Consider the following 115343-nt stretch of genomic DNA (forward strand, 5'->3'; position numbering starts at 1 on the left):
CTTTCTGGTTTGGGCTGATTCCGTTTCGCTCGCCGCTACTTGGGAAATCGCGTTTGCTTTCTCTTCCTCCGGGTAATGAGATGTTTCAGTTCCCCGGGTCTGCCTTCCCTTACCTATGTATTCAGTAAAGGATCCTGCTCCATTACGAGCAGGGGTTTCCCCATTCGGAAATCTTCGGTGCATAGCCTACTTACGGCTTCCCAAAGCATATCGGTGTTAGTCCCGTCCTTCATCGGCTCCTAGTACCAAGGCATCCACCGTGCGCCCTTATTCACTTAACTATTATCGTCGTGAAAAGACGTTAAAAAATTGATGTTTGATGTCTTGTCATCCCGTGTCGTCCTCTATCAAAAGAAGATCGCCACGTTCTGATTAATCTTATCCAGTTTTCAAGGTTCACATTGAAAGATCGTTTGATCTCTCAAAACTGAACAACCAACCATGTACGTCTTCCGTATGCGGCAGCTTCCCGATGTTCTCGTAAGAGAAAGGGGTTGCCTTGCATAGTTCCTTAGAAAGGAGGTGATCCAGCCGCACCTTCCGATACGGCTACCTTGTTACGACTTCACCCCAATCATTGGCCCCACCTTCGGCGGCTGGCTCCAAAAAGGTTACCTCACCGACTTCGGGTGTTGCCAACTCTCGTGGTGTGACGGGCGGTGTGTACAAGGCCCGGGAACGTATTCACCGCGGCATGCTGATCCGCGATTACTAGCGATTCCGGCTTCATGCAGGCGAGTTGCAGCCTGCAATCCGAACTGAGAATGGTTTTATGGGATTTGCTACACCTCGCGGCTTCGCTGCCCTTTGTACCATCCATTGTAGCACGTGTGTAGCCCAGGTCATAAGGGGCATGATGATTTGACGTCATCCCCGCCTTCCTCCGGTTTGTCACCGGCAGTCACCTTAGAGTGCCCAACTTAATGCTGGCAACTAAGATTAGGGGTTGCGCTCGTTGCGGGACTTAACCCAACATCTCACGACACGAGCTGACGACAACCATGCACCACCTGTCACTTGGTCCCCGAAGGGAAGACCCTATCTCTAGGGCGGTCCAAGGATGTCAAGACCTGGTAAGGTTCTTCGCGTTGCTTCGAATTAAACCACATGCTCCACCGCTTGTGCGGGCCCCCGTCAATTCCTTTGAGTTTCAGCCTTGCGGCCGTACTCCCCAGGCGGAGTGCTTAATGCGTTAACTTCAGCACTAAGGGGTGGAAGCCCCCTAACACCTAGCACTCATCGTTTACGGCGTGGACTACCAGGGTATCTAATCCTGTTTGCTACCCACGCTTTCGCACCTCAGCGTCAGAGACAGACCAGAGAGTCGCCTTCGCCACTGGTGTTCCTCCACATATCTACGCATTTCACCGCTACACGTGGAATTCCACTCTCCTCTTCTGTCCTCAAGTTCCCCAGTTTCCAATGACCCTCCACGGTTGAGCCGTGGGCTTTCACATCAGACTTAAGGAACCGCCTGCGCGCGCTTTACGCCCAATAATTCCGGACAACGCTTGCCCCCTACGTATTACCGCGGCTGCTGGCACGTAGTTAGCCGGGGCTTCCTCGTTAGGTACCGTCAAGGTACCGCCCTGTTCGAACGGTACTTGTTCTTCCCTAACAACAGAACTTTACGATCCGAAGACCTTCATCGTTCACGCGGCGTTGCTCCGTCAGACTTTCGTCCATTGCGGAAGATTCCCTACTGCTGCCTCCCGTAGGAGTCTGGGCCGTGTCTCAGTCCCAGTGTGGCCGATCACCCTCTCAGGTCGGCTACGCATCGTTGCCTTGGTGAGCCGTTACCTCACCAACTAGCTAATGCGCCGCGGGCCCATCTGTAAGTGATAGCCAGAAGCCATCTTTTACCTTCCCCTCATGCGAGAGAAAGGATTACCCGGCATTAGCCCCGGTTTCCCGGAGTTATTCCGATCTTACAGGCAGGTTGCCCACGTGTTACTCACCCGTCCGCCGCTCATTCCACAAGCGTCACCCCCGAAGGGGATCTGCTTGCTTCCTGCGCTCGACTTGCATGTATTAGGCACGCCGCCAGCGTTCGTCCTGAGCCAGGATCAAACTCTCCATAAAAGTTGAGAATGACTTGCTCATTTGCACACCGAATGTGCTTGTTTGAATTCTCTCTATATAATAGATAGAATATGTTGACGTACTGGTTGGTTCGTTCAGTTTTCAAAGATCAAAAGCTTGTCCGCCGCTTCAAAACAGCGACCTAATTAATATACCATGGGGAGCGAGTTAAGTCAATAACTTTTCTCATGATATTTTCACTGACAAAGATAATCTGTCGCGTTCGCTTTATGCGACGTTTAATAATTTACCATGGTTTCAAAAGTAAATCAAGGGCACAGTGAAATAAAAGTTTTTTCTGACGATTGGACGACAGAACAAAAGTGTAAACACATTGGTCAGCAGCGACACACGATGTTAGGCTAATTTTGGAACGTTGTTCCTGTTCAACAACGAACCAACCAGCAGAGACCACTGAAAAATACTGTTTATAGTGAAAAAGAAGCGGATCACCTATACCTAGCAGGTGATCCGCTTCTTTGAATGTAGTATATGTCGATTTCAATAGTCATTAGAAGTCAAAGATTATGATTCGCGGTTTCTCATTTGTGGGAACAACAATACATCCCTTATCGATGAAGAATTCGTTAGCAGCATCACGAGACGATCGATCCCAATACCTAGTCCACCTGTTGGAGGCATACCATACTCTAAGGATTCCAAGAAGTCCTCGTCCATCAAGTGCGCTTCATCATTTCCTTCTTCACGCTCTTTAAGCTGTGCCTCAAATCGCTCACGCTGATCGATAGGGTCGTTAAGCTCAGAGAAAGCATTAGCATGTTCACGTCCTACAATGAATAGTTCAAAACGGTCGGTAAAACGTGCGTCCTCCGGATTCTTCTTAGCAAGAGGAGAGATTTCAATTGGGTGGCCATATACGAAAGTAGGTTGAATAAGTTTTTCTTCCACTTTTTGTTCAAAAAACTCATTAACAATATGGCCGAATGTCATCGTACTCTGGATTTCTATCCCATGCTCTTTAGCAAGGGACTTCGCTTCTTCATCACTCATCTGCTTCCAGAAGTCAACACCTGTATACTCTTTAACAGCATCTACCATGTGTAATCGAGTCCATTCAGGCTCTAAATTAATCTCTTCCTCATCATAGATAACAGTTGTTGATCCAAGAACTTCTTTAGCAATATGAGCGACCAGGTTCTCTGTTAAATCCATAATATCATGGTAATCAGCATAGGCTTCATATAATTCAATCATGGTGAATTCCGGGTTATGTCTAGTGGAGACCCCTTCATTACGAAAGACCCGTCCGATCTCATACACCTTCTCCATGCCCCCTACGATTAATCTTTTCAGGTGAAGTTCAATGGCAATTCTCATATATAGCTGCATGTCGAGGGCGTTATGGTGCGTTTCAAATGGGCGAGCTGATGCTCCGCCTGGTATTCCGTGCATCATCGGTGTTTCTACCTCTAGAAATCCGAGATTATCTAGATATCTACGCATGGACTGAATGATTTTACTGCGCAAAATAAAGGTATCACGGCTTTCAGGATTGGTAATAAGGTCTAAGTAACGTTGACGATAGCGTTGTTCAACGTCTTTTAAGCCATGGAACTTTTCAGGTAATGGCCTTAGAGATTTTGTTAAAACTTGAAACTCGTCCGCTTTAAGAGAGAGCTCCCCTACATTTGTCTTGAACATCACACCCGAAATACCGACAATATCACCTATATCAGCTGTCTTAAACACATCGTAAGCTTCGTCACCTACACTGTCTTTACGGATATAAAGTTGAATTTGACCACTAAGGTCTTGAATATGAGCAAACCCCGCCTTACCTTTTCCACGCTTTGTCATAATTCGTCCGGCAATGGTAGCAGGAAATTGCTGCTCCTCAAGTTCGCCTTTAGAAAATTCATCATATTTCGCTATTAAATCATCAGCTAAGGCTGTCCGCTCGAATTTACTGCCGAAAGGGTCCAGTCCTTGATCTTTGTAAGTACTCAGTTTCTCTCGACGCACCCGCATTTGATCATTGAGTTCTTCAGTCATTGTCATCACTCCATTCCTATCGTCATTTATATGGTAAATCCGGTTCAATAATAAAAACTGCCAGTAAGGCACTGGCAGTATTACAACTATGATTTAGTATAGAAAAGACCTTGTATCGTGTCAATGACCAGGTGGTTAGGACACCTTGGTACTTTCCTCCGATCTGAAACATATGCATTCTCCTTCAATATAATTTGTACCTTAATCTATAGACAACACTTTCTTGTAATTAAACCTGGCGTAGCGGCTGTATACTTTTCACTTCATCTTCTGGCAACAGCTGAAGTACTTCCTCAGCCGTCTGTTTTACTGATGGAAGATATGCCCTCGGATTCACTTCAGCTAGTGGCACGATAACAAATGCACGCTCGTGCATGTAAGGATGCGGAATCGTCAGTCGCTCTGCTTTCATATTTTCTTCATTATACAATAAAATGTCAAGGTCTATTGTACGAGGCCCCCATTTAATAACACGCTTTCTACCTAACTTCTGTTCAATTTTTTGACAGTAATCAAGCAACGGCAGCGGTTGCAACTCTGTTTCAATTTCAAGTACCATGTTTAGAAAATGATTTTGGTCGACATAGCCGACAGGAGCCGTTTCATAAATTTTTGAGGTTGTACAAACTTTAATTGAATGATGCTCACGAAGCATGGTGATCGTCTCAGTTAAGTACTGCTCTCTTGGGGCTATATTTGATCCTAGGGCGATATACGCTCTAATCATCCGCTCTGCCCCTGTAAATGTCAATGGCTACAGACTTGTAGTGCCCGGGAATAGGTGGATCGGGCTTGGTCACCTTCACGCGGCATGCATCCAACAGCTCAAAATGCTCCAGAAGCTTCTTGGAAAGTTGTTCAGCAACGGTTTCCACCAGCTTCCTTGCTTCTCCCTCAACCACCTTTTTAGTCACTTCATATATTTCACCATAGTTGATCGATTGATTCATATCGTCTGTCTGTGCAGCCGGCTTCAAATCCAACTCAAGTTCAAGGTCGACGTAAAAGCGTTGACCGAGTTTGTTTTCCTCTGGAAAAAGTCCGTGATAGCCCCAGAATTCCATGCTGTTCAAATAGATTTTATCCATTAGTTTGCCCCTTTCCAATCATGGCGTCCATCATTTTCGTCATACGAACAATTGGCTCAACATCATGGACACGAACAATATGCATACCTTGGGCGACTCCATAGCAAACGGTTGCGCCTGTCCCTTCCATTCGCTGATCCTCCGGTAAGTCAAGTGTAAGACCAATAAAGGACTTCCTGGAAGTACCTAATAAGATTGGGTAATCTAGCTCAACAAACTGATGCAAGTTTCTCATCACAACTAAATTATCTTCAGGTGTTTTAGCAAAACCAACACCTGGATCCAATATAATGTGCTGATCCTTCACACCAACCTGCTTCGCTATATCAACGCTTTCCCTAAGGTCCACTTTCATATTATCAATAAGTGAACGATATTTTTTATTTGTTCGATTATGCATGAGGATAATCGGCACATCATAATCTGCAGCGACTTGAGCGATTCTCGGTTCACGTTTGGCTCCCCATACATCGTTTATAATCGAGGCTCCTGCTTCAAGAGCTTGTTTTGCGACCTCTGCTTTATATGTATCGATGGATACTGGAACAGATATTCTATCACGTAATGCTTCAATAACAGGTACGACGCGAGATATTTCGTCTTCTTCATTAACAGGAGCATGTCCCGGCCTCGTTGATTCTCCCCCAACATCTATAATATGGGCTCCTTGACTTTCCATTTTCAAGGCTCGTTCAACCGCACGATCTACTCCGTTGAACTTCCCACCGTCAGAAAAAGAATCCGGCGTTACATTAAGGATGCCCATCACGAGCGTTTGCTTTGAATAATCGTACTGTTTTACTTTTGTCTTAAGAGTAGCTTGCATTTCCCGTTCCCTCTTTCAAAAGATATTTATATCTATTTTACAACATTTTGCGACATCTATCACGGGGGTTATTTCCTCAATAAAAAACTGAGCTCTAAAAGTGAGCTCAGTTCCCTTCCGCTTACTCTATTCTTCATCGAACTGATAAAGCGGTGTAGATAGGTATCGTTCTCCATTACTTGGAAGTACAGCCACTACCTTTTTACCTTTCCCTAACTTCTTAGCCACCTGTTTTGCAACGTGGATGGCCGAACCTGAGGAAACACCACCAAGAATACCATCTTTTCTAGCAGCTTCACGTACTGCTGCATAGGAATCTTCCTTTGATACTTTATATACCTCATCATAAATATCCGTATCCAATATTTCCGGAATAAATCCTGCTCCAAGTCCTTGGAGTTTATGAGGGCCCGGCTGTCCTCCAGACAAAATTGCAGAATCTTCGGGCTCAATCGCATAAATCTTAATATCAGAATAATGGTTCTTCAAGACTTTTCCTGCTCCTGTAATCGTCCCGCCTGTTCCAATTCCAGAAACGAAGGCATCAAGCTGGTCACCCATTTGCTCAATAATTTCAGGACCAGTCGTGCGAGCATGTACAGCTACGTTTGCCTTGTTGTTAAACTGCTGAGGCATGAAATAACCATGCTTATCCTTAAGTTCCTCAGCCTTTTTAATAGCACCCTTCATTCCGTCACTTCCTGGTGTCAGGATAAGTTCAGCACCATAGGCACGAAGTAAATTGCGTCGCTCTTGACTCATTGTATCAGGCATGACAAGGGTCGCTTTATACCCTTTAGCTGCAGCAATCATCGCCAAGCCGATGCCTGTGTTTCCACTTGTTGGTTCAACGATTGTATCACCCGCTTTTAGTTCCCCGGATTCCTCCGCTGCTTCAATCATGGACAGGGCAATACGGTCCTTTACTGAGCTTCCTGGATTCATATACTCCAGTTTCAAGTAAATATCTGCACTATCTTCATCTGCACTTCTATTTAACTTTACCATAGGTGTTTTTCCAACTAGTTCACTTATACTGTTTGCAACTCTCATTTTTACCACTCCTAATTCCAAGTATTTTAATGGGATTTAACCTTAAGATACGTAAGTTTGCACCCATTGTCAAACATTTCAATCTTCTCACTTATAGATGATTCCAAAAACCAAAAAAGCGAAACAGCATCTTCCACTGTTCCGCTTATAGTGTAGCGTTTATTGTGATGGACTGGATTGCAATTCTTTTAAGTCATTTTCATCAAAATGATACGCTTCGTTACAGAAATGACACTTCGCTTCTGCCCCATGATCTTCTTCAATCATACGCTCGATTTCCTCATCACCGAGACTTGAGATTGCCATTTCTACTCGTTCTCTGGAACAATGACAGGAAAACGAAACAGGCAGGGTATCTAATAATTGAACATTCTCTTCACCCAGTAAGGCATGCAAAATTTGTTCAGGAGTTTTCCCTTCACGAATCATTGTAGAAATCGGGGCAATTTCACTAAGACGCTCCTCAATAGCAGCGGTCGTTTTTTCATCTGCACCAGGCATCATCTGAATGATAAATCCGCCTGCAGCCAAAATTGAATGGTCTGTGTTAACGAGCACCCCTGCTCCAACCGCAGAAGGGACTTGTTCAGAATTAGCAAAATAATAGGTGAAGTCCTCACCAATTTCGCCGGAGACGATTGGAACTTGTCCCGTAAAGTGGTCTCTCATACCGAGGTCCTTTACAACACTTAATGTACCTGCCGTTCCTACAGCTCGTGCTACGTCCAACTTCCCTTTACTATTCAAATCAAAATCAACATGAGGGTTTTTTAAATAACCACGTACTTCACCCCGGGAATTAGCATCAGCAATAATGGCACCGATCGGGCCGTCTCCCTCTACTTTAATAGTCAGCTTATCTTCACCTTTCAACATAACACCCATCATAGCACTTATTGTCAGCGTCCGACCTAACGCGGCTGAAGCAGTGGCCCATGAATCCTGTCTACGGCGTGCTTCTTCTACAGTCTCTGTTGACTGAATCGCATAGGCACGAACTTGTCCGTTAAACCCCATTGCGCGAATTAAATAATCTGACATCGTTCATCCTTCTCCTTTAAACACTAGTTTATCCTTGTTGTTTTGGTAAATCTTATGAAGCCCTTTTAATGTTAAATAAGGGTCAACATGATCTATGGTCCTTGACTGATCAGCAATTAACCCAGCCAGGCCCCCTGTAGCAATGACTGTAGGAGTTTTAGAAGACGTCTCCTTCATACGGCGGACAACTTCGTCCACTTGCCCTACATATCCATAAAACACACCTGACTGCATCGCTTCGACAGTCGATTGGCCAATTACATCTTGGGGACTCTTAATTTCGATTTTAGGAAGCTTTGCTGCTTTGGCATAGAGAGCCTCCATGGAAATATTAATACCGGGCGCAATAGCCCCACCTACATATTCTCCGTCTTCATTGACGTAACAATACGTTGTAGCTGTTCCGAAGTCAATAATAATCAAAGGTGTATCATATTCATCTACCGCGCCTACTGCATTAACGATACGGTCCGCGCCAATCTCACGAGGGTTAGGATATTTCATAGCTAAACCATGATCAACATTATGTTCTCCAATGATCATAGGCTGTTTCCCAAAATAATAACGAGACATTCGATCAAGCGCAAACATAATTGGCGGAACTACAGACGAAATAATGACACCATTTATATCTTCAAACGTTAGTCCTTCATGAACAAACAAGGATTTAATAAGCATACCATATTCATCTTCCGTCTTATGGCGGTCCGTTTTAATACGCCACTGATACTTTAGCTGTTCTTCATTAAAAACCCCGAGTACCGTATTTGTATTTCCGACATCAAGTACAAAATTCATACAAAAAGCCTCCCGATTCATTACCTTCGGCTACCATCATACCATAAGAAAAGCGAAAGTGCCTTGGTCAGACTCTACTTATATAAGCAAACAGTTTAGCTGGCACCCAATTCCTTAATAAGGCCAATAAAAAAGCCACATTCTCCTCAGAATAGGAGAATGCGACTTCTATAATTACTGTTTCTTGTCGTTATCGGAGTCGTGACTATCGTTCTTTTGATCCTCTGTGGAATCCTTTGTAGAATCGTCCTTTTCAACCTCTGAAGAAGAACGGGATTCTTCATCTTGTTTTGATTGGACATTAACTTGAAGATTCTTCTCTTGTTTTTCATCAATTTCTTTTTGCTCTTCTTGATTGGCTCTAAGCTGTTTATTGTTCTTAATTGCAATTTCTTCTAATTCTTCATCTGTAGGCAAGCGGCCTTTTTCAAACAAGGATGTAATCTGAGTAGCATCCAATGTTTCTACATCTAACAATGTGCTTGCAATTAATTCAAGCTTATCTTTATTGTCAGTTAAGATCGTTTTCGCGCGTTCATAACTATCGTTAATGAAGTTTTGAACTTCTGTATCAATGTCATAGGCAATTTGATCACTGTAGTTCTGTTCATTTTGAATATCACGACCTAGGAATACCTGACCGCCGGAATTTGATCCAAATTGAAGCGGTCCAAGCTTCTCACTCATCCCGTATTCTGTTACCATCTTCCGCGCGATAGCTGTCGCACGCTGAAAGTCATTGTGAGCACCCGTAGATACTTCACCAAACATAACTTCTTCAGCAACACGACCGCCCAGCAGGCCAGTAATCTTATCAAGTAATTCAGGTTTTGTCATAAAGTAGCGGTCTTCACGAGGTAACATAACAGCATATCCGCCTGCTTGACCTCGAGGAACGATCGTTACCTTATGAACCATATCTGCATCATCCAGAACCATACCGATCACCGTATGGCCACTCTCATGGTGGGCAACAATATTGCGTTCTTTTTGAGAAATGACACGACTCTTTTTAGCTGGACCGGCAATCACTCGATCGATTGCTTCATCGACGTGCTCCATATCAATGCTCTTCGCATTGGCACGAGCAGCAACAAGTGCCGCTTCGTTCAATAAGTTTTCAAGGTCGGCACCTGAGAATCCAGGTGTGCGAAGGGCAATCGTTTTAAGGTCAACATTATCAGATAATGGTTTGTTACGAGCATGTACACCAAGTACAGCCTGACGCCCTTTCACATCAGGACGGTCAACCGTGATTTGACGATCGAAACGTCCCGGACGAAGCAAGGCAGGGTCAAGAATGTCAGGACGGTTAGTTGCAGCAATCATAATGATCCCTTCATTGGCACCGAATCCATCCATTTCAACAAGAAGCTGGTTTAGGGTTTGTTCACGTTCATCATGCCCTCCACCGAGACCAGCTCCACGCTGACGACCAACCGCATCAATTTCATCGATAAAGATAATACACGGTGCATTTTTCTTAGCATTCTCGAATAAGTCACGTACACGAGAAGCACCTACACCTACAAACATTTCTACGAAGTCAGAACCACTGATCGAGAAGAATGGAACACCAGCTTCTCCAGCAACGGCTCTTGCAAGTAAGGTTTTACCTGTACCAGGCGGTCCCACTAATAGGACACCTTTAGGAATACGTGCACCCACTTGCGAGAACTTACGAGGGTCTTTCAAGAAATCTACAACTTCTACAAGCTCTTGCTTTTCTTCATCTGCACCAGCAACGTCTTTGAAACGCACCTTTTTCTTCTCTTCACTGTACATCTTCGCCTTACTCTTACCAAAGTTCATGACACGACTTCCGCCGCCCTGAGCCTGATTAAGCAAGAAGATGAACAGGATAAATATAATCACAAACGGTATGATGGATGTTAATACTGTCACCCATACACTTGGCTGTTCTGCTTCTTCAACAGTTAATACACTTTGTTCTTGAGCGACTTGTGTAACGTTAGAAATGATTTCTTCGTTAGCTGGAAGCTGAGCTGTAAAAGCCCCTTCACCTTCTTCACTGCCAGCAAGCTGCCCTGTGATTCCAATAACCCCATTGACAGGCTGCATCGTCATTTCTTCAATTTGGCCACTGTTCAATCTATCGTAAAATTCGTTCACATTTAAGGTTTCCTGTGGCTCACCTTGACCTCTAAATAGACCAACTACGGCGATAACTACGAGGAAGATAAGTAAATAAAATATGGTGTTGCGAAATATACGGCTCATTGCCTACCTCCTCCCAAGCGAGAAAAACTATAGTAAATACTATCATACAAAAAACCAAAGACACAACTAATTACCCTTATTGGAAACACATCTATATTTATAGCAGCCATTGAATACATCAGCCCCCGTACACTTCCGGTTTAAGCACGCCTATATAGGGAAGGTTACGATATTTTTCGTTATAATCTAATCCGTATCCAACAACAAACTCATCCGGAACGTCAAATCCGATTGTATCTGCCTTTATATGTGATGTTCTTCCTGTCGGTTTATCAAGTAACGTTACGATTTTAATGGATCTAGCCTTACGATACTTAAATAAGTCCACCAGATAGCTTAATGTTAACCCACTATCTATAATATCCTCTATGATTAACAGGTCTCTTCCTTCTACCTGAGTATCAAGGTCTTTAACAATTTTAACCTCACCTGAGGATCTCATACCACCGTTGTAGCTTGAAACATCCATAAAGTCCATCTCAAGGTGTGTTTCAACTCGTTTTAAAAGGTCCCCCATAAAAGGCATAGCACCTTTTAAAACACCAATAGCCAACGGGAAGCGGCCGTTGTATTCTTCTGTTAGCTGCGCCCCGATTTCCTTGCACTTCTCTTGAATTTCCTCCTCGGAAATTAAGATCTTCTCAATTTCACTATGCATGCATGCTCCTCCTACGTGTCCAGGTTATTTTTTATAAATTAATCGAAGCCATGTACCAGACACATCCTCGGTACATTCTCTTCTCTTTCTCAACCCAACAAGCCAAAGAACTTGCCCATCGCTGTCTGTTACAAGCGGCCATTCTTCCCGCTTGTATGCCGGGACTTTTTGATCAATAAAGATATCTTTTACCTTTTTCGAGCCATTCATTCCTTTTAACGCGATCCGGTCTCCAGGTTTCCGCGTTCGGACAATAAGAGGAAGTTTTACGTGATATGAATCACAAATAAATTCATATAAACCTCTATCCCTGCCGCTTTCACTCCATTCCGCGGTGATCGTTGACCCATCAGGAAGTTCGATCGTATCCCCTATGTATAGTAACTTTGTAAAAGTCGTACGATCTGTCCGACTAAATGTCAGAGTCACCTCATCATAAGCTCGAATAACCTTTAACCCTTTAGGCAAGTCTAGCTCTGCGTTGGGTCTGTCCCCACGTAAAAGATTAAATAGTATTTCCTCATGCATGTAGGAAACTTCTTCAATTTGGTAACCATACAGATAGTTTAATATTAGATGAAAGGCAGTCCTTTGTAAAGCAAGTGGAAACGTTAAAAAGGTATGCAGTGAAAACTTCACAAAAGGTTCATTCTTATTAGACATTTCCATCGTTTCAAGCACTTGCTCAGCCTGCGACTCCATATACAATTGACGGTCCTTTACGCGTTCACTCATAAGCTGCATATGTTTATGCAATTTCGGGTTCTGTTCCTTTAAAAAAGGCATCACATGCTTCCTAAACGCGTTACGGGTATAATCGGTTTCGTTATTCGACTCATCTGATTTATATGCTAATTTGTGTACGGAGCAATACTGTAACAGATCTCCCTTTGACAAACAAAGAAAAGGACGAATGAGTTTTCCTGTTGAGAAGAGTCTGGAAACTGGCATACCCTGGATGGATTCGGGGCGTACACTGCGAGTCATTTGCATCATCATCGTTTCCGCCTGATCATCCCCATGATGTCCTAGGGCAAGAACGTCCCCCCCTACTTCTTTCATCACCTGTTCGAAAAATTGATAACGCAGGGTTCTGGCCGCTTCTTGTGTTCCAGCCCCTGTCTTTTTCTTGTACGAACGAACATCGACTGAGGTTCCGATAAATTCAAGAGCCCATTCAGTCGCGATCTGCTCAACAAAACGAAGTTCTTCGAGCGAAGTTTCACCTCTGAGACCATGATCAACAGATACTGCAACGATTCTAAGATTCATTTCTACTTTTAATTGATTTAAATAGTGCAGCAGGGCAAGGGAATCGGGTCCGCCAGACACGGCTGCGACGATGGTTTGATTCTGTTGAATAAGTTGATGTTTCTTTATATATGACTGCACGATTCCTATCAACAAGCCTCACTCCTGTCAAGTAAAAAAACAGCTAACCGCTAAACTGCTTGCTAAATACTATTCTTTTGCATTTATCGTACCACTCTCTCCATCGATACTGCAAAATATTCACTTACAGCCAGCCGTTCCACAATGATAACCCGTAAAACATGCCAACAAGGATTGAAACAGCTATCCACTCGCCCCAATCAGACCGGTCGGTTGATGGTTTCTTTGATTTTTTCCTTGAAATTCTTGAAGGTGCAGACTGCCGCTTCATTAGCCCCTTTTCAAGATCTCCTTTCATTTCTTTAGCTGTTTTGTACTTTCCTTGCCAACATCCGGTTATTACCTTTTTATAAAATTCAGGCATTGGAGCTAGGGATAACTTGTGGTGTAATGTCTTTTGAGGGTACTTCCCTTTGTTAAAGCGCTTAGGATAGACCATTTCAAGCATAATCATCGTGACAGCAAATAGGTCATAACCCGCTTCTGCTTTTCTGGATCCATACCCCAGTAGCCGCGGTCATAAAATTCGGTAAACTCTTTAATGGCTCTTCCGAAAGCTGTGACCCCACCAACATCAATCCACCGTACACGTGAGGCTGACATGAGTAGGTTATCTGTCTTTAAATCACCAAAAGCATAACCTGTCTCATGGAGATGTTCAAGATCACTAAGAAGTTGAACCGCTGTCAATGCGATCCAGTCTTTACTTCTCCCCTGCAGGAAGACTGGCAGCAGCTCTCCTTGTACATATTCCATCACATAGAAAGGATAAGTCACTTGTTTTTGGCTCACCCAATCATCGACGTCCACAAAAGAAGGCCCAAGTTTCACACCTTGGACCTTACTGAATTTCTTTAGCATATTCACCTCAAGCATCAGCCTGGAACTATCTGTCCCCACTTTAAGAGCATACGTATAGCCATTGCTTTTACATAGGTAGACGACACCACAGGCTCCTTCTCCGAGCTTTTTCATAATACGGTAAGTATGTCCCTGCCATTTCCCCTGCAAAGTCATTCCAGGTGTAAAGTTAAAATCCAGTTTCTTCATAAGGATCTTCTCCATCCTGACTGTTTCTTTGGACCGATTTACTGGCAAAGGAATATAATGCTTCTTTAAGAGCAGGGCCTGTCGGTGTATATCCTCCGCTAGCAAGCTTAGAAAATATTCCATGAATGGCGTCGAGCTCTGGTGTCCAATCTACCATTTTCTTAATCGTACGTTTCGGATCTGGAAAAGAAAAAATGCTGAACTGATTGGAGCCTGTTCGCGCATTCAAACTAAGCGATAAATCATAGAGTGCTTCTTTAACGGTCGGAAGCTTATGATGCATGCTTGCACTTGAATCAACGAGGACGAGCACCTCAAGATCACACATTTCTCCTAAATCATCGACGACCTCGACAACTTCACCCCGCTGCTCAGGGGCAGTTCCTCCATCGTTTTTCCTTGCCCAAGAATTTGCTGCAGTTCGTTGTTCACCACACCTTGAATCGTTTGTGTCATCGCTTGTCTTGTCACCATTTGAACGGTTTGTGATAAATTTTTCTGATACACGATCTGGCTGACCCCGCCGCCCGCTTCTGCAATGGATTGTACCTCTTCAAGACCTTGAGGATGATTCCTCTGTTCATCATCAAGCACGCCAATGACATTGACCGTGACCCCCTGATTCCTGGCTAAGGCGGCTACAGCTACCGGATCCTCCCCGTAATTTGAACATCCGTCAGTTAACAATAAAATTTGTTTAAGACGTCCTGGCTTCATAGCATATCCCTCCTGTTTCGTTGTCACCATTTTGACCGAAACGAGGAGGAAATATACCTTGCGGCTAGGCTCGTTTTTTATCAAAAGGAATGGCAGACCACTCCGGAACATAATGATCAATTCTGGCAACGAGCACTGTCATATCATCATCAATCGCGCCCGCCTGTGTCCGTATTACCTCTTCTAATAATAGATCAGCGACCTCTTGAGGGTCCGTTCGGTCAATCTCTTTTATTTTCCGTTTCAACCAAATCTCCACATTCTCTAAGTGCTTCGGACCTTCAAGAATGCCATCGCTCACCATGATCAGCAGATCTCCTGCCTTGAGCTGCTCACTCGTTGTATCTACCTCGACGTCTTCGATAATGCCCATCGGAAGGTTCCCTGACTCGACGGCAAAAATCTGCCTCCCGCGTTTAATGAAGCTTGGGGTGCTGCCTACTTTTATAAATTTAGATGTGGCCTGATGCAGGTCGATCACTGCTAAATCAAGCGTTGAAAATATCTCATCATTAGTTCGTAATGACAGAATTGAATTTATCGACTTTATGGCCACCGATTCTTTTATTCCTGATTGCAAAATTTGTTTTAACAAACGGAGAGTCTCCATACTCTCCTCATGGGCTCGTGCTCCGTTTCCCATCCCATCACTAATAGCAAGGGCATACTTCCCCCGTCCGAGCTCCATCATTGAATAGCTGTCCCCTGATATGAATCCTCCCCCTTTAGCAGCGTGCGCAACTCCCGATTCAATTGTATAATGCTTAGCTGATCCAAACGTCAGCAGACATCGTCCATGTGGATATGGAGATATATCCTCCATCGTTACAACAATCGTCTCCTCAAGAATGTCTGAAAGCACCGGCGCAATCAGTTTTGCCCCTTCCCCACGATAATTATCAATTTCAATGATTAACTCTAAGTCAATATTGCCTGCATCCAATGTATAAATTTCGAGCTTCGCTACCTCAAAGCCCATTCGCTCAAGCGCCCCGTGAATAATTTGTTCTTTTTGTTCATGATGCTCTCTTTCTTTCACAATTTCATTGGCAAAACTATTCATGACTTCAGACACGCCATGGAGCTGGTCCGCTACGAACCTGCGACTCTCTAACACCTGCTGCTTCAGCTGTTTATTCGCATGGTAAAAAGACAGCTCATGTTTCATTGTATCGATCAGCTTCTGTGACTTCACACAATATTGATCAACGTTTTTACGCATCACCCTCCCAGGTTCCTCTTTCTCATCAAGTTCCACCATTAAGTCCGTCATTAAATGGTGGGTTTCATCAAACTGATTCACCCAGCATCTTTCCTTTTTAAAACAAGACTGGCACGTCTTCTCGGTCACATCACTAAGAAAATAATCAACCTCCTTATTGTTGGCTGCCTCCTCCTTTGGGGCATCCAAATGAATGAAACTCTTGGATAACGCTTCAAATACATCAGAAAACTTGCCGACCCGCACAGCCGTCACGTCACGTACCTTCTGCAAGTATTTCTGCTGCTCTCGGCTATGTTCATCCGTTCCAGGTACATAACGGGACAAACGCTTTACCCATTGATTAGGGGTTAACAAAAACAATATGACCGCAAAGACCGATGCCCACATCGATGAAGACAAGCTGCCTCCCATATAAAAGCTCATTAACACCGTGCTCACAAGTAAACCAGCACTTACCCCTAACTTGTTTCCTTCTTTTAATAACCCTCCTAACAACCCGGAAAAAGCTAGCAGACTCATCTGATATAAATGATCCGCAGCTGCCAAACTAAGGACCAACCCCGTTACGACACCCACCGTAGACCCGATCGCTGCCCCTGCAATATAGGCAAGCAGGATGACTAAATAACGTGAAAACACATCAACCGTTGCTACCCCTTGAATTTCAACACCAATCATCCCAGTTAGTACAGAAGCTAATAAAATGATCAAGCACACAATTTCCTCATTTTTTAAGGTTGGATGATAACGTCTTGGTGATAATAACGGAAGACTCTGCATAAAGATAAGAACAAGAATAAAACTAAGAATCCCTTCCGCTGCTACGAGAAAGATTTCGTATAAATGCCACCGCTCCAGGAAAGCCAAACTTGCTGTCCTTGGAATCGCACTTGCAAGCAATGCCATAAAAGGCAACAGCTGCTGCGGTTGATTCATGCGATTTAAAATTAAACTGAGTAATAAAAAGGTGGCTGAAGCACCGAGAATGAACCCGGCATGACCCAAACTATATGTAGAAGCCCCAGCTGCCATCATGACCGTAGCAGGGATGATGAGAGGTCGTTTAAGCCACCAGATCACCGCAAGAAAAGCTACCCCAAATGGTGCCATAGATGATAAAATAATCGCTCGTCCAAGAAGCAGGCTGAGCACCAAATGAAACACACCTTTGTTAGCTAAAAAGCTGAAAAATGTAAGCGAAACACGTCCAAGCCCCCTATTCAAAGAAGATTCTCTCCATACTGTCTGGCGCCCAGCACGCTTCATAACCGTCCCCAACATAAAATACACCACTCCTTCTTTAGTTACGTCTAATTTAATCACAGGCTAGACAAGCTATTTGTCAAAACAACAGGAGAGGAGTAACAAAAATTTCGATGCTTTTCCAACACTCACAATAGGATTCTACAAAAAAGTCCCCCTCCTAAATTCCCCTCTTCTAAAATTCCCGATTATTCTTTATCGAAATATACAGACTACTCTTATAATTTTACTTTTTATTGACATGATTTTTATGATGGTGTACTATATTGCTTGTGCCTTTGAACATATGGCGGTGTAGCTCAGCTGGCTAGAGCGTACGGTTCATACCCGTGAGGTCGGGGGTTCGATCCCCTCCGCCGCTACTTACAAGTGCTGAGGCATAAGAAAGACTTTCACCATACATATAAGGCCCGTTGGTCAAGTGGTTAAGACACCGCCCTTTCACGGCGGTATCACGGGTTCGAATCCCGTACGGGTCATCATACAAAAACAGACATTCTACATACAGAATGTCTGTTTTTTTGGTTTATAAATTAATTTTCTTACCCGAGTATTCCCTTAGACACCAACAATCCGCACTCGTTTGTTGTCGGGAGACTATTTCTCACTCATTCTTTAACCTTTCTGCTTTAATAAACTTTTCGCCTTCCGTTTTAATTGCGATAACATCCTCAGTGTAATAATCCAAGATACTAAAGTATTCCGTTCCTTCTTTGTATAGATTTGAGGAATTACCAGGCTGTGATTTTGTATCTTTGGTAGAATAATTAGTGACTACCCCTATTTTATCTACGATTTCCGATACAGAAACTTCATCATCCGTTACCTTATAACTTTTGTTGTCCCACGTCACAAGCTTATCGACTGAACTATTTCCCCAATACTTAGTTGCCACACCATTAAAAATCTCACCTAATAAAGTAAAAATCCCACTCATTCTCATCCTCCTCTACCTTTGTTTGTTCAACGGCCGCCTCTTTTTTAGGGGAATTCTCAAATTTCCAAATATCATATTAGTTGTCATCGTCTATGCCTTAACGTTTGGAAAACAAGATTTGAAGCGGCTTGGTCAGTTTATTGGAAAGAAAGTAAGTGGGCAAAGAGACAATGAATAGAATAACGCCATTTATAGGTCTGCATCACTAAACGAACGCAGAAAACGTGAGGCTCGTAATTGGTGTATTCATGTGGTGATATGTAGGAAAGAGCCACTCATACTCCAGCAAAAGATCCATCACACGCCACCTTTTCTTCTATCTATATTATAAGCGTATGACTATGTCCAAGCTTTCATTTGTCATAAAAAACAGACCTGCCATAAGCAGATCTGTTCCTTTATACAATCATGTGCATCTTTTACTCATTGTCATAGACAGCAAGCTATCCTCTTTTAGCACCCCGACCTCCACGTTTGGTTTCGGTTTGCTTTTTCAGTGATGCTAGACGATCTTCGCTATCCTTCATAAAGGCACTCATTTTTTGTTCGAATGATTCCGCCGGTTTACGAGGTTTTTTTGGCGCACGACGACCGTAGTTTTCTTTTGCTTTCTTGATGGATAAGCCAATCTTCCCATCATCCCCAACATTAATGACTTTGACCTCTACTTGGTCACCTTGGCTAAGGTGTTCATTAATGTCTTTTACATAGTTATCGGCAACTTCACTAATGTGAACCAGACCGGTCTGTCCTTCAGGGAGCTCAACAAATGCTCCGAAATTAGTGATACCCGTTACCTTACCCTGCAACTTGCTGCCTACTTCAATGGACATAAAAAAAATGCTCCTCCTTAGAATTTCGATAAAAATATCTTCTTACCTATTATATATAAGCATTGAAAAGGGTGTCAATACGAAGGATCCTCATTTGGCATTTTAAAGATAATCTCGCCTTCTTTCGAGAAGAAATAGTCCGATCTTGCAATTTGTAGTACGTATTCTTCGTTATTAAGAAGTTTGATCTCTTCGTTTAAGCTCTCCTCTTCCTCCTTTAGTGTTTCCATTTTAGCTTGTAGTTCCTCATAATGCTCTTGTTTCTTTGCCTGTAACGTTTGTTGTTGAACATGAAAAGTCACCATGGAGCCTACCACGATCATTACGAATAAAGCAAACAGGACGATTCGGCGGAAAAGGCGCTTTTTCTTTTTGGTGTGCCGTTCCATATAGGCATCATAGTGCTTCATGTATGTAGAATCTAGGCGGGCCACTGACTGTTTTTTTGCCATGAACGTTAGACCTCCTTATTTGCGCGTTCGATCTTTCCATTTATTTATAGTATTCTTTATTTTAATCCAAAACCCTGCTGTTTTGTTTAAATTTTTTTTCAGACTTTCCGGCAGTAGCTTCCAGATAACACGAAAAACCAACAGGAATGGATATAAAACGACAAGAAACAATAAATGAGTACTCTTATAAAATACTTTATAAACGGCAAATAGTAAAGAAGTAATAAGTAAAATAATGGTTCGAATCGGCCAAATAATCACGGCATTGAAGAGGCGCCAGAAAAAGGTAACTAATTTTGTTACAACACGTATAATGTGTTCCAGTATTTTTTTGTAACTTGTTTGAAGTAATCCACGATACGCTGCATATCCACACAGAATCGCTACAAAAACATACAGACGCAATTCACCGTAGTTCACGATAAACAATAGGAAAAAGAGAAGAGCAGCCTGAGTCACCCAAAAGGTAAGCTGCCAAACGAGCTCAAGCCAGCTCTTCTTATTCCTCTTATAAAAAAGCCGTTCAAAAGTATCTACTGCAGCACCTATATAGATCCCACCGCTTATCATTGCGACCATCGTCATAAATTGCGCTGTCAGTGTCATTTGAAAAGCTTGCTAAATAGCCCTTTAGCTTTCTCCCCTTGGTTCTCGTCCAGATAAGACATTTCATACACACGGCCCTTTATAGAAACTTCTCCCTCCTCCAGATCCAGGTTCTTCATCTGGAGATTCTGTCCGCGTATGACTAAATAGCCCATGCTTGTCTGCAGTAAAAATTCTTCGCTGTCAAAGCTGTCTACCTCTCTTACACCGGATATTTCCAAGTTTCTTCTATTCCACATCTTCACATTATGATCGACTTGATGTGTCCGTACATTCATATTTTTATCGTAGCCTTCCATTTATAACAGCCTCCTTCTTCTCTAGTACAAGCTATGTAAAAGGAAGGCAATTTAGAACGATAAGAAGGTGTTTAGTGGAAGGTGTTATTGAGATAACAACACTAAAGAATTAATTGCATGAAATACTACTTATTTGCACGTAATATGAGTTAATTGCATATTTCCAGCTTACCAACGTCAAAAAGCCACTGCCTCAATCCAGCAGCGGCTCTTCTTTACTTATTAACCGGTTCTTCCTTTTTAATTTCATACAATGTGGTTGCTTCATCTTTTTTCACATTTTCCCTTAGCGATTTTACTTCAATCGTTAGGATCTTCTGACCGAACTGGATCGTTAGCTCGTCACCAACGGACACGTCTGTAGCTGCCTTACTCTTTAGTCCGTTAATACTAATTCTCCCCTGATCGGCCACTTCTTTTGCTAAGGTTCTTCGCTTAATTAATCGGGATATCTTTAGGAATTTATCTAAACGCATGTCTTATTCCTCTCCTTTATGTTTTACTTTAGCCGCGATCCACAGTACTTCTAACTCGTCAAGTGTATAATTCTCAAGAGAGCGCTTCTCTTCTGATGCACTTTTTTCCATAGCTGAAAACCTTGTTCTAAACTTCTGATTGGTACGATTTAAGGCTGTTTCTCCGTTGATTTTATGATGGCGTGCTAAGTTCGCGATAGCAAACAGCCAGTCTCCAAACTCTTTTTCCATTTCGTCAACATTGTTGGCCTCTTTGGCCTCGATAAATTCGTTCCACTCTTCTTGAACTTTAGCTTCCACTAGTTTCACATCATCCCAGTCAAAGCCTACCTTGGCTGCCTTCTTCTGCAACTCCTCTGCTTGCAACAGCGCCGGGAAGCTCATTGGTATATCGTCTAACATCGATTCAAGCACTTGTTTCTTTTCCTGCTTTTTGATTTGGTCCCAATTTGTCACCACTTCATCAGCATTGTCCACATGTACGTTTCCGAAAACGTGAGGGTGTCTGCGAATCATTTTTTCGGTGATAGATACTATTACGTCATCGATCGTGAAAAATCCTTCATCTTCTCCAATTTGACTATGGAGCATAACTTGCAGCAGTACGTCCCCAAGCTCCTCCACCATATGGTCGTCATCAAGCTGATTCACAGCATCAATGAATTCATAAGCTTCTTCAATTAAGTGACGGCGAAGAGAAGAATGTGTCTGCTTTTGATCCCATGGACACCCACCCGGTCCGCGCAGTTTTCGAATCACCTCTCTTAATCGGAAAAACTGGTGATTCAGTTCATCTTTTTCAACTGGGGGAATATAGACACTCGTTAAGTTATTTACTTCAACCGCACGATCTAATTCCTCAAGGCTAACTGTAATAATTCTCTCTTCACTGCTTCCGGCGGCCGTGACAATTGTAACAGGGTATTCCGGGGAAAGGTCCTCCATCAAAGTTAACTTAACTTCAGACGCAATCATTTGATCATAAACCTGGCAGAGGAGGATATGGTTCTGGAGTTGCAATTGACTCCGCGTCAGGGCCGTCGCATCTAAAAACTGCAACCCTTCAATTGGATCTACTCCTATTGCTGTAAATACATTATCTAAGTAGCTTTGCCCACCTTGAATCGATACGTTCACTCGTGTTTCCTTCAGTAGTAATTGTACCGTTTGCTCCGCAAGCATCGGGTGTCCTGGGACGACATAGATGATATCTTTTTCCTTCGCAGTATCTACTAATTGTTCAACGATTTCTTCATAAACCTGAGAAAATTGATCATGACGTTGATACACGAAATCGAAACCAGTAAAGTCCACCCCTTCAGCTTTAAGCTCTTTTATAACGGGATGATCAAGTGTACGGATAAAAATAGGTTCATTTGCATTGATAAGCTGACGATAGACTCCAAGCGGCAGCTGGTCCAACTCACCGGCTCCAAGTCCTAAGATCGTAACGGTGTTCATCTGTTCAACCCCTTTGGTAATAATCGTACGAACCATCTTCCATATGGTAAAGCCTCAAGTTCCCTTTTGGTAAGAGCACCCAATCTTATTAATAACATGAAATAGGTCAATGCACCGGCAGCTGTAAGACTTAATGTATAAAATAGCAGGAATACGCGGTTACCACTCATACCCATCCCTTGTTTAATTTGGATCAGTACCAGGAGCACACACATCATTCCAAGGACAGCCAAAGTTGTCGAAAGCCATGGAAGATGCAGCCACTTTTTTAACGAAAAGTCGTGTCTTAGCAAAATCAAATGGCAAACAACAACGAAAGCCACACTTACAATCGAAGCAATGGCTGCCCCATCTAATTTAAGAGAAGGTACTAACCAAATATTCAGCCCCCACTTCAAAGCGATAGCCAACAACACCACAATAGCAGGATGTGTTACAAACCCTAGTCCTTGCAGAATGGAAGAAAGCGTAATCGCAAGCGAACTAAATAGAATCACAAGCATTAGAATTCGCAAGACAGCTGTTCCTTCTGTATCTTGAAAAAACAATTCATTAATAGATGGAAATAATACCATTAACCCTGCCGTTGCCCCACTTGCAAGCAATAGACTAAATTTCACTGACCCAAAGATATAGCCCTCAATCTGATCGGGGTCTTCCTTTAACCTTTTCTTCGTTACAGAAGGAACAACGGCTAAGGCCAGTGAAGAAGCTAGTACAGTCCCTAATTGAATCAGAGGCTGACCGCGATCAAATATCCCTTTTAACACCTTCGCCCTGTTCGATTCCACCCCAGCTTCGATTAAGCCGGGAACAAGGGTTAGAGCGTCAGTCATTTGAATAAGTAACAATAGCATGTAATTCAGACATATAAATAATCCGTAGAATACAATCGGCTTTAAAAAAGAAAGAGACGGATACAGCATAGGTCCCCTCGTCCAAGGGGGATTTTTTTTAATAATAAAAAGAAAAACAGTAGCAGAAGCGATAATCCCTCCTAGTGAAGCAACAGAGGCTCCGATTCCAATATGATAGAGCTCCCCTTCGTTAACAACGTAGATGGTAGCCATAATAATAAGGAGGACCCGTACAAATTGCTCTACTACCTGTGAAACCGCCGTTGGCTGCATGTTCCCTTCCCCCTGGTACACCCCTCTTAGCAGAGAAGGAAAAGGGAGGAGGAGGAACACAAAAAATGCTGCTTGTAAGGAAGGAGTAAGGTGCTTGTCTCCCATCACAGCAGCCAACTCATCCGATTGAGTGTAGCCTATAATAAATATAACCCCACAGATCCCGAACAGCCAAGATAAGACTGGCACATAAAAAGAGGACAAAGACAACGCTTTTCCCTGCTCCTTCACCTCAGCCACTAGCTTTGAGATCGCCACTGGAAATCCATATAACGAGAGAATTAATGCCATACCTAGGATGGGGTAAATTTGTTGATAAATATAAAATCCTAAATCCCCAGCGATATTTTGCAAAGGAATACGATACCCTGCGCTTAATACTTTTCCAATTAGACCTGATAAAGTAAGCAAAAAAGCACCTTTGAAAATAAGATGTGATGAGTTTGAATGATTCATGAAAAGACCTTCCCATTTAATAACAATTGCACTTATTATAGCACAAAAATGCCAGGTCCCATGAATGACCTGGCTTGTTACCTTTTCATCTTAATTCCAGCTACATTGCGCAGACACACAAGACTAACCAATCGCTTCCGGCGCCTGCGCTTTTCTTGCTAATCCATCTGTCTAGCTAAAAAACTTGCTGCTGTTTGTACAGCTTTTGCTGAGCCTTCATCAATAGGTGTACCCTCTTTGTTAAATGCAACCACACAGCCGATGGGATCTCCTTGAGCAATAATAGGATGAATAATATAAGAAATAACGTCCTCTTCTGAATCACGGACAAACTCTACCGGATTGGGATGTTTTTCAAATGCTGATGTACGTCCTTCCATCACCTGTTCGATGCGGCTGCCTATTTGGCGGCCCATATATGTTTTCTTCGATTCTCCGGAGACCGCAATAAATTCATCACGGTCGCAAATTAATACAGGAGCTTCTAATGATTCATGTAAAGCATCTGCATACTCGCGAGCAAAGTCTCCAAGTTCACTGATCGGAGAATACTTCTTTAAAATGACCTCCCCTTCACGGTCAACAAAAATTTCTAACGGATCACCTTCTCTAATACGAAGTGTGCGGCGAATTTCCTTTGGGATCACCACACGTCCTAAATCATCAATTCGGCGTACTATTCCTGTTGCTTTCATTCTTACGCTGCCTCCCTCTCTATAATTTACTCTGTAAAAAATTCACAAGCAGAATAAACAGATGATAAGGATAGTATGATACTCCAGAAAAAACCTATTCATCCCAAGAATGGATTTTTTAAAAAGAAATGCGAAAACGAGCGATTAGACCGAACGTATAAGCAAAAGACAGGCGTTTAGTCACTTAAAAAGGAAGCCCCCAAAAAGAGCTTCCTTCCCTTACGCACTTGTAGCTTCCCTTGAGAGTTCAGGCAGTTGTTCAATAAACTCCTCAACAATTTCATACCTTTTATGTTTCGTATCCCGTTCCCACATGAAGGTAATTTTCAACTGCTGACCTTCTGTACCAAGTTGGACCATTCGGCCATATTGATTGGCAAATTCAAATAGCTTTGATCCGTCAATCTGCTGGCTTTGGCTGGATTCCATAAACATCTCCATCTTCTTATTCTTCTCGGAGATCGATTCAATACGGGCTTGCTTCGCATACAGACGGATCGACGTCACTGTAAATAAATTCTCTACCTCCTCAGGATAATCACCAAAACGATCGATCAATTCATCTTTAAGCTCACTGATATCATTTGCCGATTCAATCGCCTGAAATTGCTTGTACATATCAATCTTTTGTTTTTCATCTTCAATGTACTCTGCGGGAATATACGCATCAATGGAGAGATCGAGCTCCGTTTGAAAAGGTTGAACGGCCTCTGGTTCAATACCCTGCCGTTTCGCTTCAATTGCGTCTTTAAGCATCTGGGAGTACATATCAAACCCGACAGAGTCAATAAACCCATGCTGCTGTGCACCTAGCAGGTTACCAGCTCCGCGAATCGACAGGTCACGCATCGCAATCTTAAACCCGGACCCTAGCTCAGTAAACTCCTTAATCGCCTGCAATCGTTTCTCAGCGACCTCTGTCAGCACTTTGTCCCTTTGATAGGTAAAATAGGCATAGGCTACTCGATTGGAACGACCTACACGTCCTCTTAGCTGATAAAGCTGGCTTAGTCCCATTCTGTCGGCATCATATACAATCAATGTATTTACATTAGGGATGTCGACACCTGTTTCAATAATCGTCGTGCTGACTAGTACATCAAATTCTCCTTCAAGGAAAGAAAACATGACATTTTCAAGCTCGGTTTCATTCATTTGACCATGAGCAAATGCAACCCTTGCTTCAGGGACAAGTGCGGAGATTTCCTGCGCCATCCGCTCAATATTTTCGACACGATTAAACAGGAAAAAGACTTGTCCGCCTCTCCCCATTTCCCTCTCAATCGATTCACGCATAAAGACAGGGTTGTACTCTAAGACATACGTCTGGATCGGGAATCTATTTTCAGGCGGTGTTTCAATGACAGATAAATCGCGGACACCAAGCATGGACATGTGCAAGGTTCTCGGAATGGGAGTAGCTGTTAATGTTAATACGTCCACATTTGACTTCAATTGTTTTATCTTTTCTTTATGCTTGACACCAAAGCGCTGCTCCTCATCGACAATTAGCAGGCCAAGATCCTTAAATTTAATGTCATTGGACAAAATACGATGCGTTCCAACAACAATATCTATAAGCCCTTTGCGAAGGCGCTCTGTCGTTTCATTCTGTTGTTTTTTCGTTCGAAACCTGCTTAATAAGCCAATGTTAATCCCAAAGTCTTGAAACCGCTCCTGCAGTGTTTCAAAATGCTGCTGGGCGAGTATCGTCGTAGGCACAAGCAATGCAGCCTGCTTCCCGTTTTCGATCGCTTTGAAGGCTGCCCGAATAGCCACTTCCGTTTTCCCGTAACCTACGTCCCCACAAAGCAAGCGGTCCATTGGCCGTATTTGCTGCATATCTTCTTTAATCTCTTCGATACATCGAATTTGATCCTCTGTTTCTTCATAAGCGAAAGCCGCTTCAAAGTCACGCTGCATCTCGCCATCTTCACCAAAAGCGTGACCTTTTGATGCTTCACGATCCGCGTACAATTGAATGAGGTCATCCGCAATGTCTTCAACCGAGGACTGAACACGGCTTTTCACCTTTTTCCATTCACTGCCGCCAAGCTTATACACTTTCGGCTCCTTACCTTCAGAGCCTACATATTTTTGAATTAAATCGATTTGGTCAATTGGAACAAACAGCTTGTCATTCCCTGAATACTTCACCATCATAAAATCTTTATGGTTTCCGCCCATTTTAAGTGTTTCAATTCCAATATACTTACCAATCCCATGGTTCGCATGTACGACATAATCGCCGACTTTAAGTTCTTGGTAATTCTTGATCCGTTCCGCGTTTGATAACTTCTGTTTTCTTTTAGGCTTGGCTGTCCGCTTCTTAAACAGCTCATTCTCTGTTAAGACAGCTATTTTGTGCATGGGCCACTCAAAACCGTTGCTGATATTCCCCTGAATAATAACAGGAAGCTTCACTGGCAAGCGAACCTGCTCTTTAGTCACCACCGCTTCCATATCATAATCGGCTAACACAGAGTGAATTTTTTCAGCACGAGTTTCATCAGGAGCCATGATAATTACAGAATAATCCTGCTTGATCCATCGATCCATTTCATTCTTAAGCAAATTCATTTGGCCATGGAACTGCTGCATTTGCCTGCTTGAGACATTGATTACATTTTGAGGATGTGTATTAGGAATATGACGCATAAACACCGACATATACAGCCTTGGCTGTTTCATATTTTCCCATGTATCATGCCAATCAAAGGAAATCCGTAAGTCCCTTACAATCTGGTTCACTTCAAGCAGGCTATTGTGCCATTCCGCTTCTTCCTGATCCAGACGTCCAGCTGTTTCTTGAATACGACTCATTTCATCTAAAACGATCAGCCCATTTTTTGGTAAGTAATCTAGCAAACTTACAGATTGATCATAGAAATAACCAATATATTTGTACATATCTTGAAAATGTTCACGATTTTGAAGCCTCTCAATATCACGTTCCACATGTGTGTGCAGCGTTTCTTTCGCTTCTTCCTTTGACAGTTTTTGTAAAGAATGGCTCAGTGCTTCTTCTAAACGTTGTGACGCTCTCGCAAAATCTTGATCCGTCAGCAACAATTCTGTGGCAGGTCCTACATGGATATGATCAAACTTTTCATGGGATCGCTGTGTTTCTGAATCGAATGTACGAATGGAATCAACCTCCGTATCGAACAGCTCAACCCGATAAGGGAACTCCGCTGTCAATGGATAGACGTCCAGAATTCCTCCCCTTAACGAAAACTCTCCAGGGGTTGCTACCATATCTGTGCGTTCGTAGCCCATACTGATAAAACGTTCTAAGTAATTGTCAAGATCAATGTCTTCTCCAACACGAAAAGGGAGCTGGTTATGCTCCCAATACCCTTTAGGCGGCATGATTCTTTTTAAGGCAGCCACTGGTGCTATTAAGATTCCTGAATCTTGATTCAGCCATTCACTTAGAGCTTCAATTCGCTGGCTTCGAAGCTCAGGACTGGCAATAGCAATTTCGGATGCAATCAACTCATTAACTGGATAGAGATGAACCCGCTCTGTATCTGACAGCTCTAACATATCCTCATACATTTGCTGGGCCTGAATAAGCTGATGAGTCACAATAAGGACAGGACGCTTTAAAGATTCCTGTAATAAGGAGATCATCAAACTTCTCGAGGCTCCAGACAGTCCTGCAATCATCTGCTCATCCATACCTGTCTCGAATCCATCTACAACAGAGCGGATGTCATCCTGAGGTTGTAGATAATCTTTAATTCCCTGCATAACAAACTCCTCCATAATCACCATTAGAAAGTGACCACGATTTAATGAATAAAGTAATCTTGTTCGTGATAATGAGGGTGTTGGTCAAGGGTGCGTTCACACGAGTGGCAAATTGTTTTAATATTCATATCACCACTGTTGCTATACGTAATCATTTCCCTATGATCATCCTCATTCAAACACTCTAAGCCAAGCTCAGAAATTTCGACACGTTCTCGGTCTAATTTTCCAACTTGGCGGTTACAATGCCGGCATATATAATTAATATTCATAAATACAAACCTCCTATAGAAGCATTTGTACTTATTGTTGCCGTGCAGATCGTGACTTATACGAAAGCAGAATTCTTATTAAGACTTTACATTAAAACCATTCATCACTTCATCAAAAGGCTTTTCAAACCACGCTTCACAAGCTTTAACTGATTGTTCGACCACCTCTTGAATAGGTCTTTGCTGGTCCTTGTCAAAAGTACCCAGTACATAATCCACAACACTCATAGGCACAGAAGGTCGTCCAACTCCGACACGCAGGCGCTTAAATTCCTTCGTCCCAAGCTGATCGATGATGCTGCGAATCCCATTATGGCCACCGTGTCCACCCTTTTGGCGCAGGCGCATTCTTCCAGGTGGTAAATCCAGATCATCATAAATAACGAGGACCTCTTCATCCCTTATGTCATAATAATCCATGAACAAACGAAGAGAATCCCCTGATAAATTCATATATGTTTGAGGCTTGAGTAAAAGAACCTTTTCCCCGTTCACATGTTCAATTGTGAATAATCCTTTAAACTTTTTTTGATCCACACCCCAATTATTCTGTTTCGCTAATTCATCGATGATCATAAATCCAACATTATGGCGTGTCTTCTCATACTTTTTTCCGGGGTTACCTAAACCTACAATACACTTCATTGAAAAACTTCCTTTGTTATCTTATTCCGCTTCTTTTTATTATAGCAAAACTCCAACAAAAAATATGTCAAAAAAGCCAACCTACAAAAAAGGACGCACCTCATGGCTACGCCCCTTTTTCTATAGCTTTAGTATATTACTTATCTTCGCTTTCTTCAGAGTCCCCATCATTACTATCATCTTTCCCGTTAATGACTTCTGGCTCCTCATCCGCGTTATCTGTGTCAGGCTCTTCCGGCATTTCTTCAGGTGGAGTCACTGAAACAATTGCTGTATTCTCATCTTCCATAATTTCATAATTGCGAGACGCTTTCAAGTCACTAACCATGACACTGTCACCGATATTTAATTCAGAAACATCAATGACGATCTCCTCAGGAATGTCACCAGGCTTAGCTCTGATAGCCAGTTCATATAAAGGCTGCTGCAGAACGCCGCCCTCTTTGGAACCCAAAGCTTCACCCTCAAGATGAATAGGTACCTCAACGTCCATTTCTTCAGACATATTAACGATGTAAAAGTCTGCATGAATTAGCTCATCCTTCAAAGGGTCGACTTGATATTCATGAAGCATGACGTTCACAGTAGAACCGCCGTCAACATCCAAAGAAATAATCGCATTTTTCCCTTCGTCACGGACTGTCTTAAGTAGTTCAATACTGTTTACTGACACATTAACAGGTTCTTTATCTTGTCCGTAAACGATACCAGGAACATTCCCCTCTTGGCGCAGTTCACGTGTTACTGATTGTTTTAAATCTTTCCTTTGATTTGCTTTTAATGTAATAGCCAAATTAATCTACCTCCATTGAATTTACCATTCATTTAAATCTAATTCCCTATTTAAACAAAAGTTAAACGTCTTTCACACAAAAAATTCCTTAATCAAACAGAATACTTACAGACTGCCGCTCGTGGACACGGATAATTGCTTCACTAATTAGAGGAGCTACGGATAACTGAGTGATCTTCTCGCTCGTCTTATCCTCTCCAAGCGGAATCGTATTTGTGACAACTAACTCTTTGATATTTGAATTGTCTATACGTTCGATCGCAGGCCCTGAGAGAACTGGGTGTGTACAGCAGGCATAAACGTCTTTCGCTCCATTTTCAACTAACGCATTCGCCGCAAGTGTAATTGTACCCGCTGTATCAATAATATCGTCGATCATAATAGCCGTTTTACCTTCGATATTACCTACAATATTCATAACTTCCGCAACGTTCGGACGCGGACGACGTTTATCAATAATTGCAATCGGCGCTTTCAGGCGATCTGCCATTTTACGGGCACGAGTTACACCTCCGTGATCTGGGGAGACAATCACAACGTCATCAAAATTTTTCTCTTCAAAGTAATCGGAGAGAATTGGCACACCAACAAGGTGATCGATTGGCATATCGAAGAATCCTTGGATTTGGGGCGCATGAAGATCCAGCATGATTACACGGGATGCGCCTGCTGTTTCAAGCAAATTAGCAACTAACTTCGCTGTGATTGGCTCACGGGCACGTGCTTTACGATCTTGTCTTGCATAACCATAGTATGGCATAACAATATTAATCGTACTAGCAGAGGCGCGCTTTAGTGCATCAATCATAATAAGAAGTTCCATAATATGTTGATTGACTGGCGCACAAGTCGATTGAACAACATATACATCGCAGCCGCGAATACTTTCATCAATGTTAATCTGAATTTCACCGTCACTAAATCTCGTCACCGTACACTTCCCAAGTTCGGTACCAATATTCTCAGCGATTTCTTCAGCCAGTTCAGGATTGGAATTCAGGGAGAATACTTTTAATTTTGAATCCTTGTACCCAGTTGCCATGGATAGAACCCTCCGTTAGTCTTTTTTATTAGAATTTAATTTACTTGCATAGCCTTCTTTATTTGTCTGGCGTGATCTGGCAATCGACAGTGCCTCAGCAGGAACATCTTTATTTATTGTAGAACCAGCTGCTACATAGGCGCCCTTACCTACAGTGACAGGTGCAACGAGGTTAGAGTTACAGCCAATAAAGGCATCGTCCTCGATTGTAGTCATAAATTTATTGTTGCCATCATAGTTCACTGTAATTGTACCACAACCAATGTTTACTCCGCTCCCCACATCGGCATCACCAACGTAGCTTAAATGGGAGGCTTTACTTCCTTCCCCAAATACAGCTTTCTTAATTTCTACAAAATTACCGACCTTTACATCATCACCAAGAGATGATTCAGGGCGGATGTGGGCAAAGGGGCCGATTTTTACACGAGCACCAATTCGGCTGTTTGTTGCCACACTTTGCTTAATTACTGTTTCCGCACCGATGTGGCAATCTTTGATCATTGAGTGTGGACCAACTACTGCATCATCTTCAATGGTCGTTTCGCCTTCGATCATAGAGCCTGGATATACAATCACGTCTTGACCTATTTTTACATCAGGGCCAATGTACGTGTTGTCGGAATCCACTAACGTTACGCCCTTTTTCATATGCATTTCATTGATGCGCTGTTTCATGAGCTTCTCTGCTTGAGCTAATGCCACACGATCGTTTACACCGAGCGACTCTGAAAAGTCTGTTGTTTGGTATGCACTAACTATTTCGTCTTGATTCTGAAGAATTTGGATCACATCTGGCAGGTAATATTCTCCCTGGGAATTATTGTTCGAAACACCCTTTAACGCTTTGAACAAGAATTCATTATCGAAGCAATATGTACCTGTATTAATTTCCTGAACAGCTTGTTCGTCTTGGGAAGCATCCTTTTGCTCAACAATACGCTCCACCTGACCATTTCCACCACGAATCACACGGCCATAACCGTGAGGGTTCTCAGCATGTGCAGTCAAGATTGTTGCCTTCGCTTGAGTAGCTTCATGATGATCCATCATCTTTTGCAGCGTCTCTTCAGTCAATAACGGCGTATCTCCACAAGCCACCACTGTTGTTCCTTTTTTATCTGCAAGAATATGATCCGTCTGAAGTACAGCGTGACCCGTCCCTAACTGCTCTTCTTGCACGACATAATGACTATGTTCACCAAGTTGATCCTGAACTTTTTCTGCACCAAAACCAACAACTGTAATTAACTCATTTAATTCTAATTTATTTAACTGGTCCACAACATGCTGTACCATCGGCTTTCCACATACGGGGTGCAAAACTTTGTAGAGTTTTGACTTCATACGGGTTCCTTGTCCAGCTGCTAACACTACCGCATATTTATTGGTCATGAAGTAACCTCCATCCTAATTATCCATTATGAATAATATCTTAAAATAAGCATTATTTCAACAAACGACAATTTATTTAGAAAAGCGGAGGCGTCTTGCTCAGACTCGATCAGTGGAAGTTCGACGAAGTTCGGCACGTCCTGTGCCAACGTCGAACTGACTCGCGTCCTGCGAGCCCAAGCAGAGCGGGCAGTGGGGTGATCTTCCCCCACGGAGGCGAACTGCTTATGTCTCGAGAGTCTAGACGCCGAAGCTAGACAACAGAAAAGCGGAGAGGGGCGATTAGACCTGAATTAGTGGAAGTTCGGCTAAAAACGAAACATCCTTTTCAACGCCGAACGGCCCCACGTTGTGTGGGGTCCAAATTTCATGTAACAGCAAAAAAGAAGTCTGACCCCTTGATGGTCAGACTTCTAATTTAGTTAATTTCAAGATGCTCCTGCCTCTTCATATTCTACTTCCGTATCAACTTCACCGGCTTTGTGGTACTCGCTAAGTACAGCATCTTGAATTTTCCCACGCGTGCCTGAATTGATTGGATGGGCAATATCCCTAAATTCCCCGTCAGGTGTCCGTTTGCTAGGCATGGCCACAAAAAGACCGTTGTTGCCATCAATCACCCGAATGTCATGGACAACAAACTCCTGATCTAAGGTAATAGAAGCAATTGCTCGCATTCTTCCTTCGGTATTAACGCGTCGCAGTCTTACGTCAGTTACTTCCATTATCATTCACCACCTTTTCCCAAAAAGAACTTACTTAAACAATTCCACATTCCAGGGAAAATTCCTGCTTATTTTCAAAAAAATTTAAATAACTTTCTTTCTGAGGGAAACTTCCACTTTCCATATAAAAAAGAAAGCCGTCACAACAAGAGCGGGGCTTTCTCTCAAATAAATATATCCATTTAATAACAATTTACTTAGTTTATTCGACTCAGTAAATTCCCTTCATGTACCTCAATCTTCGCATCTCGGTCATCAACATTGATAATTTGGACAAGGGATACATAATCATCGACCACGCGCTCCTCTTCCTCATCTTCAGCTTCAGCGAGAACACCAATCCCAGCTACTTCCGCATTGAATTCTGTAAGCAGGTTTTTCATGCCATTGATCGTACCACCTGCTTTCATAAAATCATCAATAATACAAACCTTTGACCCTTCTGCAAGAGAACGCTTCGTTAATACCATTGTTTGTATTTTCTTCGTGGACCCTGACACATAATTAATACTAACGGTAGATCCTTCAGTAACTTTTGGATCCCGCCGTACAATGACAACAGGAACATTCAAATAAGCAGCTACAGCATAAGCTAGCGGGATTCCTTTGGTGGCAACCGTCATAACTGCATCAATTTCTTTGTCAGCAAACACAGAGGCAAATAGACGGCCGATATTACGCACCGTTCCTGGCTCTCCTAAAATGTCACTCATAAATAAATATCCACCTGGAAGAAGCCGAGCTGGATCCTCAAGCCGTTCACAAAGTTCATTAACAAACTGTTGACTGTATTCCTTTGAAAATGCAGGAATGTACTTCACTCCACCTGCAGCCCCAGAAACGGATTCCAGATACCCGATACCCTCTTTTTGAAACATTTTATTCAGTATTCCTAAATCTTCACTTATAGAAGATTTAGCTGCTTCATATTTCTCTGATAAAAAAGGAAGAGAAACTAATTCACGTGGACGATCTAACACATAGTGCGTCATGGCAACTAATCGATCACTTCTTTTCATGAAAAGACACCTCAAAATCCGAATGTTATTATTATAAGATACCAGATTTGTACGGCTTTCATCAAGTGATAATACTATTTAATGCGAATTAATGAACTAGCGCAAGTACCCATACACTCGTCATAAGCATTGCGATTCACCCTCCTTTGGAAAGCTACTCCGCTGTGCTGCTTCCGCGGCCGCCAGTTTCTGACGTGTTTCCTAAATGATTTCCCTGTTTCCCAGCATTCTGACCATATAAACCTCTGTACAAAACCCCTTTAGGCTATTATAAATCCTCTGTGCTCTAGCATCTTGACCCACTAGTGCAAATACAGTCGGGCCACTCCCGCTCATCAACACAGCATCCGCTCCTGCCTGGCGCATTTGTTCCTTAATTTGATTAACTTCAGGGTGCAGTTTGGTTGTTACACCTTCAAGAGCATTTCCTACATGGGCACAAATGGCATCAAAGTCCCCCTGTTTCAAGGCCTCCATCATCCCGTTCGTATTAGGGTGGAAAGCTGTTTTGGCATCGAGCTTTTGATAGATGGTCTGTGTCGATACACCAAGGGTCGGCTTAGCTAGGACGACCCAGCAAGGAGGCGGCGACGGAAGTTCAAAGATTTGCTCCCCGCGCCCTTTAGCTAAAGCTGTTCCACCATAAACACAAAAAGATACATCTGAACCGATTTTAGCGCCAAGCTCTGCAAGTTCGTGTAAACTGGCATTGATACCCCAAATTTTGTTCACCCCTCTGAGCACTGCAGCTGCATCACTGCTTCCACCAGCTAAACCAGCAGCAACCGGGATATTTTTTTCAATAAAAATTCGGACACCTTTGTTGATTTTATAATGATCCTTCATTAACTTTGCTGCCCGATAAGCAAGGTTCCGTTCATCATTTGGTACAAAACGGCTCTCTGACTCCACCCGAATTGCTCCACTTCTTAATCTAGACAGCTCAATTCGATCGGCAAGGTCAACCGTTGTCATCACCATCTCCACCTCATGAAATCCATCTTTCCGCTTATGTAAAACGTCCAAAGATAAATTAATTTTGGCCGGCGCCTTCTCCAAAATTTCCATTTCTACACCCACTTCTCACATATTCTTCTGAAAGCATTGTATCATAAAACCCAGAGAAGCGAATGCGAGTCATTAGCATAAATCAACATGACTCAAAAGTGAATTGACATAAAAAACTCCCCAGCATATATCCATACTGAGGAGAGTTCAGTTTACAACTGATCTTTTTTCATCTGTTCTTCTGCCATTTGAATGGCTCGCTTTACCATATTTCCAGCGTCACGGGTAGTAATCCCGCCCCAACCTTCGCTTTGCACCTTGTCGTAAAATCCAAGTTCTTTTGCGATTTCCTCTTTCAACGAATCGGACATCATGCTTCCTCTGCGTCCCATCGTCTTCAGCTCCTTTCGCCCTCACTTAGCTACGACAAGCATAGTATATGTTGTGTACTTTTTTTCATTCCGGCATATCTATGTAGTACTGGCAACTCTTTCTTAGGGTAAAGTTTATTTCTTTTCATAAAATAAAAAAAGCAGCAACCCTGAGGTTACTGCTCCATAGCCATTGTTGATAAATCATCGAAGTTTAATTCGACTGTCTCTGTGAGTACATCTGCATAACTATAAGATACACGTTCGAAAGCATTTTCTTCTTGGTCTAATTCAACAATAAAAACGGCTGGATACGTTTCTGCAAGAACACCAGACCGTTCGATAGTCTTACGACGTCCACCGTTTGCTTTTAATGTTAAACGTTTACCAATTTGCCCCTCAAGGGATTGTTTGATTTCTACTAACGTTTTAGCCACTATACTCCACCTCACTAATAAGAATATACCACGATTCATGGACAAAGTCAAATAAAATATTTAATTATACCAGTATGACAAAATCAATGTCAACATAATAACTTGTGAATTTTGTTCTTATTTAGATTATCCAATTTCAGGCAAACTATGTGCCTCTTATGAATAAATGAGTAAAAAAGGTGCGAAATCATCATTCAGCACCTTTTCTAGATGGTTCTTCGGCTTCTTTCGAGTAAGGAATTCCAATCCGTAATAGTCCACGCGTTTCTATCCCGCCCATACCTTTTTCACCACTTATTGTATTTCGAATCACTTCCCATATGTTGATGTGTTCCACAACCGATGTGTAAGCGAGTCGCGCAGCTACATAGACAGGGTCAATAGCGTGTATGTTGACTCGTGCTGGAGAACTGGCAAAATTAGCTCCTGCCTTTATTAAAGACTCAAAATGAGATTGGCAGGCTCCGGCAAATATAACTAGCTGATCGAAGTGAGGGTATTTCTGTCTTATATTTCTGACAGACTCCACAAAATAACGTGAATTTCGATAGGACTCTAAATCACGGACAGTTCCTTTTGATTTTGAATAAGAATCATGTCCAGTAATCACAACAATTTCAGGCTGTACTTTCTCTACTAGTGCTAAAACTTGCTCAGGCATTTCTTTTTCCTGTAAATATTGTCCATGAACCTGTAATCCTAACTGTTCATACAATCGAATGCACTTCTTTAAAAACAAAGGATCTCCATCAATGTGGAGGATGCGCGGTGGTATTTGAAAGTAGCTAGATTCCTCATTGGTATCTCCGTAGCCACTCTCAGCCTCTGATTCTCGTTTTTCCCTAAGGAGGCGGTAATCCTGTCGGAACAAACGATAAGAATACGCCTCTTGTTTATCAATATGAGACTTACGCTTATGATATTCTGATCCTGATACCTTTTGTACATCATTTAGTGGAGCATCCGCCTCTAAACGAATATCTTCCCCCATTAATTTGACAAGTTCTTCATTCTTCGATTTCACTCGAAACAAAATATCGTGATGATATGATTTCCTTGTCACGAGATCTCCATTAGTTAGCATATTTTTCCCCACCTCACAACTGGCACTACGTTAGTGTATGTGTGAAGCTGGATGGTGTTACCTCGTATATAAGTGATTGGCTAGTGTTGCGAATTCCTCTATAGAAAGAGATTCTCCACGCCGTTTGGGGTCAATCCCCACCTTATCAAGACACTCCTGAATTTCAACCTTTTCCATTTTTCCGTTAAAATGACGGACTAAGTTGTTCATCAATGTCTTTCTACGCTGGCCAAATGATGCCTTCACTAAGTCAAAAAAGAAGGCTTCATCTGCTACATCGACTGGAGGCTCTGTTCTCATTTGCAAGTGCAAAACGGAAGAGTCAACATTAGGCTGCGGCATGAACACGGTTTTAGGGACGCTCATGGCTACCTGTGCTTGTGTGTAGTATTGAACAGCAATGGAGAGGGAACCATAGCTCTTCGTATTTGGGACAGCAGCCATTCGATCAGCCACCTCCTTCTGAATCATTACCGTTATACTTTCTACCGGCAGGTGATCCATCAACAGCTTCATTAAAATAGGGGTCGTAATATAGTAAGGGAGATTAGCGGCGATTTTAATTCTCTGTCCTGGCTTGAAGGTTTCTTCAATCACTCTTTTTACGTCTGCTTTTAAAATATCTTGATTAATAACCTCAACATTTTCATAAACAGAAAGAGTTTCATCAAGAATCGGCAGTAAACGTTGGTCAATCTCAAAAGCCACGACCTTATCAGCATACTGTGCAAGCTGTTCAGTCAAGGCTCCTATTCCTGGACCAATTTCAATAGCCCCCGCTTCCTTATCAATTTGCGCGTGCTTAATAATATTCTTCAGTATATTTACATCAACAATGAAATTCTGACCTAAACTTTTTTTAAAAGAAAAGCCATAGGTGGATAGTATTTCTTTAGTACGTGTGGGTGTTGCTACAGCTTTACTGTTCATTCTTTTCCTCCTGCATGATCTGATTCATAGCTGAACCAAGCTGATCCTTTGTAATATGAAACATATTTAACCGGCGTAGAAGCTGTTTGCCGTTCGTTTTCCCAATATGGAGCCTGTCTCCAAGTTTTTCACGACGCTCGCTCGCACTAGGTCCGCCAATTAATCCAAAGCTGATCAAGTCATCCTTTTCAATTTCACTTAAGGCAGGGTCACTAAGCTCATAAACCAATGATAGCGCTTGCCTTATATGATCAATAGAAGCGTGCTCGATACCGATCCCTCGGTCTTTGTTGGCCCGAGCATGTTTTTTCGGCAGAAAGGCATGCTTGCACCCTTGAACATGCTGGTCTACAATATGCCTAATCCGCTCCCCCGGGTAATCAGGATCCGTAAAAATGATGACACCACGCTTTTCCTTAGCGTGTCTGATTTGTGCAATCACAAGATCATCTATAGCTGAACCATTCGTTTCAATGGTATCTGCGTTAACAGCTTGCCTCACCTTTGCTGTATCGTCCTTTCCTTCCACAACAATAACCTCTTTTATCCTCACAACCATCTTCCTCCATCGTTACATTTGCATATAATCTTTCATAGCATACCACGTGTCATGTACAGAAAAAAGCAGAGGAGCCCTTTCCTCTGCTTTTCATCTCTTATTCCAAAATTTTTACTTGTACTGTACGATGGCCAAAACTATTGGCTTCCCCTTTCGATGGGACAAAGAGATCAATTTTATTTCCTTGAATGGCGCCGCCTGTATCACCAGCAACGGCGTAACCATACCCTTCTACCCAAACGCGACTTCCTAATGGAATAACGTTTGGGTCAACCGCTATAACTTTCTGTTCTGGGTTTTCTTTCAAATTAATTCCAGTGGCTGTGATGCCAGAACAACCGGGGCAGTCCGCTGAATAAGCTGTCGCTTTCATGTGCAGGGTCTTTACCCCACTATCACTGTCTCTTGATGGTATAGAGGGGGCATCAGAAGCAGTCTTTGTTGTAGCTACCGTTCTCACAGTTGACTCCTGATCTGTCTTTTCAGCAGGGACTGTAACCCGTTTCGGTTCTGCTTCAGACGCTGTTTCAACCTTTTCTACCTTTGTTCCTAAGGCAACCACTTGATCTTTACTCTCTTTTTCAACGGTTTCTCTGACCAATTTGCGGTCAGATTCTTCACCGTTTGTGATCGTTACCTTATATTCTTTCGTAACCATCCCGACCTCGCCATCTGAAACAACACGTTCTTCTCCTTTAGGCAAGGAATCATCTTTTTGCGTAATAACGGTATATTCCAGTTCTTCTTGGACAATTTCCGTTACTTTCTCAATCCGTGTAATAGATACCGGGATATCTGTATGAAGTTTATCGCCTTTTGAAACGTTTAGCTTGTCAAGTTCATCTAAGGTTACATTTTGTTTTTCCAAAAATTCACCTACCGTAGAAGCTGTCGTCCAGACATTTTGTTTCTCTCCACCGTCATTAAGCTTCACTTGAATCGCTTTGGCTACCTCTAAACTCATTCCACCTTCAATTGATGAACCTGAATCGTGTGATATGTAATCCCGTGCTTTAAGATCCAATTCCTGCCCCTCTATAAACTCCCCTACCGTCGCTGCAGTAGTGTGATAGCGGCCTTCTTTATTGTCAATAGTTAGATTAATAGATTTAGAAGCTGTATACTCTACATCCATTCCATATGTAATCGGTTGTGACAATTCGTGTGATAGCTGATCATAAGACCCGACTGTGACATTCATTTCTGATAGTAATTCCTCGACTGTATCAGCATGAGTGCGAATTAATTGATGTTCTCCATCCCGAGTCACTTGTACCGAAGCCTTTGTTGCTTCAAACATTACGAATCCTAAAAAGGTGATACACAAGGTTGAAATTACAAATGTCCAAACCAGGGCTGAGCTCAGTACTGATTTAACGTCTTTCATTCTCCCCTTCTCCCTTCTCTAAGTGCGTAAATTATTAATAGGTCAAAAACTATGTGAAATAAGAATTATGGTTATCAAAAAAAGAAGTCAGCTATAGGATAGCTGACTCTTAACATTATGCACTTGTACCTAGGAAATTAACATAACAATCATGTTACAATTCCCATACAATTTCACCGTTCATTTGTAATATTAAACTGAAAGTCCCCCATTTTATGACTGGATTCGGAAAAACTTGAGGGCATTTTCAGTCGTTCGTTGACTTACCTCTTCATAAGTCAGACCCTTCAACTCCGCAATTTGCTCAGCTACAAGCTTGACATAAGCGGGCTCATTCCGCTTACCCCTGTTTGGATGAGGGGCGAGGAAAGGACAGTCGGTTTCGACAAGTAAACGGTCTAGGTCAATTTCCTTTGCCACTTCTTTTGGCAGCTTGGCATTTTTGAATGTAACTGGCCCACCTAAGGAAATCATGAAATTCATATCTACACAAGCTTTAGCTATTTCAACAGGGCCGCTATAGCAATGCATAATTCCACCAACCTCTACTGCGTTCTCTTCTTGCAAAATCTCCACAATATCATCCGTTGCCTCACGGTTATGAATAATAATTGGCATTTTAACTTTTTTCGCCAGACGAATTTGCTTACGAAATACTTCTTTTTGTACTTCGGCTGGAGACTTATCCCAATGGTAGTCAAGTCCCATCTCCCCAATCGCTACAACCTTAGGGTGAGCAGCCAGTTCTTCAATCCAGACCAGATCTTCATCGGTCATATCGATCGCATCAACAGGATGCCAGCCAACAGCCGCATAAATATGCTCATGATTCTCAGCAATCTCGATGGCGGCTGGAATCGTTTTTCGATCAAAACCAACCACTGTCATATAAGTGACACCTGCTTCTCGAGCACGTTCTATCGTTTCCTCAAGATCATCTGTAAATTGATCTGCATTTAAGTGCACATGTGTATCAAATAACACGAGCCATTCCTCCTTTATTCATTTAAAACAAAAGGGAAAGCACGACACTCCTGCTCCCCCCTCTGTAAAAAATCTATTTAACTTTTGTACCATTATCAAGGTTTTGATCAATCGAAGCTAATGCGAGCTTTCCTTGTTCATCTTCCCCTGCAAGAATCATCCCTTGTGACAGCTCGCCGCGGAGCTTCACAGGTTTAAGGTTAGTAATACAAATAACCTTTCTACCTACCAGCTCTTCAGCTTGATAGTGCTCAGCAATTCCTGATACCACTTGACGCTTTTCATAGCTCAAGTCTAACTGAAGCTTTAGCAATTTATCGGCTTTTTTCACTTTCTCAACTTTAATGACTTCTGCTACCCGAAAATCAAGTTTCATAAAGTCATCAATCGTAACCTCTTCCGTTTCTTCCTGTTCTGCTTCCTTTTCCTCAATCTTTTCAGGTGTTGGCTTTTTCATCATGTCTTTTATGACTTGAATTTCTTCCTCTGCATCAAGACGAGGGAAAATAGGTTCATCCTTCTGTACACTGGTGCCTTGAGGGAGCCCCTTAAATTCTGCTATGCTTTGCCACTGCTTCCAATCCACATTCGTAATTCCCAACTGCTTAAAGATCTTTTCGGGTGTATGTGTCAAAAACGGCTGAAGCATTACCCCAATGTGACGTAAAGACTCGGCCAGATGGGCCATTACATTGCCTAAGCGAGCCTTTTTGTTGTTGTCCTTAGCAAGAACCCACGGCTGTGTTTCGTCAATATATTTGTTCGTCCGGCTGACGAGCTTCCATAGGTCTGCAAGCGCAACTGAGAATTCCATATTCTCTAACGATTGTTCTACAGACATTCTTGTTTCTTGAGCTAATTTTTCAAGATTCGTGTCAAAATCCTCTTCTGATAGCGTAAGTTCAGGGATCTCTCCATCAAAATATTTGCTGATCATAGCAACTGTACGATTAAGCAAGTTTCCTAAATCATTAGCGAGGTCATAGTTCGTCCGTTCAACAAATGCCTCCGGTGTAAAGACACCATCTGAACCAAAGGGTACTTCACGTAGCAAATAATATCGAAGTGCATCCAGGCCGTAGCGATTGCTCAGCTGAACAGGGTCGACGACATTGCCTTTTGACTTCGACATCTTTCCATCTTTCATAAGGATCCAACCGTGAGCAAATACCTTTTTCGGCAATGGTAAATCTAATGCCATCAGCATAATTGGCCAATAAATTGTATGGAAACGCACGATTTCTTTTCCAACTAAATGGACATCTGCCGGCCAAAATTTCCTATACCGTTCATCGTCATCACTATCAAAACCAAGTGCTGAAATGTAGTTGCTTAGTGCATCAATCCAAACGTAAATCACATGTTCCGCATTTCCAGGTACTTGGACGCCCCAATCAAAAGTCGTTCTAGAGACAGCCAGATCCTCGAGGCCTGGTTTAATAAAATTATTTATCATTTCATTTTTGCGACTCTCCGGCTGGATGAATGTCGGATTATTTTCATAAAACTCAAGCAGCTGGTCAACATAATTGCTCATTTTAAAGAAGTACGATTCTTCTTTAACCTTTTCAACCGGACCGCCGCAATCTGGACAATGACCTTCGTCTAATTGACGCTCAGTAAAAAATGATTCACACGACGTACAATACCAGCCTTCATACTCATCAAGGTAAATGTCACCTTTTTTCATTAAGTAGTCAAAGATTTTTGCCACAACGACTTTGTGACGATCCTGGGTTGTACGAATAAAATCATCGTAGGAAATATCCAGCTTGTCCCAAAGCTCTTTAATTCCGCTTACGATGTCGTCTACATAGGCTTGGGGGCTTACCCCTTTTTCCTCTGCTTTGCGCTGAATTTTCTGACCGTGTTCATCTGTACCGGTCAAATACATTACATCATACCCCTGGAGACGCTTATACCTTGCCATCGCATCTCCCGCTACTGTGGTGTAGGCATGACCTATGTGTAAGTTTCCACTTGGATAATAAATTGGTGTACTAATGTAAAATGTCTTCTTATCTTCAGACATCCTGTTCCCTCCTCTATATTCAACAGCCTTATTTGCGGCATTTCGACATTCATAATGTGTATTGTATCATTTTTTTTATATATTTTCTGTATTTCCATTCCTGGCCTTCAAATATACCGAATGATTAATGAAAATGTCAAAAAAACACCCTGACACTCCTTTTGTTGTTTCACATCTGTCATTACTTTGGTACACTGTAATTAATCCTCTATTTGGATATTCAATCCAAATTTGGAACAAAAATAAGTTAACCCAACCATCGACAGGCCTTATGTCATCAATTATTTGATAGCTTTATAGACGAAATTTAGTCTATAAAGCTATCAAATAAGGGCAAAATATTCAGAATTGACATGTTTGGGAATCGTTGGTATTATATACTGCGAGACATATGTCGAAATATGACGAATAACTTTTGAGTGAGGGGAGAAAAGAAAAATGAAATCTACTGGTATTGTACGTAAAGTGGACGAACTAGGTCGTGTCGTAATTCCAATTGAACTTCGCCGCACCCTAGGTATTAATGAAAAAGATGCACTTGAAATTTATGTTGATGATGATCGTATTGTTCTTAAGAAATACAAGCCTAACATGACTTGTCACGTTACAGGGGAAGTTTCTGATGACAACATGAAGCTTGCAAATGGCAATTTAGTGCTCAGCCAAGAAGGCGCACAAATGCTGCTTAAAGAAATCCAAAGCCAATTAAATAAATAGAGAGACATAAAAAGACTACTGGATTCTTAAAAAAAGTGAAAAAATAGAGTAAAAGACATATGTTCGGAAAAAAAGCCCTAACTGCTACAGGCCTGGCAGTTAGGGCTTACTTTTAATTTCTACTATTCGACATGGTATGCTTGGTAAACCTCTCTTTTAGAAAGCTTACGGTCCACCGACGTTTGTTTAATTGCCTCTTTACTTTTCATACCTTTTTCTTTTATATAATACTCCACATGCTCAATCATCGACAAATGGCTCCACCAAAACGGATTAGTGAACTCCTCTTCGTCCGACCCCTCAACGATCACGCAAAACTCGCCTCGTATTTCTTCCCGATCTGCCCAATTCATTACTTCTTCCAACGTACCCCGAACATATTCCTCATACCGCTTTGTCAATTCACGCGCTAATACAGTCTTACGATTCCCGAATTGCATGTGTACGTGGACAAGCATTTCCCTTAACCGGTGAGGAGATTCGTAGAAAATAATTGTCGAATACTGTTTTTGCATTATCTCTAATTCTGCGAGACGCTCTTTCTTTTTCCGAGGTAAAAAACCATAAAAATAAAAGCTGTCTGTTGAAAGCCCGGACCCCACTAAAGCTGGAAGGGCCGCATTGGCTCCTGGCAATACAATTACAGGTAAATTTTCCTCAGTTGCAAGCTTTACTAAATCGGAACCCGGGTCCGATATACCTGGCATACCAGCATCACTAACGACCGCTATCTTCTCCCCATGTTTAATGCGATCAATCAACTCCGGACCTCTTGTCGTTTTATTATGCTCGTGATAGCTGATCAAGTATGTCGGTATGTCAAAATGGTTAAGTAGCTTTTTCGTATTCCTTGTATCTTCTGCAGCAATCACGTCTACCTTGTTAAGAGTAGCTACAGCACGATACGTCATGTCTTGTAAGTTCCCAATCGGAGTAGGTACAATGTAAAGTTCACCAAGCTGTTCATCGTTACCAAAGCTTTTTTGAATATTCATCCGGACACCCTCCTTGATGACTTGCAATCCACTCTTCCTTCTCCACTTTAGACAACTGTTTCATTTTATATTCATTGTGCATTGCTTCCGCTTTTGATTTATATATTTGGCAGTAAACAAGGTTGAAAGGGCCTCTACCTCTCGTATATTTTGCCCCTTTTCCAGATGTATGCTTCTGAAGCCGGGCTTCCAAATTATTCGTATATCCTGTGTAAAGCGTGTCATCCTTACAACGCAACATGTAAACGAAATGGTTAGTTGCCATAAAGAATCTCCCTAAACTCTTGACTGTAGTCTCCGTTCTCATTATGGGTATAAAGAGGAGGGAGAACCTTCAGGTCAGGTTTTCCGTCACGAGCCGCTTCAATCAGCAATACATTAGCCTCTTTCCCTTCCTTCGGATAAACGAGTTGAATCCGCTTCGGCTCTAGACGGTACTTTCGGAAAAGGGAGATGATATCAATCATCCTGCCCGGTCGATGCACCATGGAAACTTTACCGCCAGATTTACACAAACGGCTGCAGGTCTTTACGACATCCTCGAGTGAACAGTGAATTTCGTGTCTTGCTATTGCCAAATGTTCATTGACATTCCTTTTGTCCGTCTTTGGTGTCGGAAAATAAGGAGGATTGCACGTCACTTGATCATATCTCCCGTTCCCTAACTCTTGAGGCATGTCTTTTAAGTCTCCATGAATCATTTCCAGTTGATTCTCAAGCTGATTCAACTCAATATTTCGAACAGCCATATCATATAACCGCTCTTGGATCTCTACACCGGTAATTTTCACTTGAGAACGTCGGCTAAGAAACAGGGGGATTACGCCGTTCCCTGTACATAAGTCCAGGATTTTGCCTCGTGTTATAGGTACGGAAGTGAACCGTGCCAGTAAGACGGCATCGATTGAAAAAGCAAACACTTCTTTACTTTGTATGATTCTCATATTTTCTTCTGCTAGTAAAAAGTCAATTCGTTCATCACCTTTTAGCGTAACCATATATGTAATCCTCTCTATAGTAGTGCAATTCATATTACCCACTGGAGAAATGGGATTTGGCTCTAAGTTTCCTGTGGACTCATAAAGAGAGCCCTTCCTCGACTTGAGCAAGGAAAGGCTTGGACCTGGATTTATTTCTTCTTGTTCAAAAAGGATAAGCAAAACAAACAATCTTCGTCACGCGGACTGCCAAAATGTAAATTACAAATATGAAAACCTTCTTCATACAACCGGGCAAGGTTATCATAACCTTCACCAACAACTTTACTTTTCCCATGTTTCGAATCCTGTGACTCCTGTTCAGATTGCTCATTTTCTTTATCCAAACGTTGCCTAAGGTGATGGTTTTCAAGCGATAAGTGTTGGTTTTCTTCTAGTAAGTAGGCAAGTTGAGCTTTTAAGTCACCTAGCTGTTCATAAAGCTCACCAATTTGAGACTCAAAATGTGAAACTTGTTCGAATATAGCTTTTTTGTTCACGCTTGATTTCCACCCCATTATTTTGTGGCTTCGGTTTGGACGACTCCTTCATCGATCAGCTCCTGTAAGGAATACTCAAGTGTACGCTCTTGTTCTTTATATTCAACTTGAACGATACGCTCCAGCATATTCAGCCCTACTACTTTTCCTTTACCAAAGGAGGTAGCGATACTTCTGCCTATATCAGGAAGTTCTTTCTTAGCGGCTTCGTAATCATCATTTTCATACTTCAAGCAACACATAAGCCGACCGCAAAGACCAGAAATTTTTGCCGGATTTAAAGATAAATTTTGATCTTTAGCCATTTTTATGGATACAGGTTCAAAATCACCTAAAAAAGTAGAGCAGCAAAGCATACGCCCACATGGACCAATGCCGCCTAGCATTTTAGCCTCATCACGAACACCTATTTGACGCAGCTCAATCCGCGTCTTAAATACGGAAGCTAAGTCTTTCACCAACGTCCGAAAGTCTACCCGTCCATCTGCCGTAAAATAGAAGATGACCTTCTTACGGTCAAACGTGTATTCAACCTCTACTAAATTCATGTCCAATTTATGTTCACGTATCTTCTTCTCACATACACGGTAAGCTTCCGCGGAATTATCATGGTTCTCGTCAACGGTCACTTTATCCTTCTCATCGGCGATTCGAATCACCTTTTTCAAAGGTAAAACAATATCCTCTTCATCGACCGATCTATTAGCAATGACGATTTTACCAAATTCAATTCCACGGACTGTTTCGACAATAACGTAATCCTCAGTCGTCATTGTTAAGTCGCTAGGATCAAAATAATAGATCTTTCCCGCTTGTTTGAATCGGACACCTACAACTTCGATCACTATATAATCACCTCTGCAGTTGAAGTGTAAGCTGTTCCATCACTAACGTAGGATGGACATTCTGATTTATCTTTCGTTTAGCCTCAAGGATTAACGACAAGGAATGTACAGCGGATTGACGTGACCATCTTAATGCAGCTTGGTCCCTTTTTTCTTTTTCTTGCTTAAAGATAATGGCATCTTCCCGGTCCAAATTATGATTAATTAAATCGTGGAACCATAGCATAAGTACGTCCAAGCCCATCTGAAGCTGTTGACGCTCCTTAAAATGAGACATCCACTGATGGTTGATAAATAAAAGCCCTTCATTTGGTTTATTTAGAAGCACTTCAATTAATTGTATCACTAATTTTCGCACATTAGCAAACCACTCATCATCATTTAATTCCTGTGCAGTGGTTAAGTTATTCGTAAGGGCAGAAAGTAATTTAGCGTTAGACTGGGAAATCCCTTGTCCCTCTAACTTTTCTGCAAGCTTCTGTTGGTTGAGCGGTTGGAAAGCAAGAAGTTGACAACGAGATCTAATCGTATCAAGCATAGCTTGACCATTTTCTGTGAGCAATATCGCTGTGGTCTGCTGACTCGGTTCCTCCAAAAATTTCAGCAAACGGTTCGATGCATTCACTGTCATTTTTTCAGCGTCTACAATAATGTACACTTTACGGTTTGATTCGACACCTGTGTAGGTGAATTCCTTTTGCAGATTAAGAATTTGTTCCTTTTTAATGGAGAGACCCTCTGGTTCAACCCAATGCATATCAGGGTGATTACCAGAGTCAATTCTTACGCAGTCTCTGCACACAAGGCAAGGTTCAGTGCCATTACGTTGTTTACAAAAAATACTCTTCGCAAATAACGCACTCATCTCTCGCATTCCTGTACCTTTATTCCCTTGAAACAAGTAAGCGTGAGAAATCCGGTCCTTATTAAAACTATTCATAAGCATTTGACTGACTAATGGTTGAATCTCTTTCATATCTCCCCATGATTGCATGATGATTCCATCCTTAAGTGTACAAATTGATCAATAATCCTTTAATTTCACCGATAATTCCTAATAAGTCAATCGACTTTTTCTCTTGATCCATCACGGCTTCCGTAAGCTCAGCTAGCTTCTGATCAACGGATTCAACGATCGTCAGCTTACGGCTATGCCCCTCCATGTTAAAGCTTTGACTATGCTTTACATTCATCCCATACTGAACAGACTCCTCGACAAAGCCTTTGATTAATCGCTTATATTTAGCTAAATCACGGAATGATCGAAACCTCGCCACCCGATCCCCTTGTGCTGCAATACTTTTCATCAATTGATTAAGTTGATTTTCCTGAAGCTGCTGCGATTGAGCCTGCACGATGTTACTGAAGTCCATCTTTCCGCGCATTTGCTGAGGAGGCTGTTTTTTTCCAGCTTCAAGCTGTGTCCGCATATCTTGGCTTATCTTCATCCCGGCAACACCTTTCCGTTAAAACTGAAAGAAAGAATCTACTGGAAGAATAAATACAGTAGCACCGCCGACTTCTACTTTAACAGGCTTAGGAATGTACGAATCTGCGTTTCCTCCCATTGGTGAAATGGGGGCAACCATTTGATCACGCTGGCTACAGTTTTTCTTAATGATATTTAACGCATCATCCACTTCGCCATCATCGCAGCCAATCATAAATGTCGTATTTCCTTCTCTTAAAAAGCCGCCAGTTGTCGACAGTTTCGTTGTTTTTAATTGATTTTCCGCTAATGCATCAGTTAAACGATTACTGTCTTTATCTTGAACGACCGCAATAATCATTTTCATATAAATGCATCCTCCCATTTCTGTTTTTACTATTATAGCAAATTTCTACCCGCTTTTATGACAAAAATGGCTCCAGTGCTCGAAGGGACTCATTCTTAACCCGCTCATAATTCTGATCAGCGTTTATAACCTTCATTCTTTGCGGATTTTGTTTCAGTAATTTCTGATAAGCTCTGTAGACCTTTTTATGAAAATCTAAAGTTTCTAGGTCAAGGCGGTTTTTCTCTCGTTCATCATTTTGTGAAATTCGTTCCAATCCATGCTCAGGCTTAATATCAAAAAATAACGTAACATCCGGCATACATCCATCAATTGCAAATTTATTGATTCTACACACTTCTTCTATCCCCAGCCCCTTGCCGCACCCTGATAGGCAAGACTTGAGTCGACAAAACGGTCACACAGTACAATCGATCCATCCTCAATCGCAGGAAGCACCTTTTCTACTAGATGCTGACGCCGTGCAGCTGCATACAGCAGAGCCTCTGTTCTAGCATCCATCATTGTATGACTTTTATCTAATATAATATGGCGAATACTCTCAGCTATTTTTATTCCGCCAGGCTCCCGTGTTTCAAGCACAGAGTAACCTCTAGCTGTCAGTTCATCCCCAACCATATTAAGCATCGTTGATTTTCCGGCGCCCTCGCCACCCTCAAATGTAACAAAAAGTCCCTTCACCGCAATTCTCCTTTAAAATACCCGAATTCCACTTTCTACATTCGTATTTTGAAAGCGTGCTCCTTGATCATATGAAGCCTTCACACGTACCACTTGTTCCCTAGACACACGTTCACCTTTTAAAACCAAAGGGATCCCTGGAGGATAAGGAACAATTGACTCTGCACAAATTCGACCTACAGCATCCTTCCACTCTACGGACTCAGAAGGTTTCACCTGCATATCTATATAATTCATGTCCAAACTTTGCAGCTTCGGAAACGATAATTGAGCTACACTTATTGTAGCATTTATCGGCTGCTTTTTTAATTGGCAATCTACCTCGGCTAAGCAATTACTTAACGTCTCTAGATTGACGCTAGGAGCGAGCCCCATTGTTAATAGAATTTGCTTTTCTGTCGCAAGTTCTGGATAAACACCCTGACGCTCAAGCACTTCAGCCACCTGATAGCCCGACAGATTCTTGTTTACTCTTAATGTGAGCTTAAGAGGGTCATCCCATTCGCTTCGAGGCAAAACCCTCCAATACCCAGATGCGCGCGTCCAGATATCGCGAATGCTGCTAATGTATGTGACCAATTCATCTTTGTCAGTCTGACCATAAGAAGCTAAATAACTTCGAGCTAAGTCTAAACTAGCCATCAGTGGGTAGGATGGGCTGCTAGACTGGAAAACTTGCAAGTAATATTCAAGGTGTGTTTGATTAACTCTGTCCCCTTGTACATGCAAATAAGAAGCCATCGTCATTGCGGGAGCCATTTTGTGGGCAGACTGGATGACTAAATCACAACCTAACTCTAGTGAAGAACGCGGAAAAGGATGACCTAATTTGAAATGAACGCCATGAGCTTCATCCACGATAACCGGAATATCATAGGCATGTATTGCCACACACACACTATCCATATCAAAAACACGGCCAAAGTAATCTGGATAAGTTAGAAAAACCGCTCTTATATCGGGGTATTTCCTTAGAGCTTCATCTATAAGTTCACCAGTGATCCGGCTGTAGCGACCAGTTTCCTTTTCGAAGTCTGGCATCAAAAACACGGGCTTAGCACCTGCAAGCTCCAACCCATGAACAATCGATTTATGGCAGTTACGCTGGACAAGGACAGTATCCCCAGGACGACAGACCGCCATCACTGCAGCTAAATTCCCTGAGGTTGTCCCACCTACCAGAAAATAAGACTGACTGCTTTTAAAAAACTGACTGGTCAAATTTTGAGCTTTTTGTATAACACCATCAGCAGCGTGTAAATCATCAAGACCAGCAATTTCCGTGGCATCTATTTCTAAAATTGATTGAAACTGCTTTTTTCCCTTCTTTGAAAATAGCTCTCCGAATTTATGGCCTGGCACATGAAAAGAAATAGATTCCTTGTCTTTTAATTCGACCAACGCATCATAAAGCGGCGTTACCTTTTGTTCTGCATCCATACGAATCCTCACCTTTAGTAATATCTATCTTCCATCCTACCAAGAAATAAAAGAAGAAAGCCACTCCTTAATTATAGAGTGGCTTACCAATCCTATTACGACACAATGATCGAACGGTGGGCTTTATTCATTTGTTGAACAAAAAATTGATACTTAGGGTCATCTGCTGGTGTCTCCACTATTTCTTGCTCACAAGTGCGGCAAATATAAACTTGTAACAAGTGAATTCCATCATCCGTCTTTTTGGAGCAAATACTACAGCTTTCATTAAATTTCATAATTAACGGCCTCCTAGAGAACAATCTTTTATTTACCTCTAGTATCTCCGAATCTATCAATATTATACACAGGATAGAAAAAAATAAGACTACTAAGATCCAAATTCAACAAATCAATCATTACATACTGATTCCCAAGCTCATGTGCACAGTGGTTTTGCATTCATCATTTAGTGACGGTTATAGATAATGATACAGTATGAATTAATCAGAAAAACGTTCATCTGTAAAGCTTCGATTAGTGTGTCTTCTGATTCAACACAACACTGCACGAAGCTAAACGTAATTAAACTGCTTATCCGATCCTCTTTAACTTATTCAATGGAGAAAATCTCCTCCACCAAAAATTTTAAAGCAAATAAAAAAGCCTTGGATTTTTCCAAGGCTCTTTGTTGACGTGGCCGCGTCCTACTCTCACGGGGATCGACCCGACTACCATCGGCGCTGAAGAGCTTAACTGCTGTGTTCGGCATGGGAACAGGTGTGACCTCTTCGCTCTCGCCACCACATCATAGGTTATGAGGTGAACCCTCAAAACTGGATAAGACATCCAAGACCAACATCATATTCTAACGTTTGACAATCTAGCTCCGACTCCCAAGTCCTCATGTTCTAAGTCATCTCTCTTCAAGGCTGAAAAACCAAAGCCTTTACGCGAGCTCACTTAGCCCAGCGGACGTAAACGGTCGTCTCCGCTTTTTAATATAGTTAAGCCATCGATTGATTAGTATCCGTCAGCTTCACGTGTCACCACGCTTCGACCTCGGACCTATCGACCTCATCGTCTCTGAGGAATCTTACTTACTTGGCGTAAGGGGAAATCTCATCTCAAGGGGGCTTCATGCTTAGATGCTTTCAGCACTTATCCCGTCCACACGTAGCTACCCAGCGATGCTCCTGGCGGAACAACTGGTACACCAGCGGTGTGTCCATCCCGGTCCTCTCGTACTAAGGACAGCTCCTTTCAGATTTCCAACGCCCACGACGGATAGGGACCGAACTGTCTCACGACGTTCTGAACCCAGCTCGCGTACCGCTTTAATGGGCGAACAGCCCAACCCTTGGGACCGACTACAGCCCCAGGATGCGATGAGCCGACATCGAGGTGCCAAACCTCCCCGTCGATGTGGACTCTTGGGGGAGATAAGCCTGTTATCCCCGGGGTAGCTTTTATCCGTTGAGCGACGGCCCTTCCATACGGTACCGCCGGATCACTAAGCCCGACTTTCGTCCCTGCTCGACTTGTAGGTCTCGCAGTCAAGCTCCCTTGTGCCTTTACACTCTGCGAATGATTTCCAACCATTCTGAGGGAACCTTTGGGCGCCTCCGTTACTCTTTAGGAGGCGACCGCCCCAGTCAAACTGCCCACCTGACACTGTCTCCGAACCGGATCACGGTCCTGGGTTAGAATGTCCGTACAGCCAGGGTGGTATCCCACCAGCGCCTCCACCGAAGCTAGCGCTCCGGGTTCTCAGGCTCCCACCTATCCTGTACAAGCTGTACCAACATTCAATATCAGGCTACAGTAAAGCTCCACGGGGTCTTTCCGTCCTGTCGCGGGTAATGCGCATCTTCACGCATAGTATAATTTCACCGGGTCTCTCGTTGAGACAGTGCCCAAGTCGTTGCACCTTTCGTGCGGGTCGGAACTTACCCGACAAGGAATTTCGCTACCTTAGGACCGTTATAGTTACGGCCGCCGTTTACTGGGGCTTCGGTTCAACGCTTCGCGCAGAGCGCTAACGCATCCCCTTAACCTTCCAGCACCGGGCAGGTGTCAGCCCCTATACTTCGCCTTACGGCTTCGCAGAGACCTGTGTTTTTGGTAAACAGTCGCTTGGGCCTTTTCACTGCGGCTCCTCGGCAGAGGAGCACCCCTTCTCCCGAAGTTACGGGGTCATTTTGCCGAGTTCCTTAACGAGAGTTCTCCCGCTCACCTTAGGATTCTCTCCTCGCCTACCTGTGTTGGTTTGCGGTACGGGCGCCTCTTTCCTCACTAGAGGATTTTCTTGGCAGTGTGAAATCAGGAGCTTCGGTACTTAAATTCCCTCCCCATCACAGCTTGACGTTGCCGAGCGGATTTGCCTGTCTCGACCGTCTTACTGCTTGGACGCACACATCCAGTGGTGCGCTCTCCTTATCCTCCTGCGTCCCCCCGTCGTTCAAACGGAAAGGAGGCGGTACAGGAATATCAACCTGTTGGCCATCGCCTACGCCTTTCGGCCTCGGCTTAGGTCCCGACTAACCCTGAGAGGACGAGCCTTCCTCAGGAAACCTTGGGCTTTCGGTGAAAGAGATTCTCACTCTTTTTTCGCTACTCATACCGGCATTCTCACTTCTAAGCGCTCCACCAGTCCTTACGGTCTGACTTCGCAGCCCTTAGAACGCTCTCCTACCACTGATCCGTTCGGATCAATCCGCAGCTTCGGTGGTGTGTTTAGCCCCGGTATATTTTCGGCGCAGAGTCACTCGACCAGTGAGCTATTACGCACTCTTTCAATGATGGCTGCTTCTAAGCCAACATCCTGGTTGTCTAAGCAACTCCACATCCTTTTCCACTTAACACACACTTTGGGACCTTAGCTGGCGGTCTGGGCTGTTTCCCTTTCGACCATGAACCTTATCACCCATGGTCTGACTCCCAGAACAAAGTCGTTGGCATTCGGAGTTTGACTGAATTCGGTAACCCGGTAGGGGCCCCTCGTCCAATCAGTGCTCTACCTCCAAGACTTTCTATTCTGAGGCTAGCCCTAAAGCTATTTCGGAGAGAACCAGCTATCTCCGTGTTCGATTGGCATTTCACCCCTACCCACACCTCATCCCCGCAATTTTCAACTTGCGTGGGTTCGGGCCTCCAGTCAGTGTTACCTGACCTTCACCCTGGACATGGGTAGATCACACGGTTTCGGGTCTACGACCGCCTACTGCTTCGCCCTATTCAGACTCGCTTTCGCTGCGGCTCCGCTGCTTTAGCTTAACCTTGCAGACGGTCGTAACTCGCCGGTTCATTCTACAAAAGGCACGCCGTCACCCATCAATGGGCTCCGACTACTTGTAGGCACACGGTTTCAGGATCTCTTTCACTCCCCTTCCGGGGTGCTTTTCACCTTTCCCTCACGGTACTGGTTCACTATCGGTTACTAGGGAGTATTTAGCCTTGGGAGATGGTCCTCCCGGATTCCGACGGAATTCCTCGTGTTCCGCCGTACTCAGGATCCACTCCGGAGAAAAGAAGATGTCGACTACAGGGCTCTTACCTGCTCCGGCTGATCGTTCCAGATCGATTCATCTATCCTCTTTTTTTGTAACTCCAAAGGAGTGTCCTACAACCCCAGAAAGCAAGCTTTCTGGTTTGGGCTGATTCCGTTTCGCTCGCCGCTACTTGGGAAATCGCGTTTGCTTTCTCTTCCTCCGGGTAATGAGATGTTTCAGTTCCCCGGGTCTGCCTTCCCTTACCTATGTATTCAGTAAAGGATCCTGCTCCATTACGAGCAGGGGTTTCCCCATTCGGAAATCTTCGGTGCATAGCCTACTTACGGCTTCCCAAAGCATATCGGTGTTAGTCCCGTCCTTCATCGGCTCCTAGTACCAAGGCATCCACCGTGCGCCCTTATTCACTTAACTATTATCGTCGTGAAAAGACGTTAAAAATTGATGTTTGATGTCTTGTCATCCCGTGTCGTCCTCTATCAAAAGAAGATCGCCACGTTCTGATTAATCTTATCCAGTTTTCAAGGTTCACATTGAAAGATCGTTTGATCTCTCAAAACTGAACAACCAACCATGTACGTCTTCCGTATGCGGCAGCTTCCCGGTGTTCTCGTAAGAGAAAGGGGTTGCCTTGCATAGTTCCTTAGAAAGGAGGTGATCCAGCCGCACCTTCCGATACGGCTACCTTGTTACGACTTCACCCCAATCATTGGCCCCACCTTCGGCGGCTGGCTCCAAAAAGGTTACCTCACCGACTTCGGGTGTTGCCAACTCTCGTGGTGTGACGGGCGGTGTGTACAAGGCCCGGGAACGTATTCACCGCGGCATGCTGATCCGCGATTACTAGCGATTCCGGCTTCATGCAGGCGAGTTGCAGCCTGCAATCCGAACTGAGAATGGTTTTATGGGATTTGCTACACCTCGCGGCTTCGCTGCCCTTTGTACCATCCATTGTAGCACGTGTGTAGCCCAGGTCATAAGGGGCATGATGATTTGACGTCATCCCCGCCTTCCTCCGGTTTGTCACCGGCAGTCACCTTAGAGTGCCCAACTTAATGCTGGCAACTAAGATTAGGGGTTGCGCTCGTTGCGGGACTTAACCCAACATCTCACGACACGAGCTGACGACAACCATGCACCACCTGTCACTTGGTCCCCGAAGGGAAGACCCTATCTCTAGGGCGGTCCAAGGATGTCAAGACCTGGTAAGGTTCTTCGCGTTGCTTCGAATTAAACCACATGCTCCACCGCTTGTGCGGGCCCCCGTCAATTCCTTTGAGTTTCAGCCTTGCGGCCGTACTCCCCAGGCGGAGTGCTTAATGCGTTAACTTCAGCACTAAGGGGTGGAAGCCCCCTAACACCTAGCACTCATCGTTTACGGCGTGGACTACCAGGGTATCTAATCCTGTTTGCTACCCACGCTTTCGCACCTCAGCGTCAGAGACAGACCAGAGAGTCGCCTTCGCCACTGGTGTTCCTCCACATATCTACGCATTTCACCGCTACACGTGGAATTCCACTCTCCTCTTCTGTCCTCAAGTTCCCCAGTTTCCAATGACCCTCCACGGTTGAGCCGTGGGCTTTCACATCAGACTTAAGGAACCGCCTGCGCGCGCTTTACGCCCAATAATTCCGGACAACGCTTGCCCCCTACGTATTACCGCGGCTGCTGGCACGTAGTTAGCCGGGGCTTCCTCGTTAGGTACCGTCAAGGTACCGCCCTGTTCGAACGGTACTTGTTCTTCCCTAACAACAGAACTTTACGATCCGAAGACCTTCATCGTTCACGCGGCGTTGCTCCGTCAGACTTTCGTCCATTGCGGAAGATTCCCTACTGCTGCCTCCCGTAGGAGTCTGGGCCGTGTCTCAGTCCCAGTGTGGCCGATCACCCTCTCAGGTCGGCTACGCATCGTTGCCTTGGTGAGCCGTTACCTCACCAACTAGCTAATGCGCCGCGGGCCCATCTGTAAGTGATAGCCAGAAGCCATCTTTTACCTTCCCCTCATGCGAGAGAAAGGATTACCCGGCATTAGCCCCGGTTTCCCGGAGTTATTCCGATCTTACAGGCAGGTTGCCCACGTGTTACTCACCCGTCCGCCGCTCATTCCACAAGCGTCACCCCCGAAGGGGATCTGCTTGCTTCCTGCGCTCGACTTGCATGTATTAGGCACGCCGCCAGCGTTCGTCCTGAGCCAGGATCAAACTCTCCATAAAAGTTGAGAATGACTTGCTCATTTGCACACCGAATGTGCTTGTTTGAATTCTCTCTATATAATAGAAAGAATGAATTGACGTACTGGTTGGTTCGTTCAGTTTTCAAAGATCAAAAGATTGCTTACCGCTTCAAAACAGCGACTTAATAAATATATCATGGTGAGCAAGTTAAGTCAATAACTTTTTTCATGATGATTTGTCGAAGCTTTCAGTCTGTCACCGTCTCTTAAAGCGACAAATAACAATATATCACGTGAAATATTACATTGCAATAGTTTTCAAAGAAAAAGATGAAAAATCACTTGATCGTTTAAAGTGAGGCTACCCACATAAAAAGAAACGGGAAGAGAACTGCTTCTCTTCCCGTTTCTATAACTATAACACCCACAAATGAATAGCTGTTAATGAAAGAACGCCAGGTATCCCTAATATCGCGGAAGCAACAGCTGTAAACCCATTAATAGGAACGTGTAAACCGAACTGTGCTCCAAATAAGTTAACGAAGAATAATAGAACAACAGCAATGACTACTCTCATCAACGCCTGTCCGATCCATTTGATCGGCGATGCAGGCAAACCAACTATTAATAACAACGGAATAGCTAAGGCTAATATCAGAATGACAAACACCGGATCCATAAAAAAACCCCCTCTGAGAAAAATGCTTGTTTAAAACAAGCTATGATTCCCCACAGGAGGTTATACCTTTATTTCATGACAGAGCATTTAAATTTCGGTGCCTTGCCTCTCTCAACATATAAAAATATTTTGCTTTTGCTAGTGATAAGTCTAGCAACCCTTCTTCACTGGGCTCAATACTATGTTTGATAATGTTGTCCAAGGTTTCCCACTCATATTTTAATTTCTGAATATCTGTAAGTAATTGCTGATCTATTTCTTTTCTCTTTGTTTTCTTTTTATTAAAAATGATCATCACCCACTTTACAGTTCTCTTCGACCTTCAAGTGCTTTCGATAAGGTGACTTCATCAGCATACTCTAAATCTCCGCCTACTGGCAGACCATGGGCAATTCTTGTTATGCGAATACCCGACGGCTTGACAAGCCTTGAGATATACATCGCTGTGGCTTCCCCTTCAATGTTTGGATTCGTTGCCAAAATTAACTCCTCTACGCCCTCATCCTTCAGGCGGTTAATAAGGCTTTCCACATTAATATCCTCCGGGCCGATCCCATCCATTGGAGAAATCGCACCGTGAAGGACATGATATTTTCCGCTAAACTCCTTCATCTTCTCCATAGCGATGACGTCTTTTGGATCTTGGACAACACATATAACGGATTTATCACGAGATTCATCCTGGCATATTGTACAAGGATCATTGTCCGTGATTTGTCCGCAAATAGAGCAATGGGTGAGTTCTCGTTTTGCACTAACAAGCGATTTTGCAAAATCTAAAACGTCATCCTCTTCCATTTCAAGGACGAAAAAAGCCAGACGGACGGCCGTCTTTGGGCCGATCCCTGGCAACTTCGTGAAACTGTCGATCAGTTTAGATATCGGTTCCGGATAGTACATGGAAAATTCCCCCTAAAACATTCCTCCGCCAGGCATACCTTTCGTAAACTCTCCCATAGTATCGTTAGTTTTATCTTCCACTTGTTTAAGTACGTCGTTTGTTGCTGCAATAATTAAGTCCTGGAGCATTTCTACGTCATCAGGATCGACAACTTCCTCATTAATCTCAACATCTGTTACTTCCTTTTTCCCGTTAGCTACGACTTTAACCATACCGCCGCCTGCTGTTGCTTCAAAAGTCATTTCATGAAGCTCCTCTTGAGCCTTCATCATTTTCTTTTGCATTTTTTGCATTTGTTTCATCATATTGTTCATATTTCCTCCACCACGCATGGTAATTCCTCCTTTAATCTATCCTATTAATCATGAATTTCGATGATATCATCGCCCGCAAGTTTCCTTGCTTCTGAGATGAGCGGGTCGTCCCCGCCTTTTTCTGCAGGTTCTTCCCCGTCCTCATCACTACCCTTTTGTTTTCTTACATATTCCTCACGCAGTTCTTTCCAATTTGCTTGAGGAATCGGAATAATGGCGAGTGGCTTTCCTGTAAATTCTGTCAGCAATGGTTCAATCGTTTTTTGATGCTCCAGTGCTAAAGAACAATGGATATCATAACGAAAGGCTAAAACCAAAGCTTTCGGTGATGCCGCACTTGGTTTACTGTTTAATAAAGTGGCATGAGCTGGTGCATTGGTTTGCTTCAGTCTTTCCATAAAATTCGCCCACTGCCCCTGTACTTGCTTCAGCTCCTCTTTAGATGCCTCACTAAGTACAATACGAATACGGTCATATGGTACATTATAACCGTTTCTGCCCGATCTTGCAGGGGTTCGCTTTTGAACTTTAGGAGCTTGCTCTCCCTGATTAGATGCTGCAGGCGGATTCGCTTTCAACTGAGCCAATTCTCTTTCCATTTGCTCAAGCTTCTGAGTTAGCTGGTTTATTGCTTTAGAATCAACAGAACCTGGTGCAGCTTCTTGTGTGTCTACAATGTTAAGCAAAGCAATTTCAATAAATACTTTCGGACTCGTCGTCCACTTCATTTCCTGTTGGCACTTGTTCAACTCCCGAATCGTACGTTGAATCCAATTGGCATTCAACTCCTCGGACAAATGACGAAAGAAGTCATCAGGGATAGCACGTTCTAAGTTGTGTTGCAGATCAGGGGCACTTTGGAATAGAAGAACATCCCTCAAGTAGTAGATTAAATCAAAAACAAAGCGACCTGGATCCTTCCCTTGCTGAATCAAGTCATCGACAGCTTCAAGTGCTTCTTTTACTTCTTGTTGATGAAGCGCTCGAATCACTTCGGCTAATTTCCCCTGTGAAACAGACCCCGTCACAGCAAGTACATCTTCTGTCGTGACTTCCTCCTCACTATAGGAAATGGCTTGATCAAGTAAACTAAGCGCATCCCTCATCCCACCCTCAGCTGTTAATGCGACGATTTCGAGGGCCTCCTGGGCAATACTTAACTGCTCGGCGGACGTGATTTTCTCCATCCGTTCAACCATGGCCTGCTGTGTAATTCTCTTAAAGTCGAAACGTTGACATCTCGAAATAATCGTTAAAGGGATCTTATGGGGTTCTGTCGTTGCCAAAATAAAAATGACATGCTGAGGAGGTTCTTCTAATGTTTTCAAAAGAGCATTGAATGCGCCCATTGAAAGCATGTGAACCTCATCGATAATATACACTTTATACGAAACAGCACTTGGTGCATATTTGACCTTATCACGAATTTCGCGGATTTGCTCTACACCGTTGTTTGAGGCTGCATCGATTTCAATGACATCTGAAATTGACCCATCTTGTATACCAAGACAGGCTGAGCATTCATTACATGGTTCTTTCACTGGAGCATGTTCACAGTTAACGGCTTTAGCAAAAATCTTTGCAGCACTTGTCTTCCCCGTTCCGCGCGGCCCAGAAAATAAGTACGCATGGGAAAACTTGTCCTGCTCTATTGCATTTTGCAGTGTGCGTGTAATATGAGTTTGTCCAACAACATCCTCAAAGTTTCTAGGGCGCCAGACGCGATATAGTGCCTGATAGCTCATACAACCGTTCTCCCTTTTTAGTCTCTCCTTCATTATACCCGAATATAGGATGTAATGTGAACCTTCCAATTACACATCAAACCCAGCGATTTTTAACATGACTAAGCTTAATACAAAAAGCGCCCGCTCCCAAAACAGATATCGGAACGTAAAAAAATTCATACTTCTTTTTATAGAAAAAAGAGCCGTTATGACAAGATCACAACGACTCCGTTCTTTAAGCATATGTAACCGTGCACCCGCCTTCGATAGAACGACCCCAAGCGTTACTCATGTTCATGGCTCGACCCAGGCGATCCCGCGGCACACGAGAGAGTCAGCTTACTGCTGCTTCCTTCCGGATCTGACAGGGTTCACTGGTTCTCGTTGCGCAGGACCTGAGTGTCAACACCACTCCCATAAGGCTGCCTTGAGATCGAACTACCTCGGGCGGGAGTTCGGCCTCGCTATAGCGGATTGCGAGTACAGGGCACCGCTACCTCCCCGCTTAGCACGGTATTTTCAAGTATAGCGACTTTTATAATAAAATGCAATGGAAAAAATCAACTTAATTTGTCCGAGCCCCTGTCACGCTTCTTTTTATCCCGAAGTTCTCTAAAAAAATTCTTTAGTATTCCTCCGCAATCGTCTTCTAAAATCCCACCCAATACCTTTGCCTGATGATTAAAACGATCTTCCTCAAGTAGATTCATTAAAGTTCCCGCACAGCCTGCTTTAGGATCGGATGCACCAAAGACGACTCGCGGAACTCTGGATTGAACGATTGCCCCCGCACACATCGGGCAGGGCTCTAAGGTGACATAGAGGGTGCAATTCTCAAGGCGCCAGCTCCCTATCACCTGATTTGCTTTTTCAATCGCAATAAATTCCGCATGCGAAGAGGCTAGTTGTGATGTTTCACGTTGATTAAACCCCATAGAGATCACTTCATCTTGATATACAATCACTGCCCCGATAGGTACCTCACCGATCTCTTTTGCTTGAAGGGCTTGTTGCAGGGCTAATTGCATATAATATTCATCTTTATCCATGGCTACCTCTCCATTCATCATAATGTAAGAATAAAATGATCCATCCCCTACATACATTGATAATAGCCGAGGAAGGAGTGTATGTAGTGCAAATTCATGTAGTAACATCAGGTGACACTGTCTATTCTATTGCTGCCCAATACGGAAGTACCCCCAGTGCAATTATCGAGACAAACGAGCTAGAAACACCGGGAAATCTTGTCGTGGGGCAGGCCATTGTCATCCCAGGTCAGGGTCAATTTTATTTTGTCCAGCAAGGAGATAGTTTATATGAGATTGCTAATCAATTTGGGACAACTATAGAGACACTCATTCAAGTAAACCAATTGCAGCCTAACCAAATCTTGCCGATTGGTTATCGTCTTTACATCCCACAGGCCCCCTCTATGGAGATTACGACAAATGCGTACATTGAACCAACTGGTGGACAGGTATCGGACGTATTGCGAAGTTCGGCCGAGCAACGAGCGCCTTTGCTAAGCTATTTAGCACCTTTTAGTTATGAAATACAGGAAGACGGCTCACTCAACGCTCCGCCACTAGATAACTTCAAGGCGATTGCTGAAGCGAATAATGCCTCTTTAATGATGGTCGTAACCAATTTAGCCGAGCAAGGGTTCAGCCAGGAATTAGGACGGACGATTTTGACGAATGAGCAGCTGCAAAACACATTGCTAGATAATATTGTTCAAACCGCCCATTCAGTAGGATTTCAAGATGTTCATTTTGACCTGGAATTTCTCCCCCCTGAGACGAGGGAAAATTACAATCAGTTTTTAAGAAAAGCAAAGCAAAGGTTCACGAATGAAGGGCTTCTTCTTTCTACAGCCCTAGCACCAAAGACTAGCGCAGAGCAGGAGGGCGCCTGGTATGAGGCACATGATTATCAAGCACATGGGGAGATTGTTGACTTCGTTGTGTTAATGACATATGAATGGGGATACAGCGGCGGTCCAGCAAGGGCGGTTTCGCCAATTGGACCAGTCACAGAGGTCGTTAATTATGCTCTATCTGTTATGCCTGCCGATAAAATTCTACTCGGGCAAAATTTATACGGATATGATTGGACGCTGCCTTATGAGCCTGGAGGCGAAATTGCCGATGCCGTCAGCCCTCAACAAGCGATTCAGATTGCTCGGGAAAATAATGTGGCCATTTCCTATAGCGAAGAAGCTCAGGCTCCTTTCTTCAATTATACTGATGCTTCAGGAAATCGACATGAAGTTTGGTTTGAAGATGCCCGCTCCATCCAGGCAAAATTCGATCTCATCAAGCGATTGAACTTAAAAGGAATTAGCTACTGGAAGCTCGGTTTATCTTTTCCACAAAACTGGATCTTATTAGGCAGCCAATTTACCATTGCAAAGAACCAGTAACCGTGTACCTGCTTCAGACAGCCATTATCATCACTCATGGCTGTCTGCCACGGTTCACAATTTACTCCCCTTGTATGAAGGTAACCGTTCGTTCCCTCAATTCAGCTTGTGAGAAAGCATCCGCAAGACCAATTTGTTCCACTTCACTGCATGAGACAGTGCGATAAGGGATCGTCACTTCAAAAGATGATTCAAAAGGAAACGGATCTAAAGACACATGTTCCGTGTCCACCCAATAAGGCATCACACCACCCGGAGCGACATCAAACCGCTGACTAAAGCCCTCTCTAAACCAGGCCATCTCGTTCTCTTTTGCCACACCTGGCTCCTGCATACAAACATAGAGTGACAAATCATCACAGAACTGGAGCCGTTCAAAATGGGTATGGTACAAATCTTTAGGCACCTCCATCTTCATCTCTTCAGCCAGATTCACGCGACGCTTTTCCTCGCCTTCTATAAAAGAAACAATACGGTCATCTTCACTATCTTTTGAGAAAAAGGATTGATAATGTAAGCTGCACAACATTCCACCATATTTCGATTCCTCAGACACCTCTTTGATCCCCCGTTGATAAGCAGCCAACTTTTCTTCTAGCGGGTAATCAATAAATGTGTAAGGACGCTGCTTCTCTTTATTCCATGAGGGTTTATCGTCTAATGGAATCCACGCCCGATCATGCTGCCCCACAGCCCAGTCTGCTTCTTCCCTAAGCTTTGAGCGTAATAAAAACTTTTGCTTCCACTGTATCGCTAATTTACCCGAGAGTAATGCATGGTCATGTTGCTTTATCATGAGAAATTGATCCCCTTGTTGCTGAACAATCATATAATTCCCTCCTGTATGTATGAACATATATACTGTATCGTGGTGAGAATGAGACTTGAGGTGATAAATGATGGAATTTAAAGCAGAGTCAGTTATTCCTTTAATCCTTGTCTTGCCCTTGCCCTGCGTGTACCTTTAAACCTATGGAAATTACATACTCCCATTATAGTTCAATCATAGTTTCAACTGCAAAAAACGAAACGGGACTTCGAGAAACTTTAGGAAAAAGTGCCCGCATGCAAATATGTAAGATAGTAAAAAGCCACGAAGGGTAATTCTTCGTGGCTCCTTACTTATTTGAAAAATCTATTTACTTTAAAAGTTTACTGGCTTCATGGTTAAATGCAGGAATATCATCAGGCTGACGACTTGTTACAAGTTGATCCTGACAAACTACTACTTCTTGATCTTTATAATCAACACCTGCATATTCCATATCGACAGCGATTGATTTAAAGCCTGTCGCCGTGCGCCCCTCCAAAGCTCTTGCTGTAATTAACAGCTGAGGACCATGACAAATCGCAAAGACAGGTTTCTTTTCATCCATGAAATGTTTTGTGAATTTAACGAACTTTTCGTCACCACGAAGTTGGTCAGGTGAGAAACCACCAGGGATGAATAGGGCATCAAAATCACCAGGCTTCACGTCATCGATAGAAGCATCAATCTGAACGGTTGCTTCACCTTGCTTACCTGTCACTTCTTTACCAGCTTCCCATTCGATCGTTGTTACATCGTGACCTTCTTTTGCAAAAGCATCTGCAGGCTGCGTGTACTCTACATCTTCAAACATTGACGTTATGACACATGCAATCTTACTCATATCGAAATCACTCCTTGAATGTTTTTAGTAATGTAGTCACAACTTCTATGTTCCCGCTGCTTTACTAAAATAAACAAAGAATGTATCAATCATCCTTGAACCTTTTCATCGAAAAGGTTTGAAACGTGGAGTTTTGCTGATTTTTATAAATGGTTTTTCCAGCAATCGTGTTAATAATATGAACGTTTCGGTGCACAGCCAAACCTAGGTTAGTAGCTCCTGCCCCGTGGGAGTGGGTTAAATTAGTCAACGTAAAGAAATGGTGATCACGCTGATCTAAAAACTCAAGTTGGTAATCCCTCGTTACACGATAATGCTTTTCATCCTCCCATTTAATTTTCTGTTTAAATCGATCCATAAACCAATCCGGAATATGCGGCTTATAACCTGTTGCCAAAATGACCTTATCTGTATGATACCGATAATCGATTTTTTCCTGCCACTGGTTGCATTGAAGCTCATATCCACCTTTTTCGGATGGATGAATCGACTTCACTTCTGTCATCGGATTAATCAGTACATAGTCCTTTTCTCCACCAGCTGTCTTATGATAAAGATCCGTATAAAGTCGAGTCAAGGTATCTGGATCAATTCCTTTTCTTAATGCTCCAAGGGATTCGAGATTCTCCAAACGCTGCTGATAGCTTAAGGAATGGAAATAATCCACATAGGCGGGTGTAAAAACCTCTTGTGCGAACTTTGCTTGGTCCAACTGAAATAACCCGCCTGTTCTAGTGAGCAGGCTGAGCTTCATGTCGTTGCGCCTTTGTTCTTCTAACAAATCTAAAAACACTTCAATTGCACTCTGACCAGAACCCACCACGGTCACGTGCTTAGATTTAAGCAGGTTTTCCTTTTCATAGAGATAGCGGCTGGTATGCAGTACGTCACCTTCAGGGAGACCATCCATCCCATCGATAATTAAAGGTTCGTTCCCAGTCCCCATCACCACATGCTTAGCTAAATAATGATGGTGCTTCCCTGTTTCCGTCTCTAAAGCAACCACCTCATAATGGGGCACTTCTGCTTCGTACTTGTCAATGACATCAACAATAGTGTGGCCGAAATGCAGCCCAACCAATTTTTTTGCTGCCCATTGCAAGTAATCATTGTATTCCTGACGAGGTACCTTTGTTTGGTTATGGAAAAAGAATGGGAACATCCGATCTTGTTCATATAAATAATTCATAAAGGTATATGGACTTTTTGGATCAGCAAAAGTAGCTAAATCGGCTAAGAACGGCACTTGAAGATCCATCTTCTCGATCAACATTCCTGGGTGCCAGGCAAATGATGGAGATTTTTCGAAAAAAGCGCCATTTAGTTCCGTCTTTTCAAGTAAAGCAGCTAACCCCATATTATACGGGCCAATCCCAATGCCTATCACATCATAAATTTGTTTTGTCATACGTAACACTTCCTTATCAATCATGCATTTTTGCGCTTTTGACCCTCAGGTGATTCTCTCCATAATTGTTCCAAAACAATAACAAGCACAGTGCCGACAAGCAAACCATTGCTTACAAGGTTTTGTATAATGGAGGGAATCCCTTGAAAGACCTCAGAAGGGATAAACATTAAACCAATTCCCACTAAAAAGGATATACATAGTATTGTTAATCGCCGCTCATTTAACTCTTCCCTCATCATATTCGATAAACCAAGCCCCATTAACTGTACAAACGTAGCTAGTAAGGCCGCATTGGCAATCGGTGCAGGTATAGCTGATATAAAAGCAACGATTGGTGGAAAAAAAGCAACCACAACAAGTAATAGTGAAGCATACAAAAATGGTTGTTTCCTTTTTTGACCTGTTAGGTTTATAAAACCAGAAGAGGAAGCTAGAGACACATTCGAAATCGTGGAAAACATAGTTGAAATCACATGGGTCACTCCAAGAAAGCTGCTGCCCCTGTTCAATTGGTTATATGTATAAGATGGCTTACCATGTATGGACTGGCTGACAGCAACAACAGATGCTACAATATTCGACAATAAAATTACCGCGGTAATAAACGCCAAAGGAATGACACTCCAATTAAAAGAAGGCTTCCCCCACGCCCATAACTCAGGCAGAGCAAATAGAACGGGGGCAGGATTAGAACCAGCTGCTTTAGAACCAATCAATATGGCATACAGCCCCCAGCCTGCAACAATTCCTAAGAGTACCGCATAACTTTTTAACCAGCCTTTCCCGAAAAAGGAGAGACCGATGACTAAGAAAAATGTTAAAAAGGCCAAAATGGTTTTATCAACATGGATAGCTTCGATTTGCTGCTGGACTCCTAACATGCCCTTAAGAAAGGTCCCACTCAACTGTACCGTTAATAAAAATAAAAAAGCTCCTGTAACAAAAGGAGTAAATACAAACAGGACACGATGAGCGAGACGGAAAACACCGAATAACAACAGGAAAATCCCTGTCCAAATCATCGCCGCTTCAAGTGTTTGCAATGTTTCCGTATAGCTTTTCCCCGCTGCCACCTCTGAATAGGCCATAACAGTAAAAATGCTAATCCAAATTCCAGCAGGTCCTTCCATAATCGGTAAGCGGTGACCGAATAAACCTTGTAAAAAAGAAGTAATGCCGACAACGAAAAAAGTTCGCTGCATCAAGCCGGCGACTTCCGTGAAATTCAGTTGAAATACAGAGCCGATAACGATAGGCAGCGCAACAGCACTTGCTAACAAAAATACAAACCATTGCACTGTTTCCAACGTTACACCTGATAATGATGATCTTGTATCGTATTTATTACCTGCCATCTAACATCCACCTGCAACTTTTCCACACATGAACATGTGTTCATCATTTGTCTCCACTTGTTTCACGTGGAACATATTCATTATAGACAAAGAGAGCGCACAGTCTCAAGCTGTGCGCCGACTCTTATTCCTCTAATGTTGAAGTATCTCCCGTCGGTAACCCTAGTTCCCATGATTTCAATAATCTTCGCATAATCTTACCACTGCGCGTTTTTGGAATAGTGTCTGTGATCTCAATTTCCCTTGGGGCCGCGTGAGCACTGAGGCCTGTTTTAACAAACTGACGAATATCTTCAAGCAATTCATCTGATTTCTGATAACCTTCCCTCAGCGTGATAAAAGCTTTAATGATTTCACCACGTTCTGGATCCGGCTTACCAATAACTCCTGCCTCAGCTACCGCTTCATGTTCAATCAGCTTACTTTCTACTTCAAAAGGACCGACCCTTTCACCCGATGTATTGATGACATCATCCAATCGACCTTGGAACCAGAAATAGCCATCTTCATCTTTGTAGGCGCTGTCTCCAGAAACATACCAGCCATTAACAAAATAACTCTCATATTTACCTGGATTATTCCAAACTGCCCGCATCATGGATGGCCAGCCCTCTTTAATCGCCAAGTTTCCCATTTGATTAGCAGGAAGTTCATTTCCTTCATTATCAACAATCGATGCTTCTACACCTGGAAGTGGCTGTCCCATAGAGCCAGGACGCATTTCCAACGTTGGATAGTTACAAATAAGCATGGCGCCTGTTTCTGTCATCCACCATGTATCGTGAATACGCAAATTGAAGGCCTCTAATCCCCAAGCAATGACCTCAGGGTTTAATGGTTCCCCGACACTAAGAATATGACGCAGGGAAGAAAGGTCATGTTTTTTAGCCGTCTCCGCCCCAGCGCTTAACAGTTTACGAAACGCTGTCGGCGCCGAATACCAAACCGAAACATTCTGATCCGCGATGGTACCATACCAATCATCAGGGCTGAATCGCCCTCCGCGAATCACATTCGTTACCCCGTTCAGCCACGGAGCGAAGATACCGTAACTCGTACCTGTTACCCAGCCTGGATCAGCTGTACACCAATAGATATCCTCATCCTTCAGGTCAAGAACCCATCTACCTGTTTGATAATGCTGCAGCATTGCGTTGTGAACATGATAGACACCTTTAGGCTTCCCTGTTGAGCCTGAAGTGTAATGAAGCAGCATTCCATCTTCTAGATCTACCCATTCAATCTCAAACTGTTCCGAAGCACTCTTCATTTCCTCCTCAAAACTAATATGTGAACCTGATCCGTCCCCCCAACGAGAACAATCTTCTCAAGATCGGGAAGGTCTTCGAGAGGAACACGCTCTAGCAATTCCGGGGTCGTTACTAACATTTTTGCTTCACTATCTTCCAGACGATCCCGAACAGCCTGCTCCATGAAAGCTTCAAAAAGAGGTCCGGCAATAGCGCCTGTTTTCAGAATACCAAGGAATGCTGCATAAAATTCTGGGCTCCTATGCATGAATAAGAAGACCCTGTCACCTTTTTCAATCTCATGCTTTTTCAACACATTAGCGAACTGATTACTCTTCAGCTTTAATTCTTCAAAAGTTAATTTCTCTTCTCGGTCAGGCGAAGTATAAATAAGTGCTGCCTGATTCTTTTTTGCTGGATTTTCTGCATGCTTATCAATCGTTTCATAAGCAATATTAACTTTTCCAGTTTTACTCCATGTAAAATTCTCTTTTACTTCATCCCAATTAAAATTCTTGTACGTATCCTGATAGTTTTGTAGGTTGTGTTCTCCAGATCTTGCCGGAATTTGTTTCATGTCCATAAAAATCACCTCATTAGAATGAATTTTTTTGCAAACGGTTTCCTTTTCCCTTTTTAATAAAGCCCTGAAACATTATATAAACAGAGCCATTATTTTCTAAAAATTTCGTGAATTACTTTTATTCTAGATGAAACGATTACATTTTTAAAGTAATATGCACGACATTTACAAAATTAGGATTTAATCTTTTTCTTACATTGACAATCACCCCTACCCTATATATAATGATGAAGCATTTCAGAGTAGAAGAGGTTCTTAGCAGCACCCTCTATAAAAAACTAAGGATGAAGCGATTAAACGCCGCTCCCTTAGAGGAGCGGCTTTTTTTATATAAATCAACAATTGGAAGAGGTGCATTTCATATGACCGGCCGTAACGATGAAAACTTAACAGACTTATCATTGTTAGGTAACCAAGGAACTGCTTATTCATTTGAATACAACAAAGAAGTCTTAGAAACGTTTGATAATCAACATCCGAATCGCGATTATTTTGTAAAATTTAATTGTCCGGAATTTACCACTCTATGTCCGAAAACCGGGCAGCCTGACTTTGCAACCATTTACATTAGCTATATTCCTAATATCAAAATGGTAGAAAGTAAGTCTCTTAAGCTATATTTATTCAGTTTTAGAAATCATGGGGACTTTCACGAAGACAGTGTAAATACGATTATGAATGACCTAATTGAGCTGATGGAGCCACGTTACATTGAGGTATGGGGTAAATTCACACCTCGAGGCGGCATATCTATTGACCCCTTTTGCAACTACGGAAAACCTGACACGAAATTTGAGCAAATGGCGACACACCGTTTAATGAATCATGACCTTTACCCTGAAAAAATAGATAATAGATAGAAAATGATCCGTATCTGAAGTGTAGATACCTATTTAAAATAAGGAAGGGAGCCTGCTTGGGTAGGCTCCCTTTTTCTGTATAATAGTAAATAAAGAGGAGGGAATAGAATGAGCGAACAAGAAACGATCAACCAAACAAATAAATTGAATACTATACACACTTTAATAGACGATCTAAACAATCTGGGTGTAAAAAAAGGGGACACCTTGCTCGTTCATGCCTCAATGAAATCATTAGGTTGGGTAAGCGGTGGGCCACAAGCTGTCTTGGAAGCTTTGATGGAAACGGTGACCGAGGAAGGAACGATCATCTTTCAAACTCATTCACCAACACTCTCTGACCCCATCGAATGGGAGAATCCACCTGTACCTATTGAATGGCATGAAACAATTAGGAGAACGATGCCCGCCTTCGATATCAAAAAAACACCAGTAACCTTCCTAGGTATCCTCTCTGAATTATTTAGGAGTTACCCTAATGTTCATCGTAGTGACCACCCAGCTTTTTCTATATCTGCTTGGGGGAAAAATGCAGAAGAGTTCACCTCTGACCATTCTCTTGCATTTTCACTAAATGACGATTCCCCATTAGGTAAATCCTATGAAGCGGAGGCTCAGATCCTGTTACTAGGAGTAAATTATGATTCAAATACAAGCTTCCACTTATCGGAATACAGGAGCAAGACGTGTAAAGTAGTGACTAGAGGTGCCCCGCTCCTTGTAAACGGGGAGCGGCAATGGGCTACATACAAGGATATTGAAATGAATGAAGAACGATTTAATGCAATTGGCAAAGATTATGAAGCTTCCTACCATGTCATAAAAGGATATGTAGGCCAAGCCCAATGTCGGCTGTTTTCTATGACAGAGTCCGTGGACTTCGCCACACAATGGTTGAAAAATAAATAAAAAGAAGTTCCTCGGGAGTGAGGAGGAACTTCTTTTTCTTATTGCTTATCATTCTTATATTGCATATAGACCACTTGGGTGACAAGGAAATCTTCCATGCCATGTTTGCCGTCAGCACCGCCCAGTCCGGATTTACGCATACCGGCATGATAACCTTGAACAGCTTCAAAGTTTTCACGGTTTACATACGTTTCACCGAACCTTAATTCATTAACGACTCGCATCGCTTCATTCATATCTTCAGTATAAACAGATGAGGATAATCCAAATTCGGTATCATTCCCTTTTTCAATGGCCTCACCTAACGTGTTGAACGTAGCAATTGGGATCACTGGTCCAAAAATTTCTTCCTGCATAATCGTTGAATCGTGATCTACATCGGTCAAAATCGTTGGTTTATAGAAGAAACCTTGATCTTGATCGGCACGTTCACCACCAATAACTATGTTGGCGCCATCTACTTTTGCATCTTTGACCATCGTAGCAACAGATTCTAGACGATCCTCGCTTACAAGTGGACCTACATCAGCTTGTTTATTTTCACGCGGATTACCTATAGTTGTTTTTTCAAAGGATTTCTTAAGCTTATCGATCAGCTCATCTGCTACGCTCTCATGAACGTACACACGCTCAGCGTTCGTGCAAGCCTGTCCATTGTTAGCTAACCTTGATGTTGTAATACTCTCAGCCGCCACATCTAAGTCCGCATTTTTAGTGACAATGGCAGGCGCCTTACCTCCTAATTCTAAATTGACCTTTGTAATATTCTGTGCAGCTGCTTCCATCACTTTCGTCCCAGCTGGTACACTTCCCGTCATCGTTACCATCTGTACTTTTTCATGCTTAGCCAATGCATTGCCTATCTCAGAGCCTGTTCCTGTAACCAGATTGTATACGCCCTTAGGGATCTCATCCATTTCAGCGATAATTTTAGTGAACTCCATCGCCGTGTTTGGGGTTTGTTGACTTGGCTTTAATACAATTGTACAGCCAGTAACGAGTGCTGTAGCAACTTTCCTAGCTAAAATAAACACGGGGAAGTTCCACGGTACGATGCCAGCAACGACTCCAATCGGCTTTTTGTATATATAGATATTCTCATTTGCCCGGTCACTCGGTACAATTTCCCCTTCGATACGGCGTGCCCACTCAGACATGTACCTAAAGTAATCAATAGCAAGTTCGACTTCACCCGTTGCTAACTGATAATCTTTCCCCTGTTCTTCTTGAAGTAATTCGATGAACGTATCTTTCTTTTCTTCTATTTTGTCCCCCAGCTGACGAACTATTTTCCCTCGTTCTATATTAGGTGTTAGTTCCCAGTTTCCTTGAGCTCGAGCAGCTGCTTCCACAGCGCGGTTTACGTCCTCAGGTGTACCTTTTGGTGTTTTAGAAATAACTTCTTCTGTAGCAGGATTAACGATATCTATCCATTCATTTCCTGTTGATTCTGTATATTCACCATCAATATAAAGGCGATGTGTTTTCATAGTAGAGCCTGCCTCCTTTTAATGATTCTATAACTGCCATTCCTGTTTAGCCTCACTCTTAAACTTAAAGAGCTCATCCATTCGCGAGCTATAAAAAATTCGTTATAATTAGGGAGAGTAAATTAGAAAGGACAGAAATAACTATGAAAAAAGAGAACCAAATGTTTATCATTCTTGGAACTATTGGATTATTGTCCATACTGATTGCAGGTGTACTTTTCTTTACGATAAAAGATCCAATGATTCCCGTTGTCATTCTTGCCTCAGGCATTCTGCTCATCATCGGGGGAAGAGCTGATCAAAAAGAACGTATAAAAAAAAGAAAAAGGACCTCTTAGAATCCTTTTTCTCTCTCTTCTCCATAATTTCGCCATTCTAAGATATATCCCTTTACTTGCTTAACGTCACCTTCCTCTTCTTTTTGATTGGCGATAAAATGGGGGTGGTCGCTGTTAAGTTTGTACCTCAACGACTCAGGATCTAAGTATAACTTGTACTCTAAGTCTGTCATTTTATGAAGGGAGATGTTAGCAACGGTTGATTGATTTTGTTTCTCATCGATAAGTAAAATGTCAATCTGTTCATAGCCATGAGTCACCAAATGTTCCTTTAAATCCATATACAATTCCTCCAAAAGTCTGATAGTTGATCTGTTTTTCCTATACCCTTTTCCATATAGTTAAAACTTAATTTTACAGGGAGTAAGCCTTGGTAAGTTTAGCCCAAGTCATATGTATAAAAGCGAGGGCTCGCCCTCGCCTTTCATTAGAGATTAATAACCTCCACCGTAGCCGCCGTAGCCGCCGTAAGAGGCACCGATAATAATTAAAAGAATAAACAACACAACTAGTAGCGCAAAGCCGCCGCCGTATCCTCCGCTCATGTCATTCCCCCCTCTCATCACTTACTTTATTACCTTATGCCAAGATAATGGAGGGGTAAGGGCGAATGCGGAGTTCTTCTTTTTTTCTTAAATAAATGTACAAAATCTCTAAAGAACAAACACTTTCTTTAATGCCAACCAAGCCAAATATAAGGATTGTGCAAAAAAGAATATTCCCCAAATTGGCGAAGGGATAAATTTAACAGCCTGTGCAAGGTTCGCAGCATCACCAGCCGCACCTGGGGAAACAAAACTGACCCTCATAACCGTGAAAGCACTCATTACAGCTTCCACAAGGACGAGAGAGGCTACAAAAATAAGTACATATTGAACAATCGACTGCTGACCACTTTTAAGTAGATAAATAAAACCAGCTCCGAATGTAATCAGCCAGAAAATACCGTAGAAATTTCTCACCCAGAACAAAAGATTTATAGCTAAAAACCCCATCAAAATGAAAATCATTATCTGGTAATGCCCTTTAACAATCAGATGGAAAAATAACAACCCAGTTAATGATGAAAACAAGTAACCAGAAAGGCTTGTTACTACGTGGCTAAACCACGAGGTGTGTCCCGTCATCGTGACTCCTGATGTGTTTGGGAATAATGAAACATTTCTAACCTCTCCTCCAGTAAGTAAAGCCATAAGAGAATGTCCACTTTCGTGTATCATCGTGTTAATCATAGCAAAGTACTTCCCGATAATCGGTGCTTGGGTCAACAATAAAGCCAAAATGAGACTAATAATAATTTGAACTTTCATAACTGCCCCTTTCTATATAACCCATCGTTTCGTCCACGACCATTGATCCTTATTTTTATTTTACTTAAAATTATTCAATCCGTATAATCAAAAGTAATAACGACACATAGGAGCATAGCAATATGCACAAAAAAGCGACGATCTTAATCATTGGACTTGTTCTATTATTCCTAGCGGGCTGTAGTGACCCATCGAATGAAGAAAGCTCAACCAAAAAACTAACCATTTCGGCAGCATCCAGCTTAACTGAAGCTATGCAAGAAATAAAAGAGTCTTACGAAAGTCGACATAGTGAGATCTCCCTTACACTTAATTTTGCAGGCTCTGGTAAATTGTCACAACAGATTCAACAAGGGGCTCCCGTTGATGTTTTCTTATCGGCAAACCAACAATGGATGGACACACTCGAACAGGAACAACTCATTCTAAAGGAAACAAGAATGAACTTCACAGGGAATTCAATCGTCTTAATTGCAGACCAAGACCGCGATTTCGATTTTAATTCTTTTGCGGATATCAAGCTTTCTGGTCAGGAACAACTGGCCTTAGGTGATCCAGCAAGTGTCCCAGCTGGCATGTACGCGAAAGAAACCTTACAATCTGTGAAAAAATGGGGCAGTCTGAAAGATCAGATGGTCTATGCGCGAAATGTACGACAAGTACTTACATATGTAGAATCAGGTAATGCAGCACTAGGTATTGTTTATGCAAGTGATGCCCTAATATCTGATCAAATAAAAGTATTAGCAAAAGCAGAAGCAAGCATGCACCGCCCTATCATTTACCCAGCAGCCGTCACAGCAGATAGCTCGGCTAAGGTAGAAGCTAAAAAATTTCTAGATTATTTAAATACGGAAGAAGCTCAAAACATTTTACAATCATACGGTTTTGAGAAATAACGGAGAATGGAAGGAATCATCATGAGTAACTCCCCCCTCTTTTTATCATTAAAGATTGCTACAATCGCAACATTGGTTGTTTTTATACTAGGCATTGTTTTCGCCCGTCTGATCACAAGAAAAAAATTTCCTGGGAAAAGTATTGTTGAGTCCGTGATTTTGCTCCCGCTTGTCCTTCCGCCTACCGTTGTTGGGTTTGGCCTTCTTTATCTATTTGGGAAAAATGGACCGTTAGGCGAATTTTTACTTCAATCCTTTAACATCCAGGTCGTTTTTTCTTGGATCGGTGCTGTTATTGCAGCAATCGTGGTATCATTCCCATTAATGTATCAAAGCGCATCTGCAGCTTTCCAAAACTATGATCAAAATATTGAGAATGCAGCGCTAACCATGGGTGCCTCCAAGTGGAAGGTCTTCTTCACCATTTCTTTCCCGTTAGCTTGGCCCGGGCTTTTGGCAGGCTTAGTCCTTACTTTCGCACGTGCTCTTGGTGAATTTGGTGCCACACTTATGATAGCTGGCTATATCCCAGGGGAAACCAACACAATTCCTCTAGCTATCTACTTTGCGGTGGAAGCAGGTAGAATGGAGCAAGCTCGCTTTTGGGTACTAATTATTGTTGCTCTTGGGTTCAGTTCAATACTCTGGCTGAATTGGTGGAGCAAGCGAAATATTTTAAAGTTTAACCAATAAATGGAGGCACCTTTATGCTATCGGTAACGATGAAGAAAAAACTGGCCAACTTTACTCTCGATGTATCCTTACAGGTGCGTAATGAGACCGTCGTTTTGTTTGGCCCATCTGGCTCCGGCAAAACCACTATCCTCAACTGTATCGCTGGACTAACTCACCCCGATGAAGGGAAAATAAAGCTTAATGATCAGACACTTTTTCATACGAAAAGTAAACCTATTCCCGTGCGAAAGCGTAAAATTGGCTACTTGTTCCAGGATTATGCCCTCTTTCCGCACATGACTGTTTATAAGAATATTACATATGGCGCAACTGACCCAGAGCTCGTTAATAAACTTGCAGATGTTGTCGGCATAAAACATTTGCTTAATAAATACCCACGACAAATATCCGGAGGCGAAAAACAACGGACAGCACTAGCACGTGCATTAGCTACCCAGCCTAATCTTCTCCTTCTAGATGAACCATTCTCATCACTTGATCAAGAGACAAAAGAACAATGTCACCAGGAGCTCTTACGCCTTCGTGAATTATGGCAAATTCCAATTATCCTAGTCACACATGATAAGGAAGAGGCAAGAAAATTAGCTGACCGAATCTTGCCTATAAAAGGCGGCCGCCTCTCTTTTCACACAAATGAATAGAAGTTGTTCCTGTCTATCAATTGGATGTATGGTTGAAACACTTGGAATTATTAGGTAGAATCCATTATGTGAAACCCATTTCTTATTTCCTGTCATATTCGCACTGGTTGTAGGGAGGTTTTTAAAACGATGAAAAAGACCCCTAAGTATGTAAAGTATGGCTTGCGCTTACTCCTTATCGCTTTCCTATCAGCGATGATTGTAACAGGATTAATTATCGCCTATTTGTTTATTGCTGACATATTTTACGAAGAGCAAAGTAATCAGCCGATAATTAGGACAGTTCAGAGCAAGGCATTGCCGTTAACGACTTTCTAATAGGATTAAGTTTTGAAAAGTGAAAGATACTCTCTTGGCTCTGAAAATAAATGAACCCGGAGCAAACTCCGGGTTCTACTTATTTACACTACGCGGACATACGTCTCATTAGCTGTTACATAATAAACTGCCCCTTTTGAATTTTCTACCTTATATTGAGGGAAACCATCTACGATCACTCGGTCCAGAATGTTTGGAAAGCCATAACCATACTGCAAATATCCAGCAACGGCTGAATCTGACCAAGAAGGTTGATTATAAAAACGCAAATCCCCTTGATAGATCGATTCTACTCTTCGACCAATATACCCGGGAACATAGTTGACCCCAAAGTAATCACAAATCCCCTTAGCATGTTCGATCGCGACTTCTCTTTGAAACTCTGGATCAATCATTAAAAGCGCCTCATCAGGATGATCCATAAAGCCATTTTCAGTTAGCACAGCAATCATAGCCGTTTCACGCAATACGTGAAAGTTTGCCTCTTTTACTCCACGAAAGTCTTGTTGAGTACCTTCTCTCAAATACTTTGCAATATTATTCGCTAATACCCCTGCCTGGCGGTTTAGGTGGCCAGGGTAAACGTAAAGTTCAATTCCACTTGGGTTTGAACCCTCAAAGCTCCCGTCAAACGCATTATAATGAACAGAAATATAAGCAGCTGCCCCTGCGTCATTGGCACGGCTTGTCCTAGCTGAAAGTGACGTATCATCGTCCGTAGGAGCCACTAACAGTGTATCAAAGCCACTTCGTTGTAACTCCTCATCTAAGAACGATACAACAGCCTGATTAAATTCATTCTCTTTAATTGAGCGCCCTAGACTATCAATATAGGGAGTGCGTTTCCCTGGTGTTTCCATGCCATGTCCATCATCAAGTGCGATTAAATTAGCCATATTAAGAATCTCTCCTTTTAAGATATATTCCAAAAATTTTAGGAACGGACTACCGTATGAACAATGTCATTCATACAACCATGGTTTTGCGCGTAACGCGTAACGCTTAATTGTTATTATAATTACACGTATTGTGTAAGTCAACCCGTTTATAAACATTTCGCACAATATATTTCACGAAACGTGGAATTAGTAGTATAATATTAATAGATTAAAATAAGATGATATGAGGATGAATGGTATGGGTTCATTAGGTGGAAGATTAAGAAAAGCCCGTGAAAACAAAGGTTGGTCACAAACTCTAGTCTGTGAAAAATTAGGGATCTCAAATTCGAGGCTATCAGGTTACGAAAGAAATTACAGAGAACCAGACACAAAGATGCTATCAACACTTGCCACACTCTACGCTGTATCCATTGACTGGCTGATGGGAATGACAGAAGAGTCAGCAAGAGGAGAATCAGAAAATGAGTTTGAGTCATTTATTAGTGATCCCGATCTACAGCGCTGGTATGCTGATCTCCCTAAATCAAGTGAAGAGGATTTAAAAAAACTAAGAAAGATGTGGGAAATTATAAAGAGTGAATAAAATCCTACAAAAGTAGAGTAGAAGTAATATAGGATCTATTTTATGATTGGTAATAGGATTAAGCCTGAGCATGAGGGCTTTTCTTTTTACTCGTTTGTCGAACATATGTTCTAAAGAGGTGAATTTTATGTATCATTACACACCACTTGAAAGCTACATAAGGGAGTTTCTTTTATCTCTATCTATACGAACACCACATCAACTAACCATCGATCACATTATTGAAAGACTGAACATTCAGGTTTACTATTGGGACGATAAAAGTGAAGCAATGATCTATAAGGGTAAAAAACGGATTTTTATTAATAAGCTGTTGTCTAGAGAGGAACGTTGGCAGATCTTTGCACATGAACTGTGCCATATCATGATGCATCACGGCAGCCAATTTAATATGCCCGAGTCATTTCTTGCCTATCAAGAATGGAAAGCTGAGAACTATGCTCTACATTTATGTGTGCCTACCTTCATGCTACTTCAAATGGAGCTTCCTTTTAGAAAATCTGAAGCCATCTATGCAGTGTCATCAACTTTTGGGGTCACACCACAATTTGCTTCCCGAAGATTACAACATTTAGAAAACCAATACATTGCTTCAATGTTTGATCAAAAATTACTACGAAAACTACATGGCATTACTAATGTTAGTGAGGATTACGGTGATTATTCCTAAATACTTCTCCATATAAAAAAACCTTGGTAATCACCAAGGATTAATATTTTTAAAAAACACACTCGGCAAGACTCGAACCTGCGATAAACTGAAGTTCTATCCAAAAGAAACCATAACACCTACCTGAATAATTGGTTTTCCTACTATTGTAAAAGTTGGTGCGATAATGAATGAGATGTCTTTGCAGAGTCGCTGTCGCAAGAGGAGGCAAGACCCAATCCCTATTTGAATAACCGACTTATTTGTTAAAAGTCGTATTCTGCTTCTTTAGCTTCACGAATAGTCTTATACGTTTCTGTTAATACGACTGTATCTTCAACCAAACGATCAATTCGGAACAACACATCATCATTTGTAATTACTTTTCGATTAAAATCTTTTTCCTCGACAAATACATACGTCTGAACAATTTGTGCTTTCATATAACCCAGGATAGGTTTTAAATGTTGTTCTACAATTAAGTAGTGCTTTGGTGATCCTGCTGTCACAAGCATACTAACAACTTTTTCACGAAATGCATTTACGGGAAGTAGGTCAAATATGTTCTTCAATGTAGCTGGTATGGATGCCTGAAACACAGGCGTTCCAATTATAATGGCATCTGCATCCATTATGGTTTGTGCTACATATTTTGTATCCCCTTCATATTCCCAATAATGACGCCCATCACTAAACTGAACATCATATTCAGCTAAATCAATTAATGTCACTTCCGTATCAGGGTATTTTTCCGTAACAGCTTTAACTGTGTAATCCATAGCTGTTCTTGTTTTCGAGCCAACTTTTGAACCGGATAACCCGACAATCTTCATGCTAACTACCTCCTAATTTTTTGCCGTATATTTTTTGATAGCTGGTAAAATTTCTGTGCCGATCAGCTCAATATTTTTCATTAAACGATCAAATGGCATACCACCGAAATCAATTTGTGCAATATAACGCTGATGACCAAACACCTCATGCTGATAGAGAATTTTTTCAATGATTTCTTGCGGACTACCGATATTCATAACATTATGTGGATCGACACCTTGTGCAAAGTGCTGCTTCGGAAAGCCTTTACCATTCGTTTTCTTCATCCCTTCATTAATATGTGGATACATATCTCTTAGTGCCTGTTGGGAGGATTCAGCTGCATAGAAAAAACCAGCCGTTGCAACTGGCAGCTCAGATGGAACAAAACCACTGCTTTGTGCAGCCTCACGATAAGCATCAATCGTTCGCTTAAATACAGAAACGGATCCACCTAAATGGGCCATGAACATCGGAACACCAGCATTACCGGCCTTAATAGCACTAGCAGGTGAACCACCAACCGCACGCCAAATAGGTAATGAGCTATTCTTTGGAAGTGGAAGAACCTTTGCATTGTTTAATGGGGCGCGGAACTCTCCACTCCAATTCACAACTTCCTCTTCATTAATCCTCCGTAACAGATCAAACTTTTCCTCGTAAAGTTCTTCATAATCACGAACATTATAACCTAATAAATCAAAGAGCCCTATTCTTGAGGCACGCCCAGCAATAATCTCCGCACGACCTTTCGAGATCAGATCTAACGTTGCAAAGTTTTCATATACTCGTACTGGATCTGACGTACTGATAATCGTGGAAGAACTTGCGATTTTAATCTTTTCTGTTGCCTGAGCAATTGCTGCTAAAACAACCGCGTGTGCCTGCGTTGCAAAATACTCTTGGTGACTTTCACCTACGCTAAAAAAATCAATACCTGCCTGATCAGCTAGCTTAGCATACTCAACGATTTCGTGAATCCGTTGTTCTGCAGAAATTCTCTCTCCCGTTAAAGGGTTTGGTAAGTGGTCACCTAGTGTATAAATGCCAAATTCCATCCCTTTACTTTGATCGATACGATATTTTTCCATTTATCCTTCACCTTTCTATTAATACAATTTTTGGCTACTATATTTGTCGAAATACTTGCGACTGGTGCCTGTTTTCGTAGCAAGTATATAGATGATTTCTACTTTTTTCTTAGAGGTACGTTTTACATGACTAAAAAATCTAATCTACATCAAATTTTCTATCCATTCCTTCACGATGTTATTATAGATTATAATAATAAATATTATAAGTACGCACTTAATAGTGGTATAGTACCCCAAAGGATACTTAGGAGGAAATAAAGTGGAAAAGGTACCGGAATATTGTCGTGTAGAGGATGCTTTAGGTATTTTAGTTGGTAAATGGAAGCCTGTTATTTTATTGCATCTATTACAGAATGGAACAAAACGCTTTAGTGAATTGAAACGAAGTATGCCTGGAATCACGCAAAAGATGCTGACGAAGCAACTGCGAGAACTCGAGGATGAGGATATTGTTGATCGTGTTGTGTACCCTCAGGTTCCCCCAAAAGTGGAGTATTCTATTACGGAATATGGCAGAAGCTTAGAACCGATTTTAGAAGCCATGCATGAATGGGGGACGAAGCCCACATGGCATAAAATGAAAAAATTGAATAGAAAAGATAACTAAAAAAGATGAACCAAAGGAGTTCATCTTTTTTTAACCTATTTTCAAACTAAACTTAAGCTCATCACAACTTTTAATGTTCTGAGTGCATTGACTAACCCTGGCCTAAGTAACTTTAAAATCAATTCACCCAGAGATTCAAAACGAGCCATTTCCCAAATGAGGTGTATAAGCTAAATCCCATGTGCCCCCAATGGTTTTAAGTAGTGCCCCCGGCAGGATTCGAACCTGCGACACACGGTTTAGGAAACCGATGCTCTATCCCCTGAGCTACGGGGGCTAATAAATCACGTGCCTTATATTATACAAAAGTTCCCCCCAAATGAAAAGCCATTTTCCTGTAAAATTACTTAAGAATGATTACTTCCGTTCACTCGATATGGTAAAATGTAATTTGTCTGTCTAAGGGTATCGAATTTTGTTTCACCTGATTGAAGGAGGAGAAGAGATGGGGCAACTACCTTTCATTGCTGTTGAAGGGCCCATTGGGGTCGGTAAGACGTCTCTGTCTAAAAAACTTGCTTCCCAATTTGATTTTCATTTATTAAAGGAAATCGTTGAGGAGAATCCATTTTTAGGCAAGTTTTACGCTAATATTGAAGAATGGAGCTTCCAAACGGAGATGTTCTTCCTCTGCAATCGTTTCAAGCAGCTTGAAGAAATTGAGGGAGATTATTTACAGCTTGGAAAGCCTGTTATAGCTGATTATCATGTTGCTAAAAATATGATTTTTGCTCGTCGCACATTAAAAGAAGACCATTTTAATAAGTACTCACAAATTTTTAATATATTAACAAATGATATGCCAAAGCCCAATATGGTTGTCTACTTACATGCTAGCCTGGATACATTGCTTGAGCGGATCCGCATGCGTAATCGTGACGTAGAGGCAAATATTCAAGCTTCTTACCTACAGCAGCTATCACAGGATTACGAAGATTTCATGAATCATTTTGAAGCATCACATCCAGATATTCCTGTGATCCGCTTGAATGGAGATCAACTCGATTTTGTGAAACATCAAGATGACTTACGATATATTGTTAACCAGGTTCAGCATCACATGAATAAAGGAGAAGTAATCAAATGAATGCACGCGAACGCTATGGAATTCCACACGACAGTGTAATAACGATTGCGGGAACAGTCGGAGTCGGGAAGTCTACAATGACCAATGCTTTGGCCGAATCACTTAATTTCCGTACCTCTTTTGAAAAAGTAGATAAAAATCCATACCTTGACAAATTCTATCATGATTTTGAGCGATGGAGTTTCCATTTACAAATTTACTTTCTTGCTGAACGATTTAAAGAACAAAAGAAAATTTTCGAATATGGTGGGGGCTTCGTTCAAGACCGTTCAATTTATGAGGATACAGGCATCTTTGCTCGGATGCATTACGAAAAAGGAACGATGTCAGAAACGGATTATGAAACCTACACGAACCTGTTTGATGCGATGGTCATGACACCATACTTTCCACATCCTGACCTGCTCATTTACCTTGAGGGATCGTTTGACGACATTATTACTCGTATTAAAGATCGCGGACGTCCAATGGAACAGCAGACACCAATCGAATATTGGGAGGAAATGTTTAAGCGGTATGAGAATTGGATCGATAATTTCAACTCCTGCCCTGTTTTGCGTTTAAACATCGCTGATTATGACCTTCTTAACGATCTTTCAAGTGTCGAACCAGTCTTAGAGAAAATCGGCCATTTTATTCACCAATCACGTAAATGGCGTTCGAGTCACCTACTCACATAAGATAATGGGAAACCCCAGAGGGCTCATAGTTCTCTGGGGTTTTTATGAAATAGGAGAACACAAGAAAAAACACTAGGAAGAGCGTCTCCCTAGTGTTTTAAACAATAAAAAATCGTTACACTAGGTAACGATTTTTGTTCTATTAATCTCCAATATTTATGCGCTATTGTTGATATAAAATGGCGGAGGAGGAGGGATTCGAACCCCCGCGGGCCGTGAAGCCCCTGTCGGTTTTCAAGACCGATCCCTTCAGCCGGACTTGGGTACTCCTCCGTGTGACCGACAATAAATACTATATCATGCTTGTCCTTACTCGTCAATAAAATCAAGAAATTTTTTTGTGATTAAAAATAGAAGCTGCGAGAAACACAGCTTCTTCCCATTTACTTAATCACTTCTTTGCCACCCATATACGGACGTAATACTTCTGGAATCATAATAGAACCGTCTTCCTGCTGATAATTCTCTAAAATGGCAGCTACCGTACGGCCTAGTGCTAAACCTGAACCATTCAATGTATGAACATATTCAGGCTTGCCTTTTTCTTCACGGCGGAAGCGGATACCTGCACGCCGTGCCTGAAAGTCCTCGAAGTTTGAACAAGAGCTAATTTCACGATACGTGTTGTAACTAGGAATCCAAACTTCAATATCATACTTCTTCGCAGCTGTGAAGCCTAAATCACCTGTACACATGCTCATCACACGGTATGGAAGCTTAAGCAGCTGTAACACCTTCTCAGCGTTTCCTGTAATCTCTTCTAAACGTTCGTAGGATTCTTCAGGTGTCGTCAGCTGCACGAGTTCCACTTTATTAAATTGATGCTGACGAATTAATCCTCTTGTATCACGGCCAGCTGAACCCGCTTCAGAACGGAAATTTGTACTAAAAGCAACAAATTTCTGTGGCAGGTTATCAGCAGATAAAATCTCTTCCCGGTGATAGTTCGTCACTGGGACTTCTGCTGTTGGGATAAGGAAGTAATCCCAGTCCTCAATCTTAAAGGCATCTTCTTCAAACTTTGGCAGTTGCCCTGTCCCTGTCATAGAGGTTCGATTCACTAGTTGAGGCGGGAGCATTTCCTGATAGCCGTGCTCATCTGAATGTAGATCCATCATAAAGTTTAACAGTGCACGCTCTAAACGGGCACCCAATCCTTTATAAAAGACGAAACGGCTGCCGGTCACTTTTGAGGCACGTTCAAAATCTAAAATATCTAGTTTTGTCGCTACGTCCCAGTGAGCCTTCGCTTCAAAATCAAAAGCTGGAACCTCTCCCCACGTCTTTGCTTCAATGTTGTCGTCCTCATCTTCACCTACAGGAACGCTTTCATGCGGGATGTTTGGAATAGATAGTAACAGCGTCTCAAGTCGCTCTTCTACCTGCTTCAGTTCCGTATCAAGCTCTTTAATACGATCGCCAACTTCACGCATTTCTTTTATTTTGTCATCAGCGTCTTGCTTTTCCTTTTTCAACAGTGAAATTTCCTTGGATACCTCGTTACGGCGTGCCTTTAACTCTTCGGTTTCCTGAATTAACTCACGGCGGCGGCTGTCTAAGTCACCGAACGTATCCAATTCGGAAAGATCCTCTCCCCTATGTTTGAGTTTCCCTTTTACTTCGTCAAAGTTCTGACGTAAATATTTCATGTCTAGCATGGCTAAAATGACCTCCTTATTATTGAATATAAAAAAAGCCCCCGCCCCTTTAATGAATAAAGGGACGAGAGCTTTGGTTATAAGTTCCCGCGATACCACCCTGGTTGAAGACAACTAGTTGCCCTCCAGCTTGCCTCATAACGGTGAGTACCGGCTCGACTTACTACTGATTCAGTCGAGCAACTCAAGGATGGATTCATAGCGTTCTTTCACCAGTTCACACCAACCACTGGCTCTCTTTTAGGAAAGAAAACACTGTTACTAGTTCCTATCATTGCGTTTCATATAAAAAGTTTATTGAAAGGCTATTACCTTTCAAATAAGAATAGCGGATTGTACTTTAAGATGCAAGTGATTTTTTAGATTCTTCCACCATTTTTACAAAATGTGCTGTTATACGATGGTCATCAGTCAGTTCAGGATGGAAAGAACATGCTAAATAGTGACCTTGTTGGGCAGCCACAATGTGTCCATCATAGGTGGATAGCACTGTCGCACCTTCCCCGACACCTTCAATATAGGGTGCGCGGATAAAGACAGCGTTATACCCTTCGGCAACACCCTCGATCATTAGCTCCGCTTCAAAGCTTTCTCGTTGGCGCCCAAAGGCATTGCGGCGGACGCGAATATCCATTAATCCTAAGTGAACATCATAGGAACCATCGATTTCGCTCGCAAGCAGAATCAATCCTGCACATGTGCCGAAAATCGGCTTTCCTAGTTTTCCGAATTGCCTGATCGGTTCAAGAAAATCATATTTATCAATCAAGCGTCTTATCGTTGTACTTTCACCGCCAGGGATGATTAACCCATCAATTTCTTCAAGCTGCTCCTTCTTCTTCACGACAACGGCTGTTGCACCGGAAGCTTCAACAGACCGGACATGTTCTCGAAAGGCACCTTGAAGTCCTAATACGCCAATTGTAGTCATGATGTCGATCTCCCTTTCTTATTGGCTGCGATCTGCCATACGCTGTTCTGGAGTAAGGGTGGACATTTCCATCCCTTTCATTGCTGTACCAAGGCCTTTAGATAATTCACCGATTAATTTGTAATCATCATAATGTGTTGTAGCTTCAACAATGGCACGAGCAAATTTTTCCGGGTTATTGGATTTGAAGATTCCTGATCCTACAAATACTCCATCAGCGCCTAGTTGCATCATAAGAGAGGCATCGGCTGGGGTAGCGATACCGCCCGCTGCAAAGTTTACGACAGGTAAACGTCCAGCTTCACGGATTTCTAATAGTAGATCAAATGGCGCCCCATTCTCTTTGGCATAAACCATCACTTCATCATCAGACATCCCGCGAAGATGGCGGATTTGCGATTGAACTTGGCGCATATGGCTGACAGCCTCGACAATGTTTCCTGTACCTGGCTCACCTTTCGTACGAAGCATAGATGCTCCTTCACGAATACGGCGTGTTGCTTCGCCAAGGTTACGGCAGCCACAAACAAATGGCACCGTGTACTCATCCTTTTTAATGTGGTAAATGTCATCAGCAGGTGTTAAGACTTCACTCTCGTCAATGTAATCCACACCCATTGCTTCAAGAACACGTGCTTCCGTAATGTGGCCAATGCGTGCCTTCGCCATAACTGGAATAGATACGGCGTTCATTACTTCTTCAGTGATTGTTGGATCTGCCATACGTGCCACACCGCCTGCAGCACGAATATCAGCTGGAACACGTTCTAGAGCCATAACGGCTACAGCCCCTGCTTCTTCTGCAATTTTAGCTTGTTCTGCATTGACAACGTCCATGATGACGCCGCCTTTTTGCATTTCTGCCATTCCTCGTTTTACGCGGTCAGTACCTGTTTGTGACATGATTATTCCTCCCTGTTTGATCTGTATAAATTGTCGACCATGAATCTCCTATAATCTCGATTCCTGCCTACTATTGTAACGTATTGCGGTAATAAATCCTACTATATAAATTGGAATTAGAACCAGCCCTTCACCATATCCACGGCACTAGTGAATATATCGCTGAAGAAATTACCAACACCACCTACCATCAACATAAACCAATTTGATTTTTCAACAGCAGAGGTCGTAACAAGATCAACTGTTGTTTTTTGAGTTTCCCCAGTTACTAAGTTTTTATAGGTGCCTTCGCCATTATAAACGAGTTCAACCGTCCCAATTTTCTCTCCCTTTTTAATAGGGGCAGTTAAGTTTCCATCTTTATCTAAGTGCTTCTCGGAGATATTGTATTTCACTTCATACATATCTTCTTCGCCATTTTTCACCGGTGTTGTAATAGCTTCAGCCGCTTCAATCCCGACGGTACCCTCTTTTCCTTTGGCTACAGGAACTTCTGATTCCCCTTCGATTTGATAGCCGGCAGGGAAGAGTTCTTTTAGTTCAAATTGCTTAAAGCCATAATCAAGCAGCTTTCGTGTTTCCTGAAATCTTGCTTCTATACTATCCGTTTTCATAACTACAGAAATCAGACGTTGACCGTCACGTTCTGCTGTAGCAGTAAAACAATAGCCTGCAAAGTCGGTAAATCCTGTTTTAAGACCTTCCATTCCTTCATAGCCAAAGGCTTCAAGGTACCCTGGCATATTTGGAAGCATCCAGTTCCAGTTTTTAATTTGCTGACCATCAAATTCAGTTGTTGTAACACTGGAAAACTCAAGTGCCTCTGGATAATCATTCACAAGATGATATGCAAGCATGGCAGCTGAACGGGCTGATAACAAATTGGTCGCATTTGGTTCAGTACCTTCTGGATAGTTTTCACCAAGGCTACTATTAGATAGTCCCGTTGAGTTTACAAATTGGTAATCAGACAGACCTAGTTCGGCTGCTTTTTCATTCATCATTTTTACAAATGCGCCCTCTGAACCGGCTATCAATTCTGCTAATGCAATAGTCGTTGCATTATCTGAGTTAATCGCCATCGCTTCATAAAGTTCACGGACTGTATAGTCTTGATTCTGTGTCAATCCTACACCTGAAAAGGATGGATCTGCGGATATACTATATGGATAATCACTTATTTGAGTTGTTGTATCCCAGCTAATTTCTCCTTTTTCAATAGCCTCAAGGACGAGGTATTCTGTCATCATCTTGGTCATACTAGCTGGAGGCAAAGTTAAATCGGCCTCTTTTTCAAATAAAATCTTTCCTGTTTCTGCATCTACTAAAATAGCTGACTCTGCTTCCACTTCAACTGTGGCTGCGTATGTAAGCTCAGGGTTTCCAAAAATCATCAACACACTTAAAACAAGAGCCAATCCCACGGCCAATGATGCTTGCAATCTTTGTTTCAACTCTCTCAACCTCCACGAATAATTTATGCATCTTTGTTATTCTATCACATGGGCATATAAAAAAATAGACAGGGAAAAGTCCCTGTCTAAAGATTTTTTAAAGGGTCAAATGGAGTAGTTCGGTGCTTCTTTTGTAATTTGCACGTCATGGGGATGACTTTCACGTAATCCCGCACCAGTAATTCTAGTGAATTTAGCATCAAGTCGAAGAGCCTCGATCGTACCTGCCCCGCAATACCCCATTCCAGAGCGTAAGCCCCAAGAAGCTGATGGATAGAATCAGCTAGCGGCCCCTTATATGGCATCCGTCCTTCTATACCTTCTGGGACAAGCTTCTTCGCCTCTTGTTCACTTTGGAAATAACGATCCTTCGATCCCGATTCCATCGCACCAACTGATCCCATTCCACGATATACTTTAAAACGACGTCCCTGGAATATCTCCGTTTCTCCCGGACTTTCGCTTACTCCGGCTAGAAGACTTCCGAGCATCACCGCATGTCCACCGGCTGCTATCGCCTTAACGATGTCACCTGAATATTTAATTCCGCCATCAGCAATAACTGGGATATTATGCTTAGATCCTTCCATAGCACAATCATTTACTGCTGTAATTTGTGGCACTCCAACACCTGCTACAACACGAGTTGTACAAATCGATCCAGGGCCTATTCCAACTTTAATAACATCGGCCCCCGCTTCAATTAATTCGCGTGTAGCTTCTGCTGTAGCAACATTTCCTGCAATAATATTGATCTCTGGGTACTTATCACGAATGCGTTTCACTTGTTCAATGACCCCTTGGGAATGGCCATGAGCAGTATCTACGACTAATGCATCAACACTAGCCTCAACAAGCTTATCAATTCGTGTCATCGCGTCAGCAGTTACTCCCACAGCAGCCCCTACAAGCAAACGCCCTTGCTCATCTTTAGCCGAATTAGGAAATTCAATGACCTTTTCGATATCCTTGATTGTAATCAACCCTTTTAATTTCCCTTGACTGTCTACCATTGGCAACTTTTCAATCTTATATTTCTGCAGAATTTTCTCGGCTTCGTTGAGAGTCGTTCCCACCGGCGCAGTAACTAAGTTATCATGTGTCATGACTTCAGAAATCGCGATTGAATAATTATCAATGAATTTCAGATCACGATTTGTAATAATGCCTACCAGTTTAAGGTCTTCATCGTTATTAACGATTGGTACACCTGATATACGATATTTCCCCATTAAGTGTTCAGCATCAAATACTTGATGCTCTGGTGTTAGGAAGAAAGGGTTTGAGATAACCCCACTTTCCGAACGTTTCACTCGATCAACATGCTCCGCCTGTGCCTCGATGGACATGTTCTTGTGAATCACACCCAGTCCGCCTTGTCGTGCCATACCAATCGCCATTGGTGCCTCTGTAACTGTATCCATGCCTGCACTAATAATCGGCATTTTCAGCCTCAACGTCGGTGACAAATCTGTAGCCAGTGAAACATCACGTGGCAAAACGTCAGATTTCGCTGGCAGCAGAAGAACATCATCAAATGTTAGTCCCTCTTTGGAAAACTTGTCCTCACGCATATTTGATCCTCTCCTTAAATAATTTTGGGTGAATGTGGGTAAAGTAAGTGGGCTATAGTCAACGCAGATGGACTAAACTACCACGGAACTTAGAATTTCTTATTGTTATTTACAATACGACAATGATTGAGCTTTTTCAAGGATAAAAATATGGCACTTATCCCTGTTATAAAAGGAAGGAGTCGAGTTATGACAGATAGCCGATCAACGTGGCTCACCTATTTACAAGTCACTTCACATACAAGACCATTTTTATTAAAATGCTATGACCGAATTGACAGTAAAAAAGCGAAAGAACACGCTTATCATAATGCTGAACGTTTTATATATGAGGTCAAACTAGGAGAAGAATACTTATCCGCCGCTGCCTCCACACCGCTAAGTGTTCAGCCATTGCTCTATTATTATGGCATGACTCATTACTTGAAAAGCTGCCTTCTAACCGTAGATCCAGGGTATCCTGCTACAGCGAAAGTACTTGCTCACGGTCTTTCTACACGAAAAAGGAAAAAGATGCACTATCGTTTTTTAGAGGATGATGTACGCATTCAGCCAAATGGACTTTTCCCATATGCGGCTAAGCATCTGTTTCACCAGACAATTGATCAAAATAAACTGTCAATGGATGAATTGTTGCGACCTCTCCTATTTATGGAACCTATTTACTCATGTAAGGGGAAAGAGGCTTTTCCGGCAAAACTGCCTGAATTACTTGCCCATTTCGCTATTTTATATAATCTGAGTATGCTTGTTCGATATGAAGGAGAGTGGTGGGGGAGATGGAACAGCTAAGAGACCGTGAAGATTATGTGTTTATTGTCCACTTCCTGCAATCCCTCCCCGGACACATCCCAGCATTAGTGTCTGGGTGGTTGAAAGATCAGTTTGTAAGCCTTCATTAACTGAACAAATTGACCCTGGAGTTTAATCAAAAACTTCTTCAATATGAATATCGGGATTATCTTTTAAATGAATGATTTCTCCGTCTTCTAGGAATCTGATCATTGGTCGTGTAGGATCTGACGGTTCAACAAAGATGATCTCTGCAAGCTGGTTATTCGTTAGTCTTACTTTCGTTCCTGTCGAATAATTTGTCATTTCTTTAACAAGAACTTGAATCACTTGATGATCGTATCTTCCAAATTGCTCTTTTAGTACAGCCTCGAGTACCTTAAAAGGAGACTGTTTCTTACGATAGATTCTTTCAGATGTCATAGCATGATACATATCACTAACAGCGATGATCTGGCTAAAAAGGTGGATTTTATCCTGCTTCAATCCCAAAGGGTAGCCGCTTCCATCCAATCGTTCATGATGCTGAAGAATGGCGAGCTTCGCTTGATTATTTAAAGAGGGTATGCTCTCCACTAAACGATAGGAATAAGTAGGGTGTTTTTTCACCTCTTCATACTCTTGTTGACTTAACGGACCTTCTTTCTTACTAATCGTTTCTTCAATCCGTGCCATCCCACAATCGCTTAACAATCCTGCTAACCCTACTTGAAGCCATTCTCCTTGTGTATAACCGAGCCTAGCAGCAAGAAACCCTGAAATGAGGCCCATCGCTACACAATGATGTTCATTGTAGTCCGCTTCAGTAGAGTAATGGTGTAACAGGAATACATCATGCCTGCCTTTCAAGGCTCTTTTTAAAAGTGGAATAAAGACACGCCGGATTTCCATCATATCGACGGCTCTGCCTCTTTGCCAGAGGGAAATCCACTGTTTATACTGTTTCACTACCCCTAGGTATTGATCCCGGAAATTGCTGGTCCCGCTCTGTGCTGTATCTCTGTTGTGAGCTTCAGGTGGGCTAGGGTGTCCCTCGGATTGTTGTTTAGGCAGGTAAGGAGAACCATTTGAAAGTTTTGGCCCTACTTCGATGGACTGAACGTTAAACTTATGCAATATTTTGATATGTAGAGGGTTAATCACTGTATTTTTTGGAATAATCGGCCGTTTCGTTTTACCCATGATATCTTGAAGGACAATACACCCTTGTATTAATTGGGAAGGATGTACATGCATGTGCACCGCCTCTTTCTTATGTATATAAAAGAAAGCCGCACTGTCGCATGAACGACAGGCGACTCTCTAAATTTGCCAATGAACTGGCTTATTCTTCAGAGGAATCGTCCTCTTGAACTTCTGTTGCCTGTTCTTGTTTACTTTCCGCCTCTTCTATAGCTTCTTCTATAATTTCTTCTTCTTCTTTTTCAGATTCGATACGAGCGACAGTCGCCACTTCTTCCTCTTCCTGAAGGCGAATCAACCGAACTCCTTGAGTGTTTCTTCCTGTCTCGCTAATGCTTTCTACTGGCATACGAATCAGGACACCACTCGCAGTTATGATCATCACATCTTCTTCACCAGTGACAGCCTTTGTTGCTACAACTTGACCGTTTTTCTCAGTTAAATTACACGTAATGATACCTTTACCACCACGGTTCGTAATTCGGTAATCGTCAGCAGGGGTTCGTTTACCAAATCCTCTATTGGTAACGGTCAAGACTTGCAGACTGTCATCAATAATTTCCATCGATACAACTTTGTCATCTTCACGAAGAGAGATTCCCTTCACCCCTGCAGCTGTCCGCCCCATCGAGCGAATTTGTCCCTCATTAAAACGAATTACATAGCCGTTTTGAGTACCAATCATAATATCTTTGTCCCCGTTAGTGAGTCTAACAGAAATAAGTTCATCATCCTCACGTAGTCCAAGGGCGATTAAACCGCCGCGGCGTATATTCGCGAATTGGGATATGCTCGTCCGCTTCGTAATTCCATTTCTTGTCGTGAAAATGAAATACCAATCGTCAACAAAATCTTCTACGGCAATTACCGCATTGATCCATTCATCACGCTCAATCTCAAGCATATTAATGATGGGAATCCCTTTGGCAGTACGACTGAACTCTGGCACTTCATACCCTTTTGCCTTATATACCTTGCCTTTATTTGAGAAAAACAACAGGGTGTTATGGGTTGAAGTTGATAGTAAATGTTCAACGAAATCCTCTTCATGTGTGCCCATACTTTGAACACCCCGTCCGCCTCGACGTTGTGAACGATAAGTACTTGCAGGTAGACGTTTCACATATCCTTGATGAGTTAATGTCACAATGACCGTTTCCTCAGGAATTAAATCTTCATCTTCAATAAAATCTGTTCCACCTAACATGATTTCGGTACGACGTTCATCATTAAATCGTTCTTTCACTTCAAGAAGCTCTTCTCGGATAATTTCAAGAACTTTTTCTTCATCGGCCAAAATTGCACGCAACTCAGCAATATGTTTAATAAGCCCTTGGTACTCCTCTTCAATTTTCTCTCGTTCAAGTCCTGTTAATCGTTGTAAGCGCATATCCAAAATAGCTTGGGATTGCTTTTCGGATAAGCCGAAACGCTCCATCAAACCCGTACGGGCAATGTCTGTCGTTTGTGATTCTCGTATGAGCTTAATGACTTCATCTAAATGATCTAATGCGACACGCAACCCTTCTAAGATATGAGCACGGGCTTCTGCTTTACGCAGCTCGTAAGCCGTTCTGCGTCTAATCACGACTTTTTGGTGTTCTAAATAATGTTCGAGGCATTGTTTTAAATTCAGAACCTTTGGATGTCCATCAACTAAAGCCAGCATATTTATTCCAAAAGTGGTCTGGAGGGCAGTCATTTTATATAAGTTATTAAGCAGTACGTTCGGGTTAGCATCACGACGTAATTCTACCACGACACGCATTCCATTACGGTCAGATTCATCACGCAAGTCTGTTATACCATCTATCTTTTTATCCCTTGCCAGATCAGCAATCTTTTCTACTAGACGAGCCTTGTTTACTTGATAAGGGAGCTCTGTGACTATAAGCCGGGGTTTACCATTGGCCTGCTCTTCGATGTCTACTTTTGCACGAATAGTAATTGAACCTTTCCCAGTTTCATAGGCTTTTCTAATCCCGCTTAAACCGAGAATTTGTCCATGTGTTGGGAAGTCAGGTCCATAAATATATTCTTCCATCAATTCTTGTATTGTAATCTCAGGGTCTTTACTGAGTGCAAGCACGCCATCAATGACCTCACCAAGCTGATGGGGTGGAATATTTGTTGCCATACCCACCGCTATTCCCGATCCACCATTTACGAGCAAGTTCGGAAACCTTGCTGGCAAAACAACGGGCTCCTTTTCTGAGCCATCATAGTTATCCGTGTAATCTATTGTATCTTTGTTAATATCACGCAGAATCTCCATGGAAATCTTAGACATACGTGCTTCTGTATAACGCATCGCAGCAGCAGCATCACCGTCCACAGAACCAAAGTTACCGTGCCCATCTACAAGCATATTACGGTAGGCAAAATCTTGAGCCATACGTACCATTGTGTCATAGACCGCAGAGTCACCGTGCGGGTGGTACTTACCAATAACTTCACCTACAATACGCGCTGATTTCTTATAGGCTTTATCTGAATGCATACCTAAATCATGCATCGCATATAAAATACGTCGGTGTACCGGCTTTAAACCATCACGTACATCAGGAAGAGCACGAGCAACAATAACACTCATCGCATAGTCAAGAAAGGACGTTCTCATTTCTTGACTAATATTTACTTCCTGTACGCGTGGGCGTTCGGGTTGATCAACCATTCTATTTACCTCCTAGTGACCTGCGAGGAAAAGAACGGCATAAAGCCGTTCTAATGTATTCCCATGAACAGGGGGTCATCTCATTTTCGCTTTGTGTCGAGCACAAGCATCCTTGCACAAAAGTCGATTCCATCGTTCCAAAGCGCTAGCACTTCCCTTATATATCTAAATTCTTCACGTACTGTGCGTTCTCTTGGATGAAATTACGGCGTGGTTCCACTTTATCTCCCATAAGGATATCAAACGTTTCATCTGCGCCAATAGCGTCTTGAAGATTCACTTGAAGCAATGTGCGTGTTTCAGGGTCCATGGTGGTTTCCCATAACTGTTCTGGGTTCATCTCACCAAGACCTTTATATCGTTGAACACCCGGTTTAGGAGAGCTCGGCAGCTCAGCCATGATTTCATCCAGCTGCTTATCACTATAGGTGTAGTGAACAGCCTTCCCTTGCTGAACCTTATACAATGGCGGCTGTGCAATATAGATGTAGCCATGCTCAATGAGTGGACGCATATAACGATAAAAGAACGTTAACAACAGTGTCCGAATATGCGCTCCATCAACATCAGCATCGGTCATAATAACAACCTTGTGATAACGAGCTTTCGCAATATCAAATTCTTCGCCAATCCCTGTGCCTAGTGCAGTAATAATTGTACGAACTTCGTTATTAGAAAGAATTTTATCTAAGCGTGCTTTCTCTACGTTAATAATTTTACCCCTTAGTGGCAGGATCGCTTGGAAATGGCGGTCACGCCCTTGCTTAGCAGAACCGCCGGCTGAGTCACCCTCCACGACATATAACTCAGAAATGTTCGCATCTTTTGATGAACAATCTGCAAGTTTACCGGGAAGATTTGATACCTCTAGAGCATTTTTACGCCGAGTTAATTCACGTGCTTTTTTAGCAGCCATTCGTGCTCTGGAAGCCATTAATCCCTTTTCTACAACTCGTTTGGCCATGTCAGGATTTTCAAATAGAAATCTTGATAACCCTTCTGAAAATAAGGCATCTGTAATTGTTCGGGCTTCACTATTCCCAAGCTTAGTTTTAGTTTGCCCTTCGAATTGAGGGTCTGGATGTTTAATCGAAATAATCGCGGTAAGCCCTTCGCGTACATCATCACCTGTTAAATTCGGGTCTGTTTCTTTAAACATATTATTTTTACGAGCATAGTCATTAATTACACGAGTTAAACCCGTCTTGAAACCAGATTCGTGTGTGCCGCCTTCATAGGTATGGATGTTGTTTGCATAGGAGTAAATATTACTCGCAAACCCATCGTTATATTGCATAGCGATTTCGATGGAAATCTCATCTTGCTCATCTTCGATACTAAAAGGTTCATGTAATCCTTCACGCGTCCGATTTAAATGCTCCACGTAGGAAATAATACCACCTTCGTAGAAATAATGAGCCGGCTCTTGTTCACTACGTTTATCCTCAAGCGTAATCGTTAATCCTTTATTCAAGAAAGCCAATTCACGAATACGATTCGCTAATATGTCGTATTGATATTCTTCCGTTTCCGTGAAAATTTCTGGGTCTGGCTTAAATTGAATTTTTGTACCTGTAATATCAGTATCATCAATAACTTTTAGGTCATCTTGTGGAACTCCTCGATGGTATTCCTGATAATGAACTTTTCCATCACGGTGAACGAAAATTTCAAGTTTAGAAGACAATGCGTTTACCACAGAAGCACCTACACCGTGTAAACCACCTGATACTTTGTAACCACCGCCGCCGAATTTACCACCTGCATGCAAAACGGTCATAATGACTTCAACGGCTGGACGGCCTGCCTTTTCGTGCATCCCAACTGGCACACCGCGTCCATTATCGATAACGGTAATGCTATTATCTTTTTCTATCACTACTTGAATATGATCACAGTAGTCAGCCATTGCTTCATCAATACTGTTATCAACAATTTCCCAGACTAAATGATGAAGACCTTTCTCATTTGTTGAACCAATATACATACCCGGCCGCTTTCTTACAGCCTCAAGGCCTTCAAGTACCTGTATTTGATTTTCATCATAGGATTGTTTTTCTTCTAATATTTCTTCCTTCATGGTACTCACCTACATTTCTCAAGTGGTTTAGCAAAGCTTTAAACAATGCTACATTTCCTGTTCTTCCGTGAAGTCTTCTAATTTATTTAAAGTGGACATCATATTCGCCCGTTTTTTTAACGTATAAACAGAAAGAGGGCTAAAGTAGATGTACCCTTTCGTAATTACAATAGACTTCGCACTATCTTCTTCTGTTTCAACCACCTGTTTATTCTTTCTTTGGTTAAAAATCATTTCCTCGATAATAGAGGATGATGTCATTAAACTATAATCGATGATACTGATAACATCTTTTGATTGAATAACATGATCATCACCGATATGAATAAACAATTTGCCACCTCATTTCTGAACCTCAATCGTTCCTTCTTTCACTCGAAATATTTCGGCTTCCTTGAGAGCATCGTGCTCTATGCCTTCAATACTTGTTGTGGACACAAACGTCTGTACCTTTCCCCGGATCGTATGAAGCAAGTGGGATTGCCTAAAATCATCGAGTTCACTCAATACGTCATCTAAGAGTAAGATCGGATACTCACCTACTTCACTATGAATCAGCTCTATTTCAGCTAGCTTTAAAGATAAAGCCGTTGTTCGCTGCTGACCCTGGGAGCCATAGGTTTGAACATCTTTTCCATTCACATAAAAGACGAGGTCATCACGGTGGGGGCCAGCTAAAGTAGTCCCTCTCTCGATCTCTTTTGATTCTATTTCCCTAAATTTCTCTTCATAGTTTATCTTTATTGTTGCCAAATCCATATCCTCTGATACTTTTACACTAGCATCATAAGTAATTTCAAGGATTTCTAGTTTCCGACTGATCCCTTCATGAATGGGTCCTGCCCATGAACGAAGCAATTGTAGAAATTTAAATCGACGTTCAATTATTGTGACAGCATGTTCAATCAACTGATCGGTAAGTACACCTAGCATCATTCGATCAGCTGATGGTTTACGCTGGAGTTCTTTTAGTAAATGATTTCGCTGGCGCAAAACCTTTTGATACTGGCCTAAATGGTAAATATATCTTGGTTGAATCTGCCCGATTTCCATGTCGATAAACCTACGACGCACCTGAGGACTCCCTTTTACCAGGTGTAAATCCTCAGGTGCAAACATAACAACGTTTAACGCACCAATATAGTCACTTAACTTCCTTTGTTCGATATGATTTAACTTCGCTTTCTTTCCTTTTTTAGAAAAAATAATCTCAAGGGGAAAGCGACGGTCCCGTTTGAATATACTCCCATTTATTTTAGCATACTCCGCGTCCCATTGTATTAACTCTTTATCACGGGGCGTACGATGGGAGCGTGTAAAGGCTAAAGCATAAATAGCTTCCATTAAATTGGTTTTACCCTGGGCGTTTTCACCAATAATGACATTTATCGTATGATCAAAAGTCAATGAGAGCTGATCATAATTTCGGAAAGAGCGCATTGACATTTCGTGAATATACATAGTTTATATACTCCGACTATTCTTCTCGGACTACTTCATAAACTCCGAATTCAGGAATATCAACGACGTCTCCCAGGTATAGCTTTCTTCCGCGGCGTTGTTCTGGCTCACCATTTACATATACTTCAAATTCAGCCAGAAAAACCTTAACCATTCCACCTGACTCTACGACATTACTCAGCTTTAAAAACTGTCCTAGTGGAATAAACTCTGTAGATATTTCAATACGTTCGCTCATATATTCACCCTATTTGTGTTGGTTTGTCTTATCTCTCTATTTTACTAAAAATATGCCGTTAAGAAAAGCAAACAGCAGAATGTAACATAAAATAGCTAATTTGTATGTCATTCGGCAACAAAATAAAAAATACCGCTATGATTTGATGTCATAACGGTATTTCCCCTTTCTTAGTTAGGACAGTGTAAAGGTACAGGCTTACTAGATCCCCAATTCTTTCTAGTAAGTACGTACGGGCAGAATCAACTGAAGGATTTGCTCATCATCTACAGGACGAATTAAGAACGGGCGCATAGCTCCTGTAAATTCCACCTTCACCTGGTCATAATGAATAGACTTTAAGGCATCCATCATATATTTAGCACTGAAGGAAATTTTCAATTCTTCTCCCTCTATCGAATCAGCAACAACCTCTTCGACTACATTTCCAACTTCAGGAGAGTTTCCATTAATTTCAATTTGATTCCCTTCCTTCATGATTAGACGAACAACATTGTTACGATTCTCTTTAGCTAATAAGGAGGCACGGTCAACAGATTGTAATAATTCTTTCGTATCAATTTTAACAACAGTTTTACTTTGTTCAGGAATGAGGCGGGAAGTTTCAGGATAATTCCCTTCTAATAGACGAGAAAGGAAATATAAATGCTTCGTTCTGAATAGTACTTGATTTTCTGTGACGCTTATTTCAATCGTATCTTCGGAGTCATCTAGAATTTTATTAAGTTCCGTTAAGCTTTTCCCAGGAATAACGACAGAAGGAAGCTCAGTTTTTGATTCTAAGGGAATCTTTCTGGAAGCTAGGCGGTGGCTGTCTGTCGCTGTAAAATGGAGCTCTTCATTCTCAACTCTTACATGTACCCCCGTTAGAATAGGGCGTGTTTCAGAAGAGGAAACAGCAAATACTGTTTGACGAATTAAATTCTTTAATAAATCAGTAGGTAACTCAAAGCTATCCTCCGTATGTAACTGAGGTAGCTGAGGATATTCTTCTGAATCTTGTCCATTCAAATGAAATTCTGCTTTTCCAGAGCGGATCGTAATGTTCCTCCGGTCATCACTCTCAATTTCTACGGTGCTTTGAGGAAGTTTACGGACGATATCAGGGAAATACTTTGCTTGGAGTACGACACTTCCAGGTTCTATATTTTCTACATATACGATCCCGTTCTCTTCAACAGGAATAATCGATTCAATAGAAATGTCTGAGTCGCTACCTGTAAGTTTTACCCCTTGTTCACTTACTTCTAATTTCATACCGGTTAAGATAGGAATCGTTGTTCTGGATGAGATGGCTTTCATGACATGTTGAACACTTTCCATCAATTGTTCCCTTTGGATCGTAAATTTCATGGGAGTCACTCCTCTTGTATATATTAATTATTATTAAAAAAATAGTAATAGAAGTAATAGGCGCTGTGAATTTGTGGATAACCTTAATAAGTTTAAGCGAACACAGTCTATCCACATGTGGATAGACTGTTGATGAATGTGACCTAGTTATACACACTATTCAGCTAATGAGCTTTAAGTTGTTCGATGATTTCATCAAGCTCTCTTTGTAATTGCTGATCTGCTGCAATCATTTTTGATATTTTTTCATGGGCATGAATAACTGTTGTATGGTCACGTCCTCCGAATTCCTCTCCTATTTTAGGTAATGAAAAATCAGTCAGCTCTCTCGATAAATACATGGCAATCTGTCTAGGGAAAGCAATCGATTTCGTCCGTTTTTTCGCTGGAAAGTCCTCCAACCGTACGTTGTATTTCTCCCCAACCATTTCTTGAATAGCTTGTATTGTAATGACGCGAGGCTTTGAACTAGGAACGATATCCTTTAATGCCTCTGCAGCTAACGAAGCATTAATGTCGCGATTAATTAAGGAAGAGTAAGCAACAATACGGATAAGTGCACCCTCTAGTTCGCGAATGTTTGTATCGATTTGGTTAGCGATATAAAGCATGACCTCATTAGGAATGTCGAGTCCTTCTGCCTTCGCCTTTTTTCGTAAGATCGCAATCCTTGTCTCAAGGTCTGGGGGGTAATGTCCGTGATTAATCCCCATTCAAACCGAGAACGGAGTCGGTCTTCAAGAGTTGGAATTTCTTTTGGAGGCCGATCACTTGAGATGACGATTTGTTTGCTCTCTTCATGGAGTGTATTAAAAGTATGGAAGAATTCTTCTTGTGTTGATTCTTTTCCAGCTAGAAATTGAATATCATCTATTAAAAGCACATCCACACTACGATACTTATTACGGAAATTTACGGCCTTATTATCACGAATTGAATTAATAAATTCGTTGGTGAATTTCTCTGATGATAAATAAACCACTTTAGCATTTGGATTATGATCAAGCACATAATGGCCAATGGCATGCATAAGGTGGGTTTTACCGAGTCCTACACCACCATAAATAAATAGCGGGTTATAAGCTTTGGCTGGTGCTTCAGCTACAGCGAGGGAGGCTGCATGTGCAAAGCGGTTCCCCGATCCAATAACAAAGGTATCAAAGGTGTTTTTTGAGTTAAGCATGCTCTGGGTAAACTCTTCTGTCTCGTTACTTTTATCGTTTGGTACTTTTTTAGAAGATAGTTTCACATCATCTAATGAATTGTCTTTCGTTTCGGGAATGATGAATCTTGTCGATAATTCAGCACCAGTCACTTCATGAAGTGTTTCAGTAATAAGGCCTTCATACTGGTTTTCAAGCCAATCACGAGCAAATTCATTAGGAGCGACGATCGTCAATGTACTTTCATTTAAAGAATCAGCTTTCGTAGCTTTAAGCCATGTTTCAAAGCTGGGCTTACTTATTTTTTCTTTCATTTTCTCTAAGGTGTTGTCCCAAAGTTCGTTAATGTTCTCCAAAATTTTTCACCCCTTTCTATTTTTATAAGTAGGGAACAAAAAAAGCCTCCCGTTCTCTTTTTCGAACGATATTTACAGGATCGAAAGGCATACATATCAAGCTTGTATAAAGTTATTCGTAAAAGACCTTTGATTGGCTGTGGATGAATAAGTCTTGTAATCATAGGTTTATAGATTGTTATTTCCATTATCCACAGAGTTGTGTAAAAGTCTACAAACAACCGTGTTAATAACTGTCCACAGCTTATCCACAATCTGTGCATAACATAAATTTGCTGGAGAGATAATTCACAGTTAAACACAAATATAATATCAGATAAACAGTATTGTTGCAATGGTTCATAGGAACTTATCCACAATCTCAACAAGTTGTAGACAGTCCTTGTCCACAGCACTATATTTTGTTATGAACCTGTCGATATTTGCTGTGGACAGGATAAATATGTCGAGAAATTATACACAGGTCCTGTGAATGTTCGCTGAAAAAGTATTTTTTTCGATGTGTTTCTTGTTATGTAACAGCGGCTGTTATATAACTGTTAGATCAAGCCGATCAAGTAATGAAATTAAATAGATATTGACACATATTTAATGATTGCTTATAATTATCGGGACTGCCTTTTAAATGTATGTAGTGGAATTTTCCTCAGGAGGTGTATATATAATGAAACGCACATTTCAACCAAATAAACGTAAGCGTAAGAAAGTACACGGCTTCCGTAATCGTATGAGTACTAAGAATGGTCGTAACGTTCTTGCTCGTCGCCGTCGTAAAGGAAGAAAAGTATTATCAGCATAGGCCACTGAACAAATCAGTGGTCTTTTTTTCTAGTTGGTTAGGAAATGATAAAGTTTGTTCTCTGTGAGTAAATTCGCGTGTAAGGGCCACATCATGGTCCACGCCCTGCGCTTTTGTCTTTCAAGATGAGGCCAAGCTGGTCTTAACCGGGCTGGGGGGCGTCGAGGGCAAACAAAAGCCTATTCCTTAATTTCGCACCTCTTTGACAAGTAGTTTTTATTTTTTGCGGGGGTCATCGTTCCATGAAGAAAACTTATCGAATAAAAAAAAATGAAGAATTCCAACAAGTATTTCAACATGGTCAGTCATTCGCTAATCGACAGTTGGTTCTCTACTATTTAAAGAAGTCGGATCAGGAGCATTTTCGTATTGGTTTATCCGTGAGCAAAAAGATTGGCTCAGCTGTGGTTAGAAACCAAATTAAACGATACTTAAGACAAGCTTTTCATGAGCTCGAAGGGGAAATAGTTTCACATTATGATTTCGTCATTATTGCCAGAAAGCCGACACATCAAATGGGATTTAACGATATAAAAAGCAGTTTAACTCATGTTTTATCGAGATCTAAACTTTTAAATAGGAATAAGCGAAGCTGACAATTCATATAAAAGCTGTTTGAAAAGTTTCCAATGCACATCTCTCAGGGCTTATTTTTAGGATGCTAAAGTAGAGTCACCTGCTTGCTACACACATTGATCCTACATTGCCGAGCATCAGCCAGTGTGAAGGTGTTACAGGACGCGCTCCTTTCAGTCTTCCTTCTAATTCAGTAATTTTTTGAACAAAGACATATAGAATTTTCATGTGAAATAGTGCTACACTATTGGATAGATAAAAAGTGAAAGTGATTGAGTAAGGAGGAACGACGTTGCGTAACAAATTGATAGCATTACTTGCGATGGCAGGTGTGCTCATGTTCTTATCCGGGTGTACCCAGGTGAACCAGGAAATTACTGAAGATAGCACAGGCTTCTGGAATGAATATATCGTTTATCCATTATCCCAAACACTTCAGTTTTTCGCCGATTCAACAGGTGGAAGCTACGGATTATCTATTATTATTGTGACCATAATTATTCGTCTCGTACTATTACCATTAAACGTTAAACAGCTTAAAAGTTCGAAAGCTATGCAGGATATTCAGCCACAGCTTCAAGAATTGCGTTCAAAGTACAGTTCTAAAGACGCACAATCCCAACAAAAGTTACAACAAGAAACGATGCAGCTTTTTCAAAAGAATGGAGTTAATCCGTTAGCTGGTTGTTTACCGATTATTGTACAAATGCCAGTTTTAATAGGTTTTTATCATGCCATTATGCGTACGGAAACCATTCAAACACATAGTTTTTTATGGATGGAATTAGGACAATCTGATCCATTTTTAGCTATTTTAACAGCTGCAACAACATTCCTGCAGCAAAAACTGATGATGGCTGGCGGGGCAGCGGGCCAAAATCCACAAATGCAAATGATGCTATATATTATGCCGTTAATGATCGGTACATTTGCTTTCTTCTTCCCGTCTGCACTAGCTCTTTACTGGATTGTTGGTAACATAGTCATGATCCTGCAAACATTATTTATCCGTAAACCAATGATGAAGGATACGACGGGAGGCACGGCTAAGTGAAGCAGATGACTGCTACTGGCAAAACAGTTGAAGAAGCGGTCCAATCAGCAATAGAGCAGTTACAGGCATCAAGGGACCAAGTAAATATCGAAGTCATTGATGAAGGTAAAAAAGGGTTTTTTGGAGTTTTTGGAACGAAACCAGCTATTGTTAAAGTTTCAATTATAAAGGATCCTGTGCAGGACGCTGAAACGTTCATCTTAGAAGTAGCAGAGCAAATGGGTTCACCTGTTCAAGTAAAAACAGAAGTGGATGGCCGGGATATTTTCATCGAACTTACTGGTGATAAGATCGCTATGCTCATTGGAAAACGAGGCCAAACATTGAACTCATTGCAATATCTCATTCAACTTGCGATCAACCGTGAGTCCGAGCAGTTCTATACCGTTATGTTAGATGCAGAAGGATACCGAGCGAGACGCAAAGAAACATTAGAAACGCTGGCACATCGTTTAGCAGATAAAGCCCTTCGTACGGGGGATATGGTTAAGCTTGAGCCGATGCCTTCGTATGAACGGAAGATTATCCATGCATCATTACAAGATAATCAAAACGTAGAAACAGATTCAGCTGGTAAAGATCCGAAACGACACATTGTTATTAGACCTTTATAGACCTTCCAAAATACTTCTGTCAAAGAAATTGGCGGAAGTATTTTTTTATGAAATAAGTTGTTAGCAAGATAGTTATACACATGTGGACAAGGAAGCGAAAAGATGCACAGGAAAAACTGTTGATATCTTTTCAAAACACCTGGTCATGTGGTAATCTAATATGTTAGTGACTTCAATAAAATAGACACATGTGGATAACTATATATGACTTAAGAAATTGGAAGGAGGTGAGCGCAGATGGAAACTGATACAATAACAGCGATATCGACTCCAATGGGGGAAGGGGCAATTGCCATTGTCCGCCTAAGCGGTCCTAAGGCTGTGTCCATCGCGGCCAACTTATTTGAAGGGAAAGATTTAAATAAGGTTGATTCCCACACAATGCATTATGGCAAGATTATCGATCCAGAAACAGGAGAAACTGCTGAAGAAGTGATGGTCTCTACTATGCGCGCGCCGAAAACATTTACACGGGAAGACATCGTAGAAATCAATTGCCACGGAGGACTTGTTTCTGTCAATCGGGTGCTGGAGATTGTTTTAGCAAAAGGGGCGCGTTTAGCAGAGCCTGGCGAATTCACGAAGCGAGCCTTTTTAAATGGACGTATTGACTTATCGCAAGCTGAGGCAGTCATGGACCTGATTCGTGCCAAAACAGACAGAGCGATGAATGTAGCACTGAAGCAAATGGATGGTCGTTTGTCGAATCTTATCCAAGATTTGAGACAAAAGCTTCTCGAAACCCTCGCCCACGTTGAAGTGAACATCGATTACCCTGAATATGATGATGTCGAGGAAATGTCGAACGAAATGATGCGTGAGAAGACGAAGGAAGTTCACGGAGAAGTTAGTAAGCTTCTCGAAACGGCACGTCAGGGGAAAATCTTACGTGAAGGATTAGGAACGGCAATCATTGGTCGGCCAAATGTAGGGAAGTCATCACTCATGAATGCCCTTGTTCACGAAAATAAAGCTATCGTCACTGAAGTCCCTGGAACAACACGCGATGTGATTGAAGAATACGTCAACGTTCGTGGGGTACCATTACGACTCATCGACACAGCAGGGATCCGTGAAACCGAAGACATCGTCGAACGTATTGGTGTCGAACGCTCAAGACAAGTATTAAAGGAAGCAGACCTCATTCTCCTTGTGTTAAACTATGGAGATGAACTAACTGAAGAAGATGAGAAACTCTTTGAAGCCGTAAACGATTTGAACATCATCGTTATCGTCAATAAAATGGACCTCGAAGCTAATCTTGACCTTTCTAAAGTAAAAAGGTTAGCAGGAGATCATCCAGTTATTACAACAGCACTCATTCGTGAAGAAGGCATCGATCAACTTGAAAACGCCATCGCTGACACGTTCTTCGAAGGTGATTTGGATACCGGCGATATGACTTATGTTTCAAACGTTCGTCATGTACAGCTCCTCAAACAAGCGAAGGAAGCCTTAGAAGATGCACAAAACGGCATGGAAATGGGTGTGCCGATTGATGTTGTGCAAATCGATGTGACAAGAACATGGGAAATACTCGGCGAGATCATCGGTGATGCTGTTCATGAAAGTTTAATTGATCAACTGTTTTCGCAGTTTTGCTTAGGGAAATAGACACTAATAAAAGGAGAGACAACCAAAATGACTTATGATGCAGGCCATTATGATGTAATTGTTATCGGTGCCGGTCATGCTGGAGTTGAAGCAGCAATAGCATCTGCGAAACGCGGGGCAAAAACGCTTATGCTCACACTTAACTTGGATATGGTTGCCTTTATGCCGTGTAACCCGTCCATTGGCGGACCGGCTAAAGGAATCGTCGTACGCGAAATCGATGCCATGGGCGGCGCTATGGGGAAAGTTATCGATAAAACGCACATTCAAATGCGATTGTTAAATACAAGAAAAGGTCCAGCTGTTCGTGCATTGCGTGCTCAAGCTGATAAACCTTTATATATAAAAGAAATGAAGCGAATCCTTGAAAACCAGGAAAACCTCACATTAAGACAGGGGATGGTTGAGAAACTACTCGTTGAAGATAACCAAATAAAAGGGGTCGTAACCGAAACGAAAGCCGCTTATTATGCACCAACGGTTATTGTCACGACGGGTACGTTTATGCGTGGAAAAGTCATAATCGGTGACTTAGCATATGAAAGTGGTCCGAATAACCAGCGTACATCTGTTTCTCTGTCAGAGCACCTTGAGGAACTTGGCATTGAGATGGTTCGCTTCAAGACAGGAACACCGATGCGCGTGAACAGCCATACGATTGATTATACTAAAACAGAAATTCAGCCAGGAGAGGAAGAGCCGCGTTCCTTTTCTTATGAAACAACAGAATTTATAACCGACCAAATTCCGTGCTGGCTGACGTACACGAACGAAGAAACACATCGGATTATTAACGAAAACCTGGGCTTATCTGCGATGTATTCAGGTATGATCAAAGGAACAGGTCCGCGTTATTGCCCATCGATTGAAGATAAGGTGGTCCGTTTTAACGACAAACCGCGTCACCAAATTTTCCTGGAACCAGAAGGCCGCGATACAGAGGAGGTCTATGTGCAAGGTCTGTCCACATCGCTTCCAGAGTATGTACAAAATGAAATGATGAAGACCGTACCAGGCTTAGAAAATGCTGAGATCATGCGTGCTGGTTACGCGATCGAGTACGATTCTGTGGTACCTACCCAGCTATGGCCAACACTTGAAACCAAGCAAATCAGCGGACTGTTTACAGCCGGACAGATCAACGGAACGTCTGGTTATGAAGAGGCAGCTGGGCAAGGTATGATGGCCGGGATTAACGCGGCTGCTAAAGCGCTAAACTTAGAATCGCTTATCTTAGACCGTTCCCAAGGCTACATCGGTGTTATGATCGATGACCTTGTCACAAAAGGAACAGGCGAACCATACCGTCTGCTAACGTCACGAGCTGAGTTTCGCCTCATGTTACGCCATGATAATGCGGACTTGCGCCTAACTGAGATTGGTCACCAAATCGGTACGATCTCTGATGAACGTTATGAACGCTTCCTTGAGAAGAAACGACTCATTGAAGAAGAAAAAGCACGTCTTGAAAATACTATTTTAAAAACAACCGATGAAGTGCAGGCGATTGTTGAAGAGTCTGGTGGTTCTCCGTTGAAAGAAGCGGTACGTGCAACGGATTTACTTCGGCGCCCTGAAATGAATTATGACTTGATTGCTAAAGTATCTGCAAGTGATGTGACGTTGCCTGATGACGTAACAGAACAAGTGGAAATTCAAGTGAAGTATTCCGGTTACATTAAAAAAGCTCTAGAACAAATTGAGCGCATGCGTAAAATGGAAACGAAGAAAATCCCAGAAAACATCGATTACGCTGATATTCATGGACTTGCTTCAGAAGCTCGCGACCGTCTGGAAGCCGTACGCCCGTTATCCGTTGGGCAGGCCTCACGGATCTCAGGGGTGAATCCTGCAGACGTATCGATTCTGCTTGTCTATATTGAACAGGGGAAAATTGCCCGTGTCTCGGGTGAATGACTAGTGAAAGGATGGCCTCATGGATAAACAGACCTTTCTAACCGCATTACATGAAAAAGGCATTGAGTTAGACGAGAAACAGCAACAGCAGTTCAAGCAATACTTCGAAATCTTAGTGGAATGGAATGACAAAATGAATTTAACAGCGATTACCGATCAGGAAGGTGTATATTTAAAGCACTTCTATGATTCGTTAACAGCTGCCTTTTATCATGATTTCTCCAAGCCGCTTACAATTTGTGATGTTGGAGCTGGCGCCGGGTTTCCAAGTATTCCGTTAAAAATCGTATTTCCACACCTGAAAGTTACAATTGTCGATTCATTGAAGAAGCGGATCACCTTTTTGAATCACTTAGCCCATGAACTTGAGTTGAATGATGTCGCTTTTTACCATGATCGCGCAGAGAACTTCGGTAAAAACGCTAAATTCCGCGAAGGCTACGACTTAGTGATGGCCCGCGCTGTTGCCCGTATGTCCGTATTAAGTGAGTTATGTTTGCCACTTGCAATTAAGGGCGGGCATTTTATGGCAATGAAGGGTCCGAACTTAAAAGGCGAAATGGAAGAAGCCAATATTGCTATTCAAACCGTTGGCGGCGAAGTCAAAGACGTCTATACATTTGAACTTCCCGAGGAAGGTAGTGAACGCAATATCGCTATTATTGAGAAACGAAGGAAAACACCAAAGAAGTACCCGCGTAAAGCGGGGACACCAAACAAAACACCGATTCAGTAAATATAGTGAATGTGTTGTTTGCTCTGCATCTCAACCAGAAAATCCTTTCCATGGCATATAAGTGGGAAGGATTTTTAATAATTTATTTCCGGGGAAATGATATAGTAGAAGTAGGAGGGCTTTCATGAAACGCTTACTTAACTGGATAATTGGTTTCTTCTTTTTCTTAAGTGCTATATATTCTTTAGGTGAAGCAGCACAAAGCCAGGGATGGGCTATGAGTTATAATATTGTCAAACAAGGCAAGTGTGATTGAACGATGCTTACAGAGAATCAATGAAGAGTATGAAGGGGATCCAGATCACTTAAAAAACTTTACAAAGCAGGATTCTATTATATTGAACTTACGACGGGCATATGAAGCAAGTATTGGTTTGGCAATGTATATTGTTGATGAAGAGAAGTTAGGTGTAACCCAAACAAGTAGAGAGGCTTTTACCTTTTTGGAATCGAGTAAGATGATCTCCCCATCCCTTTCAAAGAATATGAAGAGCATCTCGGTGATTTTACACGGTTTACAAAGTGTCTTCTTAAATATAGATAAAGAGGACTACCTGCTGAGATGCAAATAGTCCTCTTTCTATTATTTAAGAAGCTTCAACAACTCTGTATTGAACTTTTCCTTCTCGTCATAGATCAGACCATGACCGCTTTCTTCAAAAGAGATCAATGTTGAATTTCGAATCCCTTCTTTCAGCTGCAGTGAGAATTCGTAATCACAGATTTGATCTTTTTTCCCGTGCATAAGGAGGGTAGGGACTTTAACTTCTTCCAACTCACCCCTGAGGTCTTCGTCCCGAAGTGCCTCAGCAGAAGCAATTGTTCCATGAGCAGAAGCTCGAAGGCCTAAATCGAGGAACCACTGATTCAATGCTTCGGAAGTATCTGAATGATAGAAATTTCCCCCAAAGTCTTTTAATGCTGCCGGACGATCCTCTTTAATCGCTTCAATTAGTCCATCAACTTCTTCCTTTTTCATTCCATACGAATAATTATCTCTCTGCGTAAAGCTAGGAGCAGCTGCACCAATCAGTAACAGACGGGCAAATTGATCATTTGCATGTTTGGTTGCATAACGAATCGCTATTGGACCACCCATTGAAAATCCTGCAAGGTAGAAATTTTCTAATTGCAAGTACTCAACAATAACTTTGATATCATGGGCTAATGTGTCATAATCATAACCAAATGCAGGTTTGTCTGATTTTCCAAACCCTCTTAAATCAATGCCGATAAATCGGTAACCATTTTGAGGAAGTTCGTTCATTTGGTATTCAAACATTTCGTGGTTAACAGGCCAACCGTGGATAAAAACGATAGGTTGCCCTTCGCCAATATCTTGAACAAACAGCTGAACATTTTGGTCAACTTCTATATAATGTGCCATATAATTAAACGACTCTCCTTTATATATATATAGATAAGATACCCGCTAACGAAACAGATAAACATTTTGCAGTGGGTTTGAGGAGGAATATAATGAGGATAATTGTTGTGTCTGACACACACATGCCTAAGAAGGCGAAACAGCTTCCGACAAGATTAATAGAAGAATTGTACTCAGCAAATCTCATTGTTCATTTGGGTGATTGGCAGACTGTTGAAATATATAAACAATTAAGTGAATTTGCTCAAGTGATTGGTGTCTACGGGAATGTGGATGAGGATGATATAAAAGAAATTGCACCGCGGAGAATCGTCACGGAATGGGGAGGATTTAAAGTAGGTATCGTCCACGGTCATGGCGAAAAAAAGACGACGGAAAAGCGAGTGATGGAAGAGTTTGAAGGAGAAGAACTAGACTTGATCCTTTTTGGCCATTCCCACTTGCCGATTCTGAAATTTGTAAAGAAAACAATGCTGTTTAATCCGGGATCAGCTACTGATAAACGGAGCCTGCCGTATTACTCATTTGGTGTGATCACGATAGAGGATGATGTTTGTGCAGAACATATATTTTATAAATAAAAAGAACCTGGACCGCAGTCCAAGTTCCTATTAGCTGTGCATGACCATGCCGCCATTAATGTGAATAAATTGTCCGGTTATATACGTGGAATCATCAGAAGCAAGTAGTACATAACTCCCTACATGCTCTACAGGCTGACCTGGACGTCCCATTGGGGTGTTTGTTCCAAATTCTTCTACTTTTTCTTCAGAGAAAGTAGATGGGATAAGTGGTGTCCAGATTGGACCAGGAGCCACGCCGTTTACACGAATTCCTTTGTCAACGAGCTGTTTAGCCATCGATCTTGTAAAGGCGACTACTGCTCCCTTTGTAGCTGTGTAGTCGACTAAATGGGGATTCCCTATATAAGGGTTGACGGAAGCTGTATTAATAATTGAGCTTCCACTTCTCATGTGTGGAAGGGCTGCTTTTGTCATATGGAACATTGAGTAGATATTTGTTTTAAACGTACTCTCTAGTTGCTCAGTAGAGATGTCTAAAATATCATCTGTAGGGTGCTGTTCGCCAGCGTTATTCACTAATATATCAAGGCGGCCAAGTTCACTAGTTGTTCGTTCTACTGCATTGTGGCACACCGTTTCTTCTCCCACATCCCCTGCGATTAAAATAGCACGTTGCCCCTCGGCCTCAACTTTTCTTTTGGTGATTTCAGCATCTTCATGTTCTTCTAAATAAGAAATGGCTACATCTGCTCCTTCTTTAGCGTAACCGATTGCGACAGAACGTCCGATTCCGCTGTCACCACCTGTAATGAGAGCGACCTTGCCAATTAATTTGTCTCCACTTTTATAATCATTGTCTGATTGAAGCGGCTGTGGACTCATTTTTCCTTCAACGCCAGGCTGCTTTGCTTGTTCTTGACCTGGCTGTCCATCCGTTTGTCTATTTCTACGATCCATATAGAATACCTCCTTCAGTTATGATCATCTATGATTAGTTCATTCCACATGAACGAAAATTCAAACCATTACTAGGAGAGACAATCTTGGTTCATTAATTGAACATATAATTATGAGGGAGAGAATTAGATGATAATTAAAGAAACAAAGAATTATAAAAGCATCGCCATGTTAAACCGTTATGTTCAGGAACTTCATGCAGAGTTATTTCCAACTTATTTTAAAAAATATGACTTTGCATCTATTAATAATTTTTTCAGAATATCATTGGTAAGGTAAATTTTTATTTTTCTAAAGCGTTTGTAAGGTCATTTTAGAAATTAGAAATAATATCATTCGTTAAAATAATAAGACCTACTAAGAATTCTTTCAAAGCAAAAAGAATCGGAATAATTTTAAATATGAGGTGAGGAGCGGTTGCTTTATCTATCCATATCTTCTTATGATCATAGTCGTTATGATTTATGCTGGAAACATTCTTATTGGAAAGGCGATAAGTGAATTACCGCCTATCACTATTACCTTTTTCAGATTACTGATTGCCTTCGTTGTGCTTTTTCCACTAGGATATAGAAGTGCTTGGAAGTACCGAGACCGATTCTTCAAATACAAAAAGCCGGTCTTAGTGATGGCTTTATCAGGGCTCGCTCTATTTAATACGTTTATATACGGAGCTTTGCAGTTTACCACATCATCAAATGTGGCCATTCTTGAGTCGATCATTCCAGCGATCACTGTAGTATTAAGTGCTTTTATGCTAAAAGAGAGATTAAAAGGGATTCAATGGGGTGGGGTTGGACTTTCTCTTATTGGAGCCATTTGGGTAGTGATGGATGGTAACATCTTGAAGCTGACTGTTATAGATTGGAATGTTGGCGACCTGATTATGATTGGAGCCATTATAACGTGGGCCGTTTACTCAGTCATGGTTAAGAAATACATGCATAAGTTTCCACCCTACGCTGCTATCTTTGTCATGACGGGAATTTCGCTCATCGCTTTATTGCCGATTGTTATCATCGAGTGGAGTATTATCGGGATACCAGCAATGGGGGATTCAAATTTTATTATCGGATTGCTTTACTTAGGTATATTTCCATCTTTGATTGCGTTAATCTTTTATAATCGAGCCGTTGCTTTATTGGGGGCTTCCCAGGCTTCTATATTTTTAAATTTCCTCCCCGTTGTTACAATGATAGGTGCCTACTTATGGTTAGGGGAAGAGATTACAGTCATGCATGTTATCGGAGCGGGGATCGTAATTGTTGGCGTGTTGCTTACTACCCAGTTCCGTGTTAAGCGAAGGAGTTTAGAGAATAAAAAGCGATATGGTTAGGTTTAATAGCATAGGGAACCATTCGAATCCCACTTAACCCCATAGTGAAAAATGTAGTTTATTATGTTTTGTTTCTGGAATTAAGGGTACTTTTTATGGAAAAGGAAGGCAGAATGAGGTCATATTAACCACATGAGGTCAGAAGCAAAAAAAAGATATCCCTTCTTAGAATAACGTTAACGAATAGAAAGGAGCAATTAACATGAATACTGATGAACAACAGGTGCAAAAAAAGTCAACAAAAGGTAAATTAACTCTAGCCATGACTGCTGGGGCTCTAGTAGGAGGGGCATTTGTTTTAGTTAGAAACCCGTCTGCACGAACCAGGTTAAAAGAAACATCGGGTTCAACCAAAAATACAGTAAGCCAATATATTTCTGATGTAAAAGCTGACCCTACAGGAGCGAAAAACCAGCTAGTTGATCGTATTCAAAAAACGGCCTCCATTACAAGGGAGGCGATTAATAAAATTCAAGACATTCTTGATAATGAAGGTAGGGAGATCACCAATAAGGTTCGGGAAGTCAAGGAAGAGTCTAAAGAGATTGTTTCTACAGCCAAGGAGGCCGGCGATGAATTGAAAGAAGTCGGTGATAAGGTTGGTGAAGCTAAAGATGAATTAACGGAATCAAAAGAGGAGAAGAAACAGGCTTTAGCTGATGGCGAAAATCTATCTGTTGTGAAAGATGATGAGCACGAGATAAAGAAAACAATAAAAACAAATTAATTGGTCTATTTAGATCATAGGATGAAAGGTCAGCTTTGTTGAGAAGCTGATTTTTTTTGAGAAAAAGGAAGTAGGATAATAGCAATAAGGAAGCGAATTAGTTAAGTAAGAAGGGGATGATTTCAAAATGCTGAAAGAAAAGGACTATGGATCACCAGTAACACCTATTTTTGAAAAATTTTCTATACAAAAGGATGTTTCACTTGTATATGGAGAACCCATTGATGTAGGAAAGAAAAAGATTTTACCTGTAGCAAGGGTCAACTACTTGATTGGAGGCGACGGTGACAATTCGGAAGGAAATGAATCATTAGAGTCGGGCCAAGGAGAAGATGGAGGAGGTCATATTTCATCAAGCCTCTAGGTGTTTATGATTTAACAGAGATAAAGACAACCTTCAAGCCTGTCTATGACCTTCGACGTTTGACTATTACGACTGCGCTAGTTTCTGGTGTGTTAGTGTGGATATTAAACTGAAATAACTGTTTGAAATTCATTAAAGAAAAGAGGAGAACTCACATGAATCAATTCCCAATAATAGATGGGCATAACGATACACTGCTAAAGCTTCACCAACAAGAGAAGGGAAAAGGTCGTTTATTTTTCAATGAAAGCTCTATTGGTCATATTGATTTGCCTCGAGCAAAGAAAGGGCAGTTTAGTGGGGGGTTTTTTGCAATATTTTGCCCTCATCCATCAGGTTCATTACTTCCGGACTTTGAAAAATTTGCTACTGAAAAGGGGTATGATCTCCCTCTTTCTGCTCCCGCCGAATATGAATACTGTCATCGGATGACAAATGCAATGGTAGCCGACCTGTTTAGCCTGGAGGCAAATTCAAATGGAAGTTTCAAAGTCGTACGCACCGTTGATGAGCTGAGTAATTTAGTACATAAAGAAACCATTGCCGCCATTCTTCATTTTGAAGGAGCAGAGGCGATTGATACGGACCTTGATGCACTAAGTGTATATTATCAGGCAGGCCTTCGTTCAATAGGACTCGTATGGAGCCGCCCCAATGCATTTGCTCAAGGCGTACCTTACAGGTATCCTTCAACGCCTGACATCGGAGCTGGGCTTACTGAATCCGGAAAGAGCTTGGTTCGTGAATGCAATCAACTTGGAATTATGCTAGATTTGTCTCATCTTAATGAAAAGGGATTTTGGGATGTAGCAGAAATTTCCGATGCTCCTTTAGTGGCCACTCATTCGAACGCACATACGATATCTCCAATCTCGCGCAACTTGACCGATAAACAACTGGATGCGATTGCCGAATCCAATGGGGTAGTGGGGGTAACATATGCAGTTAATATGCTTCGTCCAGACGGGAAACTGAATACAGATACACCTTTAGAAGAAATCGTTAAGCATATTGATTATATAGCTAGCCGCATAGGCATCGAACATGTTGTCCTGGGTTCGGATTTTGATGGCACAACGCTTCCAGATGAATTAGGTGATGTGACTGGGGTTCCAAAAGTACTTGAATTGTTAAAAAATCATGGGTTTAGTGACAAAGATTTATGTAAGTTAACTTATGAAAACTGGCTTAGAGTTTTGAAAAATACTTGGAAATAAAAGTAGGACGCATTCAATGAATGGTAATTCAGCTTAAAAAAGTCCCAATATAGACAATTCAAATTAGCTGACCACTACTAGGTATAGGTGGTCAGCTAATTTTTTATTGTGTTTTTGCAAATATTTAAAATATGTTGAATTGTTGATTCTAATAATATAGAATTAGTGAAAACATACATTTGAGGTGATGAGATGGAAGTGATTCAGACAACAAGTAGAAAAAGGGAAACTTATCGGACAAAAATAGAGCATTCATTGCTTTACGAAGCAGCCCTTGGCATTGCAGCTGTTACGAACACGCCACTTTTAGATACCCTTGAAAAGTCAGATTGGGATGCTGTAAAGAAACAACTATCTAATAAAATGAATGGCGAACTTCAATACGTTGAAGAGAACAACACATGGAAATCATTGCTTCAACTCCTTCATCAAGATTCCTTTCCAAACTTAGATGCCTTCACTCAATTTATCCAACAACTAGATGCCACCAAACTCCAATATATTTGCCTGCCTTATTTAGGCCTTGCTTTTCAAGAGTTGCGCGACCAAGCATCTAAAGGAGATAAAAAGGCTGTTCAATCGTTACAAAAAGAGGTAGAGGACCATCCCTTTTTTAAAACATACATTTCCTTTATAACAACTACAGACCCTTCAGTACTTAAGAGCCATTTAATTGCTGTGATGA

General features: G+C 42.0%; 110 protein-coding genes, 4 tRNA genes, 5 rRNA genes, 1 other RNA gene, 5 pseudogenes, 1 riboswitch and 1 other annotated feature (2 of these 127 only partly in view). Of the genes and pseudogenes, 33 read left to right on the forward strand and 92 right to left on the reverse strand.

Features of this window, described 5'->3' with window-relative positions; translation table 11 throughout:
• The 16 genes and pseudogenes from MUO15_RS13535 to spoIIE form a co-directional block, all read right to left on the reverse strand.
• Window positions 1-281, reverse strand: a 23S ribosomal RNA gene (locus MUO15_RS13535) (it extends 2638 nt beyond the left edge of the window).
• A 234-nt stretch (window positions 282-515) separates the two neighbouring features.
• Window positions 516-2082 (reverse strand): 16S ribosomal RNA (locus tag MUO15_RS13540).
• The 16S and 23S rRNA genes sit together here, the layout of an rRNA operon.
• A gap of 525 nt (window positions 2083-2607) precedes the next feature.
• Window positions 2608-4095, reverse strand: a complete 1488-nt coding sequence (lysS, locus tag MUO15_RS13545) for a lysine--tRNA ligase (RefSeq protein WP_245029892.1) — start codon at window positions 4093-4095, stop codon at window positions 2608-2610.
• A 229-nt stretch (window positions 4096-4324) separates the two neighbouring features.
• The gene (gene folK / locus MUO15_RS13550; RefSeq protein ID WP_245029894.1) at window positions 4325-4822 is read right to left on the reverse strand and encodes a 2-amino-4-hydroxy-6-hydroxymethyldihydropteridine diphosphokinase; all 498 of its coding nucleotides are present in this window, start codon (window positions 4820-4822) and stop codon (window positions 4325-4327) included.
• On the reverse strand, window positions 4815-5183 hold the full coding sequence (gene folB, locus MUO15_RS13555) for a dihydroneopterin aldolase (RefSeq protein WP_245029896.1): 369 nt from the start codon (window positions 5181-5183) through the stop codon (window positions 4815-4817). The genes folK and folB overlap by 8 nt, the downstream gene beginning before the upstream one ends.
• A complete protein-coding gene (folP, locus tag MUO15_RS13560) occupies window positions 5176-6009 on the reverse strand; it encodes a dihydropteroate synthase (protein WP_245029898.1) in 834 nt (277 codons plus the stop codon). The genes folB and folP overlap by 8 nt, the downstream gene beginning before the upstream one ends.
• 126 nt (window positions 6010-6135) lie before the next feature.
• Complete coding sequence (cysK, locus tag MUO15_RS13565) at window positions 6136-7062, reverse strand: cysteine synthase A (protein ID WP_245029900.1); 927 nt, start codon at window positions 7060-7062, stop codon at window positions 6136-6138.
• A gap of 159 nt (window positions 7063-7221) precedes the next feature.
• Window positions 7222-8103 (reverse strand): Hsp33 family molecular chaperone HslO, encoded by an 882-nt coding sequence (hslO, locus tag MUO15_RS13570; protein WP_245029902.1) that lies wholly within the window; start codon window positions 8101-8103, stop codon window positions 7222-7224.
• 3 nt (window positions 8104-8106) lie between these two features.
• Window positions 8107-8901: a type III pantothenate kinase gene (locus tag MUO15_RS13575; protein WP_245029904.1), complete on the reverse strand. Its 795-nt coding sequence runs from the start codon at window positions 8899-8901 to the stop codon at window positions 8107-8109.
• Window positions 8902-9075: 174 nt separating this feature from the next.
• The gene (gene ftsH / locus MUO15_RS13580; RefSeq protein WP_245029906.1) at window positions 9076-11142 is read right to left on the reverse strand and encodes an ATP-dependent zinc metalloprotease FtsH; all 2067 of its coding nucleotides are present in this window, start codon (window positions 11140-11142) and stop codon (window positions 9076-9078) included.
• A gap of 118 nt (window positions 11143-11260) precedes the next feature.
• A complete protein-coding gene (hpt, locus tag MUO15_RS13585; protein WP_245029908.1) occupies window positions 11261-11800 on the reverse strand; it encodes a hypoxanthine phosphoribosyltransferase in 540 nt (179 codons plus the stop codon).
• Window positions 11801-11824: 24 nt separating this feature from the next.
• Window positions 11825-13204 (reverse strand): tRNA lysidine(34) synthetase TilS, encoded by a 1380-nt coding sequence (tilS, locus tag MUO15_RS13590; protein ID WP_245029910.1) that lies wholly within the window; start codon window positions 13202-13204, stop codon window positions 11825-11827.
• A gap of 112 nt (window positions 13205-13316) precedes the next feature.
• On the reverse strand, window positions 13317-13631 hold the full coding sequence (locus MUO15_RS13595; protein ID WP_245029912.1) for a hypothetical protein: 315 nt from the start codon (window positions 13629-13631) through the stop codon (window positions 13317-13319).
• Window positions 13632-13642: 11 nt separating this feature from the next.
• Window positions 13643-14242, reverse strand: a complete 600-nt coding sequence (locus tag MUO15_RS13600) for a protein kinase domain-containing protein (protein WP_245029914.1) — start codon at window positions 14240-14242, stop codon at window positions 13643-13645.
• Window positions 14223-14959: pseudogene (locus tag MUO15_RS13605) on the reverse strand (VWA domain-containing protein). The gene MUO15_RS13600 and the pseudogene MUO15_RS13605 overlap by 20 nt, the downstream one beginning before the upstream one ends.
• A gap of 64 nt (window positions 14960-15023) precedes the next feature.
• Window positions 15024-17465 carry a stage II sporulation protein E gene (gene spoIIE / locus MUO15_RS13610; RefSeq protein WP_245029917.1) on the reverse strand — a complete coding sequence of 814 codons (2442 nt, stop codon included), beginning with the start codon at window positions 17463-17465 and terminating at the stop codon, window positions 15024-15026.
• Window positions 17466-17735: 270 nt separating this feature from the next.
• On the opposite strand from spoIIE, the gene MUO15_RS13615 reads away from it, so the two are divergent.
• Together MUO15_RS13615 and MUO15_RS13620 are read left to right on the forward strand one after the other, a co-directional pair.
• Window positions 17736-17809 (forward strand) — tRNA-Met (locus tag MUO15_RS13615).
• A 45-nt stretch (window positions 17810-17854) separates the two neighbouring features.
• Window positions 17855-17926 (forward strand) — tRNA-Glu (locus MUO15_RS13620).
• A 125-nt stretch (window positions 17927-18051) separates the two neighbouring features.
• On the opposite strand, the gene MUO15_RS13625 is transcribed toward MUO15_RS13620, so the two are convergent.
• From MUO15_RS13625 to metG, 26 genes are all read right to left on the reverse strand, one after another.
• Window positions 18052-18384 carry a hypothetical protein gene (locus MUO15_RS13625; protein WP_245029919.1) on the reverse strand — a complete coding sequence of 111 codons (333 nt, stop codon included), beginning with the start codon at window positions 18382-18384 and terminating at the stop codon, window positions 18052-18054.
• A 443-nt stretch (window positions 18385-18827) separates the two neighbouring features.
• Window positions 18828-19217, reverse strand: a complete 390-nt coding sequence (locus tag MUO15_RS13630) for a S1 domain-containing RNA-binding protein (protein WP_244750990.1) — start codon at window positions 19215-19217, stop codon at window positions 18828-18830.
• 74 nt (window positions 19218-19291) lie between these two features.
• Window positions 19292-19669: an FtsB family cell division protein gene (locus tag MUO15_RS13635; RefSeq protein ID WP_245029921.1), complete on the reverse strand. Its 378-nt coding sequence runs from the start codon at window positions 19667-19669 to the stop codon at window positions 19292-19294.
• A 15-nt stretch (window positions 19670-19684) separates the two neighbouring features.
• Window positions 19685-20275: a spore cortex biosynthesis protein YabQ gene (gene yabQ / locus MUO15_RS13640; RefSeq protein ID WP_245029923.1), complete on the reverse strand. Its 591-nt coding sequence runs from the start codon at window positions 20273-20275 to the stop codon at window positions 19685-19687.
• A complete protein-coding gene (gene yabP, locus MUO15_RS13645) occupies window positions 20272-20553 on the reverse strand; it encodes a sporulation protein YabP (RefSeq protein ID WP_396265842.1) in 282 nt (93 codons plus the stop codon). Before yabP ends, yabQ begins: the two co-directional genes overlap by 4 nt.
• 236 nt (window positions 20554-20789) lie before the next feature.
• Window positions 20790-21050 carry an RNA-binding S4 domain-containing protein gene (locus tag MUO15_RS13650; protein WP_245029925.1) on the reverse strand — a complete coding sequence of 87 codons (261 nt, stop codon included), beginning with the start codon at window positions 21048-21050 and terminating at the stop codon, window positions 20790-20792.
• A 3-nt stretch (window positions 21051-21053) separates the two neighbouring features.
• Window positions 21054-22511 (reverse strand): bifunctional methyltransferase/pyrophosphohydrolase YabN, encoded by a 1458-nt coding sequence (locus tag MUO15_RS13655; protein ID WP_245029927.1) that lies wholly within the window; start codon window positions 22509-22511, stop codon window positions 21054-21056.
• Window positions 22508-24097: a putative polysaccharide biosynthesis protein gene (locus MUO15_RS13660; protein WP_245029929.1), complete on the reverse strand. Its 1590-nt coding sequence runs from the start codon at window positions 24095-24097 to the stop codon at window positions 22508-22510. The genes MUO15_RS13655 and MUO15_RS13660 overlap by 4 nt, the downstream gene beginning before the upstream one ends.
• Before the next feature lie 158 nt (window positions 24098-24255).
• Window positions 24256-24792: a stage V sporulation protein T gene (spoVT, locus tag MUO15_RS13665; protein ID WP_245029931.1), complete on the reverse strand. Its 537-nt coding sequence runs from the start codon at window positions 24790-24792 to the stop codon at window positions 24256-24258.
• Window positions 24793-25011: 219 nt separating this feature from the next.
• Window positions 25012-28548, reverse strand: a complete 3537-nt coding sequence (gene mfd, locus MUO15_RS13670; protein WP_245029933.1) for a transcription-repair coupling factor — start codon at window positions 28546-28548, stop codon at window positions 25012-25014.
• 41 nt (window positions 28549-28589) lie between these two features.
• Window positions 28590-28820 (reverse strand): anti-sigma-F factor Fin, encoded by a 231-nt coding sequence (locus tag MUO15_RS13675; RefSeq protein WP_245029936.1) that lies wholly within the window; start codon window positions 28818-28820, stop codon window positions 28590-28592.
• 78 nt (window positions 28821-28898) lie between these two features.
• A complete protein-coding gene (gene pth / locus MUO15_RS13680) occupies window positions 28899-29465 on the reverse strand; it encodes an aminoacyl-tRNA hydrolase (RefSeq protein WP_245029938.1) in 567 nt (188 codons plus the stop codon).
• A gap of 136 nt (window positions 29466-29601) precedes the next feature.
• On the reverse strand, window positions 29602-30258 hold the full coding sequence (locus MUO15_RS13685) for a 50S ribosomal protein L25/general stress protein Ctc (protein WP_245029941.1): 657 nt from the start codon (window positions 30256-30258) through the stop codon (window positions 29602-29604).
• An 88-nt stretch (window positions 30259-30346) separates the two neighbouring features.
• Window positions 30347-31300 carry a ribose-phosphate diphosphokinase gene (locus tag MUO15_RS13690; RefSeq protein WP_245029944.1) on the reverse strand — a complete coding sequence of 318 codons (954 nt, stop codon included), beginning with the start codon at window positions 31298-31300 and terminating at the stop codon, window positions 30347-30349.
• 15 nt (window positions 31301-31315) lie between these two features.
• A complete protein-coding gene (gene glmU / locus MUO15_RS13695; RefSeq protein ID WP_245029947.1) occupies window positions 31316-32695 on the reverse strand; it encodes a bifunctional UDP-N-acetylglucosamine diphosphorylase/glucosamine-1-phosphate N-acetyltransferase GlmU in 1380 nt (459 codons plus the stop codon).
• Between the two features lie 428 nt (window positions 32696-33123).
• Window positions 33124-33420: a septation regulator SpoVG gene (spoVG, locus tag MUO15_RS13700; RefSeq protein ID WP_244750977.1), complete on the reverse strand. Its 297-nt coding sequence runs from the start codon at window positions 33418-33420 to the stop codon at window positions 33124-33126.
• 197 nt (window positions 33421-33617) lie between these two features.
• The gene (purR, locus tag MUO15_RS13705; RefSeq protein ID WP_245029949.1) at window positions 33618-34439 is read right to left on the reverse strand and encodes a pur operon repressor; all 822 of its coding nucleotides are present in this window, start codon (window positions 34437-34439) and stop codon (window positions 33618-33620) included.
• Between the two features lie 201 nt (window positions 34440-34640).
• Window positions 34641-35507, reverse strand: a complete 867-nt coding sequence (gene ispE / locus MUO15_RS13710; RefSeq protein ID WP_245029951.1) for a 4-(cytidine 5'-diphospho)-2-C-methyl-D-erythritol kinase — start codon at window positions 35505-35507, stop codon at window positions 34641-34643.
• 152 nt (window positions 35508-35659) lie between these two features.
• A complete protein-coding gene (locus MUO15_RS13715; protein ID WP_245029952.1) occupies window positions 35660-35839 on the reverse strand; it encodes a small, acid-soluble spore protein, alpha/beta type in 180 nt (59 codons plus the stop codon).
• A gap of 155 nt (window positions 35840-35994) precedes the next feature.
• On the reverse strand, window positions 35995-36255 hold the full coding sequence (veg, locus tag MUO15_RS13720; protein WP_079524832.1) for a biofilm formation stimulator Veg: 261 nt from the start codon (window positions 36253-36255) through the stop codon (window positions 35995-35997).
• Window positions 36256-36445: 190 nt separating this feature from the next.
• Entirely contained in the window at window positions 36446-37339 is an 894-nt protein-coding gene (yabG, locus tag MUO15_RS13725) for a sporulation peptidase YabG (protein WP_245029954.1), read from the reverse strand.
• A gap of 57 nt (window positions 37340-37396) precedes the next feature.
• Window positions 37397-38269: a 16S rRNA (adenine(1518)-N(6)/adenine(1519)-N(6))-dimethyltransferase RsmA gene (gene rsmA / locus MUO15_RS13730; protein ID WP_245029955.1), complete on the reverse strand. Its 873-nt coding sequence runs from the start codon at window positions 38267-38269 to the stop codon at window positions 37397-37399.
• Window positions 38259-38822, reverse strand: a complete 564-nt coding sequence (gene rnmV, locus MUO15_RS13735; protein WP_245029957.1) for a ribonuclease M5 — start codon at window positions 38820-38822, stop codon at window positions 38259-38261. The genes rsmA and rnmV overlap by 11 nt, the downstream gene beginning before the upstream one ends.
• Window positions 38823-38925: 103 nt before the next feature.
• Window positions 38926-40215: a G5 and 3D domain-containing protein gene (locus MUO15_RS21800; protein WP_305853247.1), complete on the reverse strand. Its 1290-nt coding sequence runs from the start codon at window positions 40213-40215 to the stop codon at window positions 38926-38928.
• 213 nt (window positions 40216-40428) lie between these two features.
• The gene (locus tag MUO15_RS13750) at window positions 40429-41199 is read right to left on the reverse strand and encodes a TatD family hydrolase (RefSeq protein WP_245029958.1); all 771 of its coding nucleotides are present in this window, start codon (window positions 41197-41199) and stop codon (window positions 40429-40431) included.
• Between the two features lie 73 nt (window positions 41200-41272).
• Complete coding sequence (metG, locus tag MUO15_RS13755) at window positions 41273-43231, reverse strand: methionine--tRNA ligase (RefSeq protein WP_245029960.1); 1959 nt, start codon at window positions 43229-43231, stop codon at window positions 41273-41275.
• Between the two features lie 438 nt (window positions 43232-43669).
• Here metG and MUO15_RS13760 point away from each other — a divergent pair, with 438 nt between their 5' ends.
• A complete protein-coding gene (locus MUO15_RS13760) occupies window positions 43670-43948 on the forward strand; it encodes a transition state genes transcriptional regulator AbrB (protein ID WP_245029962.1) in 279 nt (92 codons plus the stop codon).
• A 122-nt stretch (window positions 43949-44070) separates the two neighbouring features.
• Here MUO15_RS13760 and rsmI read toward each other — a convergent pair whose 3' ends face one another.
• The 21 genes and pseudogenes from rsmI to tadA all read right to left on the reverse strand — a co-directional run bounded on the left by rsmI (window position 44071) and on the right by tadA (window position 61514).
• Entirely contained in the window at window positions 44071-44943 is an 873-nt protein-coding gene (gene rsmI, locus MUO15_RS13765) for a 16S rRNA (cytidine(1402)-2'-O)-methyltransferase (protein ID WP_245029964.1), read from the reverse strand.
• Complete coding sequence (locus MUO15_RS13770) at window positions 44918-45208, reverse strand: GIY-YIG nuclease family protein (RefSeq protein WP_245029966.1); 291 nt, start codon at window positions 45206-45208, stop codon at window positions 44918-44920. Before MUO15_RS13770 ends, rsmI begins: the two co-directional genes overlap by 26 nt.
• Complete coding sequence (locus MUO15_RS13775) at window positions 45198-45941, reverse strand: tRNA1(Val) (adenine(37)-N6)-methyltransferase (RefSeq protein ID WP_245029968.1); 744 nt, start codon at window positions 45939-45941, stop codon at window positions 45198-45200. The genes MUO15_RS13770 and MUO15_RS13775 overlap by 11 nt, the downstream gene beginning before the upstream one ends.
• Before the next feature lie 131 nt (window positions 45942-46072).
• Window positions 46073-46420 (reverse strand): DNA replication initiation control protein YabA, encoded by a 348-nt coding sequence (gene yabA / locus MUO15_RS13780; RefSeq protein ID WP_245029970.1) that lies wholly within the window; start codon window positions 46418-46420, stop codon window positions 46073-46075.
• A gap of 17 nt (window positions 46421-46437) precedes the next feature.
• Window positions 46438-47265, reverse strand: coding sequence for a PSP1 domain-containing protein (locus MUO15_RS13785; RefSeq protein WP_245029972.1), 828 nt, complete (start codon window positions 47263-47265; stop codon window positions 46438-46440).
• A gap of 7 nt (window positions 47266-47272) precedes the next feature.
• On the reverse strand, window positions 47273-48259 hold the full coding sequence (gene holB / locus MUO15_RS13790; protein ID WP_245029978.1) for a DNA polymerase III subunit delta': 987 nt from the start codon (window positions 48257-48259) through the stop codon (window positions 47273-47275).
• A 13-nt stretch (window positions 48260-48272) separates the two neighbouring features.
• Window positions 48273-48713 carry a YaaR family protein gene (locus MUO15_RS13795; protein WP_245029980.1) on the reverse strand — a complete coding sequence of 147 codons (441 nt, stop codon included), beginning with the start codon at window positions 48711-48713 and terminating at the stop codon, window positions 48273-48275.
• Window positions 48714-48731: 18 nt separating this feature from the next.
• Window positions 48732-49061, reverse strand: coding sequence for a cyclic-di-AMP receptor (locus MUO15_RS13800; protein ID WP_245029982.1), 330 nt, complete (start codon window positions 49059-49061; stop codon window positions 48732-48734).
• Between the two features lie 55 nt (window positions 49062-49116).
• A pseudogene (gene tmk, locus MUO15_RS13805) lies at window positions 49117-49742 on the reverse strand (dTMP kinase).
• Between the two features lie 12 nt (window positions 49743-49754).
• Entirely contained in the window at window positions 49755-51182 is a 1428-nt protein-coding gene (locus MUO15_RS13810; protein WP_245029993.1) for an aminotransferase class I/II-fold pyridoxal phosphate-dependent enzyme, read from the reverse strand.
• A gap of 95 nt (window positions 51183-51277) precedes the next feature.
• On the reverse strand, window positions 51278-51460 hold the full coding sequence (locus tag MUO15_RS13815; protein ID WP_245029994.1) for a sigma factor G inhibitor Gin: 183 nt from the start codon (window positions 51458-51460) through the stop codon (window positions 51278-51280).
• 395 nt (window positions 51461-51855) lie between these two features.
• Window positions 51856-51969 (reverse strand): 5S ribosomal RNA (gene rrf, locus MUO15_RS13820).
• A 195-nt stretch (window positions 51970-52164) separates the two neighbouring features.
• Window positions 52165-55084 (reverse strand): 23S ribosomal RNA (locus MUO15_RS13825).
• 233 nt (window positions 55085-55317) lie between these two features.
• Window positions 55318-56884, reverse strand: a 16S ribosomal RNA gene (locus MUO15_RS13830).
• A gap of 375 nt (window positions 56885-57259) precedes the next feature.
• A complete protein-coding gene (locus MUO15_RS13835; protein WP_245029996.1) occupies window positions 57260-57523 on the reverse strand; it encodes a pro-sigmaK processing inhibitor BofA family protein in 264 nt (87 codons plus the stop codon).
• Between the two features lie 73 nt (window positions 57524-57596).
• Complete coding sequence (locus MUO15_RS13840) at window positions 57597-57818, reverse strand: YaaL family protein (RefSeq protein ID WP_245036026.1); 222 nt, start codon at window positions 57816-57818, stop codon at window positions 57597-57599.
• 8 nt (window positions 57819-57826) lie between these two features.
• Window positions 57827-58423, reverse strand: coding sequence for a recombination mediator RecR (recR, locus tag MUO15_RS13845; protein WP_245029998.1), 597 nt, complete (start codon window positions 58421-58423; stop codon window positions 57827-57829).
• Between the two features lie 12 nt (window positions 58424-58435).
• Window positions 58436-58756: a YbaB/EbfC family nucleoid-associated protein gene (locus tag MUO15_RS13850; protein ID WP_244755423.1), complete on the reverse strand. Its 321-nt coding sequence runs from the start codon at window positions 58754-58756 to the stop codon at window positions 58436-58438.
• A gap of 26 nt (window positions 58757-58782) precedes the next feature.
• A complete protein-coding gene (gene dnaX, locus MUO15_RS13855; RefSeq protein WP_245030000.1) occupies window positions 58783-60483 on the reverse strand; it encodes a DNA polymerase III subunit gamma/tau in 1701 nt (566 codons plus the stop codon).
• Window positions 60484-60714: 231 nt separating this feature from the next.
• An RNA gene (gene ffs, locus MUO15_RS13860) (signal recognition particle sRNA large type) lies at window positions 60715-60979 on the reverse strand.
• Window positions 60980-61025: 46 nt separating this feature from the next.
• Window positions 61026-61514 (reverse strand): tRNA adenosine(34) deaminase TadA, encoded by a 489-nt coding sequence (gene tadA, locus MUO15_RS13865; protein ID WP_245030002.1) that lies wholly within the window; start codon window positions 61512-61514, stop codon window positions 61026-61028.
• Between the two features lie 86 nt (window positions 61515-61600).
• Between tadA and MUO15_RS13870 the strand changes: the two genes are divergently transcribed.
• Window positions 61601-62890 carry a glycoside hydrolase family 18 protein gene (locus MUO15_RS13870; RefSeq protein ID WP_245030004.1) on the forward strand — a complete coding sequence of 430 codons (1290 nt, stop codon included), beginning with the start codon at window positions 61601-61603 and terminating at the stop codon, window positions 62888-62890.
• Window positions 62891-62951: 61 nt separating this feature from the next.
• On the opposite strand, the gene MUO15_RS13875 is transcribed toward MUO15_RS13870, so the two are convergent.
• The 5 genes and pseudogenes from MUO15_RS13875 to acsA form a co-directional block, all read right to left on the reverse strand.
• Window positions 62952-63719 (reverse strand): DUF3891 family protein, encoded by a 768-nt coding sequence (locus MUO15_RS13875; protein WP_245030005.1) that lies wholly within the window; start codon window positions 63717-63719, stop codon window positions 62952-62954.
• Between the two features lie 310 nt (window positions 63720-64029).
• Window positions 64030-64542, reverse strand: coding sequence for a type 1 glutamine amidotransferase domain-containing protein (locus MUO15_RS13880; RefSeq protein ID WP_245030006.1), 513 nt, complete (start codon window positions 64540-64542; stop codon window positions 64030-64032).
• Window positions 64543-64627: 85 nt separating this feature from the next.
• Complete coding sequence (locus tag MUO15_RS13885) at window positions 64628-65950, reverse strand: lysine N(6)-hydroxylase/L-ornithine N(5)-oxygenase family protein (protein ID WP_245030007.1); 1323 nt, start codon at window positions 65948-65950, stop codon at window positions 64628-64630.
• A 20-nt stretch (window positions 65951-65970) separates the two neighbouring features.
• Window positions 65971-67308, reverse strand: coding sequence for a purine/pyrimidine permease (locus MUO15_RS13890; RefSeq protein WP_245030008.1), 1338 nt, complete (start codon window positions 67306-67308; stop codon window positions 65971-65973).
• Between the two features lie 124 nt (window positions 67309-67432).
• Window positions 67433-69141 (reverse strand): annotated as a pseudogene (gene acsA, locus MUO15_RS13895) (acetate--CoA ligase).
• A gap of 242 nt (window positions 69142-69383) precedes the next feature.
• Window positions 69384-69429: riboswitch (PreQ1 riboswitch) on the forward strand.
• Between the two features lie 74 nt (window positions 69430-69503).
• On the opposite strand from acsA, the gene queF reads away from it, so the two are divergent.
• Window positions 69504-70001, forward strand: a complete 498-nt coding sequence (gene queF, locus MUO15_RS13900; RefSeq protein ID WP_245030009.1) for a preQ(1) synthase — start codon at window positions 69504-69506, stop codon at window positions 69999-70001.
• Window positions 70002-70109: 108 nt separating this feature from the next.
• Complete coding sequence (locus tag MUO15_RS13905; RefSeq protein ID WP_245030010.1) at window positions 70110-70910, forward strand: AAC(3) family N-acetyltransferase; 801 nt, start codon at window positions 70110-70112, stop codon at window positions 70908-70910.
• A gap of 38 nt (window positions 70911-70948) precedes the next feature.
• On the opposite strand, the gene aldA is transcribed toward MUO15_RS13905, so the two are convergent.
• Complete coding sequence (gene aldA / locus MUO15_RS13910) at window positions 70949-72400, reverse strand: aldehyde dehydrogenase (protein ID WP_245030011.1); 1452 nt, start codon at window positions 72398-72400, stop codon at window positions 70949-70951.
• A gap of 143 nt (window positions 72401-72543) precedes the next feature.
• On the opposite strand from aldA, the gene MUO15_RS13915 reads away from it, so the two are divergent.
• Complete coding sequence (locus tag MUO15_RS13915; protein ID WP_245030013.1) at window positions 72544-72738, forward strand: hypothetical protein; 195 nt, start codon at window positions 72544-72546, stop codon at window positions 72736-72738.
• On the opposite strand, the gene MUO15_RS13920 is transcribed toward MUO15_RS13915, so the two are convergent.
• The 3 genes from MUO15_RS13920 to MUO15_RS13930 all read right to left on the reverse strand — a co-directional run bounded on the left by MUO15_RS13920 (window position 72735) and on the right by MUO15_RS13930 (window position 74048).
• A complete protein-coding gene (locus tag MUO15_RS13920; protein ID WP_245030015.1) occupies window positions 72735-73019 on the reverse strand; it encodes a hypothetical protein in 285 nt (94 codons plus the stop codon). The genes MUO15_RS13915 and MUO15_RS13920 overlap by 4 nt on opposite strands.
• Window positions 73020-73172: 153 nt before the next feature.
• On the reverse strand, window positions 73173-73283 hold the full coding sequence (locus MUO15_RS13925) for a YjcZ family sporulation protein (RefSeq protein ID WP_244755409.1): 111 nt from the start codon (window positions 73281-73283) through the stop codon (window positions 73173-73175).
• Window positions 73284-73391: 108 nt separating this feature from the next.
• Entirely contained in the window at window positions 73392-74048 is a 657-nt protein-coding gene (locus tag MUO15_RS13930; protein WP_245030017.1) for a M50 family metallopeptidase, read from the reverse strand.
• Window positions 74049-74170: 122 nt separating this feature from the next.
• On the opposite strand from MUO15_RS13930, the gene modA reads away from it, so the two are divergent.
• The 4 genes from modA (at window position 74171) to MUO15_RS13950 (ending at window position 76602) form a co-directional block, all read left to right on the forward strand.
• Window positions 74171-74947, forward strand: a complete 777-nt coding sequence (gene modA, locus MUO15_RS13935; protein ID WP_245030019.1) for a molybdate ABC transporter substrate-binding protein — start codon at window positions 74171-74173, stop codon at window positions 74945-74947.
• A gap of 21 nt (window positions 74948-74968) precedes the next feature.
• Window positions 74969-75640 (forward strand): molybdate ABC transporter permease subunit, encoded by a 672-nt coding sequence (modB, locus tag MUO15_RS13940; RefSeq protein WP_245030032.1) that lies wholly within the window; start codon window positions 74969-74971, stop codon window positions 75638-75640.
• A gap of 14 nt (window positions 75641-75654) precedes the next feature.
• Window positions 75655-76284, forward strand: coding sequence for an ATP-binding cassette domain-containing protein (locus MUO15_RS13945; RefSeq protein ID WP_245030033.1), 630 nt, complete (start codon window positions 75655-75657; stop codon window positions 76282-76284).
• A 129-nt stretch (window positions 76285-76413) separates the two neighbouring features.
• Window positions 76414-76602 carry a hypothetical protein gene (locus MUO15_RS13950; RefSeq protein WP_245030035.1) on the forward strand — a complete coding sequence of 63 codons (189 nt, stop codon included), beginning with the start codon at window positions 76414-76416 and terminating at the stop codon, window positions 76600-76602.
• A gap of 83 nt (window positions 76603-76685) precedes the next feature.
• On the opposite strand, the gene MUO15_RS13955 is transcribed toward MUO15_RS13950, so the two are convergent.
• Window positions 76686-77498: an N-acetylmuramoyl-L-alanine amidase family protein gene (locus tag MUO15_RS13955; protein WP_245030037.1), complete on the reverse strand. Its 813-nt coding sequence runs from the start codon at window positions 77496-77498 to the stop codon at window positions 76686-76688.
• 241 nt (window positions 77499-77739) lie between these two features.
• Between MUO15_RS13955 and MUO15_RS13960 the strand changes: the two genes are divergently transcribed.
• Window positions 77740-78087, forward strand: coding sequence for a helix-turn-helix domain-containing protein (locus MUO15_RS13960; RefSeq protein WP_245030039.1), 348 nt, complete (start codon window positions 77740-77742; stop codon window positions 78085-78087).
• Window positions 78088-78214: 127 nt separating this feature from the next.
• Complete coding sequence (locus MUO15_RS13965) at window positions 78215-78757, forward strand: ImmA/IrrE family metallo-endopeptidase (protein ID WP_245030040.1); 543 nt, start codon at window positions 78215-78217, stop codon at window positions 78755-78757.
• A 245-nt stretch (window positions 78758-79002) separates the two neighbouring features.
• On the opposite strand, the gene MUO15_RS13970 is transcribed toward MUO15_RS13965, so the two are convergent.
• Together MUO15_RS13970 and MUO15_RS13975 are read right to left on the reverse strand one after the other, a co-directional pair.
• A complete protein-coding gene (locus MUO15_RS13970; protein ID WP_245030042.1) occupies window positions 79003-79569 on the reverse strand; it encodes an NADPH-dependent FMN reductase in 567 nt (188 codons plus the stop codon).
• A gap of 12 nt (window positions 79570-79581) precedes the next feature.
• Window positions 79582-80640: an LLM class flavin-dependent oxidoreductase gene (locus tag MUO15_RS13975; protein WP_245030044.1), complete on the reverse strand. Its 1059-nt coding sequence runs from the start codon at window positions 80638-80640 to the stop codon at window positions 79582-79584.
• 262 nt (window positions 80641-80902) lie between these two features.
• On the opposite strand from MUO15_RS13975, the gene MUO15_RS13980 reads away from it, so the two are divergent.
• On the forward strand, window positions 80903-81250 hold the full coding sequence (locus tag MUO15_RS13980; RefSeq protein WP_245030046.1) for a winged helix-turn-helix transcriptional regulator: 348 nt from the start codon (window positions 80903-80905) through the stop codon (window positions 81248-81250).
• A 204-nt stretch (window positions 81251-81454) separates the two neighbouring features.
• Here MUO15_RS13980 and MUO15_RS13985 read toward each other — a convergent pair.
• A tRNA-Arg gene (locus MUO15_RS13985) sits at window positions 81455-81527 on the reverse strand.
• Window positions 81528-81695: 168 nt separating this feature from the next.
• Between MUO15_RS13985 and MUO15_RS13990 the strand changes: the two genes are divergently transcribed.
• The gene (locus MUO15_RS13990) at window positions 81696-82337 is read left to right on the forward strand and encodes a deoxynucleoside kinase (RefSeq protein WP_245030048.1); all 642 of its coding nucleotides are present in this window, start codon (window positions 81696-81698) and stop codon (window positions 82335-82337) included.
• A complete protein-coding gene (locus MUO15_RS13995) occupies window positions 82334-83017 on the forward strand; it encodes a deoxynucleoside kinase (protein WP_245030050.1) in 684 nt (227 codons plus the stop codon). The genes MUO15_RS13990 and MUO15_RS13995 overlap by 4 nt, the downstream gene beginning before the upstream one ends.
• Window positions 83018-83197: 180 nt before the next feature.
• On the opposite strand, the gene MUO15_RS14000 is transcribed toward MUO15_RS13995, so the two are convergent.
• The 6 genes and pseudogenes from MUO15_RS14000 to guaB form a co-directional block, all read right to left on the reverse strand.
• Window positions 83198-83290: transfer RNA gene (locus MUO15_RS14000), tRNA-Ser, on the reverse strand.
• Window positions 83291-83400: 110 nt separating this feature from the next.
• Window positions 83401-84675, reverse strand: coding sequence for a serine--tRNA ligase (gene serS / locus MUO15_RS14005; RefSeq protein ID WP_245030052.1), 1275 nt, complete (start codon window positions 84673-84675; stop codon window positions 83401-83403).
• 57 nt (window positions 84676-84732) lie between these two features.
• Window positions 84733-84959 (reverse strand) — a binding site (T-box leader).
• Window positions 84960-85015: 56 nt separating this feature from the next.
• A complete protein-coding gene (gene pdxT / locus MUO15_RS14010; protein WP_245030054.1) occupies window positions 85016-85606 on the reverse strand; it encodes a pyridoxal 5'-phosphate synthase glutaminase subunit PdxT in 591 nt (196 codons plus the stop codon).
• A gap of 18 nt (window positions 85607-85624) precedes the next feature.
• Window positions 85625-86509, reverse strand: a complete 885-nt coding sequence (gene pdxS, locus MUO15_RS14015; protein WP_245030056.1) for a pyridoxal 5'-phosphate synthase lyase subunit PdxS — start codon at window positions 86507-86509, stop codon at window positions 85625-85627.
• Window positions 86510-86625: 116 nt separating this feature from the next.
• Window positions 86626-87963: a serine hydrolase gene (locus MUO15_RS14020; protein ID WP_396266244.1), complete on the reverse strand. Its 1338-nt coding sequence runs from the start codon at window positions 87961-87963 to the stop codon at window positions 86626-86628.
• Window positions 87964-88068: 105 nt separating this feature from the next.
• A pseudogene (gene guaB, locus MUO15_RS14025) lies at window positions 88069-89537 on the reverse strand (IMP dehydrogenase).
• Window positions 89538-89726: 189 nt separating this feature from the next.
• On the opposite strand from guaB, the gene MUO15_RS14030 reads away from it, so the two are divergent.
• Entirely contained in the window at window positions 89727-90329 is a 603-nt protein-coding gene (locus tag MUO15_RS14030; RefSeq protein WP_245030058.1) for a YaaC family protein, read from the forward strand.
• Window positions 90317-90439 carry a hypothetical protein gene (locus MUO15_RS21695; RefSeq protein ID WP_256464131.1) on the forward strand — a complete coding sequence of 41 codons (123 nt, stop codon included), beginning with the start codon at window positions 90317-90319 and terminating at the stop codon, window positions 90437-90439. The genes MUO15_RS14030 and MUO15_RS21695 overlap by 13 nt, the downstream gene beginning before the upstream one ends.
• 22 nt (window positions 90440-90461) lie before the next feature.
• Here MUO15_RS21695 and MUO15_RS14035 read toward each other — a convergent pair whose 3' ends face one another.
• From MUO15_RS14035 to dnaA, 8 genes and pseudogenes are all read right to left on the reverse strand, one after another.
• Window positions 90462-91565, reverse strand: coding sequence for an HD-GYP domain-containing protein (locus tag MUO15_RS14035; protein ID WP_245030060.1), 1104 nt, complete (start codon window positions 91563-91565; stop codon window positions 90462-90464).
• A gap of 88 nt (window positions 91566-91653) precedes the next feature.
• Window positions 91654-94185, reverse strand: a complete 2532-nt coding sequence (gene gyrA / locus MUO15_RS14040) for a DNA gyrase subunit A (protein WP_245030062.1) — start codon at window positions 94183-94185, stop codon at window positions 91654-91656.
• 157 nt (window positions 94186-94342) lie between these two features.
• Entirely contained in the window at window positions 94343-96265 is a 1923-nt protein-coding gene (gene gyrB / locus MUO15_RS14045; RefSeq protein WP_245030064.1) for a DNA topoisomerase (ATP-hydrolyzing) subunit B, read from the reverse strand.
• Window positions 96266-96313: 48 nt separating this feature from the next.
• Entirely contained in the window at window positions 96314-96598 is a 285-nt protein-coding gene (gene remB / locus MUO15_RS14050) for an extracellular matrix regulator RemB (RefSeq protein WP_245030066.1), read from the reverse strand.
• Between the two features lie 9 nt (window positions 96599-96607).
• Window positions 96608-97726 carry a DNA replication/repair protein RecF gene (recF, locus tag MUO15_RS14055; RefSeq protein WP_245030068.1) on the reverse strand — a complete coding sequence of 373 codons (1119 nt, stop codon included), beginning with the start codon at window positions 97724-97726 and terminating at the stop codon, window positions 96608-96610.
• A 16-nt stretch (window positions 97727-97742) separates the two neighbouring features.
• Entirely contained in the window at window positions 97743-97964 is a 222-nt protein-coding gene (gene yaaA, locus MUO15_RS14060; RefSeq protein WP_245030070.1) for a S4 domain-containing protein YaaA, read from the reverse strand.
• Window positions 97965-98183: 219 nt separating this feature from the next.
• Entirely contained in the window at window positions 98184-99317 is a 1134-nt protein-coding gene (gene dnaN / locus MUO15_RS14065; RefSeq protein ID WP_245030072.1) for a DNA polymerase III subunit beta, read from the reverse strand.
• Window positions 99318-99481: 164 nt separating this feature from the next.
• Window positions 99482-100836 (reverse strand): annotated as a pseudogene (gene dnaA / locus MUO15_RS14070) (chromosomal replication initiator protein DnaA).
• Between the two features lie 664 nt (window positions 100837-101500).
• On the opposite strand from dnaA, the gene rpmH reads away from it, so the two are divergent.
• The 9 genes from rpmH (at window position 101501) to hepT (ending at window position 108718) form a co-directional block, all read left to right on the forward strand.
• Window positions 101501-101635, forward strand: coding sequence for a 50S ribosomal protein L34 (gene rpmH / locus MUO15_RS14075; RefSeq protein ID WP_244755378.1), 135 nt, complete (start codon window positions 101501-101503; stop codon window positions 101633-101635).
• 242 nt (window positions 101636-101877) lie between these two features.
• On the forward strand, window positions 101878-102231 hold the full coding sequence (gene rnpA, locus MUO15_RS14080; RefSeq protein ID WP_245030074.1) for a ribonuclease P protein component: 354 nt from the start codon (window positions 101878-101880) through the stop codon (window positions 102229-102231).
• Between the two features lie 272 nt (window positions 102232-102503).
• Window positions 102504-103265, forward strand: coding sequence for a YidC family membrane integrase SpoIIIJ (gene spoIIIJ, locus MUO15_RS14085; protein ID WP_245030075.1), 762 nt, complete (start codon window positions 102504-102506; stop codon window positions 103263-103265).
• On the forward strand, window positions 103262-103879 hold the full coding sequence (gene jag / locus MUO15_RS14090; RefSeq protein WP_245030076.1) for an RNA-binding cell elongation regulator Jag/EloR: 618 nt from the start codon (window positions 103262-103264) through the stop codon (window positions 103877-103879). The genes spoIIIJ and jag overlap by 4 nt, the downstream gene beginning before the upstream one ends.
• Window positions 103880-104116: 237 nt before the next feature.
• Window positions 104117-105493: a tRNA uridine-5-carboxymethylaminomethyl(34) synthesis GTPase MnmE gene (gene mnmE / locus MUO15_RS14095; protein ID WP_245030077.1), complete on the forward strand. Its 1377-nt coding sequence runs from the start codon at window positions 104117-104119 to the stop codon at window positions 105491-105493.
• A 27-nt stretch (window positions 105494-105520) separates the two neighbouring features.
• Window positions 105521-107410: a tRNA uridine-5-carboxymethylaminomethyl(34) synthesis enzyme MnmG gene (gene mnmG / locus MUO15_RS14100; RefSeq protein WP_245030078.1), complete on the forward strand. Its 1890-nt coding sequence runs from the start codon at window positions 105521-105523 to the stop codon at window positions 107408-107410.
• 19 nt (window positions 107411-107429) lie between these two features.
• Complete coding sequence (gene rsmG, locus MUO15_RS14105) at window positions 107430-108146, forward strand: 16S rRNA (guanine(527)-N(7))-methyltransferase RsmG (RefSeq protein WP_245030079.1); 717 nt, start codon at window positions 107430-107432, stop codon at window positions 108144-108146.
• A gap of 124 nt (window positions 108147-108270) precedes the next feature.
• The gene (locus tag MUO15_RS21700) at window positions 108271-108402 is read left to right on the forward strand and encodes a hypothetical protein (protein ID WP_256464132.1); all 132 of its coding nucleotides are present in this window, start codon (window positions 108271-108273) and stop codon (window positions 108400-108402) included.
• Window positions 108377-108718, forward strand: a complete 342-nt coding sequence (gene hepT, locus MUO15_RS14110) for a type VII toxin-antitoxin system HepT family RNase toxin (protein WP_245030080.1) — start codon at window positions 108377-108379, stop codon at window positions 108716-108718. The genes MUO15_RS21700 and hepT overlap by 26 nt, the downstream gene beginning before the upstream one ends.
• 11 nt (window positions 108719-108729) lie before the next feature.
• On the opposite strand, the gene MUO15_RS14115 is transcribed toward hepT, so the two are convergent.
• Window positions 108730-109533 (reverse strand): alpha/beta fold hydrolase, encoded by an 804-nt coding sequence (locus MUO15_RS14115; protein ID WP_245030082.1) that lies wholly within the window; start codon window positions 109531-109533, stop codon window positions 108730-108732.
• A gap of 92 nt (window positions 109534-109625) precedes the next feature.
• On the opposite strand from MUO15_RS14115, the gene MUO15_RS14120 reads away from it, so the two are divergent.
• Window positions 109626-110114: a metallophosphoesterase family protein gene (locus tag MUO15_RS14120; RefSeq protein ID WP_245030083.1), complete on the forward strand. Its 489-nt coding sequence runs from the start codon at window positions 109626-109628 to the stop codon at window positions 110112-110114.
• A gap of 30 nt (window positions 110115-110144) precedes the next feature.
• Here MUO15_RS14120 and MUO15_RS14125 read toward each other — a convergent pair whose 3' ends face one another.
• A complete protein-coding gene (locus tag MUO15_RS14125) occupies window positions 110145-111014 on the reverse strand; it encodes an SDR family oxidoreductase (protein WP_245030084.1) in 870 nt (289 codons plus the stop codon).
• 442 nt (window positions 111015-111456) lie between these two features.
• On the opposite strand from MUO15_RS14125, the gene MUO15_RS14130 reads away from it, so the two are divergent.
• The 5 genes from MUO15_RS14130 to MUO15_RS14150 form a co-directional block, all read left to right on the forward strand.
• The gene (locus MUO15_RS14130) at window positions 111457-112350 is read left to right on the forward strand and encodes a DMT family transporter (protein ID WP_256464133.1); all 894 of its coding nucleotides are present in this window, start codon (window positions 111457-111459) and stop codon (window positions 112348-112350) included.
• 202 nt (window positions 112351-112552) lie between these two features.
• The gene (locus MUO15_RS14135) at window positions 112553-113077 is read left to right on the forward strand and encodes a hypothetical protein (RefSeq protein ID WP_245030086.1); all 525 of its coding nucleotides are present in this window, start codon (window positions 112553-112555) and stop codon (window positions 113075-113077) included.
• Between the two features lie 127 nt (window positions 113078-113204).
• Window positions 113205-113441: a hypothetical protein gene (locus MUO15_RS14140; RefSeq protein ID WP_245030087.1), complete on the forward strand. Its 237-nt coding sequence runs from the start codon at window positions 113205-113207 to the stop codon at window positions 113439-113441.
• Window positions 113442-113596: 155 nt separating this feature from the next.
• Window positions 113597-114658 carry a dipeptidase gene (locus MUO15_RS14145; protein ID WP_245030089.1) on the forward strand — a complete coding sequence of 354 codons (1062 nt, stop codon included), beginning with the start codon at window positions 113597-113599 and terminating at the stop codon, window positions 114656-114658.
• A 192-nt stretch (window positions 114659-114850) separates the two neighbouring features.
• A protein-coding gene (locus MUO15_RS14150) for an ArsR/SmtB family transcription factor (protein ID WP_245030091.1) crosses the window boundary here: on the forward strand, window positions 114851-115343 show its start. It continues 551 nt past the right edge of the window; 493 of the gene's 1044 nt are visible here — the first part of the coding sequence; it begins with the start codon at window positions 114851-114853; its stop codon lies beyond the right edge, outside the window.

It is taken from the genome of Halobacillus amylolyticus (genome assembly GCF_022921115.1).
Taxonomy (GTDB): domain Bacteria; phylum Bacillota; class Bacilli; order Bacillales; family Halobacillaceae; genus Halobacillus_A; species Halobacillus_A amylolyticus.

Bases quoted from the DNA above. Each gene is read 5' to 3' on its own strand.
- holB (WP_245029978.1), bottom strand. From the start codon at position 48,259: ATGCAATCATGGGGAGATATGAAAGAGATTCAACCATTAGTCAGTCAA.
- MUO15_RS13930 (WP_245030017.1), bottom strand. From the start codon at position 74,048: ATGAAAGTTCAAATTATTATTAGTCTCATTTTGGCTTTATTGTTGACC.
- MUO15_RS14035 (WP_245030060.1), bottom strand. From the start codon at position 91,565: ATGCATGTACATCCTTCCCAATTAATACAAGGGTGTATTGTCCTTCAA.
- MUO15_RS13775 (WP_245029968.1), bottom strand. From the start codon at position 45,941: ATGGTTACGCTAAAAGGTGATGAACGAATTGACTTTTTACTAGCAGAA.
- purR (WP_245029949.1), bottom strand. From the start codon at position 34,439: ATGAAAAGAAGTGATCGATTAGTTGCCATGACGCACTATGTGTTAGAT.
- glmU (WP_245029947.1), bottom strand. From the start codon at position 32,695: ATGACCAATAAATATGCGGTAGTGTTAGCAGCTGGACAAGGAACCCGT.
- MUO15_RS13950 (WP_245030035.1), top strand. From the start codon at position 76,414: ATGAAAAAGACCCCTAAGTATGTAAAGTATGGCTTGCGCTTACTCCTT.
- folP (WP_245029898.1), bottom strand. From the start codon at position 6,009: ATGCAAGCTACTCTTAAGACAAAAGTAAAACAGTACGATTATTCAAAG.
- queF (WP_245030009.1), top strand. From the start codon at position 69,504: ATGACCGGCCGTAACGATGAAAACTTAACAGACTTATCATTGTTAGGT.
- tadA (WP_245030002.1), bottom strand. From the start codon at position 61,514: ATGGATAAAGATGAATATTATATGCAATTAGCCCTGCAACAAGCCCTT.
- MUO15_RS14030 (WP_245030058.1), top strand. From the start codon at position 89,727: ATGACAGATAGCCGATCAACGTGGCTCACCTATTTACAAGTCACTTCA.
- recF (WP_245030068.1), bottom strand. From the start codon at position 97,726: ATGTATATTCACGAAATGTCAATGCGCTCTTTCCGAAATTATGATCAG.
- MUO15_RS13800 (WP_245029982.1), bottom strand. From the start codon at position 49,061: ATGAAAATGATTATTGCGGTCGTTCAAGATAAAGACAGTAATCGTTTA.
- MUO15_RS13600 (WP_245029914.1), bottom strand. From the start codon at position 14,242: ATGAAGAAACTGGATTTTAACTTTACACCTGGAATGACTTTGCAGGGG.
- MUO15_RS14145 (WP_245030089.1), top strand. From the start codon at position 113,597: ATGAATCAATTCCCAATAATAGATGGGCATAACGATACACTGCTAAAG.
- hpt (WP_245029908.1), bottom strand. From the start codon at position 11,800: ATGCATAGTGAAATTGAGAAGATCTTAATTTCCGAGGAGGAAATTCAA.
- modB (WP_245030032.1), top strand. From the start codon at position 74,969: ATGAGTAACTCCCCCCTCTTTTTATCATTAAAGATTGCTACAATCGCA.
- MUO15_RS13875 (WP_245030005.1), bottom strand. From the start codon at position 63,719: ATGATTGTTCAGCAACAAGGGGATCAATTTCTCATGATAAAGCAACAT.
- aldA (WP_245030011.1), bottom strand. From the start codon at position 72,400: ATGAAAACACATCGCCTTTATATTGATGGTGAATATACAGAATCAACA.
- MUO15_RS13650 (WP_245029925.1), bottom strand. From the start codon at position 21,050: ATGCGTTTAGATAAATTCCTAAAGATATCCCGATTAATTAAGCGAAGA.
- MUO15_RS13920 (WP_245030015.1), bottom strand. From the start codon at position 73,019: ATGGATTTAAAGGAACATTTGGTGACTCATGGCTATGAACAGATTGAC.
- pdxS (WP_245030056.1), bottom strand. From the start codon at position 86,509: ATGTCACAAACAGGTACTGACCGCGTAAAACGAGGAATGGCAGAAATG.
- MUO15_RS14135 (WP_245030086.1), top strand. From the start codon at position 112,553: ATGAATACTGATGAACAACAGGTGCAAAAAAAGTCAACAAAAGGTAAA.
- MUO15_RS14115 (WP_245030082.1), bottom strand. From the start codon at position 109,533: ATGGCACATTATATAGAAGTTGACCAAAATGTTCAGCTGTTTGTTCAA.
- rsmA (WP_245029955.1), bottom strand. From the start codon at position 38,269: ATGAACAGTAAAGCTGTAGCAACACCCACACGTACTAAAGAAATACTA.
- MUO15_RS13835 (WP_245029996.1), bottom strand. From the start codon at position 57,523: ATGGATCCGGTGTTTGTCATTCTGATATTAGCCTTAGCTATTCCGTTG.
- MUO15_RS13840 (WP_245036026.1), bottom strand. From the start codon at position 57,818: ATGATCATTTTTAATAAAAAGAAAACAAAGAGAAAAGAAATAGATCAG.
- MUO15_RS14120 (WP_245030083.1), top strand. From the start codon at position 109,626: ATGAGGATAATTGTTGTGTCTGACACACACATGCCTAAGAAGGCGAAA.
- MUO15_RS13575 (WP_245029904.1), bottom strand. From the start codon at position 8,901: ATGAATTTTGTACTTGATGTCGGAAATACAAATACGGTACTCGGGGTT.
- rsmG (WP_245030079.1), top strand. From the start codon at position 107,430: ATGGATAAACAGACCTTTCTAACCGCATTACATGAAAAAGGCATTGAG.
- MUO15_RS13915 (WP_245030013.1), top strand. From the start codon at position 72,544: ATGAAAAAAGAGAACCAAATGTTTATCATTCTTGGAACTATTGGATTA.
- metG (WP_245029960.1), bottom strand. From the start codon at position 43,231: ATGTCTGAAGATAAGAAGACATTTTACATTAGTACACCAATTTATTAT.
- pth (WP_245029938.1), bottom strand. From the start codon at position 29,465: ATGAAGTGTATTGTAGGTTTAGGTAACCCCGGAAAAAAGTATGAGAAG.
- recR (WP_245029998.1), bottom strand. From the start codon at position 58,423: ATGTACTATCCGGAACCGATATCTAAACTGATCGACAGTTTCACGAAG.
- MUO15_RS13625 (WP_245029919.1), bottom strand. From the start codon at position 18,384: ATGAGTGGGATTTTTACTTTATTAGGTGAGATTTTTAATGGTGTGGCA.
- MUO15_RS13715 (WP_245029952.1), bottom strand. From the start codon at position 35,839: ATGGGACGCAGAGGAAGCATGATGTCCGATTCGTTGAAAGAGGAAATC.
- MUO15_RS13660 (WP_245029929.1), bottom strand. From the start codon at position 24,097: ATGAATCATTCAAACTCATCACATCTTATTTTCAAAGGTGCTTTTTTG.
- dnaX (WP_245030000.1), bottom strand. From the start codon at position 60,483: ATGAGCTATCAGGCACTATATCGCGTCTGGCGCCCTAGAAACTTTGAG.
- serS (WP_245030052.1), bottom strand. From the start codon at position 84,675: ATGCTAGACATGAAATATTTACGTCAGAACTTTGACGAAGTAAAAGGG.
- mnmE (WP_245030077.1), top strand. From the start codon at position 104,117: ATGGAAACTGATACAATAACAGCGATATCGACTCCAATGGGGGAAGGG.
- MUO15_RS13635 (WP_245029921.1), bottom strand. From the start codon at position 19,669: ATGGCAAAAAAACAGTCAGTGGCCCGCCTAGATTCTACATACATGAAG.
- yabQ (WP_245029923.1), bottom strand. From the start codon at position 20,275: ATGACACTGACAGCGCAATTTATGACGATGGTCGCAATGATAAGCGGT.
- mnmG (WP_245030078.1), top strand. From the start codon at position 105,521: ATGACTTATGATGCAGGCCATTATGATGTAATTGTTATCGGTGCCGGT.
- MUO15_RS13770 (WP_245029966.1), bottom strand. From the start codon at position 45,208: ATGGCAACTAACCATTTCGTTTACATGTTGCGTTGTAAGGATGACACG.
- spoIIE (WP_245029917.1), bottom strand. From the start codon at position 17,465: ATGTTGGGGACGGTTATGAAGCGTGCTGGGCGCCAGACAGTATGGAGA.
- MUO15_RS13955 (WP_245030037.1), bottom strand. From the start codon at position 77,498: ATGGCTAATTTAATCGCACTTGATGATGGACATGGCATGGAAACACCA.
- lysS (WP_245029892.1), bottom strand. From the start codon at position 4,095: ATGACTGAAGAACTCAATGATCAAATGCGGGTGCGTCGAGAGAAACTG.
- gyrA (WP_245030062.1), bottom strand. From the start codon at position 94,185: ATGGTTGATCAACCCGAACGCCCACGCGTACAGGAAGTAAATATTAGT.
- MUO15_RS21695 (WP_256464131.1), top strand. From the start codon at position 90,317: ATGGAACAGCTAAGAGACCGTGAAGATTATGTGTTTATTGTCCACTTC.
- spoVG (WP_244750977.1), bottom strand. From the start codon at position 33,420: ATGGAAGTAACTGACGTAAGACTGCGACGCGTTAATACCGAAGGAAGA.
- mfd (WP_245029933.1), bottom strand. From the start codon at position 28,548: ATGCAGGGAATTAAAGATTATCTACAACCTCAGGATGACATCCGCTCT.
- rpmH (WP_244755378.1), top strand. From the start codon at position 101,501: ATGAAACGCACATTTCAACCAAATAAACGTAAGCGTAAGAAAGTACAC.
- modA (WP_245030019.1), top strand. From the start codon at position 74,171: ATGCACAAAAAAGCGACGATCTTAATCATTGGACTTGTTCTATTATTC.
- folK (WP_245029894.1), bottom strand. From the start codon at position 4,822: ATGATTAGAGCGTATATCGCCCTAGGATCAAATATAGCCCCAAGAGAG.
- MUO15_RS13595 (WP_245029912.1), bottom strand. From the start codon at position 13,631: ATGGTCTATCCTAAGCGCTTTAACAAAGGGAAGTACCCTCAAAAGACA.
- MUO15_RS13960 (WP_245030039.1), top strand. From the start codon at position 77,740: ATGGGTTCATTAGGTGGAAGATTAAGAAAAGCCCGTGAAAACAAAGGT.
- MUO15_RS13905 (WP_245030010.1), top strand. From the start codon at position 70,110: ATGAGCGAACAAGAAACGATCAACCAAACAAATAAATTGAATACTATA.
- MUO15_RS21800 (WP_305853247.1), bottom strand. From the start codon at position 40,215: ATGAAAGACGTTAAATCAGTACTGAGCTCAGCCCTGGTTTGGACATTT.
- cysK (WP_245029900.1), bottom strand. From the start codon at position 7,062: ATGAGAGTTGCAAACAGTATAAGTGAACTAGTTGGAAAAACACCTATG.
- yabP (WP_396265842.1), bottom strand. From the start codon at position 20,553: ATGAATGTACGGACACATCAAGTCGATCATAATGTGAAGATGTGGAAT.
- MUO15_RS13795 (WP_245029980.1), bottom strand. From the start codon at position 48,713: ATGAAGATAAGCCAAGATATGCGGACACAGCTTGAAGCTGGAAAAAAA.
- MUO15_RS14130 (WP_256464133.1), top strand. From the start codon at position 111,457: ATGATCATAGTCGTTATGATTTATGCTGGAAACATTCTTATTGGAAAG.
- MUO15_RS13630 (WP_244750990.1), bottom strand. From the start codon at position 19,217: ATGTCCATTGAAGTAGGCAGCAAGTTGCAGGGTAAGGTAACGGGTATC.
- ftsH (WP_245029906.1), bottom strand. From the start codon at position 11,142: ATGAGCCGTATATTTCGCAACACCATATTTTATTTACTTATCTTCCTC.
- hslO (WP_245029902.1), bottom strand. From the start codon at position 8,103: ATGTCAGATTATTTAATTCGCGCAATGGGGTTTAACGGACAAGTTCGT.
- MUO15_RS13850 (WP_244755423.1), bottom strand. From the start codon at position 58,756: ATGCGTGGTGGAGGAAATATGAACAATATGATGAAACAAATGCAAAAA.
- MUO15_RS13970 (WP_245030042.1), bottom strand. From the start codon at position 79,569: ATGAAGATTGTCGGGTTATCCGGTTCAAAAGTTGGCTCGAAAACAAGA.
- rsmI (WP_245029964.1), bottom strand. From the start codon at position 44,943: ATGAATATTCAAAAAAGCTTTGGTAACGATGAACAGCTTGGTGAACTT.
- rnpA (WP_245030074.1), top strand. From the start codon at position 101,878: ATGAAGAAAACTTATCGAATAAAAAAAAATGAAGAATTCCAACAAGTA.
- MUO15_RS13815 (WP_245029994.1), bottom strand. From the start codon at position 51,460: ATGAAATTTAATGAAAGCTGTAGTATTTGCTCCAAAAAGACGGATGAT.
- pdxT (WP_245030054.1), bottom strand. From the start codon at position 85,606: ATGACTACAATTGGCGTATTAGGACTTCAAGGTGCCTTTCGAGAACAT.
- MUO15_RS13995 (WP_245030050.1), top strand. From the start codon at position 82,334: ATGAATGCACGCGAACGCTATGGAATTCCACACGACAGTGTAATAACG.
- gyrB (WP_245030064.1), bottom strand. From the start codon at position 96,265: ATGAAGGAAGAAATATTAGAAGAAAAACAATCCTATGATGAAAATCAA.
- MUO15_RS13925 (WP_244755409.1), bottom strand. From the start codon at position 73,283: ATGAGCGGAGGATACGGCGGCGGCTTTGCGCTACTAGTTGTGTTGTTT.
- MUO15_RS13690 (WP_245029944.1), bottom strand. From the start codon at position 31,300: ATGGCAACTGGGTACAAGGATTCAAAATTAAAAGTATTCTCCCTGAAT.
- yabG (WP_245029954.1), bottom strand. From the start codon at position 37,339: ATGCTAACTAATGGAGATCTCGTGACAAGGAAATCATATCATCACGAT.
- spoVT (WP_245029931.1), bottom strand. From the start codon at position 24,792: ATGAAAGCAACAGGAATAGTACGCCGAATTGATGATTTAGGACGTGTG.
- MUO15_RS14140 (WP_245030087.1), top strand. From the start codon at position 113,205: ATGCTGAAAGAAAAGGACTATGGATCACCAGTAACACCTATTTTTGAA.
- MUO15_RS13675 (WP_245029936.1), bottom strand. From the start codon at position 28,820: ATGAATATTAATTATATATGCCGGCATTGTAACCGCCAAGTTGGAAAA.
- MUO15_RS14125 (WP_245030084.1), bottom strand. From the start codon at position 111,014: ATGGATCGTAGAAATAGACAAACGGATGGACAGCCAGGTCAAGAACAA.
- MUO15_RS13890 (WP_245030008.1), bottom strand. From the start codon at position 67,308: ATGGCAGGTAATAAATACGATACAAGATCATCATTATCAGGTGTAACG.
- folB (WP_245029896.1), bottom strand. From the start codon at position 5,183: ATGGATAAAATCTATTTGAACAGCATGGAATTCTGGGGCTATCACGGA.
- MUO15_RS13760 (WP_245029962.1), top strand. From the start codon at position 43,670: ATGAAATCTACTGGTATTGTACGTAAAGTGGACGAACTAGGTCGTGTC.
- ispE (WP_245029951.1), bottom strand. From the start codon at position 35,507: ATGGAAATTTTGGAGAAGGCGCCGGCCAAAATTAATTTATCTTTGGAC.
- MUO15_RS13975 (WP_245030044.1), bottom strand. From the start codon at position 80,640: ATGGAAAAATATCGTATCGATCAAAGTAAAGGGATGGAATTTGGCATT.
- MUO15_RS13990 (WP_245030048.1), top strand. From the start codon at position 81,696: ATGGGGCAACTACCTTTCATTGCTGTTGAAGGGCCCATTGGGGTCGGT.
- yaaA (WP_245030070.1), bottom strand. From the start codon at position 97,964: ATGAGCGAACGTATTGAAATATCTACAGAGTTTATTCCACTAGGACAG.
- MUO15_RS21700 (WP_256464132.1), top strand. From the start codon at position 108,271: ATGAAACGCTTACTTAACTGGATAATTGGTTTCTTCTTTTTCTTAAGT.
- MUO15_RS13945 (WP_245030033.1), top strand. From the start codon at position 75,655: ATGCTATCGGTAACGATGAAGAAAAAACTGGCCAACTTTACTCTCGAT.
- MUO15_RS13885 (WP_245030007.1), bottom strand. From the start codon at position 65,950: ATGACAAAACAAATTTATGATGTGATAGGCATTGGGATTGGCCCGTAT.
- MUO15_RS13965 (WP_245030040.1), top strand. From the start codon at position 78,215: ATGTATCATTACACACCACTTGAAAGCTACATAAGGGAGTTTCTTTTA.
- MUO15_RS13880 (WP_245030006.1), bottom strand. From the start codon at position 64,542: ATGAGTAAGATTGCATGTGTCATAACGTCAATGTTTGAAGATGTAGAG.
- MUO15_RS13655 (WP_245029927.1), bottom strand. From the start codon at position 22,511: ATGAACACCGTTACGATCTTAGGACTTGGAGCCGGTGAGTTGGACCAG.
- MUO15_RS13810 (WP_245029993.1), bottom strand. From the start codon at position 51,182: ATGGATGCAGAACAAAAGGTAACGCCGCTTTATGATGCGTTGGTCGAA.
- dnaN (WP_245030072.1), bottom strand. From the start codon at position 99,317: ATGAAATTTACGATCCAAAGGGAACAATTGATGGAAAGTGTTCAACAT.